Below are 103,743 nucleotides of genomic sequence, written 5' to 3'. Positions count from 1 at the left end.
CAGTATCTCAGTATCTCAGTATCTCAGTATCTCAGTATCTCAGTATCTCAGTATCTCAGTATCTCAGTATCTCAGTATCTCAGTATCTCAGTATCCTCAGTATCTCAGTATCTCAGTAACTCCGTAGCTCCGTACTTCCGTACCTCAAGTAACTATGTACCTCAAGTAACTATGTACCTCCAACAGCTCGTAACTCAGTTCCTTTAATCCCTTTACCCCAGTAATCCCAAGACAGCCCAATCCATTAAATGTATAAATTCCGAGCGGAATACAAAGATTTCTATTGCGTTTCATGATATTACCCTTTATATTGGGATAAAGACCGAGTTGCCGGGTGCGTGACAGGATTGTATGACTGAAGCGGCAACATGGAAAATTCTGAGGAAATGAAGGGGGAATTGCAGCATGAAACCATCAATTTGGAAATGGAGTACACGTACAGTTGTTACGATTGGAATTGGTGCGGCATTATATGGTGCAACGAGCTGGATCGGCATACCTATAGCTCCGGACACTCAACTGCGACCAGCTATTGCGTTGCTTGCGATTTTTGGAGCACTTTTTGGCCCGGTGGTAGGCTTTATTGCTGGACTTATCGGTCATATTATCAATGATTTTATTACGAGCGGAACCGTATGGTGGGGCTGGGCGCTTGGTTCAGGGATCGCTGCGGCGTTCATGGGGCTGATTTATCTTTCCAGGGATTTCAATCCCAAAGAAGGTCTGATTAAGAAAAAGCATCTGATTCAGTTTTTGATATACGGCATTATAGGTATTTTCGGGTCGCTTGCTTTCTCGGGTTTATTCGATATTGTGGTCATGGGTGAACCGAACGATAAAATACTGATTCAAATCGTATCTGCAGGCCTTGCGAATCTTGGCGTATTTTTTGTTCTTGGCATTCCTGCTGTATGGGCGTATGCGAAGCGCAATCAGAGCAATACGAATTTGACAGTAGAGAGATAGGGGTTACTTGTAGTTATGCAGCCTGTTATTTCATTTCGCAATTTTAGTTTTCGATATAAAAGTCAAACCCGGCCAACGGTTAAAAATGTGAATCTGAACATCATGCCCGGGGAAAAAATATGGATTGCCGGTCCCAGTGGTTCCGGTAAATCGACATTAGCCCATTGTATCAATGGGCTAATTCCCTTTTCATATAGTGGCGAGATTACTGGAGAATTGCTGTTGAACGGACAGGAGGTGTCTGGTCGCAGCATTTTTGAGCGTAGCCGTAGAGTCGGTACGATCCTGCAAAATCCAGATGCCCAGTTTGTAGGCCAGACGGTGGGTGAGGATGTTGCTTTTCAAATGGAAAATGAAGAGGTAGCTCCTGGGGAGATGAAGCCGAGGGTTTATTCCTCGCTTGATTTGGTAGGGATGCTGCAATATGAGGAACAAGGCCCGCATGACCTGTCAGGAGGACAAAAGCAAAGTGTGTCTCTGGCTGGTGTACTGTCCACGCAGGCAGACATTCTTTTATTTGATGAGCCACTTGCTAATCTGGACCCTGCGAGCGGAACGAGAGCCATGGGGCTGATCGATGAAATTCACAAAACTGGCGGGAAAACGGTTATTTTAATAGAGCATCGGGTTGAGGATGTCCTTGGGCAGCCTATTGATCGAATCGTGATCATGAGTGAAGGAGAGATCGTGGCTATAGGTACGCCGGAAGAGCTGTTGCGAGGGGGTGTCCTTCCGAATTATGGACTTCGCCAGCCTCTATACTTGAACGCTCTAGGTTATGCTGGAATCAAACTGGAGCATTTGAATAATTTAAGCACACCTGAAGCTGTTACTGCTGAAAAGGAAGTCTCACAGGATTATAAACAACAAATTGAATCGTGGATATCTTTTGTTGATCAGAACAGAGAGCAGGATAAGTCGAACATTTTGCTGGATATTCGTGATGTAAGTTTCTCCTATTCTTCGGGTAAAAATGCCAAGGATGCAGTAAAGGAAGTTTCTTTTTCCATTGGAGCAGGTGAGAGAGTAGCGCTGCTTGGAAGCAATGGGGCAGGAAAATCCACGTTATCCGGACTAATTACGGGTCTTTTTAAGCCGAGGAGCGGAGAGATTAGCTGGAGAGGTGAAAATATCGCAGACTGGTCCATCCGCCGAAGAGGCGAAGAGATCGGTTACGTGATGCAGAATCCGAACCATATGATTACTCAGCATATGATTCGTGATGAAGTAGCTTTAGGCCTGCAAGCGAGAGGGATTGTGGATCAAGAGAAGGAACGTAGAGTTAATGAGGCTTTGCAAATTTGTGGTTTATATCCCTATCGTAACTGGCCAGTGTCTGCACTGAGCTTTGGGCAAAAAAAGCGTCTCAGCATATCGTCCATTCTGGTGCTGGAGCCGAAGCTGATGATTCTGGATGAGCCGACTGCCGGACAAGATTATCGTCATTACACGGAGTTTATGGACTTTATTAGCGGATTGGCTGATCAAGGAATGTCATTCCTGTTCATCACTCATGACATGCATTTGGCACTCGAATATGCGGACCGTGCCGCCGTGATGGCTAATGGGGAGATTATAGCGGCGGATACGGTTGCTAATGTGCTTTCAGACAGGACAATCACAGAGCAAGCCCGTCTTCGAGAGACAAGCCTGTCCCGTTTTGCCAAAGCTTGGGGTATTTCCTCGCCAGCTCAGTTCGTCCAAGCCTTTATTAATATGGAACAGCGAAGCAAGATGCTGAACATGGGAGAGGGTGAAGCGTCTCATGAGTAAAGCAGGCAGCCTGTTTGTTGAGGGGGACTCTTTTTTCCATCGTATGGATGGAGCGGTTAAGCTTATTATGCTGTTGACTTGGACGGTGGTCACCTTTTTGTTCCTGGATTTGCGGATATTTGTGGTTATGCTGGCGGGTGGTGTAACTATGCTGCTGCTGTCTCGTATACCGGTCAAGCGAATGGCGCTTTTATTCTGGGTACTGGCGATTTTTACGATCATTAATAGTGTTTTTATTCTACTGATTACCCCGCGATTTGGTTCAACGCTAACTGGAAGCAACACCCCGCTAATCCCGATTGGATACGATACAATTAATACAGAAACGCTTTTTTATATTTTGACTTTGTCTTTAAAATACTTAACGCTGCTTCCGATCACCCTGCTGTTTATTTTTACTACGCACCCCAGCCGATTTGCGGCAAGCCTCAACAAGCTAGGGGCTCCATACAAGCTGGCTTATTCAGTGAGCATAGCTTTTCGGTATATCCCCGACTTGACGCAGGAATTCAAAAACATTTTAAATGCCATGCAAATGCGCGGTCTCGGCATTTCGCGTAGCGATGGAAGCTTATTGCGTCGGATGCGAAATTTGTCACTCGTTGTCGTGCCGTTATTGCAATCATCCCTTCAGCATATTGAATCTGTATCGGATGCGATGGATCTTCGAGGTTTCGGAGCAAGGCCAAAACGCACATGGTATATGGGAACTCCAATGTCCCGCAGTGACAAGACCGCAGCCCTGTTATGCGGATTACTGCTTATTTTGGCTATAACAGTAAAAGTATCGTTTATAAAAGGATTCTGGTATCCCTTCTAAACCTGGCATCAAATTGCTGGTATAATTGAAATATTGGAGTCACATGGCAAGGAAAATTTGGATATGGATAAGTGTGTCCTTGAAATATGTGCTTTTGATATGTACTATGGTTGAAGAACATTACGCAATCAGGGCAGTACTTGAATACGTATTATTAGAATAGGAGTTGTCATAAATATGGCTTTAAAGGCGGGAATCGTGGGCCTTCCGAACGTTGGGAAATCCACATTGTTTAATGCAATTACACAAGCGGGTGCTGAATCTGCCAACTATCCGTTTTGCACCATTGACCCGAACGTGGGCGTGGTAGAAGTACCGGACGAACGATTGGATAAACTGACTGAGCTGGTCGTTCCAAATCGTACAGTGCCTACAGCGTTTGAATTTGTGGATATTGCCGGTTTGGTTCGCGGCGCTAGTAAAGGTGAAGGACTCGGAAACAAATTTTTGGCACATATCCGTGAAGTGGATGCGATCGTTCATGTTGTTCGCTGCTTTGAGGATGAGAATATTACACACGTAGATGGTAAAATCAACCCGATCAGCGACATTCAGACAATCAATCTGGAGCTGATCCTGGCTGACCTTGATAGTGTAGAGAAACGAATTGACCGTTCCCGTAAAAACATGAAGGGCGGCAACAAGCAGTATGAGAAGGAAGTAGAAGTGCTGGAGCGAATTAAAGAAGCGCTTTATAACGATCAGCCGGTACGAAGCGTTGAATTGTCGGAGGATGAGAAGCTGATCGTTCGCGACCTTCATCTCCTTACGTTGAAGCCTGTATTGTATGCAGCAAATGTCAGTGAGGATGGTGTAACTGAAGCGGATAGCAATCCTTTTGTACAGCAAGTGAAGGATTTCGCTGCGGCAGAAAATGCGGAGGTCGTTCCGATTAGTGCCAAGGTAGAGGCTGAAATTGCCGAGCTTGATGGCGAAGATAAAGCGATGTTCCTTGAAGAATTGGGTCTTGAGGAATCCGGTCTTAATCGTCTGATCAAAGCGGCTTACCGTTTGCTCGGATTGTACACTTACTTTACAGCCGGTGTTCAGGAAGTTCGTGCATGGACGATCCGTAAAGGCACTAAAGCTCCAGGAGCAGCAGGGGTAATTCACTCTGACTTCGAACGCGGCTTTATTCGTGCAGAGGTTGTTTCGTATGACGATCTTGTAGCAGCAGGCTCCATGAACGTAGCGAAAGAACGTGGTCAACTGCGCCTTGAAGGTAAAGAATATGTGGTGCAGGACGGCGATGTAATGCATTTCCGTTTCAACGTGTAATTTCAACTTTTTATCTGGAAATTATGATAAAGGATCTCGTCGATGACGAGGTCTTTTTATATCTGGCGTGCTTTTTTTGGCGTTAGTAAACGGGTTGTGAGAGGGAATTGGGCGGGATCGTGTGAATTTGTAAGTACCTGTGGTCTGTTCATTGAGTAAAAAATATGATATAATAAAAAGTCGTTTATTCTTGCTAATTTAAAGTGGAGATAGACGCTTTTTCAGGATGAATGATGATTAAAGATTGTTATTATAAAGTGAGGTGCTTCCCTTGTTGGATCGACTACAATCCCTGGCAGATCGTTATGAGAAGCTGAGTGAGCTGCTCTGCGACCCGGACGTAGCTAATGATACAAAGAAACTGCGGGATTATTCTAAAGAACAATCGGATTTACAGCCGGCTTTTGAGGCGTACACTGAATATAAGACTGTTATCGAAGAACTTGAGGCAGCTAAAAATATGCAGGCTGAGAAGCTGGACGATGAAATGCGTGAAATGGTTAAAATGGAAATTGATGATCTGACGAAGCGTGAGCAGGAGCTGGAAGAGACGATCCGGGTACTGCTGCTGCCAAAAGATCCGAATGACGATAAAAACGTAATCGTAGAAATTCGCGGTGCTGCGGGTGGGGATGAGGCAGCTTTATTTGCGGCTGATTTGTATCGTATGTATACTCGCTTTGCTGACTCACAAGGCTGGCGTGTAGAGCTGATGGACGTGAATGAGAGTGACCTTGGCGGATTTAAAGAGGTAATTTTTATGATTAACGGACGCGGAGCCTATAGCAAAATGAAATACGAGAGCGGCGCCCATCGCGTACAACGGATTCCGTCCACAGAGTCCGGCGGACGCATTCATACCTCGACTTCAACAGTTGGTGTTATGCCGGAAGCGGAAGAAGTAGATATTGAAATTTTGGATAAAGATATTCGTGTCGATACGTTCTGTTCCAGTGGTGCAGGCGGTCAGTCTGTTAATACGACGAAATCGGCTGTACGCGTAACACATATTCCTACGGGTATCGTGGCAACATGTCAAGATGGCAAATCCCAGAACTCTAATAAGGAAAAGGCGCTACAGGTGCTTCGGGCACGTATCTCTGATATGAAACGTCAGGAAGAAGAAGCGAAATATGCAGGCGAGCGCAAGAGCAAAGTGGGTACGGGGGATCGCAGTGAACGGATTCGGACGTATAATTTCCCGCAAAGTCGGGTCACTGATCACCGCATTGGTCTCACGCTGCATAAGCTTGACCAAGTGATGAATGGAGATATTGAAGAAATTATCTCAGCGCTGAATCTCGCAGAGCAGGCGGAGCTGATGGATAAAGGAGAATAACAAATTGAATGGTGAAGGATATGTATTATCCGGAGCGCTCAATATTTTGGAAGCCCGAAAAGAGGCTTCTTCTTTTTTAGCGGCAGCCGGTATTAATGACCCTGACTCAAATGCAGATCTGCTTATTCGCCATGTGCTTGGACTGGAGGGGGCGGCGTATCTCATGGCGCTGCGCGATCCGTTCCCGGAGGACCGGAAGGCCGAATGGGAAGAAGTGATCCGCCGCAAAGCGGCGGGTGAACCAGCGCAGTATATTATCGGGGAGCAGGAGTTCTACGGCTTGACCTTCAAGGTCAAGCCGGCGGTGCTGATCCCGCGTCCGGAAACGGAGCTGCTGGTTGAAGGAATCGCCAACCTGGGCGATTCCTTATGGCCGGGCGGCGCACCGAAGGTCGCCGACATCGGGACAGGCAGCGGCGCGATTGCCGCTGCTCTCGCACACCTGCGCCCAGCCTGGGCTATTACGGCGAGTGACATCTCGCCGGAAGCGCTTGAGGTGGCGCAGGAGAATGTCCGGCGGCTCGGCCTGCAGGTGAAGTTCAAGCAAGGGGACTTGCTTGAACCGTTCTGCGGCGAGTCGCTGGACATTGTGGTTTCGAATCCGCCGTATATACCGGCGGAGACGATCGCGCACCTGCAGCCTGAGGTGCGCGACCATGAGCCGCGCGGGGCGCTGGATGGCGGACCTGATGGACTCGCCCCGTATCGCAAAATGATGGCGCAGCTCTCTTTGCTGCCGCAACCGCCACGTCTGATAGGCTTTGAGCTGGGTATGGGACAAGCGGAAGATGTCGCTGATCTGTTGCGTACGGCTGGACATTGGGACAAAATCATAACGATTCCCGACTTGGCAGGCATCGACCGCCATGTAATTGGAATAAAAAAACACTAGAGATTCGATGTGCAAAGGATAATAATTGCTGATGCAGGCAAGCAGTTGAAGTGGATGCAGAATGGTTGTAAGGTCCAATAGACTTCGAGCTGAGTTTTCCTTACAATAATGAGGAGACTATCGATGGCCAGAGTGTTTGAACTCCAAGGTAGGAGGAACGGAGGACAGGATCAATGCTTAACAAATTAAAGAAAATCGACTACACGATCGTGTTCATTCTGCTGGTCCTGATGGGTATCAGTATTGCGGTGCTGTATAGTGCGACATCTAATACAAAGTTTCATGGCTACGAGCTTCGGATGGCTCTGTATTATGTGCTTGGATTTATCGCTTTTTTTGCAGTGGCAATGATTGATTATCGGTTGTTTGTAAAATACGCACTGTATATTTATATATTTGGGATCGCGCTGCTCGTCGTCGTCATGTTTGTCGGAAGTACACTGAACAATGCAACAGGCTGGATCAAGCTAGGGGGCTTCAGCTTTCAGCCCGCCGAATTTTTTAAACTACTGCTGATAATGTTCCTTGCATCCATGCTGTTGATTAAACGGAAGCCGCGTCTGACCTTTTGGCGGGATGTTGTGCCTATTTGTTTGTTCACATTCATTCCTTTTGTCCTCGTTATGGCACAAAATGACCTTGGTAACGCACTCAGCTACGTGATCATTCTAGCAGGGATGCTGTGGATCGGTAACATCAAATACACCCACGCGCTGATTGCACTGGTTATTTTTGCCGGGTCGGTGTTCGGTGGAATTACCGCATACAAGGTGTATCATGATGAAGTTTACACTTTTTTTGAAGATATCGGGCGTGAGCACTGGATTGAACGGATTGACCCTTGGCTCGTGCCTGAGAAGGCAACGGCTAAAGCCATTTACCATACAAAAAACGCTAAACTTGCGATCGCTTCAGGAGGTATGACCGGAGAAGGATACATGAAAGGGGAGACGGTACAATCAGAACGTGTTCCGTTAACGTATTCAGATTCCATTTTTGTCGTCATAGCTGAAGAATTTGGGTTTTTAGGTAGTTCGATATTGCTGCTGCTCTATTTTGTGTTGATTCATCGGCTGATTTTGATATCTCTGGAGTGCAAGGATCGAAGTGGGCCATATCTTATCGTGGGGATCGTGGCGATGCTCCTGTATCAAATTTTTGAAAATATCGGGATGTTCATCGGGCTAATGCCTCTTACCGGGATTACGCTGCCGTTTATCAGTTACGGTGGTACTTCACTCTTAATCAATATGGCCAGTATTGGCGTTGCGATGAGCATACGTATTCATGGCCAAGAAGCGTCGGATGAGCACACACGCCCAGTCTCGCGGTATGCGTTAAAATCAAAGGTTGGAGGAAGAACTTCTTAATAAAAATATAGCGGTAATTCAGGCGCTTGCTGTAGTGATCGGCGTCTGGGTTATCTTTTTTTTGTATATACTGACTCGGTTAAGGTTCCGGTGAATAGTAACTGTACAAAATACACTTATTTTAGAGAATTAGAGTCATCTTCTTTTAAAATAGATACTGCAGTTGTATGTTATGCAATTAATTTAGGAAAAAAGCTATTTATAGGGGAATTAAGTGTATTTAATGCAACTCCATCTGAAAAGCACTATACCTATACCACTTGATTATTTCATAGATTTATAGATTCATAGGTTTAACTCTCTCTATTACGGACATACTGATAGACATCAGAAGGTTGCGTGAGGGGAGCTGGAGACACATGAAGAGCCAAGGCAGATTTGAAAGCAGCAGTCGATCAGGAAATTATCATAGACTTGGGCGCCAAATTGCACTTATTATGTTTAGTATTTTTATTTTGTTGATGTCATGGGAAGGGCAGAGGGTGGATTCGGCCGCAGTTGCGGTAGAGGGGCAAAAGGTGATTCCTCAGGATTCGATTCGGCTTCGTATTCTGGCAAATTCGGATAGAGCCAGCGATCAAATTGTTAAGCGGCGTGTGCGTGATGCTGTTGTGGAGCAAATGAACAGTTGGGTAAGGCAATTGGATAACCCTCAAAGCTTGGATGATGCTCGGCGCGTGATTAGCGAAAATTTGGATTCAGTCGAAAAAATCGTAGAGCAAACACTTAGAAGCAGCGGCAAAAACTACGATTACACAGTGGAATTAGGCGTTGTTCCTTTTCCTACAAAAATGTATGGCGGTGCCATCTATCCTGCGGGAAATTACGAAGCGCTTCGTGTAACGCTTGGTGAAGGGAACGGGAAGAATTGGTGGTGTGTGTTGTTTCCTCCGCTTTGTTTTGTGGATGCTGGAAGCGGTGATGCATTAGCACAAAATAAAAAAGCTGAAGCGTCGAAAGCAAAAGCAGGAGATGGTTCGGCTGGTAACGAATCCTCGGCCAAATTGACAGCTTCAGCTGCTGGAGCCGAAGGGGATGCGACTCAAGTTCAGGCTGATCCTGAGGAGACGGAAGTTCGATTCTTTTTATGGGATGTGCTCACAGGTTTCTGGAATTGGGTAACAGGGTTGTTTGCCTAAAACAGGTCGATTCTGATGCAAAATATCTATGATCCCGGATGGGTTAGGTTATAATAGAGTAGTTAATGAGTTGCTCTGTGTTCTGGCAAATATATTTTACAGTTTGGGATGATTACAAGTGGACAATAACCTTCGACATACAGGAAATAATCAGAAGTCAGGAAAAAATGAGAGTTTAGCGCATTTAGAGCAGCGTGACACCCGAATGTGGGATGTTACGGGTGCGATGGTTTTTGTGGAGTCACAGTCAGGAAAGATCCTGAAGGACGATGACGCCCAGCTTGCAGCTGCTTTGCAGGAAGCAGGGGAAATACTGGCTTCAGGTGGGACGGTCGCATTTCCTACGGAGACGGTATACGGTCTTGGTGCAGATGCGAGAAATACGGAAGCGGTGGAGGCGGTATTTGCCGCAAAGGGGCGGCCATCCGACAATCCGCTGATCGTACATATTGCCTCCATGAGCCAGCTCGATGGTCTCGTCACAAGAGTGAACGAGACGGAGCGTCGGCTTATGGAGGCGTTTTGGCCGGGGCCGCTGACGGTGGTGCTTCCGGTAGCGCCCGGCGCCGTCTCGCCTTGCGTGACGGCGGGCTTGTCCACCGTGGGCGTGCGCATGCCCGCCCACGACATTGCGCTGCGGCTGATTGCCGCAGCGGATTGCCCGGTGGCAGCGCCTAGCGCCAACCGGTCCGGGCGACCGAGCCCGACGCTGGCAAGCCACGTCGGCGAGGACCTGGCCGGCCGCATCGACGGAATCGTCGACGGCGGGCCAACGGGTGTTGGCGTCGAATCGACGGTTGTCGAGGTCGGCGCCGATGGCACTGTGACCGTGCTCCGCCCTGGCGGGATCACGGCCCGGCAGCTCGCCCGCGTAGCCACCGCGGGCGTGCGGCTGGACGCCGCCCTGCTGGAGGCGGGCGGCGTGGATATCCCGGCGCCGCGTGCGCCGGGAATGAAGTATACGCATTATGCGCCCCGCGGCGCAATGCGTATTGTTGCGGGAGCCGCCCCCGAGAGGGTGGCGGCCCGCATCCAGGCCGAGCTGGACGCAGCGGCCGAGCGCGGTGAGACGACGGGAGTGCTCGCCTTTGACGAGCACCTCCCTCGCTACCGCGCGGATTGCGTGGAGTCGCTCGGCAGCATAGCGGCGCTGGAGACGGCTGCGCATCGTCTCTATGCCGCGTTACGCCGCTTCGATGATCGCGGCGTAACGTGCATTCTCGCCGAGTCATGCCCGCAGGACGGGCTTGGCTCGGCCGTGATGAACCGGCTGTTAAAAGCAGCCGGGCACAACGTGATTCACGTGTAGCTCGTTTCAACTTGACCCTTTCCTATTTTATGGGTAATCACTCCTTGAAATAAGCTTGATAGAACAAAAAACTGGTAAAAGTGCAGGTTTTTGCACTGCAATCGTACATCAAGGTAGAAAAGCCTGCAAAAGTGCAGCAATCTAACTGTTTTAGCTCCAAAACTTGAAATGAAGTACAAAATTCCTGCATTTTCGCAGGGATTTTTCTATACCGACTAACATGATGGTAAAGAGATGCACTTCTGCAGCAATTTCTCAAATTTTAATCTAGTTAGCCGCATTCTCTAAGCACATCAGTATTCAAATTTAAAGTTAACCTAGTAATTCGCACCCAGTTGCAGTCATCGCGGTCAGTCGAAGTAATCGCACCCAGTTGCAGTCATCACAAATCACAATCAGTTACAGTAATCCCAAATAGTTGCAGTGTTCCGGTCAGTTGCAGTAATCCCACCCATTCGAAGTAATCACAGTCTATCACGGTCCATCACAGTCAGTTCCAGCAGTCTCAATCCATCCAATCAGCGTAACTCTTATCGTGTCCTGCATCAGTCCTAACCTAATTTTTATCATAGCTGTATCCATATCGTACAATTTTCTGGTCCATATTTTAGTCGTTTACAGTCCATCTAACCCATTAATCTACCTGAATAATCAGAAGGAGGCGTTGCAGATGATTTCCATCGGACTTACCGGCTGGGGGGAGCACCCTGACTTATATCCTCCTGGCACTTCTGCAAGGCAAAAGCTCACGATGTATGCGAAGCATTTTCCTGTAGTGGAGGTGGATAGTTCTTTCTATGCCATACTTAATCAGGATACTTATCGCCGCTGGTTGAGTGAGACACCGCCGCATTTTAGCTTTATCCTAAAAGCTTATCAGGGAATGACGGGGCATACTCGCGGTAAATCGCCTTATGACGGGCCAGGAGAGATGTTTCGGGCATATTTGGATTCGATTTCTCCCGTAATAGAAGCAGGTCGGTTGAAGGCGATCATGTTCCAGTTTCCACCTTGGTTTGATTGTACCTCTGAACATGTACGTCAGCTTCGTGCGGTCAAAAGATGGATGGGAAATCTTCCGCTCGCTCTCGAATTCCGTCATCAGAGCTGGTTTACTCCTGATACTAAAGAAGGAACATTATCCTTTATGCGTAAAGAAGGCTGGATTCATATAGTCTGTGATGAACCACAAGTGGGGCAGGGTTCTGTTCCTACGGTACTTGAGCCCACTAACCCTGACCTTACCATTGTTCGTCTTCATGGGCGAAATGCTGAAGGCTGGAGTCAGGGCAGCGCTCCGAACTGGAGAGAAATACGAAATCTGTATCGGTATAATACGGAAGAGCTTTTAGAGTGGCGCGATAATCTGGCTGTATTGGAATCCAGAGGCACGAAGGAAATATGCATGATTCTTAATAACAATTCAGGTGGAGACGCCGCTTCCAATGCTAAGGAAATGAGTGGGATTCTTGGTATGGCTGCTGTAGATCTACCGCCTAAACAACTGGATCTATTCGGCCTTGATGAATAATGCCTCCTTTTGTTCACGCTTGCTTGCAATAGGACTTTAAAAAATGTTATTACTATGAATAACCTTTTTTATGACACGCTTGGCAGCCGTTGGGAGGACAAATAGTGGAAGTTTTTGAACTAGTACTTATTATGCTTGGACTTATTGGGGTATCCAATGTGCTGAATCGGTTCATACCGTTTGTTCCGGTTCCTTTGCTTCAAATTATTCTTGGAACGCTCGTGGCCTTACTGCCATTAGGGCTTCATCTGGAATTAAATACGGAATTGTTTCTTGTGATGTTCATTGCACCGCTGCTTTTTAATGACGGCAAAAGAACGCCAAGAGAAGATCTGTGGAATCTGAGATCACCGATTTTATTGCTTGCGCTTGGTCTGGTATTTGTCACAGTATTTGCTGGAGGTTATCTCATTCACTGGCTTATACCGAGTATCCCGCTGCCTGCTGCATTTGCGCTTGCGGCTATTTTGTCTCCGACAGATGCTGTAGCGGTTGGGGCATTGGCAGGACGTATTCATTTGCCAAAAGGAATCATGCGGCTGTTAGAGGGCGAGTCTCTCATGAATGATGCTTCAGGACTTGTGGCGTTTAAATTTGCGGTAGCTGCCACAGTAACAGGCGTATTTTCCATTACTGATGCTGCACTCAGCTTCTTGTGGATTGCGATCGGGGGGCTTGTGTGCGGGGCGGTTGTTTCTTTTATTATCGTATGGATACGTATGTTCATTCGTAGGTTAGGGATGGAAGACGTTACGATACATATGCTGATTCAAATTTTAACTCCATTCCTTATATACATCATTACGGAGGAATTTGGTTTATCCGGTATTTTGGCTGTTGTCGCAGGCGGGATTGTTCACGCTGTTGAACGGGATCGTTCAGAATCCTTGCAGCCTGAGTTGCAGGTCGTATCTAATAATACATGGTCCGTTATTCTTTATATTTTGAACGGGCTTGTATTTGTCATTCTTGGATTACAAATTCCCGGAGCGACGGAAACGATAATTGAAAGTCCGGAATATAGCAATTTGCAGGTAGTAGGCTTTATTGGGATTATTTTTGCGGGTCTTATTTTATTACGCTTTGTATGGGTGTACTTGTTCTGGAAAGGATCCTGGCTTTTAGATACCGGAGAAGAGATGGAGAGACCAAAGCTGACCTCATCCATTTTGATTTCTTTGTCTGGTGTGCGTGGTGCGGTTACCTTGGCAGCGGCGTTTTCTATTCCGTATGTGCTGCAGGATGGAAGTCCATTCCCTGAGCGTGATCTGATCATTTTTCTGGCTGCCGGAGTTATTCTCGTCTCTTTGATTATCGCAAGTGTCTTTTTACCATTGATTTCGAAAAAACCAGATAGTGAAGGCGACAATGAAGAAACGCGCGAGCGTGAAGTACGCATTGAAATGCTGAAAGCAGGCATCACCGCTGTTAAAGAAGCGACTAACGATAGCAATCGTGCGGCTGCAGCAGAAGTAATATCCAGTTACCATCGTCAGATTTTCAAACAGCAAAATGAGAAGGACCACGATTGGTCGAATTCGAAAAGGAATAAAGTAGTGTTGAATCTTCGTCTTGTAGGGATTCAGGCGGAGCGTTTGGAGATTCAAAAAATGCTGGATCACGGCGAAATAAGTGATGAGCTGGCCGTTAAGATTCAGGGAATCGTAGATCAAATGGAAGTCGTCATGTCGAACAAAATAAAAATGCAAGTTCTAGTATCGTTTTATCGCATTCAGCGGATATTTATGAAGCCGTTTTTGAAAAAGACGCATAAGAAGCTTTCGGCTGACCAGCTTGGGAGACTGCGAGCTACGAGACTGCGGACAAGTACAGCTGCGGTAAATGCAATCAAGGCTCAAATGAATGATAGCAATCGCGGAGCCGCATTGTCTGTTATAGCCCATTATAATGAATTGATCGCACGTCTTCAGAATGGACATAAAAATGTAATTGATGAAAATGATGAGGACGCATTTGATCAGTATAAAAATGAGCTTCGGATCAAAGCCATTCAAGCGCAGCGCAACGAGTTGCAATCCATGTTCGAGAAAGGTGAGCTTAGCTTTTCTTCGACCACTAAGTTAAGACAGTACATGAATTATCTAGAAGCAGGCATTCTAGAGCACGAGGAAGAAGAGTAAAGACATAGATGTTCAAAAGAGAGTTCAAAAAGATAGCTTTTTGAACTTCCTCTTAAGTCTGAGAATGAGTCATGAAGCTTGGCCGCCTTGCATATGGTTGTACAAGAGATTCTTGGACAATGGGGGATGGCGGTATGGCTGAGGCTTATGAGCAGCTTGGGGAGCTAATGACGATTCTTCTCATGGCGATTGCACTGGGAATGGATGCCTTTTCTCTAGGGATCGGCGTTGGAATGCGTGGAGTACAGCGCAGAGACGTGATCCGCATCGGAAGCGGAGTAGCGCTATTCCATGTCCTGATGCCGCTGCTCGGTATTTTTGCGGGTCAGTATGTCGGGTTATTGTTAGGTCACTTGTCCAGGTATGTATCCGGTGGGTTGCTTCTGCTGCTTGGCTCACATATGATCATTAGCTCGATAAAAGGCAGCGGCTTTCAGCCCATCAATCATCGAACCTATTTTGGAGTTATGTTATTTTCGCTTAGTGTGAGCATAGATTCTTTTTCGGTAGGAGTATCGCTGGGCATGTTTCACAGCAATTTGATGCTAACGGTGCTGGCATTCGGCCTTTTGGGAGGACTGATGTCTATTATCGGACTGGCTCTGGGTAGTGGTGTAAGCCGAAGCCTTGGTGAATATGGGGAAGCAGCAGGTGGAGCTATACTACTGGCGTTTGGTCTGATGTTTATCTTTTGATACAATATGAGTAAGTGCAGTTTTGCGAAAAATAAAGAGGTGGACATAGATGCGAATATTGTTTGTATGTACGGGTAATACTTGCCGCAGCCCTATGGCGGAAGGTATGCTGCGCAAGCTGGCTCGGGAGCGAGGGCTACGAGTGGAGGTACGCTCTGCGGGGGTTGCTGCTTTGGAAGGAACGTCTATGTCGCTGCTCGCTGAAGCCGTATTAAAAGACCAAGGGATAAAGGACAACATTACATCCACTCCTCTCGGAGGGGAACTGGTATCGTGGGCGGATTTGATCCTTACCCTTACAGAGAGCCACAAGCGCCAAGTCATCTACTCGTTCCCTCAAACTGCTGATAAAGTGTACTCTTTAAAAGAGTATGTCGAGGATAATAAATCGGTTTTAGCGGATCAGGAGGAACTGCAGCAGTTGATAGCCGATGTGGAACTGGATCGAGCTCTGGGCAATCCGCAAAATGAGGCGAAAATACGCCGGATCAATGAGATCGCGCGGCGATTGCCGATTTATGATATCTCCGATCCATTTGGTGGGTCGCGAGAAATATATGATCGTACAGCGACAGAAATTCGGGAAGCTCTTGGCAAGTTGCTTGATAAATTAGACAGGGCGGATAACGACAACTAATTTTCTTGTACCTGGAACTCTCTCGAGAGAGGGAGGGTAAAGGAAAAAAAGTACGCTATTCAATTGAAATTGATATAAATTTATATAATAGAGGAATATTTTTCCTTTATTTTCCGAATGAAGGCACATTTGGGTCAACTTTGGGTAGTTTCACTAATCATAAAGGAAAAAAGTTCCCCTATTATCTGATAATTAGCGCGAAATCGTGAAATAGGGGAAAATAACTACCTTATTTAATGAACTTCCCATTTGCCACTCCACCCACCATTTCAGCGTCACTTTTGATGCACATTGTCCCGTTTGCCGCTCGCCCCTCCCGTTTACCAGCATTTTTTTCGTATTAAATTGGGTTGCATTTGTTCGACTTATGCTTTATTCTAATACCATAATGAAGATCCGATGTAACTGGCGACAAGAGTGGATCAAACCACGATGGAGCATCGGAACATACGGCCGGTCGCCTGGGCAAAGAGCAAGACGTTATTATTAGCGTCCTGCTCTTTTTTCATCATTTAAGGAGGTTCAATAATCATCTTTTGATCACCGAGGAGCCGATTTTTGAACTTGAACTTAAAGTCAATCCATTCCTTAAGATGTAAAGTTTGTCGTCATGACGCTACTAATTTGGGTATAATAATAGTAGTTTGTGTCGAATGTATAGGCATCTTTGGAAAAGGGGCATGTAAAATGGATACGGAAGATCTCGGAGCGATTCGGGAACAGGTTGCTGAGATTTTGCAGGAGCTCGTTGGGATTGCAAAGCTTGGCAAAGGTAAACTTGTCGTCGTTGGAGCAAGTACCAGTGAGGTAGCTGGGGAGCGTATTGGAACTGGTGGTGCAGTGGAGATTGCTGCGGAGCTGTTCGCAGGGATTGATCGGATCAGGCAGCAATACGGTTTTGACGTTGCTTTTCAATGCTGCGAGCACTTGAATCGTGCACTTGTTGTGGAAAGAGATGTTCTAGAGCGGTTAGGATTAACGGAAGTAGCTGCTGTTCCTGTACCTAAGGCTGGCGGATCGATGGCTGCGGTTGCCTATACTCATTTGTCCGAGCCATGTCTGGCTGAAAGTGTGCAGGCTCATGCCGGGATAGACATCGGAGAGACGATGATCGGCATGCATTTGCAGCGGGTAGCTGTTCCATTTCGGCCATCACGGCGCTTTGTCGGAAAAGCGCGTGTGACTGCTGCGTGGACACGTCCCAAGCTGATTGGCGGGGAACGTGCAGTGTATGCTCCGCAGAAGAACGATCAGAATCAGGAATCACATTTATGTCAGTAAATGAAATCAGAATATTTTATTATATTACCCAGAGAGGATGTTGAACTATGGATCAATTGAGAAAACAGGACCCGGCAGTACTAGAGGCAATGAATTTGGAGCTGAAACGCCAACGCAACAACATTGAACTGATCGCTTCCGAGAATATCGTAAGCGAAGCAGTTATCGAAGCAATGGGATCTGTACTTACTAACAAATACGCAGAAGGATATCCGGGCAAACGCTACTATGGCGGCTGTGAGCATGTTGATATCGTTGAAGATATCGCTCGTGATCGTGCTAAAGAATTGTTCGGAGCAGAGCATGCGAATGTTCAACCTCACTCCGGTGCTCAAGCTAACCTTGCTGTATACCTGACTGCACTCAAACCTGGAGACACTGTTCTTGGTATGAACCTTGCGCATGGTGGTCACTTGACACACGGTAGTCCAGTTAATGCATCCGGTTTTTTCTATAATTTCGTAGCTTACGGTGTGCAGGAAGATACCTTCCGCATCGATTATGATGAAGTTCGTAAAGCAGCATTCAAGCATCGCCCTCGTCTGATCGTTGCTGGTGCAAGTGCTTATCCACGCATCATCGACTTTGAAAAGCTTGCTTCCATCGCTAACGATGTAGGTGCTCTCTTCATGGTGGATATGGCGCATATCGCAGGTCTGGTTGCTGCGGGTCTTCACCCAAGCCCAGTTCCACATGCGCATTTTGTAACTACAACAACTCACAAAACACTTCGCGGACCTCGCGGCGGTATGATTCTGTGCCGTAAGCCTTGGGCAGCAGCTATCGATAAAGCGGTATTCCCTGGTACACAAGGTGGACCACTTATGCACGTGATCGCTTCCAAAGCAGTAGCTCTTGGTGAAGCATTGCAGCCTTCTTTTAAAACTTATGCAGAAAACGTTGTGAAAAACGCTAAAGTATTGGCCGAAACGCTCATCAGCGAAGGACTTAACCTTGTATCTGGTGGCACTGATAACCACTTGATGCTGATCGATACTCGCAACCTGGACATCACAGGTAAAGATGCTGAGCACGTACTTGATTCTATCGGTATCACAGTTAACAAAAATGCGATTCCTTTCGATCCAACCAGCCCATTCGTAACTAGCGGTATTCGCATCGGTACTCCTGCAGCAACTTCCCGCGGTATGGACGAAGCAGCTATGAAAGAAATCGGTCAAATTATCGCAACAACCTTGAAATCGCCTAAGGACGAAGCTGTCCTAGAAAAAATGCGTACTCAAGTTTCCAACCTGACAGATCGTTTCCCGTTGTATTCTGAGTTGAAATATTAATCTAGAGACATGGGTATCACAAAATAAAATAGCTTAAAATATATATCTCCCTCGGAATTGTATCAGAGCTTACAGGGCTTCTGGTACATTCCGGGGGATTTTTACTTGTAAAAATAATTATATAATACTAGTAAAGGATATTATTGACATATATATTAAATATAGCTATACTTGCTTTAGTAAACGATTACATAATATTGGAAGAGAAGGATATATCATATAGTTTAAAGTGTTGAATGGTGGATTTAGCTTGTTGTTTTGTTATCCCACATAACAAATCTTTTTTTGCTCGTTCAAGCAAACGTTTTCACTGACCTGTTGTAGGTGATAGTTAAGGTGATATTTGCCTTAACTATAGAGCTGAACTTGGAAGGAGGTGAATGATATGAGTTCTGGTACTTAATTGTAAATATTTTATAGTATGGATTTAGACTATTGTGATCATGTAAATAAACCATGAATTTTACATAGTATTTATACAAGTAGCATCAAGTTATATCAAAGAATTTTGGTAGCGATTACATTCAAAGTAGTGAGAGGAGATGTAAGGAATATATGCATTTGTTAATTTTTATTCAATTCTTTTTTAGTGTAGTGTTCTTTATGGCAGCTTTAGGTAAGTTGGTCAAGCCAGCTACATTCTCAGAAACAATGAGGCAGTTAGGAATTAATCGATCGCGGACAAACTCTGGAGTACTGGCTGTTGCTTTTTTGGAATTGATTGCGTGTGTGCTATTAGTAGTTCCAACTACATTATTAATTGGGAAAATAATTTCTCTTATTCTGATATGTTTATATATTTTGGCGTCTTGGAAAGCGAGAGGAAGACTAGTTAAATGCAACTGGTTTGGAGGATTAGTCATTGAACAATTTGGTATTGTAATGAATTTAAGAAACTTAATATTTCTAATCATGTGTATATATATGATCGTGATGCCAGATCCCTTAGTGATTGAAAACTATTCTTTAGCAGATATTAGTCAGATCATATTTTCCTCCGTTGGCTTAATAATTATATATTCACTTGTTTTAATGGTAACTCAATACATTAAGTTATTCCCAGGGGAGCAACGATAAATTAATGAAAGGGTGTCAAACATGCTTGGAACATTGGATTTATCCTATATCATTCTATGGTGCATTGTAATAGTTATCTCAATTAGTGTGTTTGCAATTTTGCGAGAAGCTATCAAAGTTAAAAGTAACCTATATGAGCAGCATGAGGGATTACCGAAGGGCAGCGATTTTCCTTTAGAAAGTAATATACCCATTAACGGAAGTCCAATGAATATAAGGAATAACGAAAAGATAGGAACATTAATATTTTTGACATCTACTGGTTGTTTAACTTGTTCCAAAGTGTATCCAATTATTAACGATTTCCAGAAAAATAAGCCTCTGTATCAATATTTAATATTTATGATGGGGACCGAAGAGAGTGTTAGTAATGCAATAAAAGAATATAACATTAAGGCACCAGTTGTTAGAATGGATAATTTAAAAGATCTTCAGGCTCCTTTTGTTCCATTTGGATATTTTGTTTCGCAGGATGGAGTTATCCAAGCAAAAGGGGTTGTGAATAATGAAGGACACGTCCAATCATTAATATTGTACGGTGAAGAGCGGGTATCTGCATAAGTAAGCTGTAAAGAAAAGAGTATTAAGTGGCTAACTGCTTATTGAATTAGATTCCAGGAAAGGAGGTGAAAAACATGTGCACTTCATCATATTTATATACTTACTGTAATACTAACTCATGCTACAAAGGGACTGAAACATGCCGGAGATATGGCGATGGTTGCTACGAATGCAACTGTGTTAGGAATTCTTGTGGCAATAATTATTAATTAAAACGAACAAAGGTCTGCCGTTCAGTTAGAACGGCAGACTATTTAATAATCATTTGTTATTAACAAGTTAAATATTCTGATGAAGTGAATCAAATTTTTTTAAATGAGAAGTCAGTGGGGGTAAATAAAATTGAGAGAATGATAAACAAATTTTTAAAAAGGGGTGTGTAAATGAAATTTCGACTAATATTAGTTATTTTATTGGTCTCAATTATATCTTCTGGGTGTTCCTCTGCTAGTAACGAAACAATTCAATATGAAGTTGATCCTTTGTCGGAAGCTACCATTACAGTGGGATATGGAGATAAAGACTCATTCGACTTTTTTTATGGAAATCTATTTCGAGCAAAGTATCCGAATATTGAGGTTGCGATAACTAATAATGTAGATGAACCGGACGTATTTGCACTTACCTTCGATAAATATGAAGAATTTTTGGATGAAGGCAAGTTGTATGATTTAAGCAACGCAATTACGAATGATGCATTTAAATTAGAGGGTATGAATCAGGATGTTATTGATCTCCTTAGACAAAGCGGCAGAGGGAAATTATACGGTTTACCACCTTACTTTAGCAATCGTGCTCTTTTTTATAACAAAGATTTATTTGATAAGTACAAAATTCCATATCCAACAGATGGTATGACATGGGGGGAAGTCCTTCAACTAGCTAAACGCTTTCCGATAGAGGATGGAGTAAGTGGTCTGTATACTCGTAGTCTGGGCGATTTGCTGAGTGACATGCAACTAGCTAAAGGTCTTGAGAAAATCAATATCAAAGATATGAAAGTTACAGTTAATACAGATTCCTATAAGAAGTTATTTCAGACTATTGAGGATGCAAATGAAACACAAGCGATAAATTTTTTTGAACATGATGGATTTGCAAAAAATGATCCTTTTATAACGGGGCAAAGTGCAATGTTTTTTGGATACTATACCTATCTAAATAACAATATTTATGGGGTCAAGCAAGAGCAAGGAGAAGATCTTAATTTAAATTGGGATGTAGTTACAGCACCAGTAGATGAATCCAATAGGGAAGCGACACCTTATTTCTTTATTCCAATGATTTTCGCTGTTAACGCAGAATCCCAAAATGTTCAAGCAGCATGGGAGTTTGTGAAGTTTGTAAATAGTGAAGAGTTTGCGAAAGTTAACTCCCGGACAACTACGAATAATATTCCGACAAGAACTGATTATGTATATAATCCTGAAGGTAAGAGATTAGAAGCTTTTTATAAGAATCTAAATATGAATATGGGTATAAAGGATTTTAGTAAATACAATAAGATTCCTAGTAAGTTTTATGGCATTCTGGATGGCATAATTGAATCGGAATTAAAGGCTGTTACGGTTGGTGCTAAATCAATTGACGAGGCACTTGTGTCTATTGAAGAGCGTGGTCAGCAACAACTGGACCAACAATTAGCTGAGAAGACCAATGAAGAAAAAAAATAATCGTATTACCACAGGAGTGATCCCATGAATAAGGTATCTACCCTATTCAACAAACTCTTTTTAACCCATAGCAACAAATCACAAGAGACAAATCGTGCTGACCCTGATCAGCCGCGAGGTGGAGGAGTGGGTGATCTGATCCCTCTTTTTAAAGTAAGAGATCAGTTCGGAAAGAAGATTATTTCTGAAAAAGTCCCAGGTAAAGTCACGAAATTAGTATTTTTAAGCGATACCTGCGGTTTATGTTTTGAGGTACTGCAAATGCTGGCTAATCAATCAGGCGTTTACAATTATTTGGTCTTTAAAGGTGACGAAGATACATATTCAAACGTAAGCCACAAGGACTTACATTATAATTTTCCTATTATACGCTCTACCAAGGTCGTTGATTTGTTTGGGATTAAAAGAGTTCCCACGATTGTAACTCTGGATTCAACGGGAATCATTGAGAGAGTAGATGAGGTAGCGGACATTGAGAATTTATTCTGTTACTTGGAAAATTAAGAAAAATCCAACTTTGCCACTAAGCAGAGAGGATGATTGTGATGCGCCGTTTATTTTTGAAGCTCTACAGGTATGTGTATTGCTTGAAATCACAAAAAAATAAGAATCATGCGTTTATGCCAAGGAATCAGGGTCTGCCTGTAGGCAGTCCATTTCCTGGCCTGGTGGATGCTGATGCCCATATGGATTTAAAAGAGCACGATGGAATCATCGTTCTATTTCTCTCCACGACGTGCCAGGCATGTATTGAAATTTTTACTACAATTAACAGCTTGGCAGAGAGATGGCCGAGTAAGAAAATGCTTCTGTTTATATTTGGGGATGATGCTGAGTTCAGACAGGTTCAAAAAGAACACCAAATTGAAATCCCTATGATTCCATACGAGCAGACTCAGTTCGAATTATATAAGACGGCGATTTTCCCCTATGTATATGTTCTTTCCGATCAAGGAATTGTTTTGGCACAAGATACGGTGAATACTGTCGAGAAAGTCGCTGTAATCGTAAACAAGGGGATTAAGGGCATCGAAAACGTGCAATTTACAGGGACAGGGGGCAAAAAGGAATGACAATAGATCATGATCCAAATCCGGGAAAGCTCCTGACTATTAATGAATACAGCGATCAGAACGGTCAGTTGGTTCAACTGAATAACATGAAGGGACCAAAAATTTTGTTGTTTGTGTCCATGCATTGTGTGCGCTGTATTGAGCTGTTGCCTCAGATCAGAGACTTACGTTTGCCTAATACGGGTGTAGTTATTTTTTCAACAGGTGATCAGGAGGATCATAGGGAGCTGGATGATTTCTTGCATAATAAATGGAGCATCGTGTCTCTATCTCCAGAGCAAATGGAAGAGGAATTTGAAGTAAAAACACATCCGTTCTGTATCGTAGTTGATGAATATGGGCGAATTTTAAATAAGGGTAACGTGTATAGCGGGGAAGATGTGAGCAATCTTGCAAGTGTGAATGGCGAAGGCAAGCTAAAGAAGCTGTTTAGTCATTTATTCCATTAAACTGTGATAGGGAGGCGGCCATAATGGATTCATTATATTTTGATTTTTGTGCATCCACACCACTCCATCCTGAGGTTTACGATGAGCTGATGCATTCAACGAAACAAATATTTGCGAACCCATCCTCTGTTCACGACATGGGCTTTGAAGCTAATCTGCGAGTAGAAGAAGCAAGGGAACGAATATCCGTGCTGCTCCAGGTGATGCCTAATGAAGTGATTTTTACATCAGGAGCCACGGAGAGCAACAACCTGGCGATCTTGGGAGTTGTTCGAGCATGGGCAAAAAAAACAGGACAAATTCCGCATGTGCTTACTACGCAAGTTGAGCATTCTTCGGTCTACAATTGCTGCAAGCAATTGGTGGCAGAGGGCGTAGAGGTTACATTTTTGCCAGTGGATCGCAACGGAGTGGTGAGTGTATCGACTATTGAAGAATCCATGCAACCGAATACTGTACTCGTAAGTGTAATGCATGTAAACAATGAGACAGGAGCTATTCAACCCATTCAAGAGATCGGAAAGCTATTGAGAAATAAGCCTGACATCCATTTTCATGTAGATGGAGTACAGGGATTCGGCAAACAATCTTTATTAATCGAAGATATTGATCTATACACGCTATCAGGACATAAAATCGGCGGACCTAAAGGAATTGGTCTGTTAATTATAAAAGAAACCGTTGAGCTTGCCCCGTTGTTGTATGGAGGAGAACAAGAGCGTGGCATAAGACCGGGTACAACCAATGTTCCCGGGGTATTAAGCATGGCAACGGCTATTGAGCTTACTCTTAAAAATCGGGAAGAGACGATGAGGGTGTTGACTACCTTGCATGATCTGGTGTATTCAAAGCTTGTGACAATCCCTGAAATCATCATGAATAGTGCTCTACCTCCTTTGTCCTCACCTCACATCATTAATTTTTCATATATAGGAAAAGGGATCACCTCTGCCATATTAATCGGGATTCTTGCTAAACAGGGAATCGTTGTATCCTCTCAGTCAGCCTGTTCCTCCAAAGCAAAAGCAAGCCGTGTATTAATGGCCATTACAAATGATGAAATGATCTCCTCAAGCAGTATCAGACTTAGCCTGCATGAATCAGTTAGCTTGAAGGATGCTGAATATCTCTTGGATTCTATTGAAAAAATGGTGAACCACGTGAAAACTAAAAATAAATTTGAGTTGCTGCAAGGGGTATAAGAGAGGTGTTCTGATTTGAGTCGTAAAGGAGTCATTCGCGGATTATTTTTTGAAATTGTTCCGTTCATTTGGAAGTCTTCTCCTCTAAGATTGTTTATTATGATCGTCATTCGGATACTGGAAGCACTCCAGCCGGCAGTTCAAATCTATTTGACCAAGCAACTCGTGGAACAGGCTGCGGTACTGTTTCAAGGCGACTCGAAAATGCTTGTACCTGCTTTAACAACGGTAGGTTGGCAGGCGTTATTTTTCCTGATCTCCTTAGGATTGAGATCAATTACTCATATGCTTCTTCTGGTCATTAAGCAAAAGGCTCAATATAAAATGGACAGTGTTATTGCGGATAAATGCTCGAGGCTGGATTATATATATTTCGAAGAGTCGGAATATTACGATCGCCTGCAAAGAGTAACTCAAGGACTTGCCTATCGCGGACTTTCGGTGCTGGATCATTTTTTTCTGGTACTGCAAAGTGTTGTAACACTAATCTCGCTTTTAATCGTTCTCACAAGCTTTCATTGGATGCTGTCAGTAGGTGTGCTGTGCTTAATCATCCCCTCCTTTATCATCAATATGAAGCTGGGCCAGAAAAGATATGAGCAAATGTATCGCCAAACTCCTACACATCGAAAAGTGGGTTATCTGATGGGATTGATGACAAGAAGAGAATCCGCGAAAGAGATGAAGCTGTTCAAGCTTTATCCTTACATTATCGATAAATGGGGCAGGCTATACTGGAAAAATGCCAAGGAAAAGGCAGGGTTAGAGAAAACGGGGCAGTGGTATGGCGGATTTACTGAGTTATTCTCTTATTCCTTTACGGCACTTTCTACTATCGTTGTTTTGTTCATTAGCTATACGGGAAGCATGACCGTTGGTGTTTTTGTAGCGATGATTCAGACCGTGACGACCGCCAAGGACAACATCATGCTAATTTCCGCCAATTTATCAGGCATTTATGAGAATGCGCTGTTTACCAGCGACCTGATTCAATTTCTCCACCTTCCGGATAAAAAGCAGGATGAGACGCAGGAGAAGGAGGACGTCTACATCAATCCGCTAGCACTTGCATCTGGCGGGCTTGTGGTTAACGGACTCAGCTTTACATATCCGAATCAAACTGAACCTGCGTTATCGGATATTGAATTTCATATTAAACCGGGTCAGAGGGTTGCGGTTGTTGGGCATAACGGAGCGGGTAAAAGCACGCTAGCCAAATGCTTGCTTGGTCTATACAGACCTCAACGAGGGCAAATGTTATGGAAAGGTAAGGATATATTTGAAGATGATGATTCCAGAGCGGTTAGCGCTGTTTTTCAGGATTTCGTGCAATATCAATTAACCTTGCGGGAAAATATCGGATTTGGAAATATCACCTCTATTGATAATGGAGCCCAACTGGAGATCGCAGCTGCCAAGACAGGAGTAGATATGATTTCACAGCGTTTACCCGGCGGCTATGATACTCAGCTAGGACATGAGTATGAAGGGGGAAAAGAGCTGTCGCAGGGTCAATGGCAAAAAGTAGCGTTAAGCAGATCCTATTTTAATGCCGATGCGGAGCTTGTGATTTATGATGAGCCTACGGCTGCCCTGGACCCATTAGCTGAAGCGGCATTGTTCGAACGATTCTCCGAGCTGGTAGAAGGAAAAACAAGCATTATGATCTCTCATCGATTGGGAAGCTGCAGGAATGCAGATTTGATTTTGGTGCTTAAAGGAGGGCGAATTGTGGAGCAGGGAACTCATGAGGAATTGCTCCGACTTCATGGAGAATATGCCCAGATGTATAAAGCACAGTCTCAGTGGTATGAGTCGGTTGCGGTGGTTTAGTTAGGTTCTGTCAGAAAGTAATCAAGTTCAATGATCAAGATATAACGTTTATTGGGTCAAGCAAGAACGCGGACAGGAGCAATTGGATAAACAATTGGCGGAGAAGAGTAAAACAGAAGAAAAATAAAAGATGACTGTATGGAACCTAAATCTCCAGATTGCTGTCAGAGAACAAACATGTTCAATGACAGATCCGGAGATTTTTTTAATGGATATGATGCTAAGATGGAACATTTTTGGAAAATTATCGTCAAGAACAGTAGGGATCATCAAATAAATAGGGGGCTATACAATGAGTAAACGATTAACAACATGGTTGTTAATTCTCCTTGCATCGATATTATTAACCGCCTGCTCTTCTACACCGAAACAAACGATTCAGTATGATGGAGATCCAGAAATGAAAGCATCCATTAAATTAATGTATCCTGGGGGAGAAGAATGGTTTGCCAAAGATTATGGAGATTTGTTCCGCGCGAAATATCCTAATATTGAAGTTACAGTAATTGATAATTGGGATAGACGCTACAAGGAAGTCTTGGAGAAAGAAAAACCTGATGTATTTGCACTAAACTTTTGGGATTACAAAAAACTTATTGAGGAAGATCTGTTATATGACTTGGACAATCTAATCACGAACGATGCATTTAACTTGGATGGAATGCACTCTGAACTGGTAAATTTCCTTAGACAGCAGGGAGGGGGAAAGTTATATGGACTACCCCCGGTATTTACCAATAAGACGATATACTACAATAAAGATTTATTTGATAAGTATAATGTTCCGTACCCGGAGGATCAGATGACGTGGGAAGAGTTGATTCAGCTAGCCAAGCGTTTTCCAGGGGAAGACGGGATAAATGGACTCTACATGGAATCCTTCTCCTCACTTTTAGAGGAAGTAGCTGATAATAATAGTCTTAGTATGATCAATGAAAAAAATATGAAGGTTACAGTAAATACTGAATCTTTCAAGAAAATTTTTGAGACACTATTGGATGCATATGAAGCAAAAGCAGTAGTCTCCCCAGTTCAGAGTGGGGGAAGTATATATGATCCTTTTATTACAGGTACTAGTGCCATGACAGTAAAGTATTATTCTTACATGTTTAATAATATTTATTGGGCTAAAGAGGAACGCGGTGACAACTTTCAATTGAATTGGGATGTAGCTTCAGCTCCAGTAAATGATAGTGATAGGGAGACAACTAAATCTCTCGTTTTCCAGAATATCTTTTCTGTGAATGCCAAATCTGGGCAAGCTCAGGCGGCGTGGGAACTCGTCAAGTTCGTAAATAGTGAAGAAGTTGCTAAAGCAAAATCAAAGACACCTAACCTTTCTTTATTAACTAGAACGGATTACATATATAATCCCGAAGGAAAGCGATTAGAGGTATTTTACAATAAGAAACCAAACATGAGTTGGGCTTTAGTTGATGAAAGTGCAATTCCAGTTCGATTCACGTCTAAATTGTTTGTAATTAGTGAGTCTGAGGTGAAGGCAGTAATGGCCGGAGTCAAAACGCTTGATGAGGCTCTTAAGTCAATTGAAGAGCGTGGACAGGAGCAATTGGATAAACAATTGGCTGAGAAGAGTATGACAGAATAAAAATAAAAGATGATTGTATTTAACCTAAATCTCCAGATTGCTGTCAGAGAACAAACATGTTCAATGACAGCAATCTGGAGATTTTTTTAATGGATATGATGTTAAGATGAAACATTTTTGGGAAATTACCGTCAAGAACAGTAGGGTCATCAAAAAAATAGGGGGCTATTCAATGAGTAAGCAATTAACAAAATGGTTAGCAGTAATCATGCTTATGTCTGTCTTTCTTACAGCTTGTTCATCTACTAAACAAACTATTCAATACGAAGGTGATTCGAAAATGCAGGCTACGATTACAGTGAAGTACTCAGGGGGGGAAGAGGTCTTTAATTTTGAATATGGAAATTTATTTCGAGCAAAGTATCCAAATATTGATGTTAAGTTAATTAATAATCTAGAAGATGAACCGGATGTATTACTACTAGGCTTCGATGAATATGGAGAATTTTTGGATGAAGGTAAGCTGTATGATTTAAATAACGTAATTACGGATGAAGCATTTAAGTTAGAGGGTATGAATCAGGGAGTCATTGATGTCCTTAAAGAACGCGGCAGAGGGAAATTATATGGTTTACCACCTCAATTTAGTAATCGTGCTCTCTTTTATAACAAAGATTTGTTTGATAAGTACACTATTCCGTATCCAACAGATGGAATGACATGGGAAGAAGTCCTTCAACTAGCTAAACGGTTCCCGATAGAGGATGGAGAAGGTGGTCTGTATACTCCTAGTCTGGGCTCGCTTCTAAGTAATATGGAAGAAGCTAAAGATCTTAGGAGAATCAACACCAAAGATATGAAAGTTACAGTTAATACGGATTCCTATAAGGAGTTATTCGAGACTATTCTAGACGCGAGTGAATCACAAGCGTTAAATATATTTGGACATGATGGATTCGCGAAAAATGATCCGTTTATAACGGGGCAAAGTGCAATGGCTTTTGAATACTATACTTATCTAAATAACAATATTTATTGGGTCAAGCAAGAGCGTGGCGAAGATTTTAATTTAAATTGGGATGTGGTTACTGCACCAGTAGATAAATCCAACAGGGAAGCAACACCATACTTCTTTATTCCAACTATATTCGCTGTTAATGCTAAAGCTCAAAATGTTCAAGCGGCATGGGAGTTTGTAAAGTTTGTAAATGGTGAAGAGTTTGCTACAATTAACTCTCGGACAACTACGAATAATATTCCAACTAGAACTGATTATGTATTTAATCCGGAAGGTAAGAGAATGGAAGCTTTTTTTTCAAATCTTAAAATGAACAGGACTCTAGTGAGCCATAGTTATTATGAAAATATCCCTATATCTTTTTTGAATGCTTTTCACGGCATAGTTGAATCGGAATTAAAGGCTGCTGCAGTTGGTGTTAAAACAATTGACGAGGCACTTGTGTCTATTGAAGAGCGTGGGCAGCAACAATTGGATAAACAATTGGCTGAGAAAAGTGTTGAGGAAGGAAAATAAACGAATCTTATAGCGTTGAACCGGACTGCTGTCAAAGAACAAACATGTTCAATAACAGGTTCGGAGATTTTTTTAATAAATAAGGTGTTAAGATGAAACATTTTTGGAAAATAACCATCATTAATAGTGATGTCATCAAATAAATAGGGGGCTAAACAATGAGTAAACGATTAACAACATGGTTGTTAATAATTCTCCTTGCATTGATAGTATTAACCGCCTGCTCTTCTACACCGAAACAAACCATCCAGTACGAAGGCGACTCGCAAATGCAGGCTACGATCACAGTAATGTATTCTGGTGGCTTAAATTTCTTTAATAAAGATTATGGGGATTTGTTCCGGGCTAAATATCCTAATATTGAGGTTAAGGTAGTTACCGCTAGTCCATGGAGTAATATTGAAAAGGTTCTAGAGGAGCAAAAACCAGATGTACTACTATTGTCGTATGAAGATTATGTAAAACTTATGGATGAGGGGAAACTGCTTGATCTGAATAACGTGATCACGGATGATGCATTCAATTTAGAAGGAATGAATCAAGATATTATCGGTTTTCTTAGACAAAGTGGTGGAGGGAAGCTCTACGGATTACCACCCTACTTTGGGAATACAGGTTTATTTTATAATAAAGATCTATTTGATAAATATAATATTCCTTATCCCCAAGATGGAATGACATGGGAGGAAGTATTTCAGTTGGCGAAACGGTTTCCGGTAGAGGATGGAATAAGTGGATTCTATAAAAATTATCTTGGAGCGCTTAGGTATAATATGGAAGCATCTCAGGGCCTTAAAACGGTTAATCCTAAAGAAATGAAAGTTACAATCAATACGGAATCCTATAAGAAATTGTTCGGGACGTTGCTAGACGCTTATCAATCCAAGACGTTAGAAGTTAAGGACTATGGAGAAGATGTGTACGATTCGTTTATTACGGGAAAGAGTGCGATGACTACAGAGTCTTATTATTACCTTAATAACAATATCTATTGGGCAAAAACAGATCGTGGAGATGATTTTCATTTGAATTGGGATGTCGCTGCAGCGCCGGTGGGTGAATCCAATCGGGAAGCAGCTCCAATGTTCATGTTCTACAGCATTTATGCTGTTAACGCGAATACTTCGGAAGCTCAAGCTTCGTGGGAATTAGTCAAGTTTATCAATAGTGAAGAAGTTGCCAAGATGAAATCGAGAACTACGACACACGCCATTCCTACTAGAACGGATTATATGTATAACCCGGAAGGAAAAAGAATGGAAATTTTTTATAAAAATATAAATATGGATTGGTCTTTAAATTATAATAGGCAAGATAAAAGGATTCCTAACAAGTTTAATAGTGCATTTAGTAATATTATGAACTCCGAATTCATGGCTGCTAGTAGAGGTGAAAAATCTGTTGATGAGGCTCTTCAATCTATTCAAGAGAGAGGACAAGAGGAATTGGATAAACAATTGGCTGAGAAGAGTGTTGAGGAAGGAAAATAAACGAATCTTATAGCGTTGAACCTATATCTCCGGACTGCTGTCAAAGAACAAACATGTTCAATGACAGATCTGGAGATTTTTTTAATGGATATGATGTTAAGATGAAACATTTTTGGGAAATCATCGTCAAGAATAGTAGGGGTCATCAGATAAAAATAGGGGGCTATTCAATGAGTAAACGATTAACAACATGGTTGTTAATAATTCTCCTTACATCGATAGTATTAACAGCCTGCTCTTCTACACCGAAACAAATTGTTCAGTACGAGGGTGACCCGCAAATGCAGGCTACGATTACAGTAATGTATTCTGGTGGTCTAAATTTCTTTAATAAAGATTATGGGGATCTGTTCCGTGCTAAATATCCTAACATTGAGGTTAAGGTAATTGGTGCATGGAGAGATGTTGAAAAGGTTCGAGAGGAACAGAAACCAGATGTTTTGTTGTTGTCTTATGAAGATTATGTAAAGTTGACAGGTGAAGGGAAATTGTATGACCTAAATAACATGATTACGGAGGATGCATTCAATTTAGAGGGGGTGAATCAAGATATTATTGATTTTCTCAGACAAAGTGGCGGGGGGAGGCTATATGGGTTACCGCCGCATTTTGACAATCAAGCTCTTTTTTATAATAAAGATTTGTTTGATAAGTATAATATCCCATACCCCCAAGATGGAATGACATGGAATGAAGTATTTCAATTGGCAAAACGCTTTCCTGTAGAGGATGGAGTAAGTGGTTTTAAGACAGCTCACCTTAGTTCGCTCAGATACAAAATGGAGACGTCACAAGGTCTTAGATCGGTTAATCGTAAAGAAATGAAAGTAACCGTCAACACAGAGTCCTATAAAAAATTGTTCGAGACCTTGGTAGATGCTCATCGATCCAGCACGCTAGAAATAAAGGATTATGGAGAGGAGGTGTATGATTCGTTTATTACCGGGAAAAGTGCGATGACAGTAGATTATTACTATTACCTTAACAACAATATATATTGGGCAAAGACAGAACGTGGAGATGATTTTCATCTAAATTGGGATGTCGCTACAGCGCCGGTAGGTGAATCGAATAGCAAAGCAACGCCATATTTCATTTTCGGAAATATTTACACTGTAAATGCTGACACTTTGGAGGCTCAAGCCGCTTGGGAGTTAGTAAAATTTATCAATAGTGAAGAAGTTGCCAGGATGAAATCCCGAACTACGACAAATTCGATCCCAACTAGAACAGATTACATATATAACCCGGAAGGAAAGCGGATGGAGATTTTTTATAAGAATCTAAATATGGATTGGGCCTTAAGGGAGAATAACCCCAAAACAAATATTCCCGACAATTTTTATGTAATTCTTGGTGCCATTATGGATTCGGAATTCATGGCTGCTAGTAGAGGAGATAAATCCATCGACGAGGCTCTTCAATCTATTCAGGAGAGAGGACAGGAGGAATTAGACAAACAATTGGTTGAGAAGAGTAAGAAAGAAGATCAATAAACGATGGCCGCAACCAAATAATTACTCGGGGGGTTGTTGATGAGTAGATTAACAAGATTATTAGGACTTGTCGTATTAATCGTTGCCATAAGTGCATGCTCCAATAGAGCAGAGACGATTCAATATGAGGGTGATCCTACAATAAAGGCCACATTAAAGGTGATGTCCGATAGCAGTAAGGAAAATTTTATGAGTAATGTGGGGGAGTTATTTAATCAAAAATATCCTAATGTCGAATTTGAAGTGGTTTTATTCAATTCAGAGAATTATATGGAGGTTGCCGATCGAGAAAAACCCGACGTCATGGTTGTGTCAAAGGGTCAATACGAGCAATTTATAGAGGAAGGTCAATTAAGTGATATTGATACCCTGCTTTCTGACGATAGATTTCATGTCGAGGGTATAGTTCCTGAAATGCTGAATTACCTAAGGGATGTAGGAAAAGGGAAATTGTATGGCATACCAGCTCGATTTACGAGCAAGGGACTTTATTATAATAAGGACTTGTTTGATAAATATGGGGTTCCGTATCCAGAGGATCAAATGACATGGGAAGAAGTGTTTCAGTTAGCCGCGCGATTTCCATCTGAAGATGGAGTATACGGGTTCTATTCGCGCAGTTTCCCTGATTTGGTAGATGATATAGCGCTGAGCCGGGGATTAGCTGGAATTAATGCAAAAGATATGCGGATGAACGTGGGTTCTGAATCATATAGAGAAGTATTTCAAATGATTATGGATGCTTATAACTCAAATTCAGTAACACTCCCTGACATTCCATTTACAGAACTGTATGACCCCTTCATAACGGGAACAAGTGCAATGACCGTAGATTTCAATAATTACATTAACAGACTCTATGGGCTTAAAGAAAAGCAGGGGGAGCAGTTTGATTTGAACTGGGATATCGTAACGGCTCCTGTAGCCCAGAATAAACGTACTATTTCACGTGATATTTCTCCTTATATGCTTGTTGCTGGTATACACGTAATTAATAAGGACTCAACTCAAAAACAAGCAGCATGGGAATTTGTGAAATTCGCAACGGGTGAACAATTAGCTAAAGCAAGCTCAAGAAAATCCAGTCTCTTTTTTCCTGTAAGAATCGATTATATTTATAATCCGGAAGGAAAGCGTATGGAGAGCTTCTATAAACTTAAGCCGGAAGTGAACTTTATCGGTAATTATGACTTGCTTCCAGATGGGGTATTTATAAAAGTCAAGGACATCATTACCTCCGAAGGCAAAGCCGCCATGGTTGGCGCCAAGACTCTCGATGAAGCCATCTCTTCCATGCAAGAACGCGGGCAGCAGGTGCTAGATCAGAATCCACGAAAATAATCAGATTAGTTTTTATTACCTAAATCTCCAGATTTCTATCAGAGAACAGTCATGTTCAATGATGAGGCTGGAGATTTTTTTATGGATATGATGTTAATATGCAACATTTTTGGAAAATAATCGTCAGGGATAGTTAGGTAGGGATAATCAAATAAAAATAGGGGGCTAATCAATGGGTAAACGATTAACAACATGGTTAGCAGTAATCATTGTTATGTCTGTCTTTTTTACAGCTTGTTCATCATCTAGTAAAGAGACCATTCAATATGAAGTTGATCCTCAAGTGAAGGCCACTATCACAGTGGGGTATGGGGATCAGGGCACATTCGATTTTTTCTATGGAAATTTATTTCGAGCAAAGTATCCAAATATTGATGTTAAGGTAACTCAAGATGAGCCGGATGTATTTGTGCTAAGTTTGGAGAAATATGATGAATATTTGGATGAAGGTAAGCTGTATGATCTAAATAACGTAATTACGGATGATTCATTTAAGTTAGAGGGTATGAATCAGGATGTTATTGATATCCTTAGACAACGCGGTAGGGGAAAATTATACGGTTTACCCCCTTACTTTAATAATCAAGCTCTTTTCTATAATAAGGATTTGTTTGATAAGTACAATATTCCGTATCCAACAGATGGAATGACATGGGAAGAAGTTCTTCAACTAGCCAAACGATTCCCGATCGATGATGGAGTAAGTGGATTGTATACTCGTAGTCTGGGTGATCTTCTAAGTAACATGGAACAAACTAAAAATCTTGAGAAAATCAATGCCAAAGATATGAAAGTTACAATGAATTCAGATTCCTATAAGGAGTTAATAGAGACTATTCTGGATGCGAATAAATCACAAGCGTTAAATGTGTTCTTTCATGATGGATTCGCGAAAAATGATCCATTTATAACGGGAAAAAGTGCAATGACTTTTGAATACTATACTTATTTAAACAACAACATTTATTGGGTCAAGCAAGAGCAAGGGGATAATTTCCATTTAAATTGGGATGTGGCTGCTGCACCTGTAGATGAATCCAATAGGGAAGCATCACCATACTTCTTTATTCCTACTATATTCGCTGTTAACACTAAATCTCAAAATGTTCAAGCGGCATGGGAGTTTGTAAAATTTATTAATGGTGAAGAGTTCGCAAAAATTAACTCTCGGACGACTACAAATAGTATTCCGACTAGAACTGATTATGTATATAATCCTGATGGCAAAAGAATAGAAGTTTTTTATTCAAATCTTAAAATGAACAGGGCTTTAGTGAGTCATAGTTATTACGATAATATCCCTATTAATTTTGGAGGTGTTTTTTACAACATAGTTGAATCGGAGTTAAAGGCTGCTGCGGTTGGTGCTAAATCAATTGATGAGGCACTTGTGTCTATTGAAGAGCGTGGTCAGGAACAATTGGATAAACAATTAGCGGAGAAGAGTAATGCAGAAGGGAAATAATCGATTGTTATAGATTTAAACCTAAATCACCAGCTGACAATAGAGTTTTTGGGGGGCAATACAATGATAAACAGACCTTCAATTCTTTTAATAACCGTTCTGTTGCTATTCGTTTCGTACCTCCTGCACGAACAGAATATATATATAATCCGGAAGGAAAAAGAATGGAAGCTTTCTACACTTTGAATCCTGACATCAATCGTATATTAATTGATTATGCTTCGTTCCCGGATAGATTTTACACTAATATTAGCGGGATTATTAATTCTGAACTGCGAGCTGTGACAGTGGGAGCTAAAACTCTAGATGAGGCAATGGTATCTATGCAAGAACGAGGGCAGTTGCTTCTGGATAAAAAATAGGGGGCTATTATATGAGGATTCGATTAACGGCATTGCTGGTAGTAACCCTTGTTGTAACCATGCTGTTTTCCGCCTGCTCGTCCACCAAAGAAACCCTCCAATATGAAGGCGATCGCCAAATGCAAGCTGCACTAAAGGTTATGACAAATACAAGTGAAAGATCATTTAAAGAGAACTACGGCGATTTATTATAACAAGGACCTGTTTGATAAGTATCAGATTCCTTATCCCAATGATGGGATGACATGGGAAGAAGTGATACAACTGGCTAAAAGATTCCCTACGGACAACGGGGTTAGTGGCCTGTATATACAGGATTTCAATACCTTCGTTAATGAAATTGCATTAAGCGAGAATCTGAAACCAGTTAATGAGAAGGAAAAAAAGCTGGCTCTAAATACTGAATCCTATAGGAAAATCTTTGAGATGATTATGGATGCCTACGAATCGAAGGCAGTTGTTATGCCGTTTCTTGATCCCTTTAATGTGTATGATCCTTTTATTATAGGTGAAAGTGCCATGACCGTGGATTATTACTATTACATGAATAACAAGATTAACTGGGCTAAAGAGGAAAAGGGGAATCATTTGAATTGGGAATTGGCTACAGCTCCTGTAGATGAATCAAATCGTGAGGTTTCATCATTTTTTGTTGCTAGTGGTTTTCTATCCATCAATGCTGAATCGGAGAACAAGCAGGCAGCGTGGGAATTTGTTAAGTTCATCAACAGTAAAGAATATGCAAAGGCTAAATCAAGAACGAATGGATTCTCTCCTCTGGCTAGAACTGGCTATATCTATAATCCAGAAGGAAAACGAATGGAGGCTTTTTTTACGCTAAAGCCTGATCTGGACCGTTCCTTTGTAAATTTTGATTTATTCCCGGACGGCTTTTTCGGAAGCTTGCAGGATATCATTAATTCTGAAGGTAAAGCAGCGATGGTGGGAGCTAAGACTTTAGACGAAGCTATATCGTCGATGCAGCAGCGCGGGGAACAGCAGCTTGAACGGAATGAACCTAAATAGGTCAGTATTTGTATAAAGTTTGAGGTGCCATGATGAGTATAAAAGTGCAAAAAACTATACTACTAAATATGCTGGTGTTATTGTCTGTAATATTAACCTCCTGTTCATCAACAGGAGAGACCCTTCAATATGAGGGCGACAAGCAGATGCGCGCGAAGCTAAAGATTATGGCAATTGATAGTAAGAAGGGCTTTATGGAGGACTATGGTGATCTGTTCAATGCCAAGTACCCTAATATTGAGATTGAGCTTATTAATTTTGGGGAAAATAACTTCGATGAAGTTTTAGCTAGTGAGAATCCAGATGTACTGCTTACTTCGCTGGATCAATATGAACAGCTTGTTCAGAACAATAAGCTATATGACTTGGATGCCCTTATGAATAAGGATGAGTTCAATCTTAACGGAATGCATCAAGGTATTGTAGAGTATCTGAGAGTGACTGGAAAAGGTAAATTGTATGGGTTACCCCCTCAATTGCTGCCAAAGGCTCTTTTTTACAATAAAGATTTATTCGACAAATATAGTATTCCTTACCCGGAGGATCAGATGACATGGGAAGAAGTTCTTCAATTAGCAGGGCGATTCCCAGTAGAGGATGGCGTTAATGGGTTGTATATGAGAGATTTCAACGCCTTTGTCGAGGCGCTGTCACGGAGCACTAGCTTGAGTTTGGTCAACGTGAAGGATCTCAGGGTAACGATAAACACAGATTCATATAACAGGATGTTCAACATGATACTGGATGCTCATCAATCGGGGGCTGTTGTCATGCCTGGCTTGGATGCATTAGATGTAAACGATCCTTTTGTTACGGGAGCCAGCGCCATGACTATGGATTACTACTATTACATAAATAATAACATTGGCCGTGCCAAGATTGAGCAAGGTAATAAGCTTCATTTGAATTGGGATGTTGTTACAGCTCCGGTGAATGAGACCAATCGTGAGATTTCTCCCTACTTTCATTTAGTAGCTATTTTCTCGGTTCAAGCCAAGTCGGAGCAAAAGCAGGCTGCATGGGAATTTGTGAAATTCGTGAACAGTGAGGAATTTGCCCAGGCGAGATCCAGGACGAACCAATTTACTCTTCCTTCCAGGGCCGATTTTGTCTATAACCCCGAAGGAAAACGAATGGAAGCCTTCTACAAGCTGAAACCTGATGTGAATTGGACCCCGGTCAACTATGATCTGCTCCCAAAAGGATTTTACGGAAAAATGAGGGATATCATCAATTCTGAAGGAAAAGCGACAATGGTGGGGACAAAAACTTTGGAGGAAGCGATTGCTTCCATACAGGAACGCGGACAGCAGCTGCTAGAGCAAAATAAATAGTCAGGCTAATTCTGTTTAAAATGAATAGGGGGCTATTCCATGAGAAAACGTTTAATTGGAATACTGATGGTTGTTCTTTTACTTACTCTTCTCTCTTCAGCCTGCTCCTCCACTGAAGAGAGTATTCATTACGAAGGCGATCCGAAAATGACTGCTACGATCAAGTTGATGGCTCTGGGCAGTAAAGACGATTATATGAAGAGGTATATAGATATATTCAACTCGAAGTTTCCCAATATTGAGATACAGTACATAAATTACCTTCTAGACGATGCTTTTATGAAGAAGCTACAAGAAGAGAAACCGGATGTCCTAATACTATTCTTGGATCAATACATGCAATTAACTGAGGAAAACAGGCTGTACGATCTAAGTACTTTGTTAGCAAATGATGATTTTGATTTAGAAGGTATTCATCCGGAGATTGTAGCCGCATTTCGAGAGATGGGAAAAGGCAAACTATATGGGCTGCCGCCAAATTTTCAGTCCCAAGCGCTCTACTATAATAAAGATCTGTTCGATAGGTATGGTATTCCTTATCCGCAAGATAGGATGACTTGGGAAGAGGTGATCCAGTTAGCCAAGCGATTCCCTGCAGAGGACGGAATTAGCGGACTGTATATGCAGGATTTCAATACATTGGTTGACGAAATTTCCTGGACCAAAAATCTGCGGAAGGTCAACGAAAAGGACATGCAAGTAACTCTCAATTCAGATTCTTATAAACAAGTGTTTGATCTGATATTTGATGCTTACAAATCTAATCATATTGTAGTACCCGGTTTAGATCCTTTTGATATCAACGATCCATTTTTATCTGGCACAAGTGCCATGACGGTTGACTACTATTACTATATGTATCATAAAATTGGCGGAGCAAAAATGAAAAAAGGGGCTGATTATCATTTGAATTGGGATATAGTCACGGTTCCGGTTGATGAATCTGATCGTAATTCCTCACCCTCCTTCATGTTTGGTGGAATATTCTCAATCAATGCAGATTCTGAGCAGAAGCAGGCTGCATGGGAGTTCGTCAAGTTTGTGAATAGTGAGGAATTCGCTAAGGCCAAATCAAGAACCATAGAATCTATGCCGCTTCCTTCTACGAGGACAGAATTTATTTATAATCCGGAAGGGAAACATATGGAAGCTTTTTATATTCTAAAGCCGAAAATTCAAACATTTATTAATTATGATTTATTTCCCAATAGATTTTTTAGTAATTTAAAGGGCATTGTCAATTCCGAAGGTAAAGCCGTCTGGGCAGGCGTTAAAACGCCTGAAGAAGCTATCGCTTCCATGCAAGAGCGTGCTCAGAAGTTTTTGGATGAAAATGCAAAGAAAAAGGATTAATCAACTCATATAAAATTGGGGGTTATTGAAATGAGAATTCGATTAAAAGCAATACTTGTAGTCTTTCTTTTTGCATCAATTTTTACTACCGCCTGCTCCTCCACCAAAGAAACGATTCAATATGAAGGCGACCCACAAATGAAAGCTTCAATTAAAATTATGTATCCAGGTGGTAAAGAACCATTTATGAAGGAATACGGTGATCTTTTTGCAGCAAAGTATCCTAACATAGAGCTCAACGTTATTAATATTAGCTGGAATCAATTTACGAAAACTATGGAGGAAGAGAAACCGGATGTCATGACGGTGGGCATTGGTGAATATGCAGAGTTGCTGGAAGACAATAGATTATATGATTTGAACGATGTCATCACTAATGATGCATTCGATCTCGAGGGTATACACCCAGAGATTGTCAGCATGCTTAGACAGTACGGGAATGGGAAGCTGTACGGGTTGCCTCCTACATTTATTAATCAGGCGCTTTTCTATAATAAAGATTTATTCGATAAGTATAGTGTTCCCTATCCAACGGATGGGATGACTTGGGGAGAGGTACTGGATTTAGCGAAGAGGTTCCCTGTAGAGGAAGGGATAAACGGCTTTTTTATGAGGGACTTCAATTCGTTGCAAGAGGTAATAGCTCAAGCCGAAAACCTTAGTGTGATTAATACCAAGGATAGCAAAGTGACGATAAATACCAATGAGTATAAGAAAGTATTTGAAATGATCTTGGATGCCTATGATTCTAAAGCACTAGTATTACCTAATACTGATGCATTTGAGGTCTATGACCCTTTTATAACGGGAACTAGCGCGATGACTATGGATTACTACTATTATCTAAATAACCAGATTTATTGGGCCAAAGCAGAGAAAGGTGATGAATTCCAGCTTAATTGGGACCTAGCTTCAGCCCCAGCTGCAGAATCTAGCCGTGATGTTTCTTCGTACTATTATTTTGGTGATATCTTCACAGTTAATGCTGATTCGGCAAATAAGCAGGCCGCTTGGGAACTCGTTAAATTTGTTAACAGTGATCAGTTGGCTAAGCAAAAATCGCGAACAACCAGTTTTGCAGCACCGACACGTACTCAATATTTATACAATCCAGACGGTAAACGAGTTGAAGCCTTCTATAATCAGAAGCTTAAGCTGGAACACTTTAAGAAGGACTGGACTGCTGTCCCTGATGGGTTCAATTCGCAGATGAAGGGAATTATTAATTCCGAAGCAAAGGCAGTGATGGTTGGTGCTAAAACTCTCGATGAAGCTATGGGGTCCATGCAGGAACGAGGTCAACAGTTTTTGGATCAGAAGCTTAAAAAATAGTACGAAATAACAAGAGTCGAAACGAACCTTCAAACCAAAATGTAAATGAGGATGAAGGTTCATTTCTTTTGCTTTTGTGAAGTGTATTTTGTAGATAGGACAGTATTTCGGATTTATCATGTTAGTTTTTTGTAAGTTTCTGCACGGGGAAAGGGAAATCAGGCTGACATGTTACGTGGCAATCGCAAAAAGACAATGATATAATAAACAAGATTTGTGGAGCTTCGAAATTGGAAAAGTAGCCGCACAATTGAAGACTGAGCAATAAACCGGAGGGACAAACTATGGCAAAACTGGTGGTATGTGATCACCCCTTAATTCAACACAAATTGACTTTTATTCGTGACATGAGAACGAATACTAAGGATTTTCGCGAATTGGTCGATGAAGTAGCTACGCTGATGGCTTATGAAATAACAAGAGATATTCCGCTGGAATCGATAACTGTACAGACACCTGTCGCTGAGGCAGAGTCGCGTGTCATCTCTGGGCGAATGCTCGGACTTATTCCGATTCTTCGTGCAGGCCTTGGGATGCTGGATGGAGTATTGAAATTGCTTCCTGCTGCCAAAGTAGGACATGTAGGATTGTTCCGCGATCCTCAAACTTTGCAACCTGTTGAATATTACATCAAGCTTCCTACGGACGTACAAGAGCGCGAGCTAATTGTTATTGACCCGATGCTGGCTACTGGCGGATCGGCGATAGCAGCGATTGATGCGCTTAAGAAACGTGGCTGCACACAAATTAAAATGATGAATCTGATTGCTGCACCTGAGGGAGTCAAAGCAGTACAAGATGCCCATCCAGACGTTGATATATATGTGGCTGCTCTTGATGAGCGTCTTGATGAACATGGTTACATTATTCCTGGACTTGGAGATGCTGGAGATCGGTTGTACGGAACTAAATAAAAATGAATGAATGGTGAAATGAACCAGGGAAGGGATATCATGTCGAAAATTAAAGTAATGACGATTTTTGGCGTTCGGCCGGAAGCGATTAAGATGGCCCCGCTTATTTTGGAACTGCAGAAGCACCCTGAACACATCGAGTCGATTGTGTGTGTGACCGCTCAGCATCGTGAAATGCTTGATCAAGTGCTGGATGTTTTCAAAATTGTTCCTGACTATGATCTGGACGTTATGAAGTCGAATCAGAGCCTTAATGAGATAACGATTCGTGTGCTGCAAGGATTAGAAGGCGTTCTGCGTGAAGCTAAGCCTGATATCGTGCTTGTACATGGTGATACGCTAACTACTTTTTTGGCTAGCTATGCGGCCTTCCTTCAACAAATTAAGGTTGGGCATGTAGAAGCAGGTCTTCGTACCTGGAACAAAATGTCGCCATATCCTGAGGAAATGAACCGCCAGTTAACGGGTGTTCTTGCTGACCTTCATTTTGCTCCGACGGAATGGTCTGCGGGTAATTTGCTCAAAGAGAATAAGCCAGAGTCAAGCATATATATCACAGGCAATACAATTACCGATGTGTTTCAATATACTGTACAGCCTAATTATGAAAATTCTGTGCTTGAATGGGCCGCAGGTAAGCGGCTTATTCTCATGACAGCCCATCGCCGAGAATCTCAAGGTGAGCCGCATATGAACATTTTTCGCGCGGTTAGAAGGATTGCAGATGAATTTGAGGATGTAGCGATCGTATATCCAGTTCATCCAAGTCCTGCAGTGAAAGAACCGGCTTATGCAACTTTGGGCGATCATCCACGTATTAAGCTTATTGATGCATTGGATGTTGTGGACTTCCATAACTTCTATCAGCATACGCATCTAATCCTTACTGACTCCGGTGGTTTGCAGGAAGAAGCACCTTCTTTCGGTGTTCCAGTGCTTGTCTTGCGTGACACTACCGAACGTCCTGAGGGGATTGAGGCTGGTACGTTGGAACTGGTAGGCACAGATGAGGAGATGGTATATGAGCGGACTAAAGCACTTCTCAGTGACAAGGAACTTTATGATTCTATGAGTCGGGCCGCTAACCCGTACGGAGATGGAAAGGCATCTGAGAGAATTGTCAATGCTATTTGTCACCATTTCGGAATTATCAGTCAACGTCCTGAGGAATTTCACAAAAAGTTCACAAAATAACAAAAATAAGTTTTGATCACAGCCGTGAAAAAGTATACAGTATTACTGTACGGTGTATACGTTCGTTTCAGGAATTTCAAGGACGTTTTTAGCAATTCGCTACTTTAAATCACTAAAAAACCTCAATTGACAAAGAGTCTTCACAATTAGTAAAATAAATTGGGATTATTAGGGTGATATAAATGAATGATCCTGTAAAACCTGATAATAATGGAAACGCGTGGAAAGCAATTGGATTAGTAACTGCTCTAGGAACTAACCTCGCAGTATGTACTGTCGGAGGTTATTATCTAGGTTCATGGCTAGATCGTCATTGGCTAGGGAGCGGACTTGGCATAGGTCTTGGCGTTCTTGTGGGCATTGTGGCAGGAATTCTAGGTATTATCACTCTGATTAAGTCAGTCATGGGGGGAAAAAATGGATGAGCTGGCGAAATACAGCCGTGCTTTGACAGTCGGAACTTTAGGCTTCTTGATGTTATGTTTTCTGGGCGGAGCATTACTGCCGGAATACCAAAGTATTGCTCTGGGGATGGCGCTTGGTGGTGGAGTAAGCTGGTTTAATGCTTACTATCTTGGTCGCAAGGTACGACAAGTATCTGAAGCGGCAATTGCCGGCAACTCGAAGAGACTCAGCATGGGCTTCTTGACCAGGACAGCAATGGCTGTTCTGTCAGTATATGTCGCTATGAAATATCCGCAACACTTCAATTTGTATGCGGTTGCCGGAAGTCTTGCTTTTGCACAGTTATTTCTTTTATTCGTAGGTATTAGATTTTCTCGTAATTCATAAGTAGAAATTCAACCTTGGAATGGGGGTGAGAAAACATGCATGAAGCTCCAGTCATTGAAGTAGGCGGGTTGCATCTTGATCTGTCTGTCATTTTGATGCTGCTAGTTACCTGTACGATCGTGTTTGTCGTCGCCCGACTTGCGACACGGAATTTGTCCGTGGAGAACCCTGGCAAACTACAGAACTTTATGGAATGGGTAGTTGAGTTCATTCGCAATATGATCTCTAGCACTATGGATTGGAAGAAAGGAAAACCATTTCTTTCACTTGCTATGACTATGATTTTGTTCATATTTGTAGCCAATATGCTCGGGCTTCCGTTCGGTGTAGTTACAGAATATCACGATCCGGCTAAAGCAACGATTTTTGGCCACGAGATTACAAGCGTTACTGAGGTATTTAAAGCGGCACATGAGAAGGGTGAAGAAGCACACGCCGAAGTTGCATGGTGGAAATCGCCAACAGCTGATCTAAGCGTGACGATGGGATTGGCTCTAATTGTATTCTTGTTATCCCATGGTTTGGGATTATTCAAAAATACGAAGAACTACCTGAAGCACTATGTCCAACCGTATCCATTCTTCCTGCCGATCAACATTATCGAGCAGCTCTCGAAACTGTTGACGCATGGCGTGCGTCTATACGCTAACATTTTTGCGGGTGAGGTTCTGATTTCTACCATCATGACATTAGCAAAAGCTAGTATCATTGGGGCAATCTTCTCAGTACCACTCCTCATGGCATGGCAAGGATTCAGTATCTTTGTCGGTGCGATTCAGGCCTTTGTCTTTGTTATCTTGATGATGGTATACATTTCGCAAAACCTTGAGAGTCACGATGAAGAACATCATTAATCAATAAATTATTGTAGTTATAAGAGTTTCAAGTTAAGGAATGGAGCTAGACTTCTAACCTGACTGAACATATAAAAAATGATTTTTAATTTTAAGGAGGATATACAAATGGGAGCAATGGCATTATTGGCAGCAGCAATCGTAGCAGGTTTGGGCGCATTTGGTGCAGCGATTGGTAACGGTATGGTTATCAGCAAAACAGTGGAAGGAATGGCTCGTCAACCTGAAGCTAAATCTACTTTGCAAACAACTATGTTTCTCGGTGTTGGTCTGATCGAGGTACTTCCGATCATCGGTGTCGTTCTTGCGTTCATGTTCTTTGGTAAGGCTTAATTGAATTTATAAAAGAAATGGCGGGGAAGGCCACAGCCGTCCGCGCCTTCTTTTTAGCCCTGATGATGGGTAAGAGAACGCATTACGGATGTGCTTCGGAAAGGAGTGACTTAGATTGGAAATCGTATGGGAAAACACCGTCATCGCAATCATTGCGATCGGGATTTTATACTTCTTGCTTAACAAATACGCATTCGGTCCTCTGTTCTCCGTAATGGAGAAACGTCAGGAACTGGTGCAATCGCAGCTAAACGAGGCTGCTCAGACTCGCGAACAAGCGGCTGTATTTATTGAGGAGCAGAAAGCAGCTCTTCAAGAGGCACGCAAAGAAGCTTATGAAATTATTGAACAGTCCAAGCAAACAAGCTCCAAGCAAGCTGCCGAATTGCTGGATCACGCGAAGGATGAAGCAACTCGTCTTAAAGACGAGGCGGTTCGTGATATTCAAAGTGAAAAGAACAAAGCCGTGGAACAATTGCGCAGCGAAGTGGGTGCTGTATCTGTGAAAATTGCTTCCAAGCTGATCGAAAAAGAAGTAAGCGAAGACAAAGTACAAGGCGAACTGGTTGACCAATATCTGAAAGAAGTCGGTGGCCGCTCATGAGTCGCGACATCGTAGCAGCTAAACGGTATGCTAAAGCGTTGTACGAAATTGCTGCACGGGATGGTCAAACTCTGGAGATCGAAAATGAATTGAAAGCACTAGTGTCCTCTTTTTCAAATGAAAGTGAGGTTGGACATTTCCTTTCTTCTCCCAAGATCTCTGTTGAAGAGAAATGGACAGTTATTTCCCGTGCTATTGAAGGCAAATTGTCTAAGCCAGTTATATCTTTGACTAAGCTTCTTATTGAACGGGGACGCGTTGAACTATTGCCAGAGCTTTTGGTTGGGTATATCAAAATTTCCGGTGATGCTCAAGGTGTAGCTAATGCTACCGTGTACAGCACATATGCCCTGAATGATGAAGAGCAGAAACAAGTTGCTGCAGAATTCGGTAGTCTCGTAAACAAGAAGATCCGTGTTGAAAATGTGATCGACAAGAGCTTGCTTGGCGGTATGAAAGTAAGAATTGGCGATACGTTATATGATGGTAGTTTGGCAGGCAAGCTGGAACGGCTTGAAAAGTCTTTTCGAAGACAAGCACTGTAGATAGGGGTGAAACACTTGAGTATCAGACCTGAAGAGATCAGTACACTGATTAAAAGTCAGATCGAACAATATAAATCAGAAATCGAAGTGGCCGAAGTTGGCACAGTTATTCAAGTAGGTGACGGTATCGCCCGTGTCCACGGACTTGAGAATGCTATGGCTAACGAACTCCTTGAGTTTGCAAACGGTGTTTACGGCCTTGCGCTCAACCTTGAAGAAAGTAACGTCGGTGTCGTTATTCTTGGTCCATATAGCGAAATTCGTGAAGGCGACCAAGTAAAACGTACAGGACAAATCATGCAAGTACCAGTAGGTGATGCTCTGCTTGGGCGTGTTGTAAATCCGCTTGGTCAACCAGTTGATGGTAAAGGCCCAATCGAAACAACTGAATTCCGTCCAGTAGAGAACAATGCACCAGGTGTAATTGAACGTAAATCCGTTCATGAGCCTATGCAAACAGGTATTAAAGCTATCGACGCCATGGTTCCAATTGGCCGCGGTCAACGTGAGCTTATTATCGGTGACCGTCAAACAGGTAAAACCGCTATCGCTATCGATACAATCATCAACCAAAAAGGTAACGGCGTAAAATGTATTTACGTTGCGATCGGACAGAAGCAATCTACCGTTGTTAACGTAGTTGAAACGCTTCGTCGTCATGGTGCACTTGATTACACGATTGTAGTAACGGCTTCCGCTTCTGAACCTTCACCACTCTTGTATATTGCACCATATGCTGGTGTTACTATGGCCGAGTACTTCATGTACAAAGGTGAGCATGCGCTCATTATTTATGATGACTTGTCTAAACAAGCGGCAGCATACCGTGAATTGTCCTTGCTGCTCCGTCGTCCTCCGGGCCGTGAAGCGTATCCTGGTGACGTCTTCTATTTGCATTCCCGTTTGTTGGAACGCGCAGCTAAGTTGAGCGATGAGTTGGGTGGAGGTTCCATTACAGCACTTCCATTTATCGAAACCCAGGCTTCTGACGTATCCGCATATATTCCGACTAACGTAATTTCGATTACGGACGGTCAGATTTTCCTTGTATCCGACCTGTTCTATTCCGGCCAACGTCCTGCGGTTGACGTAGGTATTTCCGTATCCCGGGTTGGTGGCTCCGCGCAAATTAAAGCGATGAAAAAGGTTGCAGGTACACTGCGTCTGGACCTCGCTCAATACCGTGAGCTTCAAGCGTTCTCACAATTCGGTTCTGACCTTGACAAGTCTACGCAAGCGCGTCTGACTCGTGGTTCCCGTATGATGGAAATCCTGAAGCAAGGTGTAAACCAGCCTCTTGCTGTTGAAGAGCAAGTAGTGAGTCTTTACACTGCTGTTAAAGGATATTTGGATGATATTCCACTCAGCGATGTACGTCGTTTTGAATCGGAATTCCTGTCCTTTGTGAAGAATCAGCATGGAGAAGTGCTGCAATCCATTCGTGATACAAAAGATTTGGTTGCTGACAATGAAGCAAAACTTAAAGAAGTTATTGAGAAGTTCAAGAAGGGTTTTGCAACTTCCGTATAACGAATAGCTCGCTTTATAGACCGGCGATCAGCAGATAGCTAATAGCCGGTCTATAGATGAGTATGTGGTATATATGCTTACGAAGTAACTTTGGCTTTGCCAAAGTTAAGCTAATCCTTACGAAGTAGTTTTGGCTACGCCAAAACTTGAAGGTGGTGAAATCATGGCAAAAGGGATGCGCGAAATTAAGCGTCAGATCAAAAGTGTTCAGAATACCCGTCAAATCACGAAAGCGATGGAGATGGTAGCCTCTGCTAAGCTGAGAAAAGCTCAGGACAAGGCGCAAGCCTCACGTCCGTACGCTGAGAAGCTTAAGGAAGTGGTGTCCAGTATCGCAGCTGGTTCGAGCGATGCCAGACATCCGATGCTCGTCTCACGTCCCGTGAAACGTACGGCTTATATTGTTATTACTTCTGATGGCGGTCTCGTTGGTGGTTATAATGCGAACTTGCTCCGGAACACGATCGAATTTATTAAAGAAAGACATTCCTCTACAGAGGAGTATGGTCTCTTTGTAATTGGTCGTAAAGGACGCGATTATTTTACCCGTCGCAATTTGCCGGTCGTTCAATCTATAACTGAGTTGTCTGACACACCTAAATTCGCTGACATTAAGTCTCTCGCATATGCTGCTGTTCAAGGATTTGAACTTGAAGAATATGACGAGGTATATCTTTGCTACAGTAAATTTATCAATGCCATTACGCAAAAACCTACGGTCGATCGACTGCTTCCTTTTGAAAGTGTCGAGCACGATGGCGGAACGGCTGAATACGAGTATGAACCGTCACCGGAAGCTGTATTAAGTGTATTGTTGCCTAAATATGCAGAAACGCTTATTTATGGTGCATTACTTGAAGGTAAAGCGAGTGAGCTTGGGGCGAAGATGACAGCAATGGGTAGTGCGACGAAGAACGCTTCGAAAATGATTAACGAACTAACCCTGACATACAACCGTGCACGTCAAGCAGCAATTACTCAGGAAATTACGGAAATTGTTGCTGGAGCGAACGCGCAAAGCTAATAGAGCTGATTTAGGAGGGAACAAGATGAACAAAGGACGCGTTGTTAGTGTAATGGGTCCGGTCGTTGACATTGAGTTTGAACGTGGGCAACTACCGGAAATTTTCAACGCTATTAAAATAGTGAAGCAGGGCGCTGAAGATGGTTCTGCCGATCTGATTCTGGAAGCATCCAATCATCTGGGCGACAATCTGGTTCGTTGTATCGCAATGTCCTCAACAGACGGACTCGTACGCGGAACAGAAGCAGTAGATTTAGGAGCTCCAATTTCTGTTCCTGTTGGTGAAGCGACGCTTAGCCGGGTATTTAACGTACTTGGTGAAACGATCGACAACAAGGGCGGAGTAGCAACAGAACTTAGAAATCCAATCCACCGCGAACCTCCTAAATTCGAGGATTTGTCTACACAATCCGAGATTTTGGAAACTGGAATTAAGGTTATCGACTTACTCGCTCCTTATGCAAAGGGTGGTAAGGTTGGTCTCTTCGGTGGTGCCGGCGTAGGTAAAACCGTAACAATTCAAGAGTTGATTAATAACATTGCCCAAGAGCATGGCGGTATTTCTGTATTCGCAGGCGTTGGGGAACGTACTCGTGAAGGTAATGACCTTTACATGGAAATGACAGAGTCCGGCGTTATTAATAAAACAGCGATGGTGTTCGGTCAAATGAACGAGCCTCCTGGTGCGCGTCTTCGTGTAGCATTGACAGGTCTGACAATGGCGGAATATTTCCGTGATCAAGAGGGCCGTGACGTGCTTCTGTTTATCGATAACATTTTCCGGTTTACCCAAGCCGGTTCAGAAGTATCCGCCCTTCTAGGACGTATGCCGTCTGCCGTAGGTTACCAGCCTACACTCGCAACAGAAATGGGTCAGCTTCAAGAACGTATTACTTCAACCAAAAAAGGTTCAGTTACGTCCATTCAGGCGATCTACGTTCCTGCGGATGACTATACTGACCCGGCTCCAGCGACGACGTTTGCTCACCTTGATGCAACGACAAACCTGGAACGTAAAATTTCCGAGAAAGGGATTTTCCCTGCCGTGGACCCGCTGGCTTCCAGCTCACGTATTTTGACTCCGGAAATTGTAGGCGAAGAGCATTACAATGTAGCACAAGGCGTTAAGCAGCTTCTGGCTCGTTATAAAGAGCTTCAAGATATTATTGCGATCCTCGGTATGGATGAATTGTCCGAGGATGATAAATTGCTCGTAGCGCGTGCACGTAAGGTTGAACGCTTCCTGTCGCAACCTTTCCACGTAGCAGAACAGTTTACAGGGTTTAAAGGTAAATATGTACCAATTGCTGAAACTGTACGCAGCTTCAAAGAAATTCTCGACGGTAAACACGACGATCTTCCGGAAGCAGCTTTCCTCTTCGTAGGTACGATTGAAGAAGCTGTTGAGAAAGCGAAGACACTGTAATAGTGTAGCGTCACGTAACACGCACCGTTAAGGTGGATGCTTCAGAAATGAACGTCCCACGAACAGGAGGGATGAAGTTGAGCACCTTTTTATTAGAAATCGTCACACCGGAGCATATCGTCTTTTCACAAGATGTGGAGAGCTTGACTGTGCGCGGACTTGAAGGGGAACTTGGTATTTTACCAGGCCACATTCCTTTTGTGACACCCCTGCAGGTTGCTCCAATCATGGTTAAGACCGGGGGAAAAACAATTACGATTGCCGTGCATGGCGGATTCGTTGAAGTGCAAAGCGATAAAGTAATCATCTTGGCGGAAAGTGCAGAGCTGCCGGAAGAGATCGACGTGGAACGGGCTGTCGCTGCTCGTGAACGGGCTGAGCGGAGATTGTCCGTCAATCAGGATCGTATCGATCATCGCCGTGCGGAGCTGGCTTTACAAAGAGCGATCACTCGGATTAGTGTATCCGACAAGGCTAAACATTAAATCTAATCCGGTAATGTGTTTTAATGTTACCGCAAGAGCCGGGCATCTACACGATGTCCGGTTTTTATTATGGCTTTAGCCAGTTATCGTAGTGAAGCTTATAGCAAAAAACGATTTACAATCAATACAAGGAGAGTATCCATGATATCCTGAAGCAACATGCGGACAAGGTGCCTTTTAACAGTGAGCGTGGGAGAATTAGTTGCAGAAACTACAACTAATATGTGGAGATCCTCCCTCTTGAGCACGAATTAGGGAATTAATTGTACTTGTGGCACTTAAATTCCGAAAACTGGCGATTTTCACTGATTTAGATGTACTTTGTGCAACTACGTTTACCTCAACAAGTAGGATAGGTGTGGGGTGGAAAGTTTACAGCCTGCCTTTAACAACGGATGAAACCCCATACCCATCCCTCCAAACTCAAGTATGGAAATCGGAATCAGCAAAAGGACGCTGTCAGGCGTTTTTCTTAGAAGTAAGTTATATATTAGTATTTGGGTTAAGTATATGTTAAGAAATTTAATCAATATGTAAATTATTTCAAAAATTAAGACAAGTATGGATTGTGAAAACAAAATAATTACAAACTAGTTAAGAATGGAAGCACTTGCAGGCGAAAGAAAGGCTGGATTATTATCTCGTTGGCAAGTATGATATATAAGGTCTACATCTTACGGATGTAACATCATTATTTTGGGGCGTTGTATGTGTCGATTAACCAATTGTACCTAATTGGCATAAATATAACGTGACGGGGAGGAAACTCATGTGAATCCGGCCGATTCTGTATCCACATCTTTAGGCGTGGGTGGTTTAGCAGGAATTCTCATATCGCTAGCCTGTATTGCCCTGTCCTGGTGGGCGTTGCAAAACCTCAAACTGGATCTGTTTATTCGCCAACCTAAGGGGCCACAAGGGAAACTGCTTCAACTGCTACTAGCTATTGTGCTGGGGCGTTTTGTTGCTGCCTTTGTGCTCGATTACTGGGGTTACACACAAATGCTTCGCTATATGTTCTAAAATGTTAATTTGTTGTAAAGTATGAAATGATGTAAAGTAACTGTGAAATGTAATGAACTAAGGAGAACAATGTCGAATAACATCAAAACATTGTGTCAAGAATGGTGAATAAGGACAATGAGACGTTTTTGTGGCCTAGGCTTTTAGAAATTGCAAATTTTTCAGTTATATGCGATTATTCGACAGGATTAGAGCCTTGTGTACCTTAAATGACAGATGATATGATGAAGTTTAGGGAATGAGCGGGATACCATTTTTCTAACGAGTAGAAAAATAGGTGAAAATGAACGCGCGGAGGGAACCAAGATGAGCAAATTTATCGTCCGCGGTGGCAAAGTACTAACCGGGAACGTTAAAGTAAGTGGAGCTAAAAATTCAGTGCTGCCAATCATCGCAGCATCTTTATTAGGTGAGGAAGGCGTCAGCATTATTCGTGATGCACCTCCACTGGATGACGTGATGACTATTAATAAAGTATTGGAAGCGTTAGGAGCAACCGTTACATATGATCGGGAAGTTATTACGGTCGACGCTCAGAATATTGCTTCCTGTGAGGCTCCGTACGAATGGGTACGGAAAATGCGGGCATCTTTTCTCGTCATGGGACCTTTGTTGACTCGTACCGGTTATACGCGGATTTCGTTGCCGGGTGGGTGCGCTATTGGAACTAGACCTATTGACCAGCATCTAAAGGGTTTTGAGGCTATGGGTGCAGAGATCACGTTGGGTCAAGGTTTCATTGAAGCTAGATCGAATGGCAGATTGCGTGGGGCGAAAGTGTATTTAGACGTCGCGAGCGTAGGTGCAACGGAGAATATTATGATGGCTGCAGCTTTGGCAGAAGGTACGACTACCATTGAGAATGCAGCAAAAGAACCGGAAATCGTCGATCTTGCTAATTATTTGAACGGTATGGGCGCGATCGTTCGTGGTGCGGGTACTGGTATTATTCGTATCGAAGGCGTTGATAAACTGTGTGGTGTAGAGCATACAGTAATCCCGGATCGTGTAGAAGCAGGAACATTTATGATCGCAGCAGCGATGACAGGCGGCAACGTTTTTGTTGAGGGCGCAATTGCGGATCATTTGGGTCCGATTATCTCCAAATTGGAGGAAATGGGCGTTAAAATTGAAGCGCAAGAGAATGGCGTGCGTGTGACTGCCGATAAGCCGCTTAAGGCTGTGGATGTGAAAACATTGCCATACCCAGGATTTCCTACAGATATGCAATCGCAAATGATGGCGCTTCTGCTTGTCTCTGAAGGAACTAGTGTAGTGACAGAGACGGTGTTCGAAAACCGTTTTATGCACGTGGATCAGTTCCGTCTAATGAATGCGGAGATCAAAGTGGAAGGTCGCAGTTCGATAGTAACTGGTGGAGCAAAGCTGAGCGGAGCCAAGGTATGTGCTACCGACTTGCGCGCTGGTGCGGCATTAATTATAGCAGGACTTGTTGCTGACGGAACGACCGAGGTGAGCGGAACCCATCATATTGATCGCGGTTATGTACACCTTGCGGAAAAACTGTCAGGACTCGGCGCAGACATTTGGCGTATTTTTGAAGAGAAGGAAGTAGTGGCTGAACCAGCTAAAGTTTCAGTATCCACACATGGTGAAAAGCCAGTTCTCAAAATACAGCCAACTATGGCATAAAATCATATCAAATGAAGACCATGCTGAGCTTAGTTTTAAGCTCTCATGGTCTTTTTTTAGTAGTAAATTACAGAAGAGGTCGTCCCAAAAGTTATCTAGGATAACTTTGAGGGGCGCTTCTTTTTTAGCAGTGGAAGGGCAAGATATCAGGAAAAGCTGCAAAAATGCAATTTTATAAAAGCAGCCATGAAAGGATGAACAAAAGCCTGCAAAAATGCAGCAATATGGTTCAGAATAGACTAGTTTGAAGAGAATCCTTAGAGAAAGCCTGCACATTTGCAGCAATTTAGGGCATTTAGAGACTTTACATAAACAAAGCCTGCACATTTGCAGGAATTTCAGAAATTCCGCATCATGACACTATTACACTTGAGATACGGTCATAAAATGTGCGGGGTCAAGCGGTGCAGGGATCGTCTTCCTTGCACCGCTATTTCTAGTTTTGACACAGTAAACCTACTTTTGGGACAGACCGTTTTTATCAATATTGTAGATTACTATGCTCCTGAGAGTTCTATCAGATTCATCGCACTCATATCTATAAGTATATTGAGCAAAAAGTATAACGAGGAAAAAGATAGGGTTATGCTCTGGTCAATTCGCTTACAATGCAGCGTGAAGGTGGATGGAGGTACGGTGAGATGGAGGAAATGAAAAATGAAAGAAATATAGATGATAAGAAAACTAATGTCATCACTGTTAAACTGACGGCGGAGAAGCACAAGGGTGTGCGTGAAGCGCAGCATGAATGGGCTGGCCCAGCAGCGAGCCAGCCCATGCAGCCGCCGGCAGCACATAGTGCCGCCGGCCCGGTGCCGGCGCGGCTGCGCCTCGCCCCGGCACCGCGCGCACGCTCCCGAACCTCCTTCCGCCACGGCGGCAGAAGGTTCGGGGCGCTCGCCGCCAGCATGGCGGCGCTAAGCGCGCTCGCGGTGCTGCTGCCTGCGCTGCTTGCGGGCCGCGCACCTGCGCCTGCGGCGCAAGTGCCTGACGCGGCCGCGGCCGCCGCCGCGCAGGCGAATAGCGCCGCCCCGCAGCAAGGCGCTGCTGGCGGCGCAGGGCGGCTCGCTCCTGCGGAGGCCTCGCCTGCAGACGACACGCAGGTGCGCGTATATCTGACGCGTACCCGCACAGTCGAGACGCTGCCGCTCGAGCAGTACGTGACCGGCGTGCTAGCCGCTGAAATGCCGGCAGACTTTGATCTTGATGCGCTTAAAGCGCAAGCCATCGCCGCTCGCACCTACATTATCTCGCGGCTGCAATCGAAGAATACGAGCGGCGTCCCGAACGGCAAGGCCGATGTGGTGGATAGCGTAGATCACCAGGCCTATTTGTCCCAAGCGGAATTGAAAAAATGGGCACAGCAAGGTAAAGAGGCTCAACTAGAAAAGCTTCAAAAGGCAGTGGCCGATACAAAGGGAATAATTATGACGTACAAAGGGAAGCCGATTACGGCGGCCTTTTTCTCTGCCAGCGGGGGCTATACTGAAAACTCAGAGGATTACTGGAACCTGAAAGTCCCCTATCTTCGCAGCGTATCAAGTCCTTGGGATGCCAAAATGAATCCGAAGAACCAGGTAACAGTAACTCTATCTTTAGAGGAGGTATTTGAAAAGCTGGGGCAGCAAATACCTGCCGAGCCCGCTATAAACAACAAAGAGGCTTCTCGCAAAACGTTCCAAATGATCTCTACCACGCCGGGAGGAAGAGTAAACGAAATACGGATTGGCGATAAAGTTTATACCGGTCGGGAAGTTAGAGAGAAGCTAGGCCTGAGATCAAGCCAATTTACTATCAAGGCTAGCAATTCAGAAGTGAAGATTACGACTTACGGAAGCGGGCATGGCGTTGGCATGAGTCAATGGGGAGCCAATGGTATGGCTAAGGAGGGATATACTACCACTCAAATTCTCAAACACTATTACACAGGCATTTCTTTTCAGCAGGCAGGTCAATAATCTGACTCTCATTATCACTCTCGAAAATAAATGATATAAACCAAGTATAAAAGAAGTAGCCGCGGTAACAATGGTTACTGAGGTGATACCAAATGAATGAACAAAATAACAAAAAACAAACCCGTGAGGAATCTCCTAAAAATGTAATGGGAGAGCCGGTAGTACCGGTGTCCGCATGGAAGAAAGTATTGTCGAAGAGATGGGTCTACCCGGCAGCGTACGTGGCAGCAGCGGCAATTATACTAACCTTAGTGTGGGTCTATCAGGATGCCAGCCAAAAGCCAATGGATTCTACACCTGCCAGTGTAACAGATGCTGTGGAGATGCCTGATAAACAGGGCCTGACGACAGAAGAGAGCGGCACAGATGGAACAAAAGCAACTGAAACGATTGCGGTAGCAGAGGATCTGACATGGCCGGTGGCTAATGCTGCTGAAATTACAGTAGTAAAGCCTTTCTATGAGAAAGAAGGAACTGCAGAAGATCATCAGGCAGCGCTCGTTCAGTACAACGACACGTTTACTCCGAATACGGGTATTGACTTGGCTAGAAAAGACAACCAGACTTTCGAGGTCAAAGCAGCGATGGGCGGTAAGGTAACAAGAGTTGAAGAAGTACCGCTGCTTGGTTTTGTTGTAGAAATTACACATGCGAACAATCTCAAGACGGTCTATGAGAGCGTTGCTGATGTGAAGGTGAAGCAAGACGCAGAAGTGAAGCAAGGCGACGTAATTGCAAGTGCAGGACGTAATGAGATCGAAAAGGATCTCGGCAATCACGTGCATTTTGCAATTTATGAAAATGGTGAACTGGTGAATCCGACTGCCGTGCTGCCAAAAAATCAATAAGGTGCTTAAGGGCACTTGAAGAAAGCGGAGAGCTTAGGCTTTTCGCTTTTTTGTCCTGTCAAACAGTATGCACGTAAAAATAATTGGCCTCGCTAAGGCTTGTCATGCTTGTAAACAAAGAATATATAGGCACGCCCCTCATATAATGTACCAAACTATCTCGAGTAGGGAGGCGGGAGCGTGCACGATTACATCAAAGAACGGACGATTAAAATAGGTCGCTGTATCGTGGAAACTCGGCATACAGTTCGGACCATAGCCAAAGAATTTGGCGTATCGAAAAGCACGGTGCACAAAGACTTAACCGAGCGTTTGCCGGAAATTAATCCGGATTTGGCAGACCAGGTCAAGCACATTCTCGAATACCATAAGTCGATCAGACATCTCCGTGGAGGAGAAGCGACAAAAATCAAGTATAAGAAAAAAGGTCAAAATAAACGTGAGGTGATTAGCTCCGCTCATTAATGGGTAAGTATTAAGTTTATTTGCGAGGAATATGATTGAACACATCCCCCAAAGTATGGTATTTTTAAATATGGTATAAGTTTGTGGATAATTATCTGTAATTAGCGATAATAAAAGATTTTTACACCGTTCTGTCGAATGTCGACAATAATGAAAACGCACCTCGATTTTCCACATAACTTACATTTTTGAAAACGTACTTAATGACATTGAAGAACGGTGTCTTGTTTAGGAAAACCGTACTTTCAGATGTCCACAAAATACACTTTGGGGGAGCATCGTGATGATAAGCAAGGATATTGGTATTGATTTGGGCACAGCAAATGTGCTGATACATGTCAAGGGAAAAGGGGTAGTTCTCGACGAGCCTTCAGTTGTAGCGATTGATAGCGATGCAAAGCGAGTGCTTGCAGTTGGAGAAGACGCTAGACGTATGGTAGGTCGTACACCTGGAAATATTATTGCGATTCGTCCGCTCAGAGACGGTGTTATTGCCGACTTTGAAATTACGGAAACCATGTTAAAACATTTTATCGACCGTATTGGGGGAAGAAGCTGGTACAGCCATCCCCGGATTTTGATCTGCGCACCAACCAATATCACTTCGGTTGAACAGAAATCGATTCGTGAAGCAGCAGAGCGAAGCGGCGCTAAAGAGGTCTTTATGGAAGAGGAGCCGAAGGCAGCAGCAATCGGCGCCGGAATGGATATTTATGAACCGAGCGGCAACATGGTTGTCGATATCGGCGGTGGAACGACGGATGTGGCGGTGCTCTCTATGGGGGACATCGTCACGGCTTCGTCTATCAAAATCGCTGGTGACAAATTCGATGCCGCCATTATTAAATACATTAAAACGAAGTACAAGCTATTGATCGGGGAACGGACTGCTGAAGATATCAAAATTGGTATCGGAACAGTACATCCGGGTGGACGAATATCCGAGATGGATATCCGCGGTCGGGACATGGTATCCGGTCTGCCGCTTACGCTTACGATTACTTCTTCGGAAATACAGGAAGCACTGTCTGATCCTGTATCGTCCATCGTAACTGCTGCCAAATCAGTGCTGGAACGCACTCCACCGGAATTGTCCGCAGATATTATTGATCGTGGTGTAATTTTGACCGGCGGTGGGGCTCTGCTTAGTGGGTTGGACGAGCTCCTTGCTGAAGAGCTGCACGTTCCTGTACTCATTGCTGAAGATCCAATGCATTGTGTCGTTAAAGGGACAGGCATTATGCTCGACAATTTGGACAAAGTCATTAAGAAAAAGTTCTAATCCGCCGATAAATATAAGTAGGACTGAAAATAGCCTGTAGTGGCTGTTGTCATATATTGATTAGAACCGGTAGTCAGTACCGAGTTTTGGAGGGTTGTCCATGTTAAGAGGACTCTATACAGCAGCATCCGGCATGATCACAGAGCAGCGGCGTCATGATACGGTGACACAAAATATCTCAAACATTAATACGCCTGGGTACAAGCAGGTGAATGCAGTATCGCATACTTTTCCAGAAGTAATGATTTCGTTAATGGGTGATGCTCAAACTGCAGGAGGCAGCCGCAAAATCGGCAAGCTGGGAATGGGTGTGTTTGCTGAGGAGAGCCTGCCTATGTTTGTGCAGGGAGATCTGTATGAAACGAACAAAACATCGGATTTTTCACTGATTTCCAGTTTAGGATTGACCGATCCGGCAACAGGTCAACCGATTGTGTTTGACGTATCTGGCAAATATGTTACAGAGGATGGCGAAGTGATGTATCGGCCGGAAGCTTTTTTCTCTGTTTTAGATAATAATGATCAGGTTAGATATACTAAGGATGGCAGATTTAAAGTAAATTCAGCCGGGGAATTGCTTACCGCGATGGGATATCAGGTGCTTGATGCTGCTGGCAATCCGATTGTACTTGCTGCCGGTCAAAGTATTGATAATCTCAAGAGCGATAGCATGGGTAGATTGATATCTTATGATAACAACACGCCGCAAGTAGTTGCCACTCTTGGCGTGTCCGTCATCAATAAGCCACAGGAGCTGGTTCGTGAGGGAAATGGCATGTATCGAGCCGATAATGAGGAAGCTGCAGGGATTCGCCAGCTTGATCAAGCGGATGCTGCAGAAGTACGTCAAGGCTACTTGGAAAGATCCAACGTGGACACGGCCCAAGCTATGGTCGATCTGATGGCCGCGCAGCGTGCATATGAATCAAATCAGAAGATTATCCAATATTATGATAAGAGCTTGGACAAAGCAGTTAATGAAATAGGACGTATCTAGGGGGTGTCGAATGAATAATTCCATGATTAGCGCTATGGTATCTATGAGTGGAATCCAGCAACGTCTGGATTTGCTCTCCGACAATATTGCGAATATGGATAACGTGGGTTACAAGCGTAAAGAAGCTTCTTTTGAAGATACTTTGACACGAGTTCAGAAGCAAACATCTGAAATGCAGCTGCCAGGCCGCGCGACACCGTCAGGTTTTAATTTAGGTTTTGGCTCGCGAATGTCTACAATTGCAACCAACTTTACTCAAGGATCAATTAAAGAGACAGGCAACGAGACGGATCTGGCGATTGAAGGAAACGCATTGTTTGCGGTTTTAACAGGGGACGGAGTTAAGGCGTACACTAGAGCGGGTGATTTTCATATTCAGCCTGATCCTCAAAATCCAGAGTCTGCTTACCTGGTTACTAAAGAAGGCAATTATGTATTGAATGCAGATGGCGATCGTATCACTGTTCCAGCTGGTTCCAAGTTGCAAATTAGCAGCGAGGGTATCGTTCTGGCCGCTACCGGTACGGAAGTCGTAAGTGCTGGTCGCATTCAGCTTCTTACGCCTATTCGGCCTCATGCACTGGAACAAATGGATGGGAATCTTTATGCACTGACTTTTGGAGCAAATGAAGGGGATGTTCTTGTAGATACAGCTTCGTTGCCACAAGAGCAGCGTGCCTCACTGCGTCAGGGAGCCGTTGAAGCCTCTAACGTAAATCTAACAGACGAAATGGCGGAATTGATGCAAGTTCAGCGTGTATACCAGCTTGCGGCTCGTGCACTGACTTCTAGTGAAACGATGATGAGTTTGGCCAACAACCTCCGCGGTTAGGTGGTAGTCTAATGGCCAAGAAAAATGAAGAAGTCACAAGACGCTCTGGATGGAAAGTGCTTTTGCGTCTGGTATTAGTCTTGCTGCTTCTTATTATTGCACTGGTTGGCGGTATGATTGTAGGTTACACTGTGTTTGGAAAACAGGATATGAGTGATGCTCTGCAATGGAGCACTTGGAGGCATGTATTCGATTTGGTATTTGCTCCATAACTGCATTTGTTAATGATAAATAATACAATAAATGTGACATTTGTTACCGAATACTCCCGAAATACGGGAGTTTTCTTTTTATATGCGGAAAATGTATAATGATGTAGGACTGTATGCACAAGATGATACAAAAGGGCTCTATCCGAGCATCGGTATATTACCGGTTCACGGATAAGCCCCTTATCTTAACCTTCGCTTCTGCAGGCACGAAGGATAGTTACAGTGTTGCCGTCCCTTACAATCTTTATACAATGAAGACTGATCATGAAATGACAAGTATGAATTTGAACATTAGAATAGTTGGAAAGGAGAATTACATATGTTGGATGTTAAACAAATTCAAGAAATTATTCCCCATCGCCCACCGTTTTTGCTGGTTGATCGCATTATTGAGATGGAGGAAGGCAAACGAGCAGTAGGAATCAAAAATGTGACCATCAATGAACCGTTTTTTACAGGTCATTTTCCGGAATATCCCGTTATGCCTGGTGTTCTGATTACTGAAGCCCTTGCTCAGGTAGGAGCGGCTGCTATTTTAAATGTAGAAGCTAATCGTGGGAAAATCGGTTTTTTGGCAGGGCTGGATGGATTCCGTTTTCGCGGGCAGGTTGTTCCAGGAGACACGCTTCGTCTCGAAGTAGAAATTACTCGTCTCAAAGGCTCTATCGGCAAAGGCCATGCTGTGGCTAAAGTGGAAGACAAGGTTGTAGCCGAAGGCGAAATCATGTTTGCTTTGTCCTGAGCTGCATGCATTTGTATTAGAATAATACTGGATAGAAACTTAGACATAAATCCAAGGAGGAGTACAAACCATGGCTGAACTTAGCTTAGCGGTTAAAGATAAACTAGATAGTTGGTTAAATGATGCTTCCATTGATGAAAACACCAAGCAGGAGCTGCGTGATCTTGAGAGTAATCAGGCAGAGCTTGAGGATCGCTTTTATCGTGATTTGGAATTTGGAACCGGCGGTCTTCGCGGAGTCATTGGAGCGGGGAGTAATCGAATGAATCGTTATACGATCGCTCGCGCAACTCAAGGCTTTGCTAAATATATTTTGGAATCACACGGTGACAAAGAAGGTCAACCTTCAGTAGTCATCGCACATGATTGCCGTCATTTTTCACCGGAATTTGCTCTTGAATCAGCATTAGTTCTGGCAGGCAATGGAATCGTGGCCAAGCTGTATCCATCACTTCGTCCAACTCCACAATTGTCATACTCTGTCCGCAAGTTATCCGCAACAGGTGGGATCGTAATTACAGCCAGCCATAATCCTCCTGAGTATAATGGGTTCAAAGTATATAATGCTACTGGATGTCAGCTCGTACCGTCTGAGGCAGAGCGTGTAATCGAGAATATTCAGAAATTGAATTCATTGCAGGAAGTCAAACGCTTGAGCCGTGAGGAAGCTGAGTCCAAAGGACTTTTGGTATGGTTGGGTGAAGCGGAAGATGAGGCATTTGCAGACACAGTGGCAGGAGCAAGTGTAAACCCTGAGTTAATGGCATCTGGTGCAGCTAATGATCTGGTTGTTGTATTCACACCATTGCATGGAACAGGTAATATTCCAGTACGTCGTGCACTTGAGAAAATAGGCTTCAATAACGTTCATATTGTAAAAGAGCAGGAACTTCCTGATGGTAATTTTACAACCGTTAAATCTCCAAATCCCGAGGAACGGGAAGCATTCGCTATGGCGATTGAGCTTGGAAAGACGATCGGAGCTGATATTCTGATCGGTACTGACCCTGACGCAGACCGTATGGGCGCGGTTGTTAGAACGGCTGATGGAGAATATGAAATTTTAACTGGCAACCAATCCGGTTCAATTCTCGTTCATTATGTATTGAGTCAAATGAAGGAACATGGCAAGCTTCCAGCTAATGGCGCAGTAGTTAAAACGATCGTAACTAGTGAACTTGGCGCATCAATTGCCCGTCATTATGGCGCTACAGTGTTCAATACATTGACTGGATTTAAATATATTGGTGAGAAAATGAACCAGTTTGATGAATCGGGTGAGTACACTTATTTGTTCGGTTACGAGGAAAGCTATGGCTATCTCGCCGGCAACTATGCCCGTGATAAAGATGCTGTGGTAGCTTCCACCCTCATTTGTGAAGCAGCTGCTTTTTACAAGCAACAAGGCAAAACGCTGATTGATGTACTGGAAGAATTGTACCAACAATACGGTTACTATCGCGAGGCGCTCGCTTCACGTACTTTGAAGGGTAAAGATGGTCTGGCCCAAATCGGAGCATTGATGAATGAGTTCCGTACTAATCCTCCGAAGCAAGTCGCAGGCATTACAGTTTCTGAAGTGCTTGATTACTCGCTAGGTCTTGATGGCTTGCCACAAGAAAACGTATTGAAGTTTTTGCTTGAGGATGGTTCATGGTTCTGTCTGCGTCCATCTGGTACAGAACCAAAAATCAAATTCTATTTTGCTGTTCGCGGCACTTCGGGAGAGGACGCTGAAGCCAGAATTAACCGTCTTCAGGAAGAAGTATTATCACGCGTTGACGCTTGATTTGCTGTTTTAATTGGATTCAGGGTGTTGGGATAATGCGATTACAGTAATGGCTTTGCACGCACTATTTCATGTTTTTATGATCATTTGGTTAAATTAGCAAAGACAACTATTATTGCTTTAACCAGCATCTCCAACACCTATGTTTCCAACAAAAATTGTCTTTATAGTCATCATGATCTAATTTGATTTTAGCAGTTATTTTTTACACACTTGAGGAGGTACCCTTTGTGATTCAACGTTGGCAGCGGTGGAATAACGCTTCCCGCAAATGGTTATGGATACTTGTTATTGTCGGAATGGTGTCTTCCTTACCTGTGATCTATGAGCGGGTGCAGACGGAATCGTCTGCAGACAAGGTAGAGTTTGTTTTCAATTATCGCGGTTTGTTAGATGTAGCAACCTATCAGGCAAACCCGAGTGCATATTTAGATGAACAGCTTGATCGTTTGAAAGAGGCTGGCATTAACACAATGGCGATGTTTGAAAGCACGCTTGATGAATTGTCAAAGGCGCGGCGCATTATGGTTTTCAGTGCACTTGATGTTGCCAAAATGAATCAATCCCTTATTTCTGCGGATGGCAACTACACATACATTGCTTTTACGGATCCTGAATACGCGGAGAAGCTCTCTCCGATGATTGAGGAGTCATTCCGGAAAATAAATGTAACTGTGTCGCCATGGCACAATCAGAATTATTCCGGTCTTGTGATTGGGATGGGGATGGATGAAGCATTGCTGAAGCCCTTGCCAATTGATCCTGTAGCTATAGCGATGCTGCGGGAAAAAGGCTTTAATATTTTACCTAGATTGTCAGACAATATTGCCTATGATCAAGCACAAATGGAAGAAGAACTTTCGTTTTTCGCTGAACAGGGAGTTACACGTATTTTATTTGATGGCGAGGCCGTAAAAGGCTACAAGGATAATGAATCCATGAACAGCCTGCAAGGATTTGCAGACTTGCTAAAAGAGCATAACATTGGAATTGCTGTGATTGAGGGCTTGAAAGCTCCACAAAAAGGTTTTAACAAATTGGCATATTTAACTGATTATAACGTGGTGCGTTTGCATTCACTGCCTGATACTGATGCTAGTCAGGATACAGCTACTTTATCAGATCGTTTTGTTCTCGCTACTAAAGACCGGAATATTCGCATGATCTACTTGAATGTGTCACCATCTAAGGATGCATCCAAAGCAGCGGTTACGAACCAAATCGATAATCTGATCAATACCCTTCAAGAGCCGGGTAAAGCTATTAAACGTATTGAGAATAACGGATTTGAATTTGGTCAGGCAGAAGCTTTCCATGTCTATGATTCATCGTGGCAGACATATTTGAAAGCCTTGGTTGTTCTAGGCGGAATTGCTTTCTGTGCGTTACTTGTGTCGATCTATGTTGCACCGTTAACTCTGATTTCGTTCTTTATCGGACTGCTGGGAGCTGCAGGATTGTACGTGCTAAAAACTACACTATTGGAGCAAACTCTTGCACTGGCTGTTGCTATTAGTGCTCCGACGATTGCGATGGTACTAGCAGTACGTAAAGTAAAAGACATTAATCATTCTCATCCTGAAATTTCAGGGAGCAGAAGATTGACTCATACGATCGTTTTATATGTTAAGACATCGTTGCTGTCATTGGCTGCGGTACCATTTGTAATTGCGCTGCTTAACAATATTACCTACAGTCTGGTGCTTGATCAGTTCAGAGGAGTTAGCCTCTTGCACCTTGCTCCAATTTTGCTAATCGCCATTTACGTGTTCCTATATCAGGGTACATCGGTATGGCAGGAATTGCGCCAATGGCTTCGCATGCCGATTACTCTGCTATGGGTAGCGGTTGCGGGAGTGCTTGGTGTGGCAGCACTTTATTATCTGTCCAGAACTGGCAATGCAGGAACTCTCCTTCCTGGGGAAGCGATGTTCCGTTCCTTCCTGGAGAACACCTTTGGCGTGCGTCCGCGCAACAAGGAATTTTTACTTGCGCACCCATTGTTCCTGGTCGGTATTTTTGCGGCGTTCCGTTACAGATTTGCTTTATACGCTATGATCATTGCAGTTATGGGACAATTGTCGATGGTGGATACATTTGCTCATATCCATACACCAGCCAAGCTTTCACTTATTCGTGGTGTCCTTGGGCTTGGTATGGGACTCATCGTCGGCTTAATCGCAATATTAATTTGGTATATTATTGAAAGGTGCTGGGATAAATGGTCACCAGGACTTCGCGAACAATAGTTCTTTCTGGATATTACGGATACCGTAATAGTGGGGACGAAGCAGTGCTACAATCGATCCTTACTGCTTTGAAGGAAGCAGGCGAAGAATCCGGGACCGATATTAAGCCTGTAGTGCTCTCGATTGACCCAGAGTGGACTAGCCGTACTTATGGTGTAGAAGCTGTACATCGGATGAAATTAGGGGATGTAAGGAAGGCTATAAAGAACAGTGACGGTCTTATCAGTGGAGGCGGAAGTCTGCTGCAGGATGCGACAGGACTTGGATCAATTCCTTATTATGTTGGGGTTATCAAGCTGGCTCAGTGGTTGCGTAAACCGACATTTATTTATGCACAGGGAATTGGGCCGGTAAATCGAAAGCTGTTCTATCCGCTGATCTCCTCGGCATTTCGTCGCAGTGAATATATTTCTGTCAGAGATTCTGAGTCGGCTGAATTGCTTCGCAATATGGGCATCGATCATAGAGACATCAATGTTGTGCCGGACCCGGTTATGGGAATGATTTTGTCTGACTCGGGTCAAGACCTTAACCCAACTGACGAACAGGAGTTGCCTGTGATCGGTGTATCGGTCCGCTTCTGGAACCCTGATCGGACCGAGCTTGCGAAGCTGGCCGAAGGCCTGGCTGCGCTTAGCCGCCGCAAATCGGTGCATATCCGTTTTCTGCCGTTTCATTTCCCAGGTGATGACGAAGCATCGCGCTTCTGTCTCGAACGCATCGGAAATGTGGCAGAACACGGAAGCACTGTCAGCATTGCGGCGGAGACGGAGCATCCGCAGGAGATGCTCCGGGAGGTGAGTCGCTGCCAGCTGCTCATCGGCATGCGGCTCCACAGCTTGATCTATGCGGCTTCGCAGGAAATTCCGCTCCTCGGCATTTCATATGATCCGAAGATTGATCATTTCCTGGGTCGCATTGGCAGCGTACCGATCGGTACAAGCGATGACCTTGATCCAAGGATTGTTGCTTCGCAAGGGGAGCGGCTTCTCATAGAAGGAGAAGCATGGCGTAATGCACATGCTGCAAAAATTGCTGGACTGAAGCGAGAAGCAAGATTGCCTGCGCATCGCATCGCTGAATATTTACTAAGCAGGGGATGAACAGGATGAATACGAAAGAAAATCATACTGTACCTACGGTTTCTGTATTTGGTGTTTCCGTTAGCAAATGGAGCATGGCGGATACGGTGGAGCATTTGGCGCAGGCTGTGGCATCAGGGTCTCCGCATCACGTAATTACGGCAAATCCCATTATGATGATGGCAGCTATCGAGAATCCGGAGTACAAGAAAATGATGCAGACCGCTGAACTGATCGTTCCGGATGGAACGGGCCTCGTATGGGCCGCGCGAAAAGGCGGAGAACCGGTTGCTGAACGTGTTCCGGGCTTTGATCTGCTGCATGAGCTCATGAAACGGGGAGATCGAGGCGGCTGGAGAGTTTATTTGCTTGGCTCAGCCCGCGAAGTAATTGAAGAAGCCTCGTGTAGATTAAAAAATCAATACCCTGGAGTGTTAATTGTTGGATGTCGTGATGGCTACTTTGGCCCTGATCAGGATGATGAAGTAATCCGTGATATTGTGAATGCTGCTCCTCATTTATTATTTGTAGCTCGTGGCGCTGATACACAGGAGCCATGGATTGCCAAGCATAAAAAAACGCTTGGTGTACCCGTAATGATGGGGGTTGGAGGAAGCTTTGACGTTATTTCCGGACGAACGAAAAGGGCGCCGAAATTGTTCCAAAAACTTCGGATTGAATGGCTTTATCGATTATTGAAGGAACCAACTCGCTTCCGTAGAATGCTTGCGCTGCCGAAATTCGCTATCCGGGTGATGCGTGAGGGAGAAAACCTAACGAAAATGAGCTAATTAATTGAATTTTCGCGTAAAACGGCGTAAAATTACCTAATTACGAGTTTGGTCTTTCTCCTGAAACAGAGTATAATTCATTCCGGTAGAACAAATGGAGGTTGAATTACTAATGTGGATGATCTATACCATCGGGTTTATCGTCACAATCGTTTTGGCGCTGGGTCTGACGCCACTTGTGAAGAAGTTTGCTTTCAAGGTTGGGGCAGTAGACGTGCCTAATGCACGAAAAGTGCATACTAAGATTATGCCGAGACTTGGTGGACTAGGTATTTATTTATCTTTTATCATTGCGCTGTTCTTATTGCTTCCGTTTCTTCCTGATACTCTTACAGTACGTGAAGTTAATTTCATCAAAGCCTTTCTTGTTGGCGGGTCGATGATTGTATTGCTTGGCGCGCTTGATGATCGTTTTGATTTGCCTGCGAAGCTGAAATTTATTATTCAGATCGCTACGGCATGTGTCGTAGTGTATGGATTTGATATTCGAATCGAGTTCGCTAACATCCCTTTCCATACTTATTCTTCGGTTGAGAGCTGGATTGCGATTCCGTTCACGATCTTATGGATCGTGGGTGTAACAAATGCCATTAATTTAATCGATGGCCTGGATGGACTAGCAGCAGGTGTATCTGCTATTGCGATTGGTACTATTGCTGTAATGGCCTTCATTATGGGGAATACTATTGTTGTATTGCTGTGTCTGTTACTACTCGGAAGCATTTTGGGCTTTCTATACTTTAATTTCCACCCGGCCAAAATTTTTATGGGTGATTCGGGTGCGTTATTCCTGGGTTTCTGTCTGGCCATGTTATCTCTCTTGGGCTTTAAGCAGGTTGCCATCGTATCATTCCTGACACCATTAATTCTCATAGGTGTTCCATTATCTGATACTTTATTCGCGATCCTGCGTCGTTGGATGCAGAAGAAACCAATCTTCTCACCGGACAAAGGTCACTTGCATCACTGTCTGCGTGAGCTTGGATTCAGCCATCGTCAGACGGTACTAATCATTTATGGGATTGCTGCATTTTTCGGAGTTCTCGCGATTATTCAGTCGTCAGCGGCCATGTACAATGCAAACTGGGTGACCTTCGTTGTAATTTGTGTCATGATGTTCTTCCTGCAAATCGGAGCCGAAGTGATCGGCCTGATCGGCAAAACCAAACGCCCAGTACTCAACTTTATCGCCAGATTGCGTATGAAGGTTAGTGAAGAGCGCGGATCGAAGTAAATCACTCAAGAAATCATGAATATAGGTTACTAGCAATTATTATGAATATAGTATTTAATCATAACGGACAACCCCCACTTCAGGAGATGAGGTGGGGGTATTTAATTTGTAAAAAAAAGAGTGATACACATTTTTGGATTATATTTTATCTATTTTCTAAAATAATTATGGCTAAAGTCCGATAACAACAATATACGACTATTTGGAAGGTTTCCGACAATTATAGGCGGAAATCACGAAATGTTAATAAAGGAGAGAGAAACCTATGCATCGCATTAAAAAGCCCTTTGTATGGATTATGCTGGCAGCATTGATTATTACGTTGTTTCCGCCAGGGGTAGTTCAAAAGACGGAAGCAGCAGCCAATTATTTTTTACCAGATGATGTGACTCTTCGGAATACTTCACTCCGTTCAACTGCGGTAGATGACACAAACGTAATTGCTCGGGATGACACTATGTTTATTACAACCAACCCTACTATTACTTTTACAGGCACTTACTCGCATGTTACCGAAGATTCGTTGAAGGTCAAAGTAGAACGGTTAACTTTAAATACTAAAACAAAAAAGTGGGAGACGGATTCAACGCAATTTAGAAACGGAAGTATTGCCAGAGATACTTCATCCTCCACTTATTTGCAAAAATTCAAAGTAACGAATCTGTCCCTATTCTCAGGGTTCAATAAAATTACTTTGTCAGGATCTCAAAACGGGGTTACCCGTGAAGACACTTTTTATATTCTGTTTGATCAGGTTCCATATGTTCAGGATCTGAAGCTTCAAGGCTCCAGCTATGGAACCATTTACTTAAATGAAGGTGCGGAAGTAGTTTCGGATAAATCCAACGTATCTATTTCCGGGGAAGTTAAAAATGCTACAGAAGTTACTGTAAGTGTTAATGGCGGTACAGGCTTGGTAACGACATTGACTCAAACAGGTAAATTTTTCTCGCCATCACTTAATTTGAGTCCTGGTCAGAATAAAGTCGTGATTAACGTAAAAAGTGGAGCAGACTCTGTAGCTATTGAGCGTTCCATTTACTTTTTTGATAAAACAAAACCATTTGATAAGATTTCCCTTGTGTATAATACACAAAACTATAATGTACTCAATAATGTAGCTACGGTTACAGATGTGGCAGGGGCAGCTATTCCTGCATCAGGTACTATCAAATTTTCATTGCTGCTGAATGATACAGGTAATACATTTGCTACTAAAGGTAGTGTGACTCTTTCAGACTTGAATAATACAACTAACGGGCCTGTAACGACGTTTAATAATTTAACTGAAACTCAAATTTTAGCACCTGACGGTGTTAGCAATGCATACCGATTGGTGGAAGCAGAGATTCCAATCAGTTTTGCAAACGGATCTCAGCGTTTTAATCTAAATGTGCAGTATGATAACACGTATACTACATTTGCAAATATTAATTTCAAGTTCTTGCCGGGTGAGACGGTAGTAACTGGTTTGAAGTATATAAAGGATATTACTGCTCTTCCTGCAGATTTAAGTACTTTACCTGACTTGGATGGCACTATAGCCGAGAAAGAAGAGTTCTATATCCTGGTTACAGCGGATCAGAACTTTAATGCTGGTGATTTAAAGGCAGTGTATATGCCGAGGGAAACCTCAGGACCAACTTTAACTCCGCATACAGCTGTAACTGGCAACCAACACATATATAAAGTCACTGGGTTTTCCAGTGGCAACCAACAGGTTAAATTTAGCATTGGAACATCCACGGCTTCCAAGACCGTTTCAATTTCGTATGCAACTAAAAACTACATTTTTGTAGATGGTTTATATGATGGACAAGTTATTTCCAAAGACTCCAGCGACCCAGGGCAACTTAAAATCCCTGTTAAAGGGGAATATCGCGATTTTGAGAACTTATCTAATCCACAATTTTTTGTGAACGGGATTGCTAACGATAAATTAGTGCCTCCAATCACTTTTGCACCAACAGTGGGAGCTTCGGGAGACCCGACTTTCTCCTTCGATCTTCCGATTGATATCCAAGGACCACTGTATTATGGGGAAAACCGGATTAAATTTACCGGAGTATCAATGGACGGCAAAGGAAACTCCAGAACAGTAGTCAAGGAAATAAGAGTTTATATTGAGGATACTAATGTATCCAGCATTTCTGTTTTCCGGCCTAAGATTTTTGATCAACCGGTAAGCTTTTTGGGACTAAAACTTGATGATACAACTGGGGCAAACGCTGATTTGACTAACATTCTGGCAAGTTCTCCCCAATTCAAGCTTACGAACGGGATTTATGAAACCAGTGCACAAAGCTATGATTTGGTCATTCAGGGCAGTGGTGCTAAAATCATTAACCTGTTGAGAGGGACTGATAGTGTATTCTCTTCTCAAAAGGATGGACCTTCAGGAAATGTTGATCTTAGTGATATTCTGACTAAAACAAATATGGCAACTGATGGTACTGGTACACAGATTTTTAGCGGTACGATTGATCGACCTGGAAAGCCTGATCTGCAGTATGAGCTAGCAGTGTTAAACGGTAAATTTGTACTTCGGATAAAAGATATTGCCCTGGATTCTTTGGGGAGCCAAGTGTATAATCTGGAGCTAATTAACTCGACTGGTGCTCGTACAACTCAGAGACTAGAGATATCGCGTGTGTTAGCACCTTATCGAATTCTGTCTCCTGCACCTACAGTTGGAGATCAAATCATCGTTAACAAAAACTTTGTACGTTTTGATATTGAGGCAGAGGGAGCAACAAAGGTAATTATTGATAAAGGTGAAGCTATTCAACGCACTGATTTGGCTCAAGGCGCACCTGCACGGTTTATTTACGACTATGTCGGATTGAAACCGGATAAAGCAACCAAGATTAAAATTCAAATCGTACGTGGCAATGAAACATTAAATGAGACAATTGAGGTTTATTACACAAGTGCGATCGCTGTAGATTCACAATACATGACGGAGAAGGTAACCAATAAATACTCCGCCTTTAATAAATCGGTTGAATTAACGTTTCCTAAAGGCACGGTCTTGAAGACAGCCAACGTACCAGCGGGTAAAGTAACGAAGTTCTATCCTGATAATAAAATACTGTTTGGTATTGCTGATCCTAGCAACGGTATTGTTGAACGTAGAAATGATTATGGCAACTACTTTAATATCGATAAGGATGCAAGAACACCGGATGGCCTTGCAACTCTTACATTGCCTGAAGATATAGTAGAACTATTTAACTCGACAGCCAAGACAAGTAACTTTACCCGAGTGTCCAATTTTTATTGGATTCATGGTGGTATTGGGGAAACAGGTACAGGAGAGGCGTATAAACCTTCAACTAACGGTCTTCCACCATATTCGATTCTCCCGCAATACTCTGATTCTCAGAACTTCAGAGATGTTCTCTTGAGAGAGCCGGAGAGAAAGTTGATTCCTTCTCAACGCGGTACTTTAAAATTGACCTTTAATAAGAATGTAGTTGATGAAGCTGGTACTACAGTAACTGTATTCCGCTTTAATGAAAATTCGGAGTGGGAAAATGTTGGCGGTACTGTAAATTCGAAGAACAATACAATTACAGTGCCATTTGATGATTTTGGCTATTATGTAGTCATGAAGCAAAGCAGAGGCTTTAACGACATTACTAACCATCCTTGGGGACGTAACATTCTAAATGCGTTATACTCTAAAGGTATTATGTCAAATGTTCTGCCAAATGCGTTCGGAGCTGATGATCTGACTACGCGTGGCGAGTTCGCTACATTACTTGTTAAAGGGCTAAATATTCCTTTGAATTATGACAATAAAATTCAAACCTACTTTGATGTTGTGCCTGGTGCGAAAACAGACACCTGGGAATTTAAGTATATTGAGACTGCATCCAGAGCGGGTATTATTACCGGGATTTCTGAGGGGTATTTTGGTGTAGAAGAGCCTCTGACGAGAGAACAGGCTGCTATGATGATTTCTCGTGCACTTAAACTTAAGCTACCTGCTAACGATGATAAGCTGAACTCCGCATTGGCCAAGCAGTTCCTGGACTCAGGCAAAATTGATCGCTATGCACGCCCGGCAGTACAAGCTGTGTACAAAGCAAAAATCATGGATGGTCAAAGCGTTCCTGCGACTGGGAAGGCTAAGGTTTCCTATAATTTTAATCCAAAAAATAATTTGACACGTGCTGAAGCTGGTAAGATTGCTGTAGAATTGCTTAAGAAGAGTAGCAGTATTTTCCCTAAAAATCTAAGCTGATTATAGGTTTGGAACCTATCCATTGGAAGAAATCCGTGGATAGGTTCTTTTATTTCCAATTACATCTTTTTGTAATTTGATGAAGATTAAGATACAATAGCAATGTAAGAGATATATTTTCGCAAAAGGGTGAAATTGAACAGATGAAACCGATTTTATCAAAACCACAGCTGGGATATTCAAAAGCAAAGAGAAAGTTTGAGGATAGATCCAAAATTTTGGAGAAAAAAATTGAAGAGACGGCCAAGGAGCAAGAGGTAACACAGGAAGTGATGGAAGGCCTCGTTGTTGAGACAGGATTTCATGATGCTTTTAATGATTTGCGGGAAGCAGAGAATGAACTTATCGAATGGTCTCATAATACAATGAAGCATGAGAAATCATATAAGGATAATAAACAGGCTATTGACGATATGTATCTGAAATTGAATACCGACCCTCAAATGAGAAACCGCATAATTCAATTGGCGATGAGAGTAAGATAATCTCTCTAAATATTTCACAAATAAGACGTCCACCAGGACGTCTTATTTGTGTTTGTCTTACATAAATTATTGTTATTGGAGTAGATACTGGAAAAACTTGCGTAGTGACTGGCATATTCAGGGATGTTATACTAATTTCCGTCAGACAGCAATGGAGAAAGAAAGTTGTAAACGTGGCTAAGTTTAACAAAGTAACAATCTTGCAATTTTTTTTTAGAAACTGCGCAACTTTTTGAATTTTGCTACGTCTAACATGTAGAGCATTGACAATGATGACCAAATTAGACATTCCAGTTAGTGCCTTATGGGGAAACTTGTCTATCTATTAGAAAAATTAGCTTTACGGCACTAGGGACTCATTGTATAATGTTTAGGTAGGATTAGGAAACTAGTATTTTCTGAATTCTATTAAACGTGTTTACAAGTTTCTGCGGGTTGCTCGCAGACCTAATTTATAGGAAACCTGCTCAGGCTCTGGAAAGGGGGTGCAATGGCTAATGAGTAACACGAGCTATTCATTTAAAGAAAATTCTCATGCGATAGTTAATCAAGGAGGAGAAAAAAAGGTTATGAAGAAAATTTTATCCGTAGCTTTGTCTACAGCAATGGCATTCTCAATGTTTGCTTCTGTAGCATTCGGTGCTGACTCTAAGTTGTCACCAGAAGCTCAATTCAACGTATTGAAAGATGCTGGTATCGTTACTGGTTACCCAGACGGTACTGCAGGTCTTGACAAATTCATCACTCGCGCAGAACTTGCGAAAGTAATCGTTAAATCAATCAACCTCGATCCAGTGGACACAACTTCTTACAACGATAAGAACTATGCAAAACACTGGGCACGTACTTACATCGAAGCTGCTACTCAAAAGGGCATCCTCGAAGGTAAAAATGCCGAGAAGAAATTGTTTGACCCAAGCGGCAATGTAACAGTTCAAGAATTGGCAGCAGTTCTTGTTCGCGCATTGAAACTTGAAGTTCCAACAGAAACTAACAACAGTGCTGCTGACTGGGCTAAAGGTTATGTTCAAGCAGCAATCAACGGTGGCTACCTTGCAGAAGGTATTAACTACCAAGCTAACGCTACTCGCTCCCAAGCAGTAGTTGCAGCTTACGCTTTCTACGAAGCTAACCAAGTTCCTACAGTCTCTAAATACGAAGTTAAGGACAGCAAGAACGTTGAGTTCACAATGTCCGATGGCGAAGTTGTTAAAGTAGCTTTGGAAAAAGCTCTCGAAGCTAACAAAGAAACTGAAGTGAAATTCACTTACAAGGACAAAGAGTACACTCACAAAGTAACTTATGTTACTACAGTGGCTCAAAAAGTTGAAAGTGTTAAATCCGAAGCTTTGAAACAAATCGTTGTAACTTTTGATGGTTCTGTAGATGCAGCAACTGCTGGTAGCGAAGATAACTATGTTATCAAAGATATTGAGTTCCGCAGTGCTACTTTGTCAAATGACAAGAAGTCTGTAACACTTTTGATTGATAAAGATTCCAGCGCTCTTATTAACCAAAGAGAAGTTGAATTGGAAATCAAGAATGTTAAGAACGAAGATGCAACTAAAACTTTCAATGAGAAAGTGAAATTCACCCCTATTGACGTAACTGCTCCTACAGTTAAAGAAGTAGTTGGTTTGGGTACAAAAGCGTTCAAAGTTAAGTTCAGTGAACCGATTCAATCAGCAGTTGCTTCCAGCAGCTTTAGAGTTGATGGTAAAGCAATCGGTGCTAACGTTAAATTCCAATATCCAGACACAGTTATTGTTCAAACTAACTTGACTGTTGGTGAACATACCGTGACTGTAGAAAATGTTAAGGACTTTGCTGGATTAGCTGTTGCTGCGGTTAACAATTCATTCACTGTAGCAGAAGACACAACTGCTCCATCTGTAGTTTCCGCTACATCTAAAGACCTTAAAGAAGTGACTGTAGAATTCGACGAAACAATTAAATCTGTTTCCGAGGCATATGCAAATTCTTCCAGTCATAAAGCAAGCAAAATCGAGATTGAAGATAACAAAGTTATCTTGACATTTAAAGATGCAATTAACTACACAGAAAACACTATTACCCTGAAAGGTGTTAGTGACTACAGCAACAACAAAGCAGACAGAGAAGTTAAAGTAACTCCTAGCTTGGACACAGTTCGTCCTACAGTAGTTGAAACTAAGATTGAAATTGACTCTCTCGGTCGTTATGTTGCGAAAATCAGATTTTCTGAAAAATTGCATGAAGACTCTTTGAAGAAAGACAATTTCGTTCTGAAAAATTCAGAAGGTAAAATTGCTGATGTATCCGGAGTGAACAGCAACAGTGGTAATCCACACATCACACCAACTTTTGCGAATACTAAAAATACTGAGATTTCTGTAAATCTTGGATATGGCCTGAAATCTGAGAAATACACGCTCACTATTTCTAATGTGAAGGACAATGCAGCTGTTCCAAACTTGATCATTCCTGTAACTGTTGATTTGGATATTTCTAAAGCTCAAAATGGTGAAATTAACCGTGTATGGGTAGAAAAATATTCTAATGACTCTTACAACTATATCATTGTTGAATTCAACAAAGAATTGAGTACAAGTGGAGAAGGCGATGCTACATCACCTGCTAAGTATTTCTTGTACAAAGATGATGCTAAGATCGGTCAATTGACAGATAAGGAAAATGAAGTTGAATTACTTACTTCCAAATCTGTTCGTATCAAAGTTACTAATAGTACTATAACAAAGGACTACAACAGAGACGATCTTGTTAATCCTGCTAACAAATTCAAAATTGTTGCTAGTTACATCAAAAATTCTGAAGGTGAATACCTGAAGAACGGTAACAGCTATGAATTGGTAAAAGAAATCACTGATGGAACTGTTACGATCAAGGATAATAAAGCAAAAGCTATCAGCACTGATGAAATCAAAGTAGAATTTAATTCTGCACTTAACACTTTGGTTGATTCTGATTTCTATGCTAAGGTTGGAACTACAACATATTCTGTTACAGGAACATTAGCTGGTGATGGAAAATCCGCTACATTTAAGCTGGATAAGAAATTTACTGCTGATGCTGCTGATGTTAAATTCGGAACTAAATCGGGAACATTAGCTTCTCAAAATGAATTTGGAGCTCCATTGAAGAATTTTGTAGGTAATGAAGTGACTGTTGATGATGAAATTAAACCTGAACTTAAAGGGGATTCTGTTGCTGTTGCTGTAACTGGATCTGCAACTACGGCTACTTATACTTTCACACTAACAGCTACTGAAAAAGTTAAATTTAATACCGAAAAATTCGATTTTGCTGATTTCCAAACTTCAGATGCTGTTAAAGGCTTATGGGAAGTTAAAGCTAATACAAGTAATAATGTAGAGTACAGTGGTACTGTAAAACAGGTTATCGTTTCTGGTGCTGATGATAAAGTCCAATTAGTAGTAGAATTCAAGCTAAATAATACAGTAGTAGAACTTCCTAGAAATGCACAAGTTGTTATTAAGCTAAAAGCTGAGAATAATGACGGTAAGTATATTATTGATGTTGCTAAGAATGCACTGAAAGCTGACAATACTTCTATAGTACTTAACTAATCAATAATTACTGATTCATTCTCAACCTAAGAACGGGCCTCGTGCCCGTTCTTTTTTATATTGCCTTTAGCTAGTTGAGCTTGTGATATGTGTGGAATAAAAGCTACTGCTATTGAAAATTCACCTCATTGGTTAGGCATCATCTGATTGTAAGAGTTGTAGTTTTTCAATAGTCAAAAAACGGCTCAGCGATTATAGATTTAGAATTACAGATGCACCATAAAGTGCTCCAGGCAACCCTCAAAGTTCAAAGCCATATGTAGATTTTCTTTGCGATCCTCAAATCCGAAGTCATAGGTTATACTTAAAATCTCAATCGGTTATAAAAATTGAGATATTTTCCAAACTTTTTTGAATTTAATACGTATATAATGTATACGCACTAATTATAGGAGGTTTGAAAGTGAGAAAAGCAAAATTAGCTATGGCATCAATTGCTGTTACTGCACTGCTAAGTCAGAACTTTGTGGGTGTAATAGATGCAGCAGGATCATCTACGGTAAAACCATCAACAACCAAAAATACAACCCAGATTAAGACTTTGAACAATTTAAAGTCAGTAAAGATTACATCAAAAAGTGTTGTCAAATTATCGAATGTGAATATTCTATCTCAAGATGATGGAGGCCTATTGACATACACATTGACTTATCAGAACAATGATAAAAAGGCACTTTCTTTGGTTGATTATTGGACAAATGTCAAGACTAAATCTGGAACAGTTTATAGTGTTACTGTGATTGCCTCTGATAAAGAAAAGAAGAAAGTAGTTCCTGGTGCGACAACAAGCATTACATATACAACTAAAATTGCTAAAGGAATTAAAGTATCCGACTTGAGCTTCCAAATCATTAAGTGGAATTTTGGTGTTGCAGGGTATGAAGAAAAATTAGGAACAATAAATATTCCTTCAGACTACAAAGTTGCGACTCCGTTGAAAACTGCCCAAAAAATTTCGGTAAATAATTTATCGGCCAAATTAAAGGTAGATTCAGTTAGTGTTATTGGTTTAGGTGAAAACAATTATGTTCAGACAACATTGCAAATTGAGAATGTAGGCTCTAAAACGATAGAAAATCCAAATATGAAATATGTAGTTCAAACTTCAAGTGGAACAGCATTTGCATCCGCTGAAGCAGCGGGATCGAATTATCAAATTTTCCCGCAAGAAAGTAAAAAAATCAATCTAGTAACTAAAATTCCTAAGGCGGTAAATTTAAATAATTTACAACTTGTTGTAGTTCAGAATGATGAGACTACAAAGACCGATCTTCCGATTGCTTCTCTTGAGCTTGGAACTAAAAAAGGCCAAAATTCAGTAATTGGTGTAAAAAAAGAAAAAGTACTGGCGGTTGATAATAACAATATAGTTACAAGAATAGATAGTGTGTTGCGAAATCAAAATTTAGGAAAAAGTAACTTATCCATTCAATTTGTAGTTGCGAATAAAGGCGATGAATCGGTCATTTTACCAAACTATTCATTTGAAATTCAATCGGGATCTAAATCGTATCCGCTTGTTGCTAGTGGGATAGAGGGGTTAGCTTTAGAACCTGGGGAAGAGCAGTTGATCTCATTAGATGGGACAATACCAGTTGTAACTAATGCTGAACAATTGGAGCTAATTCTGAAGACGTCAACCGGGACTACATCAAATCCACAGGATCCAAATACAAAACCATCATCTGTTAGTAGCTATCCTCTCGTTGCCTATAAATTGCCTGAATATACAGAAATGCAACATGCAATGGGTAAAGAACGAATCATAAAAAATAATGATGGAACCTTTGGTGTCACTCTCGATACGATTCAGAAGCTTCCATGGAATGATGGAAACCTGTTGGTTACAAAGATTACGATTGCAAATAAAGGAACTAAGGCGGCTAAGCTGCCAGAACTTACAGGCGCTTATAAAATGGATATGACAAGCTTAAGCAGTGCTGTACAATTGATCAATAGCAATAATACACAGATCATTGCGGCTGGAGAACAGTCAAGTGTATATGTTGTGGGAAATGTACCATCAAATCTGAAGTTTTCTATGGTACAAGTTCAGTTGCTTCAAAAGGTAGGAGCAGAAAAAACTAATAATTGGATCATGTTCTCGAACTATGGGGAAACTAGTGACTTAAAAGTAGTAAAAGACGGAACCTATTTGGATTTGAATACTGCAGGAAAGAAAGCTGATCTTCAAACACGGAAAACTTACATGTATAAAGGCAGCACAAATGATATTATCTACACTGAATTGATCATGAAGAATAGAGAAAAACAGCAAATAAATCCGTCTCAGCTCACAGGATATTTCTTGACTGATAAAGGACAGTATTATAAAGCTGAAGTTAACCAGACGCAGAATGCGGTAGGTCCAGACACCGCAAGCATAGTATCATTTTCTGCTAAAGTTCCAAAAGGAGTGACTGTATCAAATTGGAATCTGGTTGTAGGTGAAAGTATTACAGAGAATAAATTTACAGAACCAGAGGGCAAGCCAACAGGATATGTCAATGCTTCTGCTTTGGAGTTGAATATGGATAGTAGAAGTATTCAGAGTAACTTGAAGAATGTGGAATTGTTCCCTTATAACTTGACAGTTAAAGAGATTAAAGGAAACACAAGTTCTTCTGGATTAGAAATTAAATTAAAATATGATTTGAGTCGTGATTTAGCTTTTGATATGGGTAAATTCAACCATAAGTTTGTCCTTGAAGTAATGGATTCAAGTGGTGCAAGGTTTGAGAAAGAAATTGAACTGGATAAGGATTTTGTTCTGGGATCAAATCAAACATTCTCCTATGTAGTGAATGATTTGATATTCGCAACTTCAAGAACTGGAGCCTTCCAATTCTCTATCTATGACTCGTACCAAGGCGAAAAAGTAAAAATAGCAACACAAGCTGCTGCTTATGATAATGGACGTTTATTCGATTAATCTTACTTACTAGTGATTATTTAAAAAGGCAAAAATCCCTCCAAAGGGATTTTGCCTTTTTAACTTGTCCATATCTACTAAAACCACTATCATAAGATTAATAGAGAAATGTGGTAAAGAGGAGGAACAGGATGAAGACAGCATGGAAAGTAGTGACAGCTGCTATAGTGATTGGTGGCAGTGTATGGGCAGGGGCAGCTTTTAACCTGCAGGCAGAGGGAGCGGGTGTTACAGGACAGCCTGGAACAGCAGATGATCCTGTTGTGACAAAGAGCTATGTTGATCAGGCAATACAGCAGGCTTTAAAGAATGGTGGAACAACTGTTACGACACCATCAACACCATCAACAACCTCGCCTTCAACAAATAACAATAGTGAGGCCCCTGCAGCTTCAACCGAGGCCGTAAGTATTGTTGAAGTCAAACCTGGAGAAAAATTAATAGCATCTGCCGGTACGGAGTTCGTCGTTCGTTCTGGAAAAGCGGTTATATATAGTGAAGATAAGAACGGTGTAGCAGATTTAACGGATGGGATCGATATAACAAATGGTGGGGCAGTGACCAACAACCATCTGTTATCTTTTCCTAGAGAAGGACGTGGAATTCAGGTCCAAGAGGGAAATACGCATAACTTGACTGTAATGGTACGTGGCGGCTATACAATTAAGTAAAATTAGGATCTACCCTGAATATTGCCAAAAGTAACAATCATTATATGGGCTAGATCTTCAGGTAGGAGACATACTAATTCCTGAGGACAACATTATTCAGGAGGTGTAGTAGTATGGCTCGAAATAATCGTCAAATCATACCTGAAAGTCGTCATGTTATTCAACAATGGAAATATGAAATTGCTGCAGAATTTGGGCTGCCTGTAGGATATGGCAGTGGAGCTACTGGAGCAGACACGGAGTTTGCAGGCGAACTTGGATCATTAGGTTCAAGCGGTAGCTACACAAGCAGTTGGGGACACCTATCGTCTCGTGAAAATGGCTCAGTAGGTGGAGAAATTACTAAACGACTCGTAGCTGAAGCTCAACGAAATTTATTAAATTAAATTTTTATAAATTGTCCTTCAATTATTTTGACATGACTTGGTAAATAAGATAATATGACATTTGAGGATTGTCAATTCAACCTTTTCCGCTAAGGAAAAGGTTCATTTTTTGATATGTATACATTAACTGTTATCCTCATCGTTACACTTTATTATATCTAGTATTGGATACTTAGGCATTTGCTATACTATTCCTATATGGGGAGGGTGGATTTTATGTCCATAAAAGGGCGACATTTATTTACTTCCGAGTCCGTAACTGAAGGACACCCGGATAAAATTTGTGACCAAATCTCCGATGCGGTTCTGGATGCTTTCCTTGAAAATGATCCGTATGCCAGAGTGGCTTGTGAAGTGTCTGTAGCGACCGGACTTGTACTCGTAATTGGTGAGATCAGCACGAAGTCGGAATATGTTGATATTCCAGCAATCGTTCGCAAAACGATTAAAGAAATCGGTTATACACGTGCAAAATATGGATTCGATTCAAATACTTGTGCAGTCTTGACCTCGCTTAACGAGCAATCAGCTGATATCGCTCAGGGTGTAAATGCTGCATTGGAAAACCGCGATCCGGAACAAATGGATAAGGAAACGGAAAACATTGGTGCGGGTGACCAAGGTCTGATGTTCGGTTTTGCAACGAATGAGACACCGGAATTGATGCCACTTCCGATTGCACTCTCTCATCGAATCGCTCGTCGTCTGTCTGAAGTACGTAAGAATGGTACGCTTGACTACCTTCGTCCCGATGGTAAGACACAAGTTACGATTGAATACGTAGATGGCAAACCAAAACGAGTGGATGCGATTGTAGTATCTACACAACATGCTGAAGATATTACGCTGGAACAAATTCAACGGGATATTAAAGAACAAGTTATCCTTCCTGTTGTACCGGCTGAATTGCTCGATGGTGAGACTAAATATTTTATTAACCCTACAGGTCGTTTTGTTATTGGTGGTCCTCAAGGGGATGCAGGCTTAACAGGTCGCAAGATCATTGTTGACACATATGGTGGTTATGCTCGTCATGGCGGCGGTGCTTTCTCCGGTAAGGATCCAACTAAAGTGGACCGTTCAGCAGCTTACGCTGCACGTTATGTAGCTAAAAACCTGATTGCTGCCGGTCTTGCAGATAAGGTTGAAATTCAACTTGCATATGCAATTGGTGTGGCCAACCCTGTATCAATCAACGTAGACACTTACGGAACTGGCAAAGTGTCCGAAGAGAAGCTCGTGGAGCTTGTTCGTGAGAACTTTGATCTGCGTCCGGCTGGTATTATTCGCATGCTGGATCTGCGTCGTCCGATTTATCGCCAGACAGCTGCATATGGTCATTTTGGCCGTACAGACATCGATCTTCCATGGGAACGTATCGATAAAGCTGATACATTAAAGGCTCAAGCGGGCTTGTAGAAGATACTTAAAAGTCTAAAAATTTAGCTCTTCAGGTGATGGTCAAGAGATCAACACTTGAAGGGTTATTTATTTTGCAAAATCACCTAAACTTGTACGCTCATTTTACCGTTAATAGATATAGATGTGCGCATGAATGCCGTGATGCGGTGTACATATAGAATGGATTCGTGGGAAAGGGGAAAATAGGATGAAACGCAAGATTTCATTGATTATGGTTTTGGGGCTGATAGTAAACTTATTCATGGGGGCTCTGGCAAGTGTTGATGCAGAATCATCTACATTAGCTAACCCTACGGTTAGTCCAACAGAATTGAATACACCGTTAAATTCTAAATTGAATCTTAATTTTGGTACGAGTAAAGTAAAAACTAATGGAACGCAGACGTATACAATTACGGAAGGATTTTTAGCGCCTGTTTCGGTCTCAGTAACAGAAAATGTCTATTCAAATAGCATAACATTTACACCTCCAGCATTGAAATATAATACTGACTACAAAATAACTTTTCCAGAGGGTGCCTTTATTGACGAGAATGGAGTTACTTCATCTCTGATCAGCTGGAGGTTTTCCACAGTTCAAGCAACAACAAAACCAACGGCCTCCTATTATCCCGCAGCAGGAAGCAGCAGTGTTAGCGCCAGTGTTCAACCGGCTATTACATTCGATCGCAATGTAGCTTTGAATACTGCCAAGTGGGGAAGTACTGGAGGAATTACGCTTAGGAAGACATCAAACAATGCTTCGGTATCATTGACGGTGTCGGTTAGCGGCAAGACCGTAACGATTAGGCCAACCAGCAATTTGGAAGCAGATACTCAATATTATATTGAAGTACCGAGCGACGCCATTTATGATGCAGCCAATAACAGTAATTATTTTTCAGGTTTAAGTGGAACCAGTGCATGGAGCTTCCGGACAGCGGCAGTAGCGGACAAAGTTGCCCCGGTGCTCCAAAATGCTACAATGTATAGCAATGCAGTTATTCGCTTACAATACAACGAATCGCTTAACTATTCATCTTATTTATCGTCATCACATTTTAGTGTAACGGTTAATGGTGAGTCGAGAAGAGTTAGCAGCGCTTCTGTTTCCGGGGAATATGTATACGTCTATCTGGATCTGGGAGTTGCAGTTGGACAAGATGTACGGATAAGTTACTCAGGAAGTGGAAGCAAGGCTATTCAGGATCAGGCAGGTAATGCTGCTGTGAACTTTTCTGGTAAAGTTGTGACTAACGGAATGGATTCGGTATTGCCGAAGCCTAAGGATGGCTCTGCGAATCGGTATTCGGTAACCTTGTATTTCAGCGACACTTTGAAGTCGCCATCGAGCTATGCATACCAACAGTTTGTCGTGACTGGAGATGGCAGCTCCAAGGGAGTAACCAGCTTGTCCCACAGTGGTTCCTCGATTACTTTGAATCTATCAAATTATATTTATGATGGTGAGGTAGTCAAAGTAAGCTATACACCAGGATCGTATCCGCTTCAGGATTATCGCGGTATCGATATTGCAGCCTTCAGTGATTATTATGTACGTAACAATTACGATACCAAGGCTCCGGAACTCCAAGGAGCTACAGGCTCAGGAAATAAAATTGTACTGACATATAATGAAGCCCTTAGAACCAGCAGCACCCCTTTGAAGAGTCAATTCTCTGTTCTGGTAAACAATTCTCCAGTCTATGTCACGGCTGTGGAGGTTACTTCTAGTCAGGTTATACTAACTCTTGCTTCTTCTTTAACAAAGGATCAAAATGTTACCGTCTCCTATGTTTCAGGAAGTGGTGGAATTGCTGACCTGAATGGTAATTTGGCAGGATATATTAATCTGCAGCCTGTATCGTATGGTACTGTTGCTGAAGGAGTGCGTCAGGCTACCATTAAAGGAGACACAGTAACAATAACGTACAATTCTACTTTAAAAGCAATATCTTATTTTCCGGTTAATCAGTTCTATGTAACAGTTGATGGTGTGAATCGTACCATTCAATCCGGCTCTATTAGCGGGGACACGGTTACTCTTAAACTAACTGCCGCAGTAACAGCTAATCAGGCAGCAGAAGTGTCTTATGTAGCTGGTTCTACACCTATGTATGATTATCTGGGAAATCTGTTGAAGGGTTATAGCAAAATAAAGCTTCAAAACCTAGACGCAACTACATCGACTACAGATAATAAAGTGCAGCCCAGCTATATCAGTGTGATGTCTACAAGTGATTTTGGAGTTGGAGGTTATCTTCTTAATCAAAGTGCAGCGCAAACTGCTAGCAGTCGATCTAAAAATGGACAATGGATGAATAAATACGTGCTGGATTCTGCGAAGGTACAGGGAGCGTTTAATTATTTAGTTAATAACAATGTGAGCGTTAAAAATCTTGTTTTTGAAGTGCCTTCAACTGAAAAAGCAGCGGAAGTAGCTATTCCACTGAGTTCGTTAAGCGCATTGTATAGTACCAGTAAGGCAGCTACATTCTCAGTCAAACACAACAATGTAATGTACACATTGCCAATCGAGAAGATTCCATTTATGGAAATAACCAGATCATTAAGCGTAAGTAATTTGAATTCATCCTATTTAACAATACAGATGGAGCCTATCTCAAAAACATTAATGTCGTCATTGAATTCAAAAAATGGTGTAACCACGTCGATCGTAAGCGATCCGGTTCAATTGACCTTATCAGCATATGACACTGGCAAGAGCCAAAGTAGTGTTGACGTAACGCATACAGGCAAAATTTACTTTAAGGCTGCCAATCAAGCTTCAACCGCCTACGCAAGTCTTCTAAAATACAGTCCAGTGAATTATGCCGCATCGTACATTCCATCGAGTGCAACTACCAGCGGAGCAAACATGATCTTCAATGGAAAAGTTACTGGCAACTCGATCATTGGTCCGGTAGTTGGATACAGTTACTTTTCTGATGTATATAAGCATTGGGCTAAGGATGCAATCTTCGAATTGGCGAGTAAATTGATTGTCGAACCACGTTCAGGAGCTTCATTTGCTCCAGACAAGAGCATCACTCGTGCAGAATTTGCAGTGTTTATTGCGAAGGGGCTTGGGTTAGAAGGTGACGAGACAAGTGCACGTCGGTTCACAGATGTAACTTCTGGAACGACAGCAGAATATATCGGTGCTGCAGCCAAGGCCGGTATTATCACAGGTAATACTGATGGATCTTTTAAGCCAGAAAACTATATAACTCGTGAACAAATGGCACTGATGATGGTTCGGGCTATGGATTACAGCGGATATAATACTCAGCTGTCTGGCTCTTCTGCTCAATATTTGTCTAAGTTTAAGGACTCGGCAAAAATTCAAAACAAAGAGACAGTTGCAAAAGCAGTGCGCGAAGGAATTATTCAAGGGGTAACTACGAATACATTCCAGCCTCAGGGTAACGCAACACGTGCGCAAGCTGTAGTTATGCTGAAACGTGTGTTAGATAAGTTGAATTAAAGGTTTATAGATGGAACAATGGCAAATCCCGATGCTCCTTGGAGTGATCGGGATTTTGTTTTTTTATGTGTGAGTCGAGGTTTGTCTCTACTTACTGAGTGCTGGGGAGCGTGTCTCTCGTATCTCTCGTGCCTCTGCCTTATGGATGGATGGGGCCTGGAATGTTAAGTAAGTGTAAATGTGCAACTATATTGACCAATAGAGGGCAATTTGAGTAGAAAAGGCGAATTTAAGTGTACCTTTTGCAACTAAATTTTCAAATGTGCTTATTTAGAACAAATTAAGTGTAGTTTCGCAGTTAGTTTCAAAAATCTGCCGACACAAGTGTAGCTTCTCAGCAGCTTATCCATGGAATCAACCGACTCGCGAGCGTCGTACATCCAAATGCAACATCCGGAATCTATAAATCTATGAAATCCAGACTTCCCTTAACTAGTCGATAATGATGTATTCTCTGCCCAGTACAGGAGGAGATTGGAGCGAGCCAGCCTTTAGTGCAAAGCGATTGAAGGAGTCGCACAGAGGTCCGGTAGTTTATATTTAAGTGCTGGGATACCAGTTTTGGACTTATAGGAAGTGATGAGGATAGCGCGAGTCGGATGATTTCTTTTTCAGAAATGGTCGATCGGTCTGTTGGTTTATTCTGAGGCTGGAATCTATTAAACATCATCTTAAGTAAATGTCTACATAGTTCCGGACGCTGCTCCACATCATCATATGCTATTGCAATTACACGAAAACCTAACGATTGCAAATAGAGCTCCCGATTTAATTCATGTGTATATTTGACACGATCCATATCACGTACATGTGGTCCATACCCTTTGATTTCAATCATAAATTTCAGTGGATCCGGCAAATAAGCAAAGTCTCCAAAGTAAGATCTCCCACGCCAATCAGGTATCTCGTACTCAGGGTGAAGATCATCAAAACTCTCGAACAGAGGCCACCATACATTCCTCAAAAATAAAGTCTCTCCATGTCTTTTTCCGCGGATTAGTCTTTCTCTTCTTTCACCGAAACGGCGACTCAAATGATAATTTAGAAACTTCTCATGCGCTTGCTCGAATGAGCTCGTCAGATGCATACTCAATATCACCTCTTCTTTTCACTTAGTAAATAAAAAAAGTCCCACTCATCCGATGAACAGATGTTTGGGACGTGCTTCGTCACTTATCGAATCAATCTTATCATATTAAATTTACAAAATAAACCAAACCTTACTTAGTTAATTTAGTAAATCTAGCTTTTTTTCGTAACTTTTCCGGCTTTAAGTAGTCTATTAATTGTATAGTAAATCTTTGAGGGCTTACGTGATGGGTCTTCATTCAGAAAATTTTTGACATAAAGATGGGAGAGAAGTAAACTTCATGGTTGTTAGAAGAGAGGAAATGGATGGCGGAACGAAGCTTGCGCGCTTCGCGGTAGATAAAGGGAAAAAACTGATTCTGGTGTCTTTGGCAGGCCTTATTTGGATTCAACCGATAGTTAGCCTAGGTCCGTTAGGAACAGCTTCTTCTATAGCACATGCGGCGGGAGAGCAAACTACCAAGCTAGATGTACAGGATATTACCTCTGGTGCAAAGTTAATAAAATACCAATATACAACAACACGTTCTGGTAAGCAGGTAAAGGTGCTCGCAGACGTTATAGAAGTAGATTTAAGCAATCCATATGTTGAGATGAATGTGATGACAGGCAAAGGGGGTCAATTAACGACCAGACAGTCTGTGCAAGGTATGGCAAAAGATACAGGCGCTGTAGCTGGGGTTAATGGCGATTTCTTCGCAACAGGCGGTCAAGGGGTGGCAATGGGAGCGGCGGTAACGAATGGGACGTTAATGACCAGTCCTGCTCAGCTTCAGGGGATGTATGCTTTTGCGGTCAAAAATGATGGAACTCCCCTTATTGATCGTTTTGGATTTACTGGAACAGTATATGCAGAGGATGGATCAACCATTGATTTGGCAGGTATCAATCAGGAATCGTATACGACGGAGCCTGACAAAGCATTCAGTCATGTTAACAAAATGTTTATTTATACGAGTGCATGGAAATCTGAAGAACGTCCAAAGGCTAGCTCAACTACACCGACAGAAGTGCTTGTACAAGGCGGTATCATTCAGCAAATATCAATAAAATCCGCGATCCCTGGTGCTGTTCCTGAGGATGGGTATATTTTGCGTGCACATGGAACAGCTGCTGATTTTATTGCTAACCATTTTGCAGTTGGTCAAAAAGTCGATACATCCTATCAACTAGTCTCTCAGACGAGTGGACAAGCCTTGGACCCATCAGAGCTTAAAATGATGATTGGTGGTCACACTCTATTAGTGGATCAAGGACAACCTTCTTCTTTTACCCGTTCTACAACTTCGATCAGTGGAAGCAGTGCGGTAGCTCGAACTGCAGTCGGATATTCGCAGGATGGAAAAAAAGCCTACATTATTACAGCTGAAAAAAATAGCAACAGCACTGGCATGACATTGGTAGAATTGCAAAAGTTCATGACAAGCGTTGGCGTTTGGAGAGGGATGAACCTTGATGGTGGCGGCTCAACAACGATGGTTACCAGGCCGCTTGCCGAGACTGAAGCGTCCCTTGCATTTACAACGTCTAATGGCGGTGCAGGACAGCGTGCAGTGGCAAACGGGCTAGGTGTCTACACTACAGCACCTCAAGGCACACTTAAGGGCTTGAAAATTAGCGGAACGTCTACCTTGCTGATCGGAGCAACCACTTCATATACTTTGAAAGGTTATGATACCTACTACAATCCAATAGATACGTCGGGCATTCAGGCCACATGGAAATCGGATAACGGGAATGTGACCTGGACCGGCTCGCAGTTTAAAGCTGTTAAAGCGGGCTCATCAGTCATTACTGCGGTCAGTGGTGATGCTATGAACACCTTGAAGGTTACAGTACTTGGGGGCAGTGATATAGATGGCTTGACTCCTGATACTACGTACGGTTCTCTTGACGCAGGAACAACTCTTCCTGTCACTGTTAAGGCCAAACTGAAAAATGGAAATACAGTAGAGGTTCCGGCAGAATCCGTAAAATGGGAGTTTACAGGGATGAAGGCCGCTGTGAAGGATGGGGTATTAACCGTTCAGTCTGTGAACCAAGGAGCAAAAGTAGCTTACGCAACGCCAAAGTATGACGGATATAGCGGCACTCCAATAGTGTTATCAGCCTCCTCAGAGCAAATCTGGGAATCTTTTGAGAATGTATCCTATCAGGTAGGGTTTACTGGATTGCCGGCAGAGGTTACAGGTTCAGCAGCAATTGTACAAGGAACTGGCGATCGCGCTTCTTCAAAGGTACTGAAGCTTGATTATGATCTCACTGGTGGAACAGGGAACAAATTTGCTTATGCGCAAATTAACGGGACGGCAGGTAGAGATATTCCAGAAGGCGCTACAGCCATGGCGATTGATGTGTTAGGTGATTCCAGTCTCAATTGGCTACGAGCAGAATTTAGTGATGTAGATGGCAAGAGCGTCTATGTGGATTTAATCCGTCCACTCGATTTTAATGGGTGGAAAACAATTAATATTGATTTGTCGGGTTATTCGATCAAGCAGCCGGCTAAGCTGAAACGTCTCTATCTCGTGAATTTGGAGGAAGGGCAAGATGAGCGGGCATTGAGTGGCAGCGTGTCATTTGACAATATCCGGTTTACTGCTCCAGCTTCCTCGGACGGGGATACTGGCTTGCCGAGTGCGAAGGTGCAAATGATAATTGGTCAAAAAACAATGACGGTTAACGGTCAAAAGCAAGGACTTGATGTTGCACCGCTGGTGAAAAACGGGACGACTTATGTGCCAATCAAATATATTCTGGACTCCTTTGGAGGAAGTGCACTCTGGAATAGTACTGCGAAAAAAATTACAGTCACGCGCGGAACAACAGTTATGGAATTGACGGTAAATAAAAAGGAATTTATGATGAACGGTTCAATGAAAACAGCCACGGTTGCTCCTATTGTCACGGGTGGAAGGACTTTAGTCCCGTTGCGTTTGGTGTCTGAGCAATTAGGAATTGATGTAAAATGGGAACAGAAAACCAAATCCATTACTCTTGAATCATGATATGATAGGTTGGGAATATAAGGATTGTGGAAATGGAGAAGGTTGAAGTGGCTGAATATCAATCTGATGCAATTGATCGTGTCATTAAAAACGCCGTAGGCGTAATGGAAAACAGCAAACTGCAAATTCTTGAAATATTGGATTCTGCACGAGATGAGCTCAAAATGCTGAATAATGAAGTAAAACAGATCATGAAAGAAACAGCAGAGACCGTTGAAAAGGTCGATCAGCTCGAAATCAATTACCGCAGGTCCCGCATCCGGCTGACGGAGGTCAGCCGGGATTTTGTGCGGTATAAAGAAGAGGACATTAAGCAGGCATACGAGAAAGCGACCCAGCTTCAGTTAGACCTGCTTATTTACCGTGAAAAGGAAATGTATTTAAAAGCCAGACGTGATGAATTACAAAAAAGAGCACGTATTGTTGAGAAGTCTGTAGAAAGGGCCGAAACAGTAAGTGCGCAAATGGGCGTAGTACTTGAGTACCTGTCTGGAGAATTGGGACAAGTATCCAAAATTCTTGAATCTGCAAAAAACAGACAGCTGATCGGCTTAAAGATTATTCTGGCGCAGGAAGAGGAACGTAAACGGATCTCCAGAGAGCTTCATGATGGTCCTGCTCAAATGCTTGCAAACCTAGTTCTTAGGACGGAAATTGTTGAAAGAATGATAGGTAAGCAGGAATTTAAGATGGTAGAGGACGAAATAGTAGACTTGAAAGCACAAGTGCGATCCAGTCTTGAAGAAATGCGTAAAGTTATCTTTAACTTGCGTCCCATGGCTTTGGATGATCTCGGATTGATTCCGACATTGCGTAAATACGTACATGATTTCGAAGAAAAGACAAAGATTCGGGCCACCTTTGAGACAAGAGGTAAGGAGCATAGGATGAATTCTCCTATGGAGGCGGCGATATTCCGGTTGATTCAGGAGGCACTGACCAATGCTGCTAAGCATGCTTTTCCGACTTATGTCGGTGTAGACATAACTTATCAAGCACAAATGGTCCGGATTGTTGTCCAGGATAACGGCCTTGGGTTTAAGGTAGACCAATTGGAACAGAAGACAAATAACCATACTCATTTCGGATTAATCGGCATGAGGGAACGAGTTGAATTGTTAGAAGGAAGAATGGAGATCGAATCTAACGCCAATCAGGGCACCAAGATTATTATCCATATCCCTACTAGCACAGAGAAAAGAAAGGAGTCTTAGAATGGATAATCTCATTTCTAGCAACAGACAGGCAATAAAAGTTCTCTTGGCTGACGATCATCAATTGTTTCGCGAGGGCTTAAAACGGATACTCAATATGGAAGATGATATTGAAGTAGTGGGAGAATGCAGCGATGGTACTCAAGTATTGGAGAGCTGTCAGTTGCATAACCCTGAGATTGTTCTCATGGACATTAACATGCCACTTCTAAACGGAGTAGATGCAACAGCAGAACTTCGGGAAGCGTTACCGGAAGTAAAGGTAATTATTTTGTCCATACATGATGATGAGAGCTATGTATTTGAAACTTTGCGCAAAGGGGCTACTGGCTATTTGCTGAAGGATATGGAGGCTGAATCTCTGATTAATGCGATTCGTACTGTCGCAGAAGGGAACGCCTTTATTCATCCGAAGGTTACTGGTAAGCTTATTCAACAGCTTCGTCGTATGGAGTACTTGAGTGAGACGGGGGCGATTGCGGAGGATAATGCTATACGTGAAGCAGGTGTTAAATTTGTGGCAGGTGAGGATAGTCCACTTACCCGTCGCGAAGCAGAAGTATTGAGATTGATGGCAGAAGGCCGCAGCAACAAAATGATTGGCGAGCATTTGTTCATCAGTGAAAAGACGGTTAAAAACCATGTCAGCAGCATTTTGCAGAAGATGGATGTAGATGACCGGACACAAGCGGTAATTAATGCAATCAAATTTGGCTGGGTGACTCTCTAAGCTGAGGATTTATGCTTGGCAAGTTACATACAAGTTTCCTTAAAAGACTTAGGCGTCAAAGGGATAGAAGAGCCTAGGAACCGACCTTACAGAAGCGGCATATATTGTCGCTATAAGGGAGGTGGCGCCATGATTCCTTATTTGGGTTGGATATTGTTCGCATATGGGATGGCTGCAGCAACTGTGCATATGATTTATCGGCTGGATCTTAGGAGAAGGTCAAATCGACGTGCCCATGTGAACTATGTTCTGGTGACTCACAATCATGAGAATCAGATGGAATGGTATGTAAGAGCTTTATCCTGGTATGGGAGACTTCGCGGATTGTCTCTAAATGTTACTGTACTCGATGTTGCGTCGGAGGATGATACGCTGGCGATTTTGCAACGGCTCCATAACCAAGAGGGGCTTGAGCTGAAGATTGTCGGTATCTCTGAAGTGCATGAGGAAGACATAGGGCAACATATGATTCATATTATGGACGGAAATAATACTCCGGTCTATGTTGATCTACGTGTGCCGCAGGAGGCGAGCAAACTTCCCTATGTCCATGTATGAATGGCCTCACGGTCAGCTTCAGCAATTAAATAGGAACAGGTGGAAGCGGGTAATGCTGTGGAAGCTGATAAAAGTGTGAAGCACACTCTACAATGGCAACAAGCTGTGGAGTGTGCTTTTTTGCGTTTAATTGACTTGCTTACGTAAAAAAGGGGGTGTCGTCAAATGAAAATTTGCTTATACGCTGTAAGATTCGAAAAAGGCTGGCAACTGCGTGTGAGTCTGGATATAAGGGTGGATTTGAGATGGCTGATGATGACAGGGATAGGTGGAGAAGTGGATAGGGACAAGGGAATGATGAAGAATGGATCTAGTGAAGCCATTTTTGTATGGCTGCTATCTGAAGCGATGCCTTTAGGATGGGCAGTAACCCTTCGGGATTTTTTCAAGGAGTGTCCAGAAATGGATAATTGGAGATCCGAGGAGTGGGGCAATTATTTGAGGCGAGAGCTTAAGCAGGAGATAAAGGAGGAAGAGAAGGCTCGAGGGGCTGGAAGTGAGTTTACATATGGGAATAGGATAAAAAGACAACGAATTCGGTGGGAGTTACTAGCCGGAAGCTCTCCTTGCATAATATGGGAAAGAGAAGCCGGCTTAACGCCACAGGGTGAGTTCTTGTTCAAGCAAGATGTTGATAGTAAGCAAGCAAGTGGATACATAGATATGGATGAAGATAATGGCGGGAGCAAAATATCGAATAACACGCCTACATTGACGGACAAAAAAAGCGATATGTATTCTGTGAATATGTGGCTTAGTGTTGCTATTGGGAGCGAGCGGTTGTCTGGCGCGCTCGCGGGGCGGTCGCTGCTGCAGGCCGAGCTGCAGCAGCTGCTGGCGGAACGCCTGCCGGAGCTAGCCCCGGCATGGCGCTCCGCCGTCCAGCACGCGCACCTGGAGGGGCGCGTGCAGCTCACGGCCGGCGTCGCTCTCGCCGCCGGCCGCCGGGGGCGGGGCCCGCTAGCTGCGCGGGCCCGCCTTTACCGCTGCCGCCGCTGCGGCAGCGAAGTGCACCGCCGCACGCCCTGCGGGGCGTGTGGCTTAAGCGGCTGCGCCTACTGCGAGGCGTGCCTCGCGCTGGGGCGCAGCCGCTCTTGCGCGCTGCTGCTTCGCGGCAGCGCGGGCCCCGTGGCGCCGCTTGCCGGAGGCGCAGCGGCTGGGGCTCAGCCCTTCACCGAGTCCATGCTGGATCGGTGGGGGCTGAGCCCCGCACAGCGCGCGGCGGCAGCGTCCGCGCTGTGCTTCCTGGCAGCGCGACCACAGGATCGCGCCATCCAGCACGCATTTCCGCTGCTATCACCTCGCTCCTGCTCATTGCAGATAAATCCATCTCCACAACGATTTCTGCTATGGGCAGTGACGGGAGCGGGGAAGACAGAGATGATTTTTCCGCTGCTGCAATATGTACTGGATCGTGGGGGGCGTGCGCTGGTAGCTACACCTCGCAGAGATGTCGTACTGGAATTGGCTCCGCGTATTGCAAAAGCTTTTCCAGAAGAGAAAATCGCTGTTCTGTATGGAGGAAGTACGCAGCGTTGGGAGGAGGCCGATCTGTTTTTAGCAACGACTCATCAATTGCTTCGATTTTATCGCGCTTTTGATCTTGTAATCATTGATGAGCTGGATGCTTTCCCATACCATAATGATCCTATGCTGGCATTTGCAGCGAGGGAGTGTTGTGCGGCTTCAGGCAAGTTTGTTTTTTTATCGGCAACACCGCCTCTTACAATGCAGAAGGAAGTAAAATCGGGCAAGCTGCCGCATGCCAAAGTCCCCTCCAGATTTCATGGATATCCACTTCCGGTCCCAAGGCATATAAGCATGACCAAGCTGGATGATTGTATTCGTCGGCAAGCCCTCCCAAAAGGATTAATAGAAGCTTTGGACAAATCGATTCAGCGCGGAGCGCAGGTGTTTCTTTTCGTGTCGCGGATTCGGCATATAGAACCTGCTGTCAAATTACTTCGTCGTTATTTTTCAAAAATATCGATTGAAGGGACATCATCAAAGGATGAGCATAGAGGAGAAAAAGTAATCCGATTTCGCTCAACTGAAATAAGGATACTGGTTACAACAACTATTCTGGAACGTGGAGTCACTGTACCGAAGAGCGATGTATACATTTTGGATGCAGATAGTGAATTGTTCGACGAGGCTTCTTTAGTGCAAATGGCTGGACGTGCTGGTCGTTCTAAAGACGATCCTTGTGGGACAGTATGGTTAGCATCACCTGAATGGACCAAACCCCAGAGAAGGGCAATCGCTCAAATTCGTTCCATGAACGCGGTAGCAGAGAAACACGGATATTTAAAAATACCAAGCTCTAAACTATCTGGCAAGGAGGTGTCTCGTAAATGAAATCTTTTATTCATAACCTACTTGCACCTTCGAGAATTTCTTGCTTGGCTTGCGGTAAAGAGATTTCAGAGTCGGTTCGGGGATATCCTGAAATTTGTATAGGATGTTATTCCTCCATACCCTGGATCACAAAATCAAGATGCAACATTTGCGGGAGACATGTCGGTTGTCCGGATTGCAGCAGGAAGGACATGGCGCCAAGGCATTTTTTGATGAATCGAAGTGCAGTTGCATACAACACTGTTATGAAAGAATGGCTTGCTCAGTACAAATTTCGTGGAAACGAAGCGTATCAGCCTCTCATGGCGCGAATGATGGCAGAGGCAATGAAGAGAATGCTTTATGAGTTATCGTTGCGGGGAGGAAATAAAAAATTTCGTTTTGATGCTGTTGTACCTGTTCCAATCAGTGAAGAACGCATGTCTGAGCGTTGCTTTAACCAAACAAGGTCGTTGGCATTTGGAGCAGCCTCGATAAGTAAAGCTTCAGTGCTTGAAATTTTACATCGAAGGCAGCATACCGAGAAACAGAGCTTTAAGAGCAGACGTGAACGCTTGGAGAGCATGATGGGGGTGTATACCCCTTCGTCTGATGCACAGCACTGTCTTATTTCTATAATGCAAAAGCCTGTGAAACAGGGAAGATTCCACTCTTTATTTGAAAATCAGAAATTAACACAAAATGCTCCAATCCGACTTTTAATTATTGATGATGTCTATACAACGGGAAGTACTGTAGATGCATGTGCTGCAACTTTGCAAATGCTTTGTAAATCGATAGGGGCAACACCCGAAATATACAGTCTTACTTGGGCCAGATCCTGATTTGTAAGAAGTACAGTATATGACATTTTGGACATCCATTACAAAAATTCATAGACGAATTCGCTCGAATCATGTAATCTAACATCAAATAATGTTTTTTGAAAGGACGAGTAAGTCAAATGGGTATGAACTTAGGAAATTGCCCGCGTTGTGGGAGATTGTACGCTCTAAATTTCAGAGACATCTGTCCGTCCTGCATCAAAGACATTGAGCTGGAGTACGAGAAATGCCTAAAGTATCTGCGTGAGGAAAAAACGGCTACCATTCAAGAAGTCTCTGACGCTACAGAAGTTTCGATCAAGCAAATTACGAAATTCATTAAAGAAGGACGTATATCTATAGCGAACAATCCCAATATGATGTACCCTTGTGAAGTATGTGGAGTTCTTATTCGTGAAGGAACGATGTGCGACTCCTGCCGAAATCGACTGACTCGGGATTTTGCGGCTACAGCTGCAAGAGAGGAATCGGGCAGGAACGGAAAACATAGAGAAGATAAACGAAGTGGTGGAGCATACGGGGTTATTGATAAATTCCGTGGACCAACCAATTAAATAAGGAAGTTTAGTAAAATTTTATTTAATTATCCATTTTTTTGGAATATAGGACTTTTAAAAAACAGGCTATATGCCATAATATTCTTCACAAACCAAAGCTTCACTATAAAATATGTTTCAACTTACGCCGATAAACTTAGTAAAGATTATCGGCTTTTTTATTTGGAAGGAAAGGTGGAGCCCATGAAAATAAATGATACTGGACGGCTTGGGGCTATAAATAATTATCAAAGACAGGTTGAATCGCAACGTAAGGACTCTGATCTGAAATCGCGGCGCAAGGATGAAGTATCCATTTCCTCGGAGGCTAAGGAATTGCTGAAGGCTCAGGAGACTGCACAAGATCCGGCTCGCGTCGAATTGATTGAGGATTTGAAGTCGAGGGTTTCTTCGGGAACTTATAACGTGGACGCTGGAGCACTTGCTGAGAAGCTCGCGCCATACTTCAAGTCTTACTTCGAGAAATAGGGGGCGACCATGTCAGTTCAAGGTTTGATTGAAGCGTTGGAGCAATTGTCCGAAAGATATACAGCTCTCTACGATATTGCGCAGGACAAGAAGCAGGCGATCATTTCTAATGACTATGATGGACTGGTAAAAGTTTTGTCTGGCGAGTCGAAGCTGCTGAAGATTATTGAAGCCGAAGAGCAGCAGCTTCAGGACTCCGCTCAAGTCTTTTTGCAGTCAAAGGGTATTAAGTCCAGACTTGAGCTCACAATTACAGATATTCTTCGACTAGTGTTTGATCCTGAGGAGAAGCAGAGGCTAACAGCAAGTCAGCGTACGCTTAATGAACAATTAACGAAGCTGAAGCAGGCAAATGAACTAAATCAGGATTTAATTGCTCAATCACTCAATTTCATTGATTTTTCATTAAATGTCATGATAGGTGGAATGGATGAAGAGGCCACATACTCACCACCGCAGAGCTCTGAGAGAAAGTCATCCGCACGAAGCAACTTCGATACCAGAGCATAAATTTAAATCAATAAAGGAGAATGATGATGACCTCTACATTTCATGGAATAGAGACTAGCAAGCGTGCATTATTCGTGAATACGACCTCTATGCAAACGTTGGGCCATAATATTTCCAACGCGAGTACAGAAGGCTACTCACGTCAACGGGTGAATCAGACTGAAGCTAGACCAATCTGGGCAATGGGCATGACCAAGAGCCAGCAGCCAGGTATGCTGGGTACTGGCGTCGAATACGGCAGCATTACTCGGGTTCGTGATACTTTTTTGGATACACAATATCGCAGAGAGAATCAGTTTCTTGGTTCATGGGAAGTACTGAATGCAACGATGGTATCCATACAGGGTATTTTAAATGAGCCATCCGGAAGTGGTCTTGCTACAGTAATGGATGATTTCTGGAATGCTTGGGAGACGTTGAACCGCGACCCATCCTTGCTTAGTGCACGTGTTGCTGTAGCCGGGGCAGCAAGTAATATGACAGACACATTCAAGCATATTAGCGAGTCGTTGACTAACCTTACAAATGATGTTACTTCCAACATTGATAAAAAAGTAATGGAAGCTAACAATCTTCTTGATAATATTGCCAGCTTAAATGTTTTGATTCGTGATAATGAAAGCTTTGGAGACAATGCGAACGATTACCGCGACCAACGAGATCTGCTAATTGACAAATTGTCTACGATTGTGGACGTTCAATTTGCCGAAGATGAAGTGGGTATGGTTAATATTACAGCCGCAGGAGTCAATGTAATAACAGGCGATGCCGTTACATACTTAACCGCTGCTAATGCGGCTACTGCAACTGCAGGCCAGTTGAATGGGTATACGAAGTCGCTTGCAGAAACACAGACAATTCGCGACCAATTAAATGCTATGGTGAATACGCTGACGACGGGTGAAATCAAGGTTACTTTGAGTAACGGTTATGTTACTACTTCTCAGTTGTCTGCCTTGAATCAGGTGACTTTGGAGGATGGTACCGTCATTCCGGCCGGACAGGTCATCCCTGCAGGCTCGAGAATTGCCTCTTCCATGGATATTCTGGTTAATGGCTTCAATGGCCTGCATGGGCTGGGTTATACACTGACAGAACCAACTACGTCAGGGGTTCCGTTCTTTGTATCCACAGGCGGGGGCTTTACGATTGATGATATTAGAGTAAACCCGGATATTCTTGCAGATACAAATAAAATAGCAGCTTCTTCTAAATTTGAAAATGTAAATGGTGCGGATAAGGTAATACGGGGAAATAGTGATATAGCTAATGCCCTCGCAAGCTTGCGTGACGCTCTATTTACCTTTCCTGCGAATTTGACTTCACTTTCCAAGGGTACGACAGATGATTATTTCCGCGCTCTTGCAGGCGATTTGGGGATCAGAGCTGCCAATACGCAACGGAACTTTAATAATCAGCAAAGCATGGCAGATAATTTGCAAATCCAACGCCAAGAGATTAGCGGGGTTTCAATAGATGAAGAATTGGCTGACATGATCCGCTTCCAGCAAGCATACAACGCCGCTGCACGGAACATGACGACCGTAGATGAAATGCTTGATCGGGTTATTAATTCAATGGGTATCGTAGGACGGTAAAATAGGAGGGATTTAACGACATGCGTGTAACAGGATCTATGCAAAATATTCAATTACTTCGCAATTTGCGAAACATCAACACATCCATGACTCAAGGTCAGCAGCAGCTTGCAACAGGCCAGCGCATCAGCAAGCCGAGTGATGATCCGGTCGGCCTTACCTATCAAATGCGTTACGATACGGACCTCGCCAGAAGCGATGAATTTTTGATGAATGCCCAGACAGGGACAGAAATTCTGAAAACGATGGATTCCCTTATGCAGCAGGCTAGTGATGTGCTAAAACGTGCTCGTACACTTGGACTACAAGCAGCTAATGGTACGTTAGATGCACAGCAAAGAGGCACGATTTCTGCGGAAATCAAGCAGCTTAAGGAACAGATGGTCACGATTGGGAACAGTACCTACAATGGCAGATATCTATTTAATGGTCAGAAAACCGATCAACCACCGTATAGTACTGCTACTGCTTCTTCTGACAAGACAGATACTGGACTGTTTTATTTGAATGTAAGTCCCTCGGTTAAAGTGCCAGTTAGTATAACAGGGGAGATTGTGTTTGGACAAGCGGATTCAACAAATAATGTTTTTAAAGTCCTGGATGAGTTATCGACTGCGCTTGATACCAATACAGTATCCGGAATCTCGAGTAGTGTAGATAAGATTGATGCTGCAGTTGATCATATGATGATAAGTTGGGCAGAAGTTGGGGCTCGTATGAATCGCTTTGAGTTGATGGAGAATCGGATCGCAAGCGAGCAGGTAAGTTTGCAAGAGCAGAGGTCTAATGTTGCGGATGTAGATTTTTCAGAGGCAATTATGAACCTTAAAATGAAAGAAAACGTTCTTCAAGCCGCACTTTCTACGGGTGCCAGAGTTATGCAGACGTCGCTTGTAGACTTTATAAGATAATTTGAAATCGGGAGGAGATGTTGTGACCGGAATTCAGCCAATGTTATCCGGTGATTGGGGGAAGTATAGACCTGCCGAGCTTTCGGTTCGCTTAACTTCTCCTGAAATGACTACAGATTGGACAAATGTCTTTGATGATTTAGGGCTGAAGCGACCTCACTCATTGATGAGAGAAGTTGAAGGAAAGATTCAGACTTCTACCTTACAAGACATAGCTACTAAATCTCGTGAGGGTGATAGGATAGCTAATATTGCCTCCGGTGAAAAAAATGTGTTTGGGCATATTGCTCATGAGCGGTATATGCGAAAAGGGCAGAAGGAAATTACGATTGAGGCTTTGCCAAGGCAAGGTGTTATAATTGATTTTCGTATTTATCCGCCGGAAATACAGGTTGATCCGAGAGGGGCGCTTCCTAGATGAGACAACTTTATAGCGACGCTTATGGCACGCTAGAGCTTGAAGATAGTCAGATTTATTCCTTTGAAAACGGAATATTGGGTATTCCTGATACGCAAAATTACGCACTGTTTCCAATGGGTGACACGCCCTTCTTCATTCTTCATTCGCTTGAGAAACAAATTAGTTTCATTCTAATTCCTGCTCATGATGCGGTGCATGATTACAATTTTCAAATTGACGAGGAGTCGATTGAAAGCTTGAAATTGAAATCCCCAGAGGATGCCGGGGTGATGCTAATTGTAAACATTCAGCAGGATGAGTTGTTTGTGAATTTGATGGCTCCTTTGCTATTGTCACCGCATTCTATGAAAGGATGTCAGTACGTTATTAAGGATCAGGAACTTTCTATGAGGTATCCCTTATTTCGAAAGGGGGATAAGTAATTGTTAGTTCTACGGCGACGCATTGGAGAGACCGTTATGATCGGTGCTGACATTCAAGTTCAAGTCCTCGGTGTGGAAGGTGATCAGATTAAGCTTGGGTTTATAGCTCCTAAGGAAGTGCAAATATTACGGAATGAATTATATCAAGGAATTGTTGCCGAGAATATGGCAGCTAAGGAACAGACAAGTCAATTACAGCAAGAAGAAATCCTGAACCTGCTGAAAAAATTTAAAATGTAAACCATTTTGAAGGTGGTAGGTAAATGATGAATATTGGTAATCGCATCGATTCGATCTCTTCTGATTTGATAAAACCGCTAGAGTCTGTTTCTTCAACTACGTCAGGCAGATCAATTTCTCAGAATATAGACAGTAACAAGAGCAACGTAGCAGAGCAAAGATCACGAGAATACATCCTGGAGCAACAAGAAAAGCTGGAAGAGCAAATTAAGAAACTGAATGAAGCAATAGCGTCCTCTGGTAAGGAATTGAAATTTAAGTACAACCAAGATGCTAATCAGCTCTATGTGGAAGTGCTGGATTCTAAAACGAAAGAAGTCGTTACAAGTCTTCCACCGGAATTTCTAATCGAGCTTTCCTTGAAGATGAAGGAAATGATAGGGATGTTTTTGGATAAAAAAATATAACTAATCAATGAGGTGAATAGAATGGGAATTAGCTTACCAGGATTAGCTTCAAATCTAGATACGACATCGCTTATTAACGCTATTATGAGTCAAGAAAAAGTGCCGTATAAAAACTTTGAGACAAAGAAGACGGCTGTTACGAATAATAAAACTATATTTAATAATATCAACCTGAAGCTAAAAGCGTTACGTGATGCTGCTATCAATCTGTCTGATGTGGATTCATTTAAAGCAAATGGAGCTAATATTTCAGATTCTTCAAAATTAACAGCCATAGTTGACGCTTCAACTGCTACAGGTAATTATGCCATCAAGATTATTACTTTAGCCAAGCAACAAGTGAATGCGACAAATGCGATTGCTCTTAATGATAGCGACGGGAAAAAAATCAAGCTTAGTAGTGATGACCTTGAGTCAGAAATTAGAGTAGAAGGAATTAATGAACCGTTTATCTTGAAAAATATGGGATTAACCTTGGATAACACAGTGGAAGAGGCGCTAAATAAGGTTGCAAATGAGATCAACAAAAATAAAGACTCCAATGTTCAAGCATCCGTTATTCAGACAGCTGATGGTGCTAAAAGTATTGTTCTTATGGGGAAAGAATCTGGTAAATCCATTGCTATGAGTGGAACCGGCTTGTTTTCGACTCTTACAACTAAGGTAACTGCAGAGCCTGCAACAATTGAAATCAATGGTGTTCCGATTACAAGTTCAAGCAATACGATCAAAGATGCTATTCCTGGTGTGACTCTTCAGCTCTTAGCCGACAAGTCTAGTGTTAATATGGAGATTAAGCAGGATCAAGACAAGATTGCTGAAAAAGTTCAGGCCTTTGTTGACGCATATAACAATGTAGTTAGTCTTATTCGGGAAAACACAAAAAAAATTACCAATGAAAAAAACAGTGATGGCTCCTATAAAAACTTTAAAACAAATCTACAGGGAGATTCTATGCTCAGAGATCTTCAGAGAGAGATGGGAGACATCATCAGTAGTATCACGGGTCCAAATGATCAATACAGGCTACTGGATCAAATCGGTATTGAAATCGATAAGGGTATTACTAGAGGCGCGGAAATGACAGGCAAAATTTCCTTTGATAAGGCATTGTTTAAACAAAAATTAGCGGATAATCCTTCAGTGGTTGAGGAAATGTTTAAAGGTGATCGGGGGCTTGGAACCCTGTTTAAAGATAACCTGAATAATTACACCAAAGCAAACGGTCTAATGCAAATCAAATTAGACGGGTACGATAGAGAAATTAAATTTATTGACAGTCAAATGGAGAGCCTGCAAACAAGACTGATATTAAGAGAAGAGGCCTTGAAAAAACAGTATGCCCAACTGGAAGTAAATATGTCTAAGTTAAACAGTCAAAAAACCTGGATGACTAATCAATTAGCTGCTCTTACCGCATCAGCGAAATCATCGTAGTTGAAAATAGGAGATGACTAGTATTATGGCCATGCAGAATATGTCTGCCTATCAAAGCTATCAAAAGAATAAGTATGAAACGGCCTCTCCTCACAGACTAACGTTAATGTTGTATAATGGAGCCATTCAATTTGCAACTCGTTCACAAGAAGCAATCAGCTTGGGGAATATAGGAGATTCAAATCTGTATATTCAGAAAACACAAGACATTGTATTTGAGTTGCTTTCATCCTTGAATGAACGTGAGGGTGGAGAAATAGCGGCGAATTTAAGACGTATTTATCTGTATATTAATGATCTGCTTTTACAGGCTAATCTAAAAAAAGATGAACAATCTATCGTTGAGGCGATTTCTCTTCTCAAAGAACTTCAATCTGCCTGGGAACAGATTGGGAAGGAAGTTACCCTTGGATAAGCACAATGATTCTTTGTTGGGGATAAGACAAGAATTGTATTTGAACTTGCTTGGATGTGCCAAATCGCAGTATACATTGATCAACTCGTTGAGTTCAAATGAGAAATATGAGGAAACTTTCTCGGAGCTTTCGAATCAGTGGGATCAAATTTGTAACGAAATAGAAGATTTGGATCATCAGATTGGACCAGTCAAGGAAGCTGAAACTTTTCTAATAGGTATTATGAATGAAATTATGGAGTGTTTACATTCTATAGATAAGCAGATTCAAGATATTGTGGGTTCAGCTGGTCATGATCTGAAAATAGTAAAAGATCAACGCATGCTTGTAGATGCTTATTATGGTATGGGTCGTAAAGGATTGGATTCTATGTATTTCGATGAAAAAAAATAATTTTTTTTAAAATTAGGTATAAAGTTTTATAAACTATTACCGATATATTATTTAGACCACAAGGACGTGGTCAATTTAAACCAAATCACGGAGGATGATTACGATGGGAATGTTTATTAACACTAACGTTGGCGCATTGAACGCTAACCGCAACCTGAACTTCAACAACACACAAATGGGTAAGACAATGGAAAAATTGTCTTCCGGTTACCGCATTAATCGTGCAGCTGACGATGCAGCTGGTTTGGCAATCTCTGAGAAAATGCGTTTCCAAATCAACGGCTTGTCCCAAGCACAACGCAACGCTCAAGATGGTATTTCCTTGATCCAAACAGCTGAGGGTGCTTTGACTGAAGTTCACTCCATGTTGCAACGTATCAATACGTTGGCTAACCAAGCAGCTAACGGTACTTATGACAGCACTGACCGTGATAAGATTCAATTGGAAGTTAAGGAATTGGTTGATGAAATTGATAATATTGCCAAAACAGTTAACTTCAACGGTATTCAACTGTTGGGAGATTCTGCTTCTGGTACCCTTGGTACTGAGGTTAAATTCCAAATTGGTGCAGATGCTGACACTACCATCAAAGTATCCCTCAAAGATATGTCTACTACAGGCTTAAACCTTGCCGCTATTACAGTAGCTGGTGCTGATGAAACTGCTGCTAATACTACAATTACAGCAGTTAAAGATGCAATCAGTCTTGTTTCTGAACAACGTGCTACTTTCGGTGCGGTTCAAAACCGTCTTGAGCACACAGTAAATAATCTGGGTGTAATGGTAGAAAACCTGTCTGCTTCCGAATCACGCATTCGTGACGCTGATATGGCTACTGAAATGACGGCATTTACTAAGAACCAAATCTTGGTTCAGGCTGGTACTGCAATGTTGGCACAAGCTAACTCTGCACCACAAGCTGTTTTGAAATTGTTGGGATAATAAATCCAGCTAAGGCAGCCCTCCAAATTGGGGGGCTGTTTTTATAACTAAATTTTTAATTTTATTTATTCTAAATTTTCATGCAATTAAATCCGATATAAGACTTAAAGCTCTTGGTTCTATTTGCTTATTATTTTAATACAAAGGGGATTGGGAAGATGGTTCAAAAGGCTCACAAAAGGTTTCTTGCCACAATCTTGTTAGGATCCGCAGTCTCATTGGTTCCTATTACTAGTGCAAGTGCAGCAGAAGTCACAGTAGGGTGGAATACAGACAATGTTGTAATAACTAATAATGTTGGTAAGCCTGATGTGGTGAAAGTAGGCGGACTAGTAGAAGGAGCAGTAGTCAAAGTTTATTCTAAGGCTACCAACGGAACTTTATTAGGTACTGGCGTTGTGAAGAAGGGCCAGACCGAAGCAATTATCAGTATAGCTAATATTGGATCTGAAGAGGGCAAACTTTATGTTTCTGTAACTCTTGAATCAGAGGCTGCCGAAGTTAGTTTTGAAGCAGAAGCACAATCTACTAAAGTAGCTGCAGATAAAGTAACCATCGTGAATAACG

Annotated in this window: 90 protein-coding genes, 1 pseudogene and 1 riboswitch; of the genes and pseudogenes, 90 read left to right on the top strand and 1 reads right to left on the bottom strand. The window is 42.6% G+C overall.

Going from position 1 to position 103,743, the window contains the following annotated elements:
* Positions 1-405 precede the first annotated feature (405 nt).
* From BLS49_RS16040 to BLS49_RS15695, 70 genes are all read left to right on the top strand, one after another.
* The gene (locus tag BLS49_RS16040) at positions 406-966 is read left to right on the top strand and encodes an ECF-type riboflavin transporter substrate-binding protein (RefSeq protein ID WP_091232712.1); all 561 of its coding nucleotides are present in this window, start codon (positions 406-408) and stop codon (positions 964-966) included.
* 15 nt (positions 967-981) lie between these two features.
* On the top strand, positions 982-2,739 hold the full coding sequence (locus BLS49_RS16035) for an ABC transporter ATP-binding protein (RefSeq protein WP_091232709.1): 1,758 nt from the start codon (positions 982-984) through the stop codon (positions 2,737-2,739).
* Positions 2,732-3,559, top strand: a complete 828-nt coding sequence (locus BLS49_RS16030; RefSeq protein ID WP_091232706.1) for an energy-coupling factor transporter transmembrane component T family protein — start codon at positions 2,732-2,734, stop codon at positions 3,557-3,559. The genes BLS49_RS16035 and BLS49_RS16030 overlap by 8 nt, the downstream gene beginning before the upstream one ends.
* A 177-nt stretch (positions 3,560-3,736) precedes the next feature.
* Positions 3,737-4,837 (top strand): redox-regulated ATPase YchF, encoded by a 1,101-nt coding sequence (gene ychF, locus BLS49_RS16025; protein WP_091232704.1) that lies wholly within the window; start codon positions 3,737-3,739, stop codon positions 4,835-4,837.
* 271 nt (positions 4,838-5,108) lie between these two features.
* Positions 5,109-6,176, top strand: coding sequence for a peptide chain release factor 1 (gene prfA / locus BLS49_RS16020; protein WP_091232702.1), 1,068 nt, complete (start codon positions 5,109-5,111; stop codon positions 6,174-6,176).
* Positions 6,177-6,180: 4 nt separating this feature from the next.
* On the top strand, positions 6,181-7,068 hold the full coding sequence (gene prmC / locus BLS49_RS16015) for a peptide chain release factor N(5)-glutamine methyltransferase (protein ID WP_091232699.1): 888 nt from the start codon (positions 6,181-6,183) through the stop codon (positions 7,066-7,068).
* 173 nt (positions 7,069-7,241) lie between these two features.
* The gene (locus BLS49_RS16010; protein ID WP_091232696.1) at positions 7,242-8,438 is read left to right on the top strand and encodes an FtsW/RodA/SpoVE family cell cycle protein; all 1,197 of its coding nucleotides are present in this window, start codon (positions 7,242-7,244) and stop codon (positions 8,436-8,438) included.
* 359 nt (positions 8,439-8,797) lie between these two features.
* Positions 8,798-9,577 (top strand): stage II sporulation protein R, encoded by a 780-nt coding sequence (gene spoIIR / locus BLS49_RS16005; RefSeq protein WP_091232693.1) that lies wholly within the window; start codon positions 8,798-8,800, stop codon positions 9,575-9,577.
* Between the two features lie 118 nt (positions 9,578-9,695).
* On the top strand, positions 9,696-10,886 hold the full coding sequence (locus BLS49_RS16000; protein WP_425432157.1) for an L-threonylcarbamoyladenylate synthase: 1,191 nt from the start codon (positions 9,696-9,698) through the stop codon (positions 10,884-10,886).
* Between the two features lie 670 nt (positions 10,887-11,556).
* Complete coding sequence (locus tag BLS49_RS15995) at positions 11,557-12,417, top strand: DUF72 domain-containing protein (protein ID WP_091232690.1); 861 nt, start codon at positions 11,557-11,559, stop codon at positions 12,415-12,417.
* A gap of 104 nt (positions 12,418-12,521) precedes the next feature.
* Positions 12,522-14,558 carry a Na+/H+ antiporter gene (locus BLS49_RS15990; RefSeq protein ID WP_091232687.1) on the top strand — a complete coding sequence of 679 codons (2,037 nt, stop codon included), beginning with the start codon at positions 12,522-12,524 and terminating at the stop codon, positions 14,556-14,558.
* 134 nt (positions 14,559-14,692) lie between these two features.
* Entirely contained in the window at positions 14,693-15,253 is a 561-nt protein-coding gene (locus BLS49_RS15985; protein ID WP_091232729.1) for a manganese efflux pump MntP, read from the top strand.
* 49 nt (positions 15,254-15,302) lie between these two features.
* Positions 15,303-15,890: a low molecular weight protein arginine phosphatase gene (locus BLS49_RS15980; RefSeq protein ID WP_091232684.1), complete on the top strand. Its 588-nt coding sequence runs from the start codon at positions 15,303-15,305 to the stop codon at positions 15,888-15,890.
* 391 nt (positions 15,891-16,281) lie between these two features.
* Positions 16,282-16,364, top strand: a riboswitch (ZMP/ZTP riboswitch).
* Between the two features lie 213 nt (positions 16,365-16,577).
* A complete protein-coding gene (locus BLS49_RS15975) occupies positions 16,578-17,171 on the top strand; it encodes a TIGR01440 family protein (RefSeq protein ID WP_091232682.1) in 594 nt (197 codons plus the stop codon).
* Positions 17,172-17,218: 47 nt separating this feature from the next.
* The gene (gene glyA, locus BLS49_RS15970) at positions 17,219-18,466 is read left to right on the top strand and encodes a serine hydroxymethyltransferase (RefSeq protein ID WP_091232680.1); all 1,248 of its coding nucleotides are present in this window, start codon (positions 17,219-17,221) and stop codon (positions 18,464-18,466) included.
* Positions 18,467-19,021: 555 nt separating this feature from the next.
* On the top strand, positions 19,022-19,543 hold the full coding sequence (locus BLS49_RS15965) for a MauE/DoxX family redox-associated membrane protein (RefSeq protein ID WP_091232678.1): 522 nt from the start codon (positions 19,022-19,024) through the stop codon (positions 19,541-19,543).
* A gap of 21 nt (positions 19,544-19,564) precedes the next feature.
* Positions 19,565-20,104: a thioredoxin domain-containing protein gene (locus BLS49_RS15960; protein WP_091232676.1), complete on the top strand. Its 540-nt coding sequence runs from the start codon at positions 19,565-19,567 to the stop codon at positions 20,102-20,104.
* A gap of 383 nt (positions 20,105-20,487) precedes the next feature.
* The gene (locus tag BLS49_RS15955; protein WP_091232673.1) at positions 20,488-21,777 is read left to right on the top strand and encodes an ABC transporter substrate-binding protein; all 1,290 of its coding nucleotides are present in this window, start codon (positions 20,488-20,490) and stop codon (positions 21,775-21,777) included.
* Between the two features lie 24 nt (positions 21,778-21,801).
* Entirely contained in the window at positions 21,802-22,281 is a 480-nt protein-coding gene (locus BLS49_RS15950; protein ID WP_091232670.1) for a TlpA family protein disulfide reductase, read from the top strand.
* A 41-nt stretch (positions 22,282-22,322) separates the two neighbouring features.
* Positions 22,323-22,850 (top strand): thioredoxin domain-containing protein, encoded by a 528-nt coding sequence (locus BLS49_RS15945; protein WP_091232666.1) that lies wholly within the window; start codon positions 22,323-22,325, stop codon positions 22,848-22,850.
* Positions 22,847-23,299: a peroxiredoxin family protein gene (locus BLS49_RS15940; protein WP_091232662.1), complete on the top strand. Its 453-nt coding sequence runs from the start codon at positions 22,847-22,849 to the stop codon at positions 23,297-23,299. The genes BLS49_RS15945 and BLS49_RS15940 overlap by 4 nt, the downstream gene beginning before the upstream one ends.
* A 23-nt stretch (positions 23,300-23,322) precedes the next feature.
* A complete protein-coding gene (locus tag BLS49_RS15935) occupies positions 23,323-24,501 on the top strand; it encodes a cysteine desulfurase family protein (RefSeq protein ID WP_091232659.1) in 1,179 nt (392 codons plus the stop codon).
* A 15-nt stretch (positions 24,502-24,516) separates the two neighbouring features.
* The gene (locus BLS49_RS15930) at positions 24,517-26,334 is read left to right on the top strand and encodes an ABC transporter ATP-binding protein (protein WP_091232656.1); all 1,818 of its coding nucleotides are present in this window, start codon (positions 24,517-24,519) and stop codon (positions 26,332-26,334) included.
* Between the two features lie 292 nt (positions 26,335-26,626).
* A complete protein-coding gene (locus tag BLS49_RS15925) occupies positions 26,627-27,943 on the top strand; it encodes an ABC transporter substrate-binding protein (RefSeq protein WP_091232653.1) in 1,317 nt (438 codons plus the stop codon).
* A 172-nt stretch (positions 27,944-28,115) separates the two neighbouring features.
* Positions 28,116-29,417, top strand: a complete 1,302-nt coding sequence (locus BLS49_RS15920; protein ID WP_175471436.1) for an ABC transporter substrate-binding protein — start codon at positions 28,116-28,118, stop codon at positions 29,415-29,417.
* A 158-nt stretch (positions 29,418-29,575) separates the two neighbouring features.
* Positions 29,576-30,907: an ABC transporter substrate-binding protein gene (locus BLS49_RS15915; RefSeq protein ID WP_091232647.1), complete on the top strand. Its 1,332-nt coding sequence runs from the start codon at positions 29,576-29,578 to the stop codon at positions 30,905-30,907.
* Positions 30,908-31,077: 170 nt separating this feature from the next.
* Positions 31,078-32,403, top strand: coding sequence for an ABC transporter substrate-binding protein (locus BLS49_RS15910; protein ID WP_175471435.1), 1,326 nt, complete (start codon positions 31,078-31,080; stop codon positions 32,401-32,403).
* A 39-nt stretch (positions 32,404-32,442) separates the two neighbouring features.
* Entirely contained in the window at positions 32,443-33,744 is a 1,302-nt protein-coding gene (locus BLS49_RS15905; protein WP_091232641.1) for an ABC transporter substrate-binding protein, read from the top strand.
* Between the two features lie 172 nt (positions 33,745-33,916).
* On the top strand, positions 33,917-35,209 hold the full coding sequence (locus BLS49_RS15900; protein ID WP_091232638.1) for an ABC transporter substrate-binding protein: 1,293 nt from the start codon (positions 33,917-33,919) through the stop codon (positions 35,207-35,209).
* A 164-nt stretch (positions 35,210-35,373) separates the two neighbouring features.
* Positions 35,374-35,571 (top strand): hypothetical protein, encoded by a 198-nt coding sequence (locus BLS49_RS15895; RefSeq protein WP_091232635.1) that lies wholly within the window; start codon positions 35,374-35,376, stop codon positions 35,569-35,571.
* 11 nt (positions 35,572-35,582) lie between these two features.
* The gene (locus tag BLS49_RS15890) at positions 35,583-35,765 is read left to right on the top strand and encodes a hypothetical protein (RefSeq protein WP_091232632.1); all 183 of its coding nucleotides are present in this window, start codon (positions 35,583-35,585) and stop codon (positions 35,763-35,765) included.
* Positions 35,725-36,597, top strand: coding sequence for an extracellular solute-binding protein (locus BLS49_RS15885; protein WP_175471434.1), 873 nt, complete (start codon positions 35,725-35,727; stop codon positions 36,595-36,597). Before BLS49_RS15890 ends, BLS49_RS15885 begins: the two co-directional genes overlap by 41 nt.
* Positions 36,598-36,626: 29 nt before the next feature.
* Entirely contained in the window at positions 36,627-37,931 is a 1,305-nt protein-coding gene (locus BLS49_RS15880) for an ABC transporter substrate-binding protein (RefSeq protein WP_091232625.1), read from the top strand.
* A 39-nt stretch (positions 37,932-37,970) separates the two neighbouring features.
* Positions 37,971-39,284: an ABC transporter substrate-binding protein gene (locus BLS49_RS15875; RefSeq protein WP_091232622.1), complete on the top strand. Its 1,314-nt coding sequence runs from the start codon at positions 37,971-37,973 to the stop codon at positions 39,282-39,284.
* A 30-nt stretch (positions 39,285-39,314) separates the two neighbouring features.
* Positions 39,315-40,616, top strand: a complete 1,302-nt coding sequence (locus BLS49_RS15870) for an ABC transporter substrate-binding protein (RefSeq protein ID WP_091232620.1) — start codon at positions 39,315-39,317, stop codon at positions 40,614-40,616.
* A 284-nt stretch (positions 40,617-40,900) separates the two neighbouring features.
* A complete protein-coding gene (gene upp, locus BLS49_RS15865) occupies positions 40,901-41,530 on the top strand; it encodes a uracil phosphoribosyltransferase (RefSeq protein ID WP_091232617.1) in 630 nt (209 codons plus the stop codon).
* A gap of 39 nt (positions 41,531-41,569) precedes the next feature.
* The gene (gene wecB, locus BLS49_RS15860; protein ID WP_091232726.1) at positions 41,570-42,724 is read left to right on the top strand and encodes a non-hydrolyzing UDP-N-acetylglucosamine 2-epimerase; all 1,155 of its coding nucleotides are present in this window, start codon (positions 41,570-41,572) and stop codon (positions 42,722-42,724) included.
* A gap of 182 nt (positions 42,725-42,906) precedes the next feature.
* The gene (locus BLS49_RS15855) at positions 42,907-43,149 is read left to right on the top strand and encodes an AtpZ/AtpI family protein (RefSeq protein WP_091232613.1); all 243 of its coding nucleotides are present in this window, start codon (positions 42,907-42,909) and stop codon (positions 43,147-43,149) included.
* On the top strand, positions 43,142-43,516 hold the full coding sequence (locus tag BLS49_RS15850) for an ATP synthase subunit I (RefSeq protein WP_091232610.1): 375 nt from the start codon (positions 43,142-43,144) through the stop codon (positions 43,514-43,516). The genes BLS49_RS15855 and BLS49_RS15850 overlap by 8 nt, the downstream gene beginning before the upstream one ends.
* Before the next feature lie 35 nt (positions 43,517-43,551).
* The gene (gene atpB, locus BLS49_RS15845; RefSeq protein ID WP_091232607.1) at positions 43,552-44,370 is read left to right on the top strand and encodes a F0F1 ATP synthase subunit A; all 819 of its coding nucleotides are present in this window, start codon (positions 43,552-43,554) and stop codon (positions 44,368-44,370) included.
* A gap of 108 nt (positions 44,371-44,478) precedes the next feature.
* Positions 44,479-44,703 (top strand): F0F1 ATP synthase subunit C, encoded by a 225-nt coding sequence (atpE, locus tag BLS49_RS15840; RefSeq protein WP_091232603.1) that lies wholly within the window; start codon positions 44,479-44,481, stop codon positions 44,701-44,703.
* Positions 44,704-44,818: 115 nt separating this feature from the next.
* A complete protein-coding gene (gene atpF / locus BLS49_RS15835; RefSeq protein WP_091232600.1) occupies positions 44,819-45,307 on the top strand; it encodes a F0F1 ATP synthase subunit B in 489 nt (162 codons plus the stop codon).
* Positions 45,304-45,852: a F0F1 ATP synthase subunit delta gene (locus BLS49_RS15830; RefSeq protein WP_091232597.1), complete on the top strand. Its 549-nt coding sequence runs from the start codon at positions 45,304-45,306 to the stop codon at positions 45,850-45,852. The genes atpF and BLS49_RS15830 overlap by 4 nt, the downstream gene beginning before the upstream one ends.
* A 15-nt stretch (positions 45,853-45,867) precedes the next feature.
* On the top strand, positions 45,868-47,382 hold the full coding sequence (gene atpA / locus BLS49_RS15825; protein ID WP_091232594.1) for a F0F1 ATP synthase subunit alpha: 1,515 nt from the start codon (positions 45,868-45,870) through the stop codon (positions 47,380-47,382).
* A gap of 163 nt (positions 47,383-47,545) precedes the next feature.
* Entirely contained in the window at positions 47,546-48,406 is an 861-nt protein-coding gene (gene atpG, locus BLS49_RS15820; protein ID WP_091232588.1) for an ATP synthase F1 subunit gamma, read from the top strand.
* 25 nt (positions 48,407-48,431) lie between these two features.
* Positions 48,432-49,832, top strand: coding sequence for a F0F1 ATP synthase subunit beta (gene atpD, locus BLS49_RS15815; RefSeq protein WP_091232585.1), 1,401 nt, complete (start codon positions 48,432-48,434; stop codon positions 49,830-49,832).
* A gap of 77 nt (positions 49,833-49,909) precedes the next feature.
* The gene (locus tag BLS49_RS15810; protein ID WP_091232582.1) at positions 49,910-50,317 is read left to right on the top strand and encodes a F0F1 ATP synthase subunit epsilon; all 408 of its coding nucleotides are present in this window, start codon (positions 49,910-49,912) and stop codon (positions 50,315-50,317) included.
* A gap of 771 nt (positions 50,318-51,088) precedes the next feature.
* Entirely contained in the window at positions 51,089-51,340 is a 252-nt protein-coding gene (locus BLS49_RS15805; protein WP_091232579.1) for a DUF1146 family protein, read from the top strand.
* 306 nt (positions 51,341-51,646) lie between these two features.
* On the top strand, positions 51,647-52,993 hold the full coding sequence (gene murA / locus BLS49_RS15800) for a UDP-N-acetylglucosamine 1-carboxyvinyltransferase (protein ID WP_091232575.1): 1,347 nt from the start codon (positions 51,647-51,649) through the stop codon (positions 52,991-52,993).
* Positions 52,994-53,634: 641 nt separating this feature from the next.
* Positions 53,635-54,951, top strand: a complete 1,317-nt coding sequence (spoIID, locus tag BLS49_RS15795; protein ID WP_245742471.1) for a stage II sporulation protein D — start codon at positions 53,635-53,637, stop codon at positions 54,949-54,951.
* A gap of 92 nt (positions 54,952-55,043) precedes the next feature.
* Positions 55,044-55,799, top strand: coding sequence for a M23 family metallopeptidase (locus BLS49_RS15790; protein WP_091232572.1), 756 nt, complete (start codon positions 55,044-55,046; stop codon positions 55,797-55,799).
* Between the two features lie 180 nt (positions 55,800-55,979).
* Positions 55,980-56,264, top strand: coding sequence for a sporulation transcriptional regulator SpoIIID (gene spoIIID, locus BLS49_RS15785; protein ID WP_091232569.1), 285 nt, complete (start codon positions 55,980-55,982; stop codon positions 56,262-56,264).
* Positions 56,265-56,547: 283 nt separating this feature from the next.
* Positions 56,548-57,546, top strand: a complete 999-nt coding sequence (gene mreB / locus BLS49_RS15780; RefSeq protein ID WP_091232566.1) for a rod shape-determining protein — start codon at positions 56,548-56,550, stop codon at positions 57,544-57,546.
* Between the two features lie 100 nt (positions 57,547-57,646).
* A complete protein-coding gene (locus BLS49_RS15775; protein WP_091232562.1) occupies positions 57,647-58,543 on the top strand; it encodes a flagellar hook-basal body protein in 897 nt (298 codons plus the stop codon).
* Between the two features lie 10 nt (positions 58,544-58,553).
* Positions 58,554-59,375: a flagellar hook-basal body protein gene (locus BLS49_RS15770; RefSeq protein WP_091232559.1), complete on the top strand. Its 822-nt coding sequence runs from the start codon at positions 58,554-58,556 to the stop codon at positions 59,373-59,375.
* Positions 59,376-59,386: 11 nt separating this feature from the next.
* Complete coding sequence (locus BLS49_RS15765; RefSeq protein ID WP_091232555.1) at positions 59,387-59,587, top strand: DNA-directed RNA polymerase subunit beta; 201 nt, start codon at positions 59,387-59,389, stop codon at positions 59,585-59,587.
* A gap of 319 nt (positions 59,588-59,906) precedes the next feature.
* Positions 59,907-60,329 carry a 3-hydroxyacyl-ACP dehydratase FabZ gene (fabZ, locus tag BLS49_RS15760; protein WP_091232552.1) on the top strand — a complete coding sequence of 141 codons (423 nt, stop codon included), beginning with the start codon at positions 59,907-59,909 and terminating at the stop codon, positions 60,327-60,329.
* A gap of 70 nt (positions 60,330-60,399) precedes the next feature.
* Positions 60,400-62,118, top strand: a complete 1,719-nt coding sequence (locus BLS49_RS15755; RefSeq protein ID WP_091232549.1) for a phospho-sugar mutase — start codon at positions 60,400-60,402, stop codon at positions 62,116-62,118.
* 230 nt (positions 62,119-62,348) lie between these two features.
* Entirely contained in the window at positions 62,349-64,367 is a 2,019-nt protein-coding gene (locus BLS49_RS15750) for a DUF5693 family protein (RefSeq protein WP_091232546.1), read from the top strand.
* Positions 64,340-65,470, top strand: coding sequence for a polysaccharide pyruvyl transferase CsaB (gene csaB, locus BLS49_RS15745; protein WP_091232539.1), 1,131 nt, complete (start codon positions 64,340-64,342; stop codon positions 65,468-65,470). Before BLS49_RS15750 ends, csaB begins: the two co-directional genes overlap by 28 nt.
* Positions 65,471-65,475: 5 nt before the next feature.
* Positions 65,476-66,240: a WecB/TagA/CpsF family glycosyltransferase gene (locus BLS49_RS15740; RefSeq protein WP_425432156.1), complete on the top strand. Its 765-nt coding sequence runs from the start codon at positions 65,476-65,478 to the stop codon at positions 66,238-66,240.
* Positions 66,241-66,352: 112 nt separating this feature from the next.
* Positions 66,353-67,474 carry a glycosyltransferase family 4 protein gene (locus tag BLS49_RS15735; protein ID WP_091232533.1) on the top strand — a complete coding sequence of 374 codons (1,122 nt, stop codon included), beginning with the start codon at positions 66,353-66,355 and terminating at the stop codon, positions 67,472-67,474.
* Between the two features lie 265 nt (positions 67,475-67,739).
* On the top strand, positions 67,740-71,723 hold the full coding sequence (locus tag BLS49_RS15730; protein WP_091232526.1) for an S-layer homology domain-containing protein: 3,984 nt from the start codon (positions 67,740-67,742) through the stop codon (positions 71,721-71,723).
* 143 nt (positions 71,724-71,866) lie between these two features.
* Complete coding sequence (locus tag BLS49_RS15725; protein WP_091232524.1) at positions 71,867-72,208, top strand: hypothetical protein; 342 nt, start codon at positions 71,867-71,869, stop codon at positions 72,206-72,208.
* Positions 72,209-72,705: 497 nt separating this feature from the next.
* Positions 72,706-75,795, top strand: a complete 3,090-nt coding sequence (locus BLS49_RS15720) for an S-layer homology domain-containing protein (protein WP_091232520.1) — start codon at positions 72,706-72,708, stop codon at positions 75,793-75,795.
* 403 nt (positions 75,796-76,198) lie between these two features.
* Positions 76,199-78,727, top strand: coding sequence for a hypothetical protein (locus tag BLS49_RS15715; RefSeq protein ID WP_091232516.1), 2,529 nt, complete (start codon positions 76,199-76,201; stop codon positions 78,725-78,727).
* A 131-nt stretch (positions 78,728-78,858) separates the two neighbouring features.
* The gene (locus tag BLS49_RS15710) at positions 78,859-79,398 is read left to right on the top strand and encodes a hypothetical protein (protein WP_091232512.1); all 540 of its coding nucleotides are present in this window, start codon (positions 78,859-78,861) and stop codon (positions 79,396-79,398) included.
* 113 nt (positions 79,399-79,511) lie between these two features.
* Positions 79,512-79,784: an alpha/beta-type small acid-soluble spore protein gene (locus BLS49_RS15705; RefSeq protein WP_091232508.1), complete on the top strand. Its 273-nt coding sequence runs from the start codon at positions 79,512-79,514 to the stop codon at positions 79,782-79,784.
* A 216-nt stretch (positions 79,785-80,000) separates the two neighbouring features.
* A complete protein-coding gene (gene metK / locus BLS49_RS15700) occupies positions 80,001-81,203 on the top strand; it encodes a methionine adenosyltransferase (RefSeq protein ID WP_091232505.1) in 1,203 nt (400 codons plus the stop codon).
* A gap of 190 nt (positions 81,204-81,393) precedes the next feature.
* A complete protein-coding gene (locus tag BLS49_RS15695) occupies positions 81,394-84,672 on the top strand; it encodes a SwmB domain-containing protein (RefSeq protein WP_091232502.1) in 3,279 nt (1,092 codons plus the stop codon).
* Between the two features lie 400 nt (positions 84,673-85,072).
* Here the strand turns inward: BLS49_RS15695 and BLS49_RS15690 are convergent, their stop codons facing one another.
* Complete coding sequence (locus BLS49_RS15690) at positions 85,073-85,759, bottom strand: hypothetical protein (protein ID WP_091232500.1); 687 nt, start codon at positions 85,757-85,759, stop codon at positions 85,073-85,075.
* Between the two features lie 304 nt (positions 85,760-86,063).
* On the opposite strand from BLS49_RS15690, the gene BLS49_RS15685 reads away from it, so the two are divergent.
* From BLS49_RS15685 to BLS49_RS15590, 20 genes and pseudogenes are all read left to right on the top strand, one after another.
* Complete coding sequence (locus BLS49_RS15685) at positions 86,064-88,769, top strand: stalk domain-containing protein (RefSeq protein ID WP_245742474.1); 2,706 nt, start codon at positions 86,064-86,066, stop codon at positions 88,767-88,769.
* Between the two features lie 32 nt (positions 88,770-88,801).
* Positions 88,802-89,983 carry a sensor histidine kinase gene (locus tag BLS49_RS15680; protein ID WP_091232495.1) on the top strand — a complete coding sequence of 394 codons (1,182 nt, stop codon included), beginning with the start codon at positions 88,802-88,804 and terminating at the stop codon, positions 89,981-89,983.
* A 1-nt stretch (position 89,984) separates the two neighbouring features.
* Positions 89,985-90,713, top strand: coding sequence for a response regulator (locus tag BLS49_RS15675; RefSeq protein WP_091232493.1), 729 nt, complete (start codon positions 89,985-89,987; stop codon positions 90,711-90,713).
* A 129-nt stretch (positions 90,714-90,842) separates the two neighbouring features.
* Positions 90,843-91,271 carry a hypothetical protein gene (locus BLS49_RS15670; protein ID WP_091232490.1) on the top strand — a complete coding sequence of 143 codons (429 nt, stop codon included), beginning with the start codon at positions 90,843-90,845 and terminating at the stop codon, positions 91,269-91,271.
* A gap of 165 nt (positions 91,272-91,436) precedes the next feature.
* Complete coding sequence (locus BLS49_RS15665; protein WP_091232487.1) at positions 91,437-93,629, top strand: ATP-dependent helicase ComFA; 2,193 nt, start codon at positions 91,437-91,439, stop codon at positions 93,627-93,629.
* A complete protein-coding gene (locus BLS49_RS15660) occupies positions 93,626-94,453 on the top strand; it encodes a ComFC family protein (protein WP_091232484.1) in 828 nt (275 codons plus the stop codon). Before BLS49_RS15665 ends, BLS49_RS15660 begins: the two co-directional genes overlap by 4 nt.
* Before the next feature lie 125 nt (positions 94,454-94,578).
* A complete protein-coding gene (locus BLS49_RS15655) occupies positions 94,579-95,007 on the top strand; it encodes a TIGR03826 family flagellar region protein (RefSeq protein ID WP_091232718.1) in 429 nt (142 codons plus the stop codon).
* 186 nt (positions 95,008-95,193) lie between these two features.
* A complete protein-coding gene (gene flgM / locus BLS49_RS15650) occupies positions 95,194-95,478 on the top strand; it encodes a flagellar biosynthesis anti-sigma factor FlgM (protein ID WP_091232481.1) in 285 nt (94 codons plus the stop codon).
* A 9-nt stretch (positions 95,479-95,487) separates the two neighbouring features.
* Entirely contained in the window at positions 95,488-95,988 is a 501-nt protein-coding gene (locus BLS49_RS15645; protein ID WP_091232480.1) for a flagellar protein FlgN, read from the top strand.
* 26 nt (positions 95,989-96,014) lie between these two features.
* Complete coding sequence (gene flgK / locus BLS49_RS15640; RefSeq protein WP_091232479.1) at positions 96,015-97,586, top strand: flagellar hook-associated protein FlgK; 1,572 nt, start codon at positions 96,015-96,017, stop codon at positions 97,584-97,586.
* A 20-nt stretch (positions 97,587-97,606) separates the two neighbouring features.
* Positions 97,607-98,497, top strand: coding sequence for a flagellar hook-associated protein FlgL (gene flgL, locus BLS49_RS15635; protein WP_091232478.1), 891 nt, complete (start codon positions 97,607-97,609; stop codon positions 98,495-98,497).
* Between the two features lie 22 nt (positions 98,498-98,519).
* Positions 98,520-98,918: a DUF6470 family protein gene (locus BLS49_RS15630; RefSeq protein WP_091232477.1), complete on the top strand. Its 399-nt coding sequence runs from the start codon at positions 98,520-98,522 to the stop codon at positions 98,916-98,918.
* On the top strand, positions 98,915-99,340 hold the full coding sequence (gene fliW, locus BLS49_RS15625; RefSeq protein ID WP_091232476.1) for a flagellar assembly protein FliW: 426 nt from the start codon (positions 98,915-98,917) through the stop codon (positions 99,338-99,340). The genes BLS49_RS15630 and fliW overlap by 4 nt, the downstream gene beginning before the upstream one ends.
* Positions 99,341-99,580 (top strand): carbon storage regulator CsrA, encoded by a 240-nt coding sequence (gene csrA, locus BLS49_RS15620; protein WP_091232461.1) that lies wholly within the window; start codon positions 99,341-99,343, stop codon positions 99,578-99,580.
* A gap of 23 nt (positions 99,581-99,603) precedes the next feature.
* Positions 99,604-99,987 (top strand): flagellar protein FlaG, encoded by a 384-nt coding sequence (locus tag BLS49_RS15615; protein WP_245742468.1) that lies wholly within the window; start codon positions 99,604-99,606, stop codon positions 99,985-99,987.
* A gap of 21 nt (positions 99,988-100,008) precedes the next feature.
* On the top strand, positions 100,009-101,424 hold the full coding sequence (gene fliD, locus BLS49_RS15610) for a flagellar filament capping protein FliD (protein ID WP_091232457.1): 1,416 nt from the start codon (positions 100,009-100,011) through the stop codon (positions 101,422-101,424).
* 25 nt (positions 101,425-101,449) lie between these two features.
* The gene (fliS, locus tag BLS49_RS15605; RefSeq protein WP_091232454.1) at positions 101,450-101,839 is read left to right on the top strand and encodes a flagellar export chaperone FliS; all 390 of its coding nucleotides are present in this window, start codon (positions 101,450-101,452) and stop codon (positions 101,837-101,839) included.
* Positions 101,832-102,233, top strand: a complete 402-nt coding sequence (locus BLS49_RS15600; RefSeq protein WP_091232451.1) for a hypothetical protein — start codon at positions 101,832-101,834, stop codon at positions 102,231-102,233. Before fliS ends, BLS49_RS15600 begins: the two co-directional genes overlap by 8 nt.
* 103 nt (positions 102,234-102,336) lie before the next feature.
* Complete coding sequence (locus tag BLS49_RS15595; RefSeq protein ID WP_091232448.1) at positions 102,337-103,176, top strand: flagellin N-terminal helical domain-containing protein; 840 nt, start codon at positions 102,337-102,339, stop codon at positions 103,174-103,176.
* 158 nt (positions 103,177-103,334) lie between these two features.
* Positions 103,335-103,743 (top strand): annotated as a pseudogene (locus BLS49_RS15590) (hypothetical protein); the annotation flags it as partial.

The organism is Fontibacillus panacisegetis, assembly GCF_900102215.1.
Taxonomy (GTDB): domain Bacteria; phylum Bacillota; class Bacilli; order Paenibacillales; family Paenibacillaceae; genus Fontibacillus; species Fontibacillus panacisegetis.
The sequence above is the reverse complement of the archived record's forward strand: the minus strand, read 5'-3'. Positions and strand labels throughout refer to the sequence as shown.

Coding starts and splice junctions, on each gene's coding strand:
- BLS49_RS16040 (WP_091232712.1), top strand. CDS start 406: ATGAAACCATCAATTTGGAAATGGAGTACACGTACAGTTGTTACGATT.
- BLS49_RS16035 (WP_091232709.1), top strand. CDS start 982: ATGCAGCCTGTTATTTCATTTCGCAATTTTAGTTTTCGATATAAAAGT.
- BLS49_RS16030 (WP_091232706.1), top strand. CDS start 2,732: ATGAGTAAAGCAGGCAGCCTGTTTGTTGAGGGGGACTCTTTTTTCCAT.
- ychF (WP_091232704.1), top strand. CDS start 3,737: ATGGCTTTAAAGGCGGGAATCGTGGGCCTTCCGAACGTTGGGAAATCC.
- BLS49_RS16010 (WP_091232696.1), top strand. CDS start 7,242: ATGCTTAACAAATTAAAGAAAATCGACTACACGATCGTGTTCATTCTG.
- spoIIR (WP_091232693.1), top strand. CDS start 8,798: ATGAAGAGCCAAGGCAGATTTGAAAGCAGCAGTCGATCAGGAAATTAT.
- BLS49_RS15995 (WP_091232690.1), top strand. CDS start 11,557: ATGATTTCCATCGGACTTACCGGCTGGGGGGAGCACCCTGACTTATAT.
- BLS49_RS15985 (WP_091232729.1), top strand. CDS start 14,693: ATGGCTGAGGCTTATGAGCAGCTTGGGGAGCTAATGACGATTCTTCTC.
- BLS49_RS15980 (WP_091232684.1), top strand. CDS start 15,303: ATGCGAATATTGTTTGTATGTACGGGTAATACTTGCCGCAGCCCTATG.
- BLS49_RS15975 (WP_091232682.1), top strand. CDS start 16,578: ATGGATACGGAAGATCTCGGAGCGATTCGGGAACAGGTTGCTGAGATT.
- glyA (WP_091232680.1), top strand. CDS start 17,219: ATGGATCAATTGAGAAAACAGGACCCGGCAGTACTAGAGGCAATGAAT.
- BLS49_RS15965 (WP_091232678.1), top strand. CDS start 19,022: ATGCATTTGTTAATTTTTATTCAATTCTTTTTTAGTGTAGTGTTCTTT.
- BLS49_RS15960 (WP_091232676.1), top strand. CDS start 19,565: ATGCTTGGAACATTGGATTTATCCTATATCATTCTATGGTGCATTGTA.
- BLS49_RS15955 (WP_091232673.1), top strand. CDS start 20,488: ATGAAATTTCGACTAATATTAGTTATTTTATTGGTCTCAATTATATCT.
- BLS49_RS15950 (WP_091232670.1), top strand. CDS start 21,802: ATGAATAAGGTATCTACCCTATTCAACAAACTCTTTTTAACCCATAGC.
- BLS49_RS15945 (WP_091232666.1), top strand. CDS start 22,323: ATGCGCCGTTTATTTTTGAAGCTCTACAGGTATGTGTATTGCTTGAAA.
- BLS49_RS15940 (WP_091232662.1), top strand. CDS start 22,847: ATGACAATAGATCATGATCCAAATCCGGGAAAGCTCCTGACTATTAAT.
- BLS49_RS15935 (WP_091232659.1), top strand. CDS start 23,323: ATGGATTCATTATATTTTGATTTTTGTGCATCCACACCACTCCATCCT.
- BLS49_RS15925 (WP_091232653.1), top strand. CDS start 26,627: ATGAGTAAACGATTAACAACATGGTTGTTAATTCTCCTTGCATCGATA.
- BLS49_RS15920 (WP_175471436.1), top strand. CDS start 28,116: ATGAGTAAGCAATTAACAAAATGGTTAGCAGTAATCATGCTTATGTCT.
- BLS49_RS15915 (WP_091232647.1), top strand. CDS start 29,576: ATGAGTAAACGATTAACAACATGGTTGTTAATAATTCTCCTTGCATTG.
- BLS49_RS15910 (WP_175471435.1), top strand. CDS start 31,078: ATGAGTAAACGATTAACAACATGGTTGTTAATAATTCTCCTTACATCG.
- BLS49_RS15905 (WP_091232641.1), top strand. CDS start 32,443: ATGAGTAGATTAACAAGATTATTAGGACTTGTCGTATTAATCGTTGCC.
- BLS49_RS15900 (WP_091232638.1), top strand. CDS start 33,917: ATGGGTAAACGATTAACAACATGGTTAGCAGTAATCATTGTTATGTCT.
- BLS49_RS15895 (WP_091232635.1), top strand. CDS start 35,374: ATGGAAGCTTTCTACACTTTGAATCCTGACATCAATCGTATATTAATT.
- BLS49_RS15890 (WP_091232632.1), top strand. CDS start 35,583: ATGAGGATTCGATTAACGGCATTGCTGGTAGTAACCCTTGTTGTAACC.
- BLS49_RS15880 (WP_091232625.1), top strand. CDS start 36,627: ATGATGAGTATAAAAGTGCAAAAAACTATACTACTAAATATGCTGGTG.
- BLS49_RS15875 (WP_091232622.1), top strand. CDS start 37,971: ATGAGAAAACGTTTAATTGGAATACTGATGGTTGTTCTTTTACTTACT.
- BLS49_RS15870 (WP_091232620.1), top strand. CDS start 39,315: ATGAGAATTCGATTAAAAGCAATACTTGTAGTCTTTCTTTTTGCATCA.
- upp (WP_091232617.1), top strand. CDS start 40,901: ATGGCAAAACTGGTGGTATGTGATCACCCCTTAATTCAACACAAATTG.
- wecB (WP_091232726.1), top strand. CDS start 41,570: ATGTCGAAAATTAAAGTAATGACGATTTTTGGCGTTCGGCCGGAAGCG.
- BLS49_RS15855 (WP_091232613.1), top strand. CDS start 42,907: ATGAATGATCCTGTAAAACCTGATAATAATGGAAACGCGTGGAAAGCA.
- BLS49_RS15850 (WP_091232610.1), top strand. CDS start 43,142: ATGGATGAGCTGGCGAAATACAGCCGTGCTTTGACAGTCGGAACTTTA.
- atpB (WP_091232607.1), top strand. CDS start 43,552: ATGCATGAAGCTCCAGTCATTGAAGTAGGCGGGTTGCATCTTGATCTG.
- atpE (WP_091232603.1), top strand. CDS start 44,479: ATGGGAGCAATGGCATTATTGGCAGCAGCAATCGTAGCAGGTTTGGGC.
- BLS49_RS15830 (WP_091232597.1), top strand. CDS start 45,304: ATGAGTCGCGACATCGTAGCAGCTAAACGGTATGCTAAAGCGTTGTAC.
- atpG (WP_091232588.1), top strand. CDS start 47,546: ATGGCAAAAGGGATGCGCGAAATTAAGCGTCAGATCAAAAGTGTTCAG.
- atpD (WP_091232585.1), top strand. CDS start 48,432: ATGAACAAAGGACGCGTTGTTAGTGTAATGGGTCCGGTCGTTGACATT.
- murA (WP_091232575.1), top strand. CDS start 51,647: ATGAGCAAATTTATCGTCCGCGGTGGCAAAGTACTAACCGGGAACGTT.
- spoIID (WP_245742471.1), top strand. CDS start 53,635: ATGGAGGAAATGAAAAATGAAAGAAATATAGATGATAAGAAAACTAAT.
- BLS49_RS15790 (WP_091232572.1), top strand. CDS start 55,044: ATGAATGAACAAAATAACAAAAAACAAACCCGTGAGGAATCTCCTAAA.
- mreB (WP_091232566.1), top strand. CDS start 56,548: ATGATAAGCAAGGATATTGGTATTGATTTGGGCACAGCAAATGTGCTG.
- BLS49_RS15775 (WP_091232562.1), top strand. CDS start 57,647: ATGTTAAGAGGACTCTATACAGCAGCATCCGGCATGATCACAGAGCAG.
- BLS49_RS15770 (WP_091232559.1), top strand. CDS start 58,554: ATGAATAATTCCATGATTAGCGCTATGGTATCTATGAGTGGAATCCAG.
- BLS49_RS15765 (WP_091232555.1), top strand. CDS start 59,387: ATGGCCAAGAAAAATGAAGAAGTCACAAGACGCTCTGGATGGAAAGTG.
- fabZ (WP_091232552.1), top strand. CDS start 59,907: ATGTTGGATGTTAAACAAATTCAAGAAATTATTCCCCATCGCCCACCG.
- BLS49_RS15755 (WP_091232549.1), top strand. CDS start 60,400: ATGGCTGAACTTAGCTTAGCGGTTAAAGATAAACTAGATAGTTGGTTA.
- csaB (WP_091232539.1), top strand. CDS start 64,340: ATGGTCACCAGGACTTCGCGAACAATAGTTCTTTCTGGATATTACGGA.
- BLS49_RS15740 (WP_425432156.1), top strand. CDS start 65,476: ATGAATACGAAAGAAAATCATACTGTACCTACGGTTTCTGTATTTGGT.
- BLS49_RS15735 (WP_091232533.1), top strand. CDS start 66,353: ATGTGGATGATCTATACCATCGGGTTTATCGTCACAATCGTTTTGGCG.
- BLS49_RS15730 (WP_091232526.1), top strand. CDS start 67,740: ATGCATCGCATTAAAAAGCCCTTTGTATGGATTATGCTGGCAGCATTG.
- BLS49_RS15725 (WP_091232524.1), top strand. CDS start 71,867: ATGAAACCGATTTTATCAAAACCACAGCTGGGATATTCAAAAGCAAAG.
- BLS49_RS15720 (WP_091232520.1), top strand. CDS start 72,706: ATGAGTAACACGAGCTATTCATTTAAAGAAAATTCTCATGCGATAGTT.
- BLS49_RS15710 (WP_091232512.1), top strand. CDS start 78,859: ATGAAGACAGCATGGAAAGTAGTGACAGCTGCTATAGTGATTGGTGGC.
- BLS49_RS15705 (WP_091232508.1), top strand. CDS start 79,512: ATGGCTCGAAATAATCGTCAAATCATACCTGAAAGTCGTCATGTTATT.
- metK (WP_091232505.1), top strand. CDS start 80,001: ATGTCCATAAAAGGGCGACATTTATTTACTTCCGAGTCCGTAACTGAA.
- BLS49_RS15695 (WP_091232502.1), top strand. CDS start 81,394: ATGAAACGCAAGATTTCATTGATTATGGTTTTGGGGCTGATAGTAAAC.
- BLS49_RS15690 (WP_091232500.1), bottom strand. CDS start 85,759: ATGCATCTGACGAGCTCATTCGAGCAAGCGCATGAGAAGTTTCTAAAT.
- BLS49_RS15685 (WP_245742474.1), top strand. CDS start 86,064: ATGGATGGCGGAACGAAGCTTGCGCGCTTCGCGGTAGATAAAGGGAAA.
- BLS49_RS15680 (WP_091232495.1), top strand. CDS start 88,802: ATGGAGAAGGTTGAAGTGGCTGAATATCAATCTGATGCAATTGATCGT.
- BLS49_RS15675 (WP_091232493.1), top strand. CDS start 89,985: ATGGATAATCTCATTTCTAGCAACAGACAGGCAATAAAAGTTCTCTTG.
- BLS49_RS15670 (WP_091232490.1), top strand. CDS start 90,843: ATGATTCCTTATTTGGGTTGGATATTGTTCGCATATGGGATGGCTGCA.
- BLS49_RS15665 (WP_091232487.1), top strand. CDS start 91,437: ATGAAAATTTGCTTATACGCTGTAAGATTCGAAAAAGGCTGGCAACTG.
- BLS49_RS15660 (WP_091232484.1), top strand. CDS start 93,626: ATGAAATCTTTTATTCATAACCTACTTGCACCTTCGAGAATTTCTTGC.
- BLS49_RS15655 (WP_091232718.1), top strand. CDS start 94,579: ATGAACTTAGGAAATTGCCCGCGTTGTGGGAGATTGTACGCTCTAAAT.
- flgM (WP_091232481.1), top strand. CDS start 95,194: ATGAAAATAAATGATACTGGACGGCTTGGGGCTATAAATAATTATCAA.
- BLS49_RS15645 (WP_091232480.1), top strand. CDS start 95,488: ATGTCAGTTCAAGGTTTGATTGAAGCGTTGGAGCAATTGTCCGAAAGA.
- flgK (WP_091232479.1), top strand. CDS start 96,015: ATGACCTCTACATTTCATGGAATAGAGACTAGCAAGCGTGCATTATTC.
- flgL (WP_091232478.1), top strand. CDS start 97,607: ATGCGTGTAACAGGATCTATGCAAAATATTCAATTACTTCGCAATTTG.
- fliW (WP_091232476.1), top strand. CDS start 98,915: ATGAGACAACTTTATAGCGACGCTTATGGCACGCTAGAGCTTGAAGAT.
- BLS49_RS15615 (WP_245742468.1), top strand. CDS start 99,604: ATGATGAATATTGGTAATCGCATCGATTCGATCTCTTCTGATTTGATA.
- fliD (WP_091232457.1), top strand. CDS start 100,009: ATGGGAATTAGCTTACCAGGATTAGCTTCAAATCTAGATACGACATCG.
- fliS (WP_091232454.1), top strand. CDS start 101,450: ATGGCCATGCAGAATATGTCTGCCTATCAAAGCTATCAAAAGAATAAG.
- BLS49_RS15595 (WP_091232448.1), top strand. CDS start 102,337: ATGGGAATGTTTATTAACACTAACGTTGGCGCATTGAACGCTAACCGC.